99 protein-coding genes and 4 pseudogenes (1 of these 103 cut by a window edge) are annotated in these 114,805 nt (G+C 69.5%); 19 read left to right on the forward strand and 84 right to left on the reverse strand.

Annotated features, from left to right (window positions below):
* Positions 1-521: 521 nt before the first annotated feature.
* From tyrS to argC, 10 genes are all read right to left on the reverse strand, one after another.
* A complete protein-coding gene (gene tyrS, locus ACFHYQ_RS16375) occupies positions 522-1,787 on the reverse strand; it encodes a tyrosine--tRNA ligase (RefSeq protein ID WP_394302018.1) in 1,266 nt (421 codons plus the stop codon).
* Between the two features lie 107 nt (positions 1,788-1,894).
* Positions 1,895-2,602, reverse strand: a complete 708-nt coding sequence (locus ACFHYQ_RS16380; protein ID WP_394302019.1) for a DNA-3-methyladenine glycosylase — start codon at positions 2,600-2,602, stop codon at positions 1,895-1,897.
* Between the two features lie 7 nt (positions 2,603-2,609).
* Positions 2,610-4,019, reverse strand: coding sequence for an argininosuccinate lyase (argH, locus tag ACFHYQ_RS16385; RefSeq protein WP_394302142.1), 1,410 nt, complete (start codon positions 4,017-4,019; stop codon positions 2,610-2,612).
* A gap of 134 nt (positions 4,020-4,153) precedes the next feature.
* On the reverse strand, positions 4,154-5,347 hold the full coding sequence (locus ACFHYQ_RS16390) for an argininosuccinate synthase (RefSeq protein WP_394302020.1): 1,194 nt from the start codon (positions 5,345-5,347) through the stop codon (positions 4,154-4,156).
* Between the two features lie 196 nt (positions 5,348-5,543).
* Entirely contained in the window at positions 5,544-6,089 is a 546-nt protein-coding gene (locus ACFHYQ_RS16395; protein ID WP_204016501.1) for an arginine repressor, read from the reverse strand.
* Positions 6,086-7,063: an ornithine carbamoyltransferase gene (gene argF, locus ACFHYQ_RS16400; protein ID WP_394302021.1), complete on the reverse strand. Its 978-nt coding sequence runs from the start codon at positions 7,061-7,063 to the stop codon at positions 6,086-6,088. The genes ACFHYQ_RS16395 and argF overlap by 4 nt, the downstream gene beginning before the upstream one ends.
* The gene (locus ACFHYQ_RS16405) at positions 7,056-8,201 is read right to left on the reverse strand and encodes an acetylornithine transaminase (RefSeq protein ID WP_394302143.1); all 1,146 of its coding nucleotides are present in this window, start codon (positions 8,199-8,201) and stop codon (positions 7,056-7,058) included. Before ACFHYQ_RS16405 ends, argF begins: the two co-directional genes overlap by 8 nt.
* Positions 8,202-8,245: 44 nt before the next feature.
* Positions 8,246-9,214: an acetylglutamate kinase gene (gene argB / locus ACFHYQ_RS16410; RefSeq protein ID WP_394302022.1), complete on the reverse strand. Its 969-nt coding sequence runs from the start codon at positions 9,212-9,214 to the stop codon at positions 8,246-8,248.
* Positions 9,211-10,365 (reverse strand): bifunctional glutamate N-acetyltransferase/amino-acid acetyltransferase ArgJ, encoded by a 1,155-nt coding sequence (argJ, locus tag ACFHYQ_RS16415; protein ID WP_394302023.1) that lies wholly within the window; start codon positions 10,363-10,365, stop codon positions 9,211-9,213. The genes argB and argJ overlap by 4 nt, the downstream gene beginning before the upstream one ends.
* 31 nt (positions 10,366-10,396) lie before the next feature.
* Complete coding sequence (gene argC, locus ACFHYQ_RS16420; protein WP_394302024.1) at positions 10,397-11,419, reverse strand: N-acetyl-gamma-glutamyl-phosphate reductase; 1,023 nt, start codon at positions 11,417-11,419, stop codon at positions 10,397-10,399.
* Positions 11,420-11,608: 189 nt separating this feature from the next.
* Between argC and ACFHYQ_RS16425 the strand changes: the two genes are divergently transcribed.
* Positions 11,609-13,276 (forward strand): class I adenylate-forming enzyme family protein, encoded by a 1,668-nt coding sequence (locus tag ACFHYQ_RS16425; protein WP_394302025.1) that lies wholly within the window; start codon positions 11,609-11,611, stop codon positions 13,274-13,276.
* A gap of 526 nt (positions 13,277-13,802) precedes the next feature.
* On the opposite strand, the gene ACFHYQ_RS16430 is transcribed toward ACFHYQ_RS16425, so the two are convergent.
* From ACFHYQ_RS16430 to ACFHYQ_RS16515, 18 genes and pseudogenes are all read right to left on the reverse strand, one after another.
* Positions 13,803-14,381 (reverse strand): hypothetical protein, encoded by a 579-nt coding sequence (locus ACFHYQ_RS16430; protein ID WP_394302026.1) that lies wholly within the window; start codon positions 14,379-14,381, stop codon positions 13,803-13,805.
* Positions 14,378-14,941: a GNAT family N-acetyltransferase gene (locus ACFHYQ_RS16435; protein ID WP_394302027.1), complete on the reverse strand. Its 564-nt coding sequence runs from the start codon at positions 14,939-14,941 to the stop codon at positions 14,378-14,380. Before ACFHYQ_RS16435 ends, ACFHYQ_RS16430 begins: the two co-directional genes overlap by 4 nt.
* A 101-nt stretch (positions 14,942-15,042) precedes the next feature.
* Positions 15,043-16,212, reverse strand: a pseudogene (locus ACFHYQ_RS16440) (phenylalanine--tRNA ligase subunit beta-related protein); the annotation flags it as partial.
* 123 nt (positions 16,213-16,335) lie between these two features.
* Positions 16,336-17,646 (reverse strand): annotated as a pseudogene (locus ACFHYQ_RS16445) (phenylalanine--tRNA ligase subunit beta); the annotation flags it as partial.
* Positions 17,646-18,746 carry a phenylalanine--tRNA ligase subunit alpha gene (gene pheS, locus ACFHYQ_RS16450; protein WP_394302028.1) on the reverse strand — a complete coding sequence of 367 codons (1,101 nt, stop codon included), beginning with the start codon at positions 18,744-18,746 and terminating at the stop codon, positions 17,646-17,648. The gene pheS and the pseudogene ACFHYQ_RS16445, both read right to left, overlap by 1 nt.
* A gap of 77 nt (positions 18,747-18,823) precedes the next feature.
* Positions 18,824-19,852, reverse strand: a complete 1,029-nt coding sequence (locus ACFHYQ_RS16455; RefSeq protein WP_394302144.1) for a sensor histidine kinase — start codon at positions 19,850-19,852, stop codon at positions 18,824-18,826.
* Positions 19,853-20,004: 152 nt separating this feature from the next.
* Positions 20,005-20,838, reverse strand: a complete 834-nt coding sequence (locus ACFHYQ_RS16460; protein WP_394302029.1) for a TrmH family RNA methyltransferase — start codon at positions 20,836-20,838, stop codon at positions 20,005-20,007.
* Positions 20,839-20,921: 83 nt separating this feature from the next.
* Entirely contained in the window at positions 20,922-21,302 is a 381-nt protein-coding gene (gene rplT, locus ACFHYQ_RS16465) for a 50S ribosomal protein L20 (protein ID WP_055481924.1), read from the reverse strand.
* A 22-nt stretch (positions 21,303-21,324) separates the two neighbouring features.
* Positions 21,325-21,519, reverse strand: a complete 195-nt coding sequence (rpmI, locus tag ACFHYQ_RS16470; RefSeq protein ID WP_204016490.1) for a 50S ribosomal protein L35 — start codon at positions 21,517-21,519, stop codon at positions 21,325-21,327.
* Between the two features lie 159 nt (positions 21,520-21,678).
* Positions 21,679-22,305, reverse strand: coding sequence for a translation initiation factor IF-3 (infC, locus tag ACFHYQ_RS16475; protein ID WP_394302145.1), 627 nt, complete (start codon positions 22,303-22,305; stop codon positions 21,679-21,681).
* Between the two features lie 281 nt (positions 22,306-22,586).
* Entirely contained in the window at positions 22,587-23,474 is an 888-nt protein-coding gene (locus tag ACFHYQ_RS16480) for a shikimate dehydrogenase (protein WP_394302030.1), read from the reverse strand.
* Positions 23,471-24,610: an endolytic transglycosylase MltG gene (mltG, locus tag ACFHYQ_RS16485; RefSeq protein ID WP_394302031.1), complete on the reverse strand. Its 1,140-nt coding sequence runs from the start codon at positions 24,608-24,610 to the stop codon at positions 23,471-23,473. Before mltG (ACFHYQ_RS16485) ends, ACFHYQ_RS16480 begins: the two co-directional genes overlap by 4 nt.
* Positions 24,611-24,720: 110 nt before the next feature.
* Positions 24,721-25,755, reverse strand: coding sequence for an endolytic transglycosylase MltG (mltG, locus tag ACFHYQ_RS16490; protein WP_394302032.1), 1,035 nt, complete (start codon positions 25,753-25,755; stop codon positions 24,721-24,723).
* Positions 25,752-26,264 (reverse strand): Holliday junction resolvase RuvX, encoded by a 513-nt coding sequence (ruvX, locus tag ACFHYQ_RS16495; protein WP_394302033.1) that lies wholly within the window; start codon positions 26,262-26,264, stop codon positions 25,752-25,754. Before ruvX ends, mltG (ACFHYQ_RS16490) begins: the two co-directional genes overlap by 4 nt.
* 13 nt (positions 26,265-26,277) lie before the next feature.
* Entirely contained in the window at positions 26,278-28,950 is a 2,673-nt protein-coding gene (gene alaS / locus ACFHYQ_RS16500; RefSeq protein ID WP_394302034.1) for an alanine--tRNA ligase, read from the reverse strand.
* Between the two features lies 1 nt (position 28,951).
* On the reverse strand, positions 28,952-29,251 hold the full coding sequence (locus ACFHYQ_RS16505) for a hypothetical protein (protein ID WP_394302035.1): 300 nt from the start codon (positions 29,249-29,251) through the stop codon (positions 28,952-28,954).
* Positions 29,248-29,661, reverse strand: a complete 414-nt coding sequence (locus tag ACFHYQ_RS16510) for a DUF948 domain-containing protein (protein WP_394302036.1) — start codon at positions 29,659-29,661, stop codon at positions 29,248-29,250. Before ACFHYQ_RS16510 ends, ACFHYQ_RS16505 begins: the two co-directional genes overlap by 4 nt.
* Before the next feature lie 102 nt (positions 29,662-29,763).
* Complete coding sequence (locus ACFHYQ_RS16515; protein ID WP_394302037.1) at positions 29,764-31,083, reverse strand: replication-associated recombination protein A; 1,320 nt, start codon at positions 31,081-31,083, stop codon at positions 29,764-29,766.
* A gap of 353 nt (positions 31,084-31,436) precedes the next feature.
* Here ACFHYQ_RS16515 and ACFHYQ_RS16520 point away from each other — a divergent pair, with 353 nt between their 5' ends.
* The gene (locus ACFHYQ_RS16520; protein ID WP_394302038.1) at positions 31,437-32,336 is read left to right on the forward strand and encodes a peptidylprolyl isomerase; all 900 of its coding nucleotides are present in this window, start codon (positions 31,437-31,439) and stop codon (positions 32,334-32,336) included.
* 7 nt (positions 32,337-32,343) lie between these two features.
* Here the strand turns inward: ACFHYQ_RS16520 and ACFHYQ_RS16525 are convergent, their stop codons facing one another.
* Both ACFHYQ_RS16525 and ACFHYQ_RS16530 read right to left on the reverse strand, forming a co-directional pair.
* Complete coding sequence (locus ACFHYQ_RS16525; protein WP_394302039.1) at positions 32,344-33,648, reverse strand: IS200/IS605 family accessory protein TnpB-related protein; 1,305 nt, start codon at positions 33,646-33,648, stop codon at positions 32,344-32,346.
* A gap of 9 nt (positions 33,649-33,657) precedes the next feature.
* Positions 33,658-33,957: a hypothetical protein gene (locus ACFHYQ_RS16530; protein WP_394302040.1), complete on the reverse strand. Its 300-nt coding sequence runs from the start codon at positions 33,955-33,957 to the stop codon at positions 33,658-33,660.
* A 210-nt stretch (positions 33,958-34,167) separates the two neighbouring features.
* Between ACFHYQ_RS16530 and ACFHYQ_RS16535 the strand changes: the two genes are divergently transcribed.
* Both ACFHYQ_RS16535 and ACFHYQ_RS16540 read left to right on the forward strand, forming a co-directional pair.
* Complete coding sequence (locus tag ACFHYQ_RS16535; protein ID WP_394302041.1) at positions 34,168-34,446, forward strand: hypothetical protein; 279 nt, start codon at positions 34,168-34,170, stop codon at positions 34,444-34,446.
* Between the two features lie 4 nt (positions 34,447-34,450).
* Positions 34,451-34,528 (forward strand): annotated as a pseudogene (locus tag ACFHYQ_RS16540) (hypothetical protein); the annotation flags it as partial.
* 410 nt (positions 34,529-34,938) lie between these two features.
* Here ACFHYQ_RS16540 and aspS read toward each other — a convergent pair.
* Genes aspS through ACFHYQ_RS16555 form a run of 3 tightly spaced genes read right to left on the reverse strand, consistent with a single transcriptional unit; the run spans position 34,939 to position 38,665 of the window.
* Complete coding sequence (gene aspS, locus ACFHYQ_RS16545) at positions 34,939-36,720, reverse strand: aspartate--tRNA ligase (protein ID WP_394302042.1); 1,782 nt, start codon at positions 36,718-36,720, stop codon at positions 34,939-34,941.
* Entirely contained in the window at positions 36,717-37,973 is a 1,257-nt protein-coding gene (hisS, locus tag ACFHYQ_RS16550) for a histidine--tRNA ligase (RefSeq protein ID WP_394302043.1), read from the reverse strand. The genes aspS and hisS overlap by 4 nt, the downstream gene beginning before the upstream one ends.
* On the reverse strand, positions 37,973-38,665 hold the full coding sequence (locus ACFHYQ_RS16555; RefSeq protein ID WP_394302044.1) for an MBL fold metallo-hydrolase: 693 nt from the start codon (positions 38,663-38,665) through the stop codon (positions 37,973-37,975). Before ACFHYQ_RS16555 ends, hisS begins: the two co-directional genes overlap by 1 nt.
* Positions 38,666-38,870: 205 nt before the next feature.
* On the opposite strand from ACFHYQ_RS16555, the gene ACFHYQ_RS16560 reads away from it, so the two are divergent.
* Together ACFHYQ_RS16560 and ACFHYQ_RS16565 are read left to right on the forward strand one after the other, a co-directional pair.
* Positions 38,871-39,719 carry a peptidylprolyl isomerase gene (locus tag ACFHYQ_RS16560; protein WP_394302045.1) on the forward strand — a complete coding sequence of 283 codons (849 nt, stop codon included), beginning with the start codon at positions 38,871-38,873 and terminating at the stop codon, positions 39,717-39,719.
* A gap of 62 nt (positions 39,720-39,781) precedes the next feature.
* Positions 39,782-41,011: a DUF349 domain-containing protein gene (locus ACFHYQ_RS16565; RefSeq protein WP_394302046.1), complete on the forward strand. Its 1,230-nt coding sequence runs from the start codon at positions 39,782-39,784 to the stop codon at positions 41,009-41,011.
* Positions 41,012-41,328: 317 nt separating this feature from the next.
* Here ACFHYQ_RS16565 and ACFHYQ_RS16570 read toward each other — a convergent pair whose 3' ends face one another.
* The 17 genes from ACFHYQ_RS16570 to pgsA form a co-directional block, all read right to left on the reverse strand.
* On the reverse strand, positions 41,329-43,722 hold the full coding sequence (locus tag ACFHYQ_RS16570) for a RelA/SpoT family protein (RefSeq protein WP_394302047.1): 2,394 nt from the start codon (positions 43,720-43,722) through the stop codon (positions 41,329-41,331).
* 56 nt (positions 43,723-43,778) lie between these two features.
* A complete protein-coding gene (locus ACFHYQ_RS16575; protein WP_394302048.1) occupies positions 43,779-44,285 on the reverse strand; it encodes an adenine phosphoribosyltransferase in 507 nt (168 codons plus the stop codon).
* 90 nt (positions 44,286-44,375) lie between these two features.
* Positions 44,376-45,437 (reverse strand): protein translocase subunit SecF, encoded by a 1,062-nt coding sequence (gene secF, locus ACFHYQ_RS16580; RefSeq protein WP_394302049.1) that lies wholly within the window; start codon positions 45,435-45,437, stop codon positions 44,376-44,378.
* Positions 45,437-47,203 (reverse strand): protein translocase subunit SecD, encoded by a 1,767-nt coding sequence (gene secD / locus ACFHYQ_RS16585; protein WP_394302050.1) that lies wholly within the window; start codon positions 47,201-47,203, stop codon positions 45,437-45,439. Before secD ends, secF begins: the two co-directional genes overlap by 1 nt.
* Before the next feature lie 115 nt (positions 47,204-47,318).
* Entirely contained in the window at positions 47,319-47,666 is a 348-nt protein-coding gene (gene yajC / locus ACFHYQ_RS16590; RefSeq protein ID WP_394302051.1) for a preprotein translocase subunit YajC, read from the reverse strand.
* A 309-nt stretch (positions 47,667-47,975) separates the two neighbouring features.
* Positions 47,976-49,025, reverse strand: a complete 1,050-nt coding sequence (ruvB, locus tag ACFHYQ_RS16595) for a Holliday junction branch migration DNA helicase RuvB (RefSeq protein WP_394302052.1) — start codon at positions 49,023-49,025, stop codon at positions 47,976-47,978.
* Positions 49,026-49,032: 7 nt separating this feature from the next.
* Complete coding sequence (gene ruvA, locus ACFHYQ_RS16600; protein WP_204016471.1) at positions 49,033-49,656, reverse strand: Holliday junction branch migration protein RuvA; 624 nt, start codon at positions 49,654-49,656, stop codon at positions 49,033-49,035.
* The gene (gene ruvC, locus ACFHYQ_RS16605) at positions 49,653-50,216 is read right to left on the reverse strand and encodes a crossover junction endodeoxyribonuclease RuvC (protein ID WP_394302146.1); all 564 of its coding nucleotides are present in this window, start codon (positions 50,214-50,216) and stop codon (positions 49,653-49,655) included. Before ruvC ends, ruvA begins: the two co-directional genes overlap by 4 nt.
* Before the next feature lie 81 nt (positions 50,217-50,297).
* Positions 50,298-51,464 (reverse strand): GNAT family N-acetyltransferase, encoded by a 1,167-nt coding sequence (locus ACFHYQ_RS16610; RefSeq protein ID WP_394302053.1) that lies wholly within the window; start codon positions 51,462-51,464, stop codon positions 50,298-50,300.
* Positions 51,465-51,513: 49 nt separating this feature from the next.
* Positions 51,514-52,266 carry a YebC/PmpR family DNA-binding transcriptional regulator gene (locus ACFHYQ_RS16615; protein ID WP_394302054.1) on the reverse strand — a complete coding sequence of 251 codons (753 nt, stop codon included), beginning with the start codon at positions 52,264-52,266 and terminating at the stop codon, positions 51,514-51,516.
* A 3-nt stretch (positions 52,267-52,269) separates the two neighbouring features.
* Positions 52,270-52,830: a pyridoxal 5'-phosphate synthase glutaminase subunit PdxT gene (gene pdxT, locus ACFHYQ_RS16620; protein ID WP_394302055.1), complete on the reverse strand. Its 561-nt coding sequence runs from the start codon at positions 52,828-52,830 to the stop codon at positions 52,270-52,272.
* Positions 52,831-52,838: 8 nt separating this feature from the next.
* Complete coding sequence (gene pdxS / locus ACFHYQ_RS16625) at positions 52,839-53,753, reverse strand: pyridoxal 5'-phosphate synthase lyase subunit PdxS (RefSeq protein WP_394302056.1); 915 nt, start codon at positions 53,751-53,753, stop codon at positions 52,839-52,841.
* 157 nt (positions 53,754-53,910) lie between these two features.
* Positions 53,911-54,912, reverse strand: a complete 1,002-nt coding sequence (locus ACFHYQ_RS16630) for a DUF3048 domain-containing protein (protein ID WP_394302057.1) — start codon at positions 54,910-54,912, stop codon at positions 53,911-53,913.
* A gap of 110 nt (positions 54,913-55,022) precedes the next feature.
* Positions 55,023-55,556 carry a hypothetical protein gene (locus ACFHYQ_RS16635; RefSeq protein WP_394302058.1) on the reverse strand — a complete coding sequence of 178 codons (534 nt, stop codon included), beginning with the start codon at positions 55,554-55,556 and terminating at the stop codon, positions 55,023-55,025.
* Positions 55,553-56,683: a glycosyltransferase family 4 protein gene (locus ACFHYQ_RS16640; RefSeq protein WP_394302059.1), complete on the reverse strand. Its 1,131-nt coding sequence runs from the start codon at positions 56,681-56,683 to the stop codon at positions 55,553-55,555. The genes ACFHYQ_RS16635 and ACFHYQ_RS16640 overlap by 4 nt, the downstream gene beginning before the upstream one ends.
* Positions 56,680-57,648, reverse strand: coding sequence for a phosphatidylinositol mannoside acyltransferase (locus ACFHYQ_RS16645; RefSeq protein ID WP_394302060.1), 969 nt, complete (start codon positions 57,646-57,648; stop codon positions 56,680-56,682). Before ACFHYQ_RS16645 ends, ACFHYQ_RS16640 begins: the two co-directional genes overlap by 4 nt.
* Positions 57,645-58,271, reverse strand: coding sequence for a phosphatidylinositol phosphate synthase (gene pgsA, locus ACFHYQ_RS16650; RefSeq protein ID WP_394302061.1), 627 nt, complete (start codon positions 58,269-58,271; stop codon positions 57,645-57,647). The genes ACFHYQ_RS16645 and pgsA overlap by 4 nt, the downstream gene beginning before the upstream one ends.
* 154 nt (positions 58,272-58,425) lie before the next feature.
* On the opposite strand from pgsA, the gene ACFHYQ_RS16655 reads away from it, so the two are divergent.
* The 3 genes from ACFHYQ_RS16655 (at position 58,426) to ACFHYQ_RS16665 (ending at position 64,641) form a co-directional block, all read left to right on the forward strand.
* Positions 58,426-60,582 (forward strand): elongation factor G-like protein EF-G2, encoded by a 2,157-nt coding sequence (locus ACFHYQ_RS16655; RefSeq protein WP_394302062.1) that lies wholly within the window; start codon positions 58,426-58,428, stop codon positions 60,580-60,582.
* Positions 60,583-60,768: 186 nt separating this feature from the next.
* Complete coding sequence (locus ACFHYQ_RS16660; RefSeq protein WP_394302063.1) at positions 60,769-62,370, forward strand: glycoside hydrolase family 10-like protein; 1,602 nt, start codon at positions 60,769-60,771, stop codon at positions 62,368-62,370.
* 171 nt (positions 62,371-62,541) lie between these two features.
* Complete coding sequence (locus ACFHYQ_RS16665) at positions 62,542-64,641, forward strand: hypothetical protein (RefSeq protein WP_394302064.1); 2,100 nt, start codon at positions 62,542-62,544, stop codon at positions 64,639-64,641.
* A 9-nt stretch (positions 64,642-64,650) separates the two neighbouring features.
* Here the strand turns inward: ACFHYQ_RS16665 and ACFHYQ_RS16670 are convergent, their stop codons facing one another.
* The 12 genes from ACFHYQ_RS16670 to ACFHYQ_RS29425 form a co-directional block, all read right to left on the reverse strand.
* On the reverse strand, positions 64,651-65,196 hold the full coding sequence (locus tag ACFHYQ_RS16670) for an HIT family protein (RefSeq protein WP_394302065.1): 546 nt from the start codon (positions 65,194-65,196) through the stop codon (positions 64,651-64,653).
* A 116-nt stretch (positions 65,197-65,312) separates the two neighbouring features.
* On the reverse strand, positions 65,313-66,074 hold the full coding sequence (locus ACFHYQ_RS16675) for a methyltransferase domain-containing protein (RefSeq protein ID WP_394302066.1): 762 nt from the start codon (positions 66,072-66,074) through the stop codon (positions 65,313-65,315).
* 34 nt (positions 66,075-66,108) lie between these two features.
* A complete protein-coding gene (locus tag ACFHYQ_RS16680; RefSeq protein ID WP_394302067.1) occupies positions 66,109-67,188 on the reverse strand; it encodes a type III PLP-dependent enzyme domain-containing protein in 1,080 nt (359 codons plus the stop codon).
* Between the two features lie 98 nt (positions 67,189-67,286).
* The gene (locus tag ACFHYQ_RS16685) at positions 67,287-68,099 is read right to left on the reverse strand and encodes a class I SAM-dependent methyltransferase (RefSeq protein WP_394302068.1); all 813 of its coding nucleotides are present in this window, start codon (positions 68,097-68,099) and stop codon (positions 67,287-67,289) included.
* Positions 68,100-68,295: 196 nt separating this feature from the next.
* Positions 68,296-70,119, reverse strand: a complete 1,824-nt coding sequence (locus ACFHYQ_RS16690) for a ThiF family adenylyltransferase (RefSeq protein ID WP_394302069.1) — start codon at positions 70,117-70,119, stop codon at positions 68,296-68,298.
* Between the two features lie 5 nt (positions 70,120-70,124).
* Positions 70,125-70,841, reverse strand: coding sequence for a Type 1 glutamine amidotransferase-like domain-containing protein (locus ACFHYQ_RS16695; protein ID WP_394302070.1), 717 nt, complete (start codon positions 70,839-70,841; stop codon positions 70,125-70,127).
* A 3-nt stretch (positions 70,842-70,844) separates the two neighbouring features.
* Positions 70,845-72,134, reverse strand: coding sequence for an MFS transporter (locus tag ACFHYQ_RS16700; protein WP_394302147.1), 1,290 nt, complete (start codon positions 72,132-72,134; stop codon positions 70,845-70,847).
* Positions 72,131-73,234 carry a YqcI/YcgG family protein gene (locus tag ACFHYQ_RS16705; protein ID WP_394302071.1) on the reverse strand — a complete coding sequence of 368 codons (1,104 nt, stop codon included), beginning with the start codon at positions 73,232-73,234 and terminating at the stop codon, positions 72,131-72,133. Before ACFHYQ_RS16705 ends, ACFHYQ_RS16700 begins: the two co-directional genes overlap by 4 nt.
* Before the next feature lie 631 nt (positions 73,235-73,865).
* On the reverse strand, positions 73,866-73,994 hold the full coding sequence (locus ACFHYQ_RS16710; RefSeq protein WP_394302072.1) for a hypothetical protein: 129 nt from the start codon (positions 73,992-73,994) through the stop codon (positions 73,866-73,868).
* A gap of 17 nt (positions 73,995-74,011) precedes the next feature.
* On the reverse strand, positions 74,012-75,544 hold the full coding sequence (gene tnpC / locus ACFHYQ_RS16715; RefSeq protein WP_394302073.1) for an IS66 family transposase: 1,533 nt from the start codon (positions 75,542-75,544) through the stop codon (positions 74,012-74,014).
* A 91-nt stretch (positions 75,545-75,635) separates the two neighbouring features.
* Complete coding sequence (locus tag ACFHYQ_RS16720) at positions 75,636-76,202, reverse strand: transposase (RefSeq protein WP_446746301.1); 567 nt, start codon at positions 76,200-76,202, stop codon at positions 75,636-75,638.
* A complete protein-coding gene (locus ACFHYQ_RS29425; RefSeq protein ID WP_394302150.1) occupies positions 76,195-76,632 on the reverse strand; it encodes a helix-turn-helix domain-containing protein in 438 nt (145 codons plus the stop codon). Before ACFHYQ_RS29425 ends, ACFHYQ_RS16720 begins: the two co-directional genes overlap by 8 nt.
* Between ACFHYQ_RS29425 and ACFHYQ_RS29430 the strand changes: the two genes are divergently transcribed.
* Positions 76,526-76,936 (forward strand): transposase, encoded by a 411-nt coding sequence (locus tag ACFHYQ_RS29430; protein WP_394302074.1) that lies wholly within the window; start codon positions 76,526-76,528, stop codon positions 76,934-76,936. The two genes, ACFHYQ_RS29425 and ACFHYQ_RS29430, sit on opposite strands and share 107 nt — an antisense overlap.
* A 241-nt stretch (positions 76,937-77,177) precedes the next feature.
* Here ACFHYQ_RS29430 and ACFHYQ_RS16740 read toward each other — a convergent pair whose 3' ends face one another.
* Positions 77,178-78,500 (reverse strand): IS701 family transposase, encoded by a 1,323-nt coding sequence (locus tag ACFHYQ_RS16740; RefSeq protein ID WP_394302075.1) that lies wholly within the window; start codon positions 78,498-78,500, stop codon positions 77,178-77,180.
* 48 nt (positions 78,501-78,548) lie between these two features.
* Here ACFHYQ_RS16740 and ACFHYQ_RS16745 point away from each other — a divergent pair, with 48 nt between their 5' ends.
* Positions 78,549-78,944 (forward strand): hypothetical protein, encoded by a 396-nt coding sequence (locus ACFHYQ_RS16745; protein WP_394302076.1) that lies wholly within the window; start codon positions 78,549-78,551, stop codon positions 78,942-78,944.
* 75 nt (positions 78,945-79,019) lie between these two features.
* Positions 79,020-80,003: a LuxR C-terminal-related transcriptional regulator gene (locus tag ACFHYQ_RS16750; protein WP_394302077.1), complete on the forward strand. Its 984-nt coding sequence runs from the start codon at positions 79,020-79,022 to the stop codon at positions 80,001-80,003.
* 122 nt (positions 80,004-80,125) lie between these two features.
* Here the strand turns inward: ACFHYQ_RS16750 and thrS are convergent, their stop codons facing one another.
* From thrS to ACFHYQ_RS16765, 3 genes are all read right to left on the reverse strand, one after another.
* A complete protein-coding gene (gene thrS / locus ACFHYQ_RS16755; RefSeq protein WP_394302078.1) occupies positions 80,126-82,102 on the reverse strand; it encodes a threonine--tRNA ligase in 1,977 nt (658 codons plus the stop codon).
* A gap of 167 nt (positions 82,103-82,269) precedes the next feature.
* Positions 82,270-83,247: an aldo/keto reductase gene (locus ACFHYQ_RS16760; protein ID WP_394302079.1), complete on the reverse strand. Its 978-nt coding sequence runs from the start codon at positions 83,245-83,247 to the stop codon at positions 82,270-82,272.
* Between the two features lie 34 nt (positions 83,248-83,281).
* A complete protein-coding gene (locus ACFHYQ_RS16765) occupies positions 83,282-83,935 on the reverse strand; it encodes a dienelactone hydrolase family protein (protein WP_394302080.1) in 654 nt (217 codons plus the stop codon).
* Positions 83,936-84,173: 238 nt separating this feature from the next.
* Here ACFHYQ_RS16765 and ACFHYQ_RS16770 point away from each other — a divergent pair, with 238 nt between their 5' ends.
* Positions 84,174-85,841 (forward strand): FAD-dependent oxidoreductase, encoded by a 1,668-nt coding sequence (locus ACFHYQ_RS16770; protein WP_394302081.1) that lies wholly within the window; start codon positions 84,174-84,176, stop codon positions 85,839-85,841.
* A 108-nt stretch (positions 85,842-85,949) separates the two neighbouring features.
* Here the strand turns inward: ACFHYQ_RS16770 and ACFHYQ_RS16775 are convergent, their stop codons facing one another.
* The 3 genes from ACFHYQ_RS16775 to ACFHYQ_RS16785 form a co-directional block, all read right to left on the reverse strand.
* A complete protein-coding gene (locus tag ACFHYQ_RS16775) occupies positions 85,950-86,444 on the reverse strand; it encodes a hypothetical protein (protein WP_394302082.1) in 495 nt (164 codons plus the stop codon).
* Between the two features lie 193 nt (positions 86,445-86,637).
* Complete coding sequence (locus ACFHYQ_RS16780; protein ID WP_394302083.1) at positions 86,638-87,348, reverse strand: fasciclin domain-containing protein; 711 nt, start codon at positions 87,346-87,348, stop codon at positions 86,638-86,640.
* A gap of 128 nt (positions 87,349-87,476) precedes the next feature.
* Positions 87,477-88,271, reverse strand: coding sequence for a hypothetical protein (locus ACFHYQ_RS16785; RefSeq protein WP_394302084.1), 795 nt, complete (start codon positions 88,269-88,271; stop codon positions 87,477-87,479).
* Between the two features lie 204 nt (positions 88,272-88,475).
* Between ACFHYQ_RS16785 and ACFHYQ_RS16790 the strand changes: the two genes are divergently transcribed.
* Positions 88,476-89,756 (forward strand): cytochrome P450, encoded by a 1,281-nt coding sequence (locus tag ACFHYQ_RS16790; RefSeq protein WP_394302085.1) that lies wholly within the window; start codon positions 88,476-88,478, stop codon positions 89,754-89,756.
* 129 nt (positions 89,757-89,885) lie between these two features.
* Here the strand turns inward: ACFHYQ_RS16790 and ACFHYQ_RS16795 are convergent, their stop codons facing one another.
* From ACFHYQ_RS16795 to ACFHYQ_RS16815, 5 genes are all read right to left on the reverse strand, one after another.
* The gene (locus tag ACFHYQ_RS16795) at positions 89,886-91,109 is read right to left on the reverse strand and encodes an SRPBCC family protein (protein WP_394302086.1); all 1,224 of its coding nucleotides are present in this window, start codon (positions 91,107-91,109) and stop codon (positions 89,886-89,888) included.
* 125 nt (positions 91,110-91,234) lie between these two features.
* Complete coding sequence (locus ACFHYQ_RS16800; RefSeq protein WP_394302087.1) at positions 91,235-93,085, reverse strand: thiamine pyrophosphate-dependent enzyme; 1,851 nt, start codon at positions 93,083-93,085, stop codon at positions 91,235-91,237.
* Positions 93,082-96,042 (reverse strand): FAD-binding and (Fe-S)-binding domain-containing protein, encoded by a 2,961-nt coding sequence (locus tag ACFHYQ_RS16805; RefSeq protein WP_394302088.1) that lies wholly within the window; start codon positions 96,040-96,042, stop codon positions 93,082-93,084. The genes ACFHYQ_RS16800 and ACFHYQ_RS16805 overlap by 4 nt, the downstream gene beginning before the upstream one ends.
* Positions 96,043-96,178: 136 nt before the next feature.
* Positions 96,179-96,667 (reverse strand): DUF5990 family protein, encoded by a 489-nt coding sequence (locus ACFHYQ_RS16810; protein WP_394302089.1) that lies wholly within the window; start codon positions 96,665-96,667, stop codon positions 96,179-96,181.
* Complete coding sequence (locus ACFHYQ_RS16815) at positions 96,664-98,610, reverse strand: HsdM family class I SAM-dependent methyltransferase (protein ID WP_394302090.1); 1,947 nt, start codon at positions 98,608-98,610, stop codon at positions 96,664-96,666. Before ACFHYQ_RS16815 ends, ACFHYQ_RS16810 begins: the two co-directional genes overlap by 4 nt.
* Before the next feature lie 235 nt (positions 98,611-98,845).
* Here ACFHYQ_RS16815 and ACFHYQ_RS16820 point away from each other — a divergent pair, with 235 nt between their 5' ends.
* Both ACFHYQ_RS16820 and ACFHYQ_RS16825 read left to right on the forward strand, forming a co-directional pair.
* On the forward strand, positions 98,846-100,390 hold the full coding sequence (locus ACFHYQ_RS16820) for a PucR family transcriptional regulator (RefSeq protein ID WP_394302091.1): 1,545 nt from the start codon (positions 98,846-98,848) through the stop codon (positions 100,388-100,390).
* Positions 100,391-100,517: 127 nt separating this feature from the next.
* The gene (locus tag ACFHYQ_RS16825) at positions 100,518-101,768 is read left to right on the forward strand and encodes an NAD(P)/FAD-dependent oxidoreductase (RefSeq protein ID WP_394302092.1); all 1,251 of its coding nucleotides are present in this window, start codon (positions 100,518-100,520) and stop codon (positions 101,766-101,768) included.
* Positions 101,769-101,835: 67 nt separating this feature from the next.
* Here the strand turns inward: ACFHYQ_RS16825 and ACFHYQ_RS16830 are convergent, their stop codons facing one another.
* Both ACFHYQ_RS16830 and ACFHYQ_RS16835 read right to left on the reverse strand, forming a co-directional pair.
* The gene (locus ACFHYQ_RS16830; RefSeq protein WP_394302093.1) at positions 101,836-102,186 is read right to left on the reverse strand and encodes a nucleotide pyrophosphohydrolase; all 351 of its coding nucleotides are present in this window, start codon (positions 102,184-102,186) and stop codon (positions 101,836-101,838) included.
* Between the two features lie 10 nt (positions 102,187-102,196).
* Complete coding sequence (locus ACFHYQ_RS16835; RefSeq protein WP_394302151.1) at positions 102,197-102,955, reverse strand: phosphotransferase; 759 nt, start codon at positions 102,953-102,955, stop codon at positions 102,197-102,199.
* A gap of 124 nt (positions 102,956-103,079) precedes the next feature.
* On the opposite strand from ACFHYQ_RS16835, the pseudogene ACFHYQ_RS16840 reads away from it, so the two are divergent.
* Positions 103,080-103,286: pseudogene (locus tag ACFHYQ_RS16840) on the forward strand (putative PEP-binding protein); the annotation flags it as partial.
* Here the strand turns inward: ACFHYQ_RS16840 and ACFHYQ_RS16845 are convergent.
* On the reverse strand, positions 103,278-104,504 hold the full coding sequence (locus tag ACFHYQ_RS16845; protein ID WP_394302094.1) for a Glu/Leu/Phe/Val dehydrogenase dimerization domain-containing protein: 1,227 nt from the start codon (positions 104,502-104,504) through the stop codon (positions 103,278-103,280). The pseudogene ACFHYQ_RS16840 and the gene ACFHYQ_RS16845 overlap by 9 nt on opposite strands.
* A gap of 183 nt (positions 104,505-104,687) precedes the next feature.
* Positions 104,688-105,983, reverse strand: coding sequence for a PP2C family protein-serine/threonine phosphatase (locus ACFHYQ_RS16850; protein WP_394302095.1), 1,296 nt, complete (start codon positions 105,981-105,983; stop codon positions 104,688-104,690).
* 174 nt (positions 105,984-106,157) lie between these two features.
* Between ACFHYQ_RS16850 and ACFHYQ_RS16855 the strand changes: the two genes are divergently transcribed.
* Positions 106,158-106,586, forward strand: a complete 429-nt coding sequence (locus tag ACFHYQ_RS16855) for a CBS domain-containing protein (RefSeq protein WP_394302096.1) — start codon at positions 106,158-106,160, stop codon at positions 106,584-106,586.
* Complete coding sequence (locus ACFHYQ_RS16860; RefSeq protein WP_394302097.1) at positions 106,573-106,947, forward strand: CBS domain-containing protein; 375 nt, start codon at positions 106,573-106,575, stop codon at positions 106,945-106,947. The genes ACFHYQ_RS16855 and ACFHYQ_RS16860 overlap by 14 nt, the downstream gene beginning before the upstream one ends.
* A 1-nt stretch (position 106,948) precedes the next feature.
* Here ACFHYQ_RS16860 and ACFHYQ_RS16865 read toward each other — a convergent pair whose 3' ends face one another.
* The 6 genes from ACFHYQ_RS16865 to ACFHYQ_RS16890 all read right to left on the reverse strand — a co-directional run.
* The gene (locus ACFHYQ_RS16865) at positions 106,949-107,701 is read right to left on the reverse strand and encodes a TNT domain-containing protein (protein WP_394302098.1); all 753 of its coding nucleotides are present in this window, start codon (positions 107,699-107,701) and stop codon (positions 106,949-106,951) included.
* Between the two features lie 471 nt (positions 107,702-108,172).
* Positions 108,173-110,434: a DEAD/DEAH box helicase gene (locus ACFHYQ_RS16870; RefSeq protein ID WP_394302099.1), complete on the reverse strand. Its 2,262-nt coding sequence runs from the start codon at positions 110,432-110,434 to the stop codon at positions 108,173-108,175.
* Positions 110,403-111,755 (reverse strand): ATP-binding protein, encoded by a 1,353-nt coding sequence (locus tag ACFHYQ_RS16875; protein WP_394302100.1) that lies wholly within the window; start codon positions 111,753-111,755, stop codon positions 110,403-110,405. Before ACFHYQ_RS16875 ends, ACFHYQ_RS16870 begins: the two co-directional genes overlap by 32 nt.
* Positions 111,752-113,824, reverse strand: a complete 2,073-nt coding sequence (locus ACFHYQ_RS16880; protein WP_394302101.1) for a tellurite resistance TerB family protein — start codon at positions 113,822-113,824, stop codon at positions 111,752-111,754. Before ACFHYQ_RS16880 ends, ACFHYQ_RS16875 begins: the two co-directional genes overlap by 4 nt.
* Positions 113,825-114,174: 350 nt before the next feature.
* Complete coding sequence (locus tag ACFHYQ_RS16885; protein WP_394302102.1) at positions 114,175-114,498, reverse strand: Lsr2 family DNA-binding protein; 324 nt, start codon at positions 114,496-114,498, stop codon at positions 114,175-114,177.
* Positions 114,499-114,758: 260 nt separating this feature from the next.
* A protein-coding gene (locus ACFHYQ_RS16890; RefSeq protein WP_394302103.1) for a YccF domain-containing protein crosses the window boundary here: on the reverse strand, positions 114,759-114,805 show its 3' end. It continues 334 nt past the right edge of the window; the window shows 47 of its 381 coding nt (coding positions 335-381); its start codon lies beyond the right edge, outside the window; it ends in the stop codon at positions 114,759-114,761.

A 114,805-nucleotide genomic window follows, 5' to 3' on the forward strand; every position in this document is an offset into this window, starting at 1 on the left:
GCACACTGTTGAGTTCTCAAGAAACGGACGCGTACACCACCACCCGAAACCCGCACCACGCGAGACCCGGAATCCGGGGCGTTTACATCAGCTTCACTTGTGTCATCTATTCTCGTCAGACCCGGCAGGCCCTGTCAAATCAGCCCCACCGGCAACCCGGCCCGAACCACTTGACATCAGCCCCGCCACCCGACGGGAATTCCGACCGCCCCTTCCGGGGCAACCCCTCTAACTTACCCGGTCCGGCCCCGCCACGCAAACCGCAGCAGATCCAAAACCCAAGAGAAGAAGAAGAGGCACCGGCAACCGTACCCGACACATCCCACACACCAGACCACCAAGATGATCAGAAATGGGATCCGCCGAACCTCACCGGCCCAACGAGACTACCAGAGCCCGACACCGACAACGTCCAACATCCAAGTCGTGTCACGTCTACTACCCGGGCACGGACGGGAGGCGGGGGGCAAGCGGCCGCCCGTTCCCGCCGCGCCCAACCCACCCCACCGCGACCCCGCAGATCAGCCGACTTCGACGCCGCCGATGGTCTTCTTGCCGCGCCTGAGCACGAGAAAGCGCCCATGGAGCAGATCATCGCCGGTCGGCACGTACTCCTCGTCCGTGATCTTCACGTTGTTGAGGTAGGCGCCGCCCTCCTTGACCGCGCGCCGCGCGGCCGACTTCGACTCGACCAGGCCGCTCTCGGTCAGCAGGTCGACGTACGTCGCGCCCAGCGCGGATACGGCGGCCTTCGGGATTTCGGCCAGCGCCGACTCGAGGGTCCGGGCGTCGAGTTCGGCGAGTGAGCCCTGCCCGAACAACGCCCGTGAGGCGGCGACGACCCGGGCCAGTTCGGCTTCGCCGTGGACCAGGGTGGTCAGGTCTTCGGCCAGAGCGCGCTGAGCCTGCCGCGCCGCCGGACGCTCGGCCACGGCCTTCTCCAGTTCGTCGATCTCCTCACGCGACCGGAAGGTGAAGACCTTGAGGAAGCGGGCGACGTCGCGGTCGTCGGCGTTCAGCCAGTACTGGTAGAACGCGTACGGCGACGTGAGGGCGGGATCCAGCCAGACGGCTCCGCCGGCCGTCTTGCCGAACTTGGTGCCGTCGGCCTTCGTGATCAGTTTTCCGGTGTAGGCGTGGACGTGCGCGCCCTCGACACGCCGGATGAGGTCGACACCGGCAGTGATGTTCCCCCACTGGTCGCTGCCGCCGACCTGTAGCGTGCAGCCGTGCCTGCGGTACAGCTCCAGGTAGTCGTTGGCCTGGAGGATCTGGTAGCTGAACTCCGTGTAGCTGAGCCCCTCCCCCGCCAGCCTGGCCGACACCGACTCCCTGGCCAACATGCGGTTGACCGGGAAGTGCTTACCGACGTCACGCAGGAATTCGATCGCCGACAGCCCGGCCGTCCAGTCAAGGTTGCTGACCAGGGACGCGGCCGCCGGTCCCTCTTCGAACGAGAGGAACTTCTCGACCTGCACCCGGATCCGCGACACCCACTCCGCGACGACGTCCTCCGAGTTCAGTGCGCGCTCGGTGCTACGTCCGCTCGGGTCACCGATGAGGCCGGTCGCGCCGCCGACGAGACCAATGGGCCGGTGGCCGGCCCGCTGGAAGCGGGTGAGGATCAGCAGCGTGGCCAGGTTTCCCGCGTGGAGCGAAGGCGCGGTCGGGTCGAAGCCCGCATAGACGGTGATCGGTCCCTCGGCCAGTGCCTTCCGCAGTGCGTCGGCATCGGTGGTCTGCGCGGTGACGTCGCGCCATTCAAGCTCATCGAGGAAGTCTGTCACTGCCCTGGCTTTCGCTAATCGATGGATGTACGGCTTACGCCCCCGTACCAGCCTGCCTGACCAGGAAACCCTATCGCCACTCGCCTACGACCGAGGCAGGCGGCGGATCAAACCCGGGTGCGCTGACGCCGTACGTGCGGGCGATAGGGCGACACCGTGGAGTCGCCGTCGATCCAGAATCGCCAGGGGGTCTCGGCTCCGGCCGCGACCCCCGTGCGGGGCCCGGTCCTGACCAGCGACGGGTCGACCGGCGCGCCTTCGAAGACCCGGATCCGCCCGCCGGCCGAGCAGCAGTCCAGGCCGTTGTGCTCCCGGACCAGGCCCAGGGACACCGCGAGCCGGGCCGGTCCCCTCGCCAGATCGCGGTCGGGGACGGTCCGCGCCGTACGGCCCGCGGACGACCCGTTCCCTCCCGTGAGGCGGCGGGAGCGGGCCACGTCGACTCCCGCGATCACCTCACCGGCCCGCATCAGCACGGCCGAACCCACATCCTCGGGCAGGCAGACGAGGTTCGCGCAGAAGTGCATGCCGTACGTGAAGTACACGTACACATGTCCCGGCTCGCCGAACATGACCGAGTTACGCGGCGTACGCCCCCGGTAGGTGTGCGACGCCGGGTCCTGCCCGGGCCCGCCGTATGCCTCGACCTCGGTCAACCGTACGGCCACGGGCCCATGGGCGATCACGCGGCCGAGCAGGTCGGGCGCGACCTCACAGGAGGGGCGATCGAAGAAGGCCCGATCGAGCGGGCGGCCGATGAGGCCACCCACCCCGGACAGGTCCAGTCCCGCCTCGTCCGATCCTCGCCCGTCCAACTCTCCCTCAGCTCTCGTTCGCCCAGGCCGCCTGATCGTCGACCGTCTCACGCAGTGCGGCGATCTGGTCCCGGACCCGGTCGGGGGCGGTGCCGCCGCGCGCGGCACGCGCGGCCAGGGCGCCCTGCACGTTCAGTACGTCCCGGACACTACCGTCCGGCCCGGAGGCGAAGTACGGGGAGACCTTCGCCAGCTCCTCGTCGGTCAGCTCGCCGAGGTCCTTGTCGTTCACCTGGCACCACACCACGAGGTGGCCGACCGCCTCATGTGCCTCCCGGAACGGAACACCCTGGCGGACCAGCAGCTCGGCGAGGTCGGTGGCGAGAGCGAACCCGTCGGGGGCGCTCGTCTCCAGCTTCGCCTTGTTCACCCGCATGGTCGACACCATCCCCGACACCGCGGGCAGCACGAGCAGCAGCGTGTCGACGGCGTCGAACACGGGCTCCTTGTCCTCCTGGAGGTCCCGGTTGTAGGTCAGCGGCAGGCCCTTCAGCGTGGTCAGCAGGGACATCAGCGACCCGATCAGGCGGCCGCTCTTGCCCCTGGCCAGCTCGGCCACGTCCGGGTTCTTCTTCTGCGGCATGATCGACGAGCCGGTGGAGTAGGCGTCGTCCACCTCGATCCAGCGGAACTCCTGCGACGCCCACAGCACGAGCTCCTCGCCGAGCCGGGAGATGTGCACTCCGATCAGGGCGGCGCAGAACAGGAACTCGGCGGCGAAGTCGCGGTCGGCGACCGCGTCCATCGAGTTGGGCGCGGCGGAGTCGAACCCGAGCTCGGCGGCCACCGCGGCGGGGTCGAGCGGCAGCGAGGACCCGGCGAGCGCGCCGGACCCGAGCGGCGACACCGCGGCCCGCCGGTCCCAGTCGCGCAGCCGGTCCACGTCCCTGGTCAGCGCGTGAGCGTGCGCGAGCAGTTGGTGGCCGAACGCCACCGGCTGCGCGTGCTGCAGGTGGGTCATGCCCGGGGCGGCGGTCTCGGCGTGCTCCTCCGCCTGGCCGATCAGCGCCGTCTCCAGCTCCACTAGCCGGGAGACGATCGTGCGCACATGGTCACGCAGGTAGAGCCGCAGGTCGGTGGCGATCTGGTCGTTGCGGCTGCGACCGGCGCGCAGCTTGCCGCCGAGCGTGCCGAGGCGCTCCAGCAGGCCGCGTTCGAGCGCGGTGTGCACATCCTCGTCGGCGACCGTGGGGCGGAACTCCCCGTTCCGGCATGCCTGGTCCAGGTCGTCGAGCGCGCCGAGCATACGGTCGAGTTCGTCCTGTGTGAGGAGCCCGGCGCGGTGCAGCACCCGGGCGTGCGCGCGCGAGGCGAGCAGGTCGTACGGCGCCAGCCGCCAGTCGAACTGCACGCTCACCGACAGGCGCGTGAGCGCGTCCGAGGGTCCCCCCTCGAATCTGCCGCCCCACAGCCGCATCGGCTTGTTGTCCGCCACCGTCTTCTCCCTCCGACATGAAGCTGTTAGCTGACGTACGCCCCGGCTCCGCAGCCGGGGGACCGGGCGTATGGACAATACGCGAGGCCTGGGCCGTGCCGTACGGCCATGCCGTACTAGCGTGCGTCCCTTGCGGCGGCGATCTTACTGGGCAGCGCCCAGAGCTGTACGAAGCCCTTGGCCAGCGACTGGTCGAAGGCGTCACCGGTGTCGTACGTGGCGAGCGAGAAGTCGTACAGCGAGTCGTCGGACCGGCGCCCGGACACCACGGCGCGGCCGCCGTGCAGCACGAGCCGGATGTCACCGGACACGTGGCGCTGCGCGTCGGCGATGAAGGCGTCCAGGGCCCGCTTGAGCGGCGAGAACCACAGGCCGTCGTAGACGAGCTCGCCCCACCGCTGGTCGACCGACCGCTTGAACCGGGCGAGGTCACGCTCGACCGTGACGTTCTCCAGCTCCATGTGGGCCGTGATCAGTGCGATCGCGGCGGGCGCCTCGTACACCTCGCGTGACTTGATGCCGACGAGCCGGTCCTCGACCATGTCGAGCCGCCCGACCCCCTGGGCGCCGGCCCGCCGGTTGAGCTCGGCGATGATCTCGTACGGCGACAGCGCCCGCCCGTCGAGCGCCACGGGGACGCCCCGCGCGAAGGTGATCACGACCTCGTCGGGCTCGCGCGGCACCGCGGGGTCGGCGGTGTAGTCGTAGACGTCCTCGATCGGGCCGTTCCAGATGTCCTCGAGGAAGCCGGTCTCGACGGCGCGGCCCCAGAGATTCTGGTCGATCGAGTACGGCGACTTCTTGGTGACGTCGATCGGCAGGCCCTTCTCCTCGGCGAAGGCGATGGCCTTGTCGCGGGTCCAGGCGTAGTCGCGAGCCGGGGCGATGACCTTCAGGTCGGGGTTGAGCGCGGCCAGTCCGGCCTCGAACCTGACCTGGTCGTTGCCCTTCCCGGTGCAGCCGTGCGACACGTGGGTGCCGCCCCACTCCATAGCCGCCGCGGCGAGGTGCTTGACGATGAGCGGCCGCGACAGCGCGCTGACCAGTGGGTAGCGGTCCATGTAGAGCGCGTTCGCCTGCAGGGCGGGGACGCAGAAGTCCCGTGCGAACTCCTCACGGGCGTCCACGACGACGGACTCGACGGCGCCGCAGTCGAGCGCCCGCTGCCGGATGACGTCCATGTTCTCGCCGCCTTGACCGACGTCGATGGCGACGGCGATGACCTCGGCGCCGGTCTTCTCGGCCAGGAACGGGATGGCCACGCTTGTGTCGAGGCCACCGGAGTAGGCGAGTACAACCCTGTCGCTCATGAATTTCTCTTTTCCCGTTGCAACTGAAAGATCACGGAGGGTGTTCGCGCAGATGGTGCGGCATCTCGCGGAGAAACCGCAAGATCACAAACTGCCGAGGCGCAGGTCAGCGGCACCGGCTGCGAGTATTCGCAAGATCACGGCACGGTCCATCACGGCACGTAGTCATCGCGGTGGTCACGTGGTCATCACGTGATCACGGTGGGGGTGGTGGGCGGCGGGGGGTGCCGGCCGGGGTGGCCATGTTGAGCAGCAACCTGGCCAGGGCGTCGCCCCCCGCGGGATCCCGGCTGATCACCAGGATCGTGTCGTCGCCGGCCACCGTGCCGAGAATCGACTCCCAGTCCGCGTGATCTATGGCCGAGGCGAGGAACTGCGCCGCCCCCGGAGGCGTACGGAGGATCACCAGGTTGGCCGAGGCCTCGGCCGACACCAGGAGCTCCTCGGCGATCCTGCGCAGCCGCGCGTCCGGATTCTCCGCCGAGCCGTTCGGCACGCCGGTCCGGTAGAGCGGGATCCGCCCCCCACCCTCGCCGGGCAGCGCGTAGACCAGCGTGCCGTCGTCCGCTCGCAGCTTCAGCGCACCGAGTTCGTCGAGGTCCCGCGAGAGGGTGGCCTGCGTGACCTCGACGCCGCCCTCCGCGAGCAGCCGGGCCAGCTCCGGCTGCGAGCGGACCTTGTGCCTGGTCAGCAGCTCGACGATGCGGGCGTGCCGCGCCGCCTTGGTGAGCGGGATGGTCACGACGCCTCCCCACCGCCCGTCTCCGCGCAGCCGCCCGTGGCCAGCCAGTGGAGCAGGGCCTTCTGCGCGTGCAGCCGGTTCTCCGCCTCGTCCCACACCACGCTGCGCGGGCCGTCGATCACCTCGGCGGTGATCTCCATCTCCCGGTAGGCCGGCAGGCAGTGCAGCACGATCGCGTCCGGCGCGGCCAGTTCGAGCAGCTTCGCGTTCACCTGGTAGGGGCCGAAAGCGGCGACCCGCTCCTCCTTGCCGTCCTGGCCCATCGACACCCAGGTGTCCGTGGCCACGACGTGGGCGCCGGCGACCGCCGCCTCCGGATCGCTGACCACCGTCACCGAGCCTCCCGTCTCCGCCGCGATCCGCGCCGCACGCTGCACGACGACGGCGTCCGGCGTGTAGCCGGCCGGTGTGCCGATCCGCACGTGCATGCCGGCCGTGGCCCCGCCCAGCAGGTAGGAGTGCGCCATGTTGTTCGCCCCGTCCCCGAGGTAGGCCAGGGACACCCCGCGCAGGACGCCCCGGTGCTCACGGACCGTGAGCAGGTCGGCGAGGATCTGGCAGGGGTGGAACTCGTCGGTCAGCGCGTTCACCACCGGGACCGAGGACGCCGACGCCATCGCCTCGATGCGCTCCTGCCCCCCGGTCCGCCACACGATCGCCGCCACCTGGCGTGACAGCACGCGGGCGGTGTCCTCGATCGGCTCGCCGCGGCCCATCTGCGAGGTGCCCAGGTCCATGACCAGCGGCTGGCCGCCGAGCTCGGTGACGCCGACGCTGAACGAGAGCCTGGTACGCGTGGACGCCTTGTCGAACAGCACGGCCACGGTCTGCGGGCCCTCGAACGGCCGATAGCGGCTGCGCCGGCCCTCGGTGGCGGCGCGCTCCTTCTTCATCGCCTCGGCGAGGTCGAGCACCCGCGCCTGCTCCGCCGGCGACAGGTCGTCATCTCTCAGGAAGTGCCTGACCTCAGACATCTGCGGCCTCCAGGATGGCGGGGAACGCGTCGAGGAAGCTCGACACCTCGGCTTCGGTGACGACCAGCGGAGGGGCGAGCCGTACGGCGTCGGGCTGCACGGCGTTCACCAGGAACCCGGCCTCCTGCGCCGCCGCCTGCACCTGACCGGCCCTGGCCGAGGTCAGCACCGCGGCCAGCCAGAGCCCGCGGCCCCGGACCCCCTTCAGCAGCGGGTGCGAGATGGCCGCGATACCGCCGGCGAGCCGCCGTCCCACGGCCTCGACGTGCTCCAGCAGGCACTCACGCTCGATCGTGTCGAGCACGGCGAGCGCGGCGGCGCACGACACCGGGTTGCCGCCGAAGGTCGAACCGTGGTCGCCCTTCTCGAAGATCGTGCCCGCCTCGCCGAAGCCGATGCACGCGCCGATCGGCATGCCGCCGCCGAGACCCTTGGCCAGCGTCAGCACGTCGGGCAGCACGCCCTCCGCCTGGTGGGCGAACCAGCGGCCGGTCCGCCCGATGGCCGACTGGATCTCGTCGGCGACGAGCAGCGCGCCCGCCGAGGAGCAGATCTCCCGGGCGGCGGCGAAATATCCGTCCGGCGGCGGCACGACCCCGGCCTCACCCTGGGTGGGCTCCAGGAACACCGCCGCGCAGTCGCCGGTCACCGCGTTCTTCAACGCGTCCGCGTCGCCGTACGGCACGAAGCGCACGTCGATCGGGAACGGGCCGAACTGGTCGCGGATCGAGGCCTTGCCGGTGAGCGACAGCGCGCCGAGGGTCCGGCCGTGGAAGCCCATCTCAGCGGCGACGAAGTAGCTCTTGCCGTGTGCCCTGCCGTACTTGATGGCGAGCTTCAGCGCCGCCTCGTTGGCCTCGGTGCCGGAGTTGGCCAGGAACACCCTGGCCGGCCCGCCCAGCAGCCCGATCAGCCGTTCGGCCAGCAGCACCTCGGGTTCGTGGAGGAACAGGTTCGAGGTGTGGGCGAGGGCGGCGACCTGGCGGGAGACCGCCTCGACCAGGGCGGGATGGCCGTGGCCGAGCGACGTCACCGCGATGCCGCCGATGAGGTCAAGGTAGCGGCGGCCGTCGACGTCCCACACGACGCTGCCCTCGCCCCTGGCGATCGCCACGGGCGGCACGCCGTAGTTGGGCATGAACGCCGTCTCGAAGCGCTCGCTCAGCGCCTCCGTACGCGTACTCACCTGGCCTCCTCCTCGCTCTCTTCGATGCCGGGCACCACCATCGTGCCGATGCCCTGGTCGGTGAAGATCTCCAATAGCAGCGCGTGGGCCACCCGCCCGTCGAGGACGTGCGCCTGCGGCACTCCGCCGCGGACGGCCGACAGGCAGGCCTCCATCTTCGGCACCATGCCGCTGGACAGCGACGGCAGCAGCTCGGCCAGGTCCGTCGCGCCGATCCGGCTGATCACCTCGTCACTGCTGGGCCAGTCCGCGTACAGGCCCTCCACGTCGGTCAGCACGATCAGCTTGGCCGCGCCGAGCGCCACGGCGAGCGCGGCCGCCGCGGTGTCGGCGTTGACGTTGTAGACGTCGGCGCCGGCGTCCGCCCCGTTCTGTCCGGCGTACTCGGCGCCGAGGTCGGCACGGGCGATCGACGACACCACGGGGATCCGCCCGTCGTCGAGCAGGGCCCGTACGGCTCCCGCGTCCACCCGGACGATCTCACCCACCTGACCGATGTCGACCTTGACGCCGTCGACGACCGCGTGCTTGCGCTCAGCGGTGAACAGGTGGGCGTCCTCGCCCGACATGCCGACCGCGAACGGCCCGTGCCGGTTGATCAGGCCGACCACGTCCCGGTTGACCTGGCCCGCCAGGACCATCCGGACGATCCGCATGGCCTCCGGCGTGGTGACCCGCAGGCCGGACACGAAATGGCTGTCGATCCCGAGCAGGTCGAGGTGGGCCTGGATCTGCGGGCCGCCGCCGTGGACGATCACCGGCCTTAGCCCGGCGTACCTGAGGAAGACCACATCGGCGGCGAACTTCGCGCGCAGGTGCTCCTCGGTCATGGCGTTGCCGCCGTACTTGATGACGATGGTCTCGCCGTGGAAGCGCGCCAGCCAGGGCAGCGCCTCGATCAGGGTGTTCGCCTTGTCCAGCACGCCGCCCAGCCGCGCGCTCGCATCGGTGAGGGGGGCGGTCATGACGAGTACGCCGAGTTCTCGTGGACGTACGCCGCGGTCAGATCCGTCGTGTGGACGGTCGCGGAGTGGGATCCGGCGGACAGGTCGACGGTGATGGTCACGTCGCGGGGGCGCAGGTCCGCCTTCGAACGGTCGTCGCCGGCCGCGCCGCCGCGGCAGATCCAGATGCCGTTGATCGCGACGTTGAGCCGCTCGGGCTCGAAGGCGGCGTCGGTGGTGCCGACCGCGCTGACCACCCTGCCCCAGTTGGGGTCCTCCCCGTGGATCGCGCACTTGAGCAGGTTGGAGCGGGCCACGGCCCGGCCCACGGTCACCGCGTCGCGCTCCGATGCCGCCCCGACCACCTCGATCGCGATGGCCTTGGTCGCGCCCTCAGCGTCGACCAGAAGCTGGCGGGCGAGGTCTGCGCAGACGGCGGTGACGACCTTCCCGAACTCGGCGAGGTCCGGCCGCACCCCCGAGGCGCCGCTGGCCAGCAGCAGCACGGTGTCGTTGGTCGACATGCAGCCGTCAGTGTCGAGCCGGTCGAACGTCACGGCGGTGGCGTCGCGCAGCACCACGTCCAGGTCCTCGGCGCTGACGTCGGCGTCGGTGGTGATCACGCAGAGCATGGTGGCGAGGGCCGGCGCGAGCATCCCCGCTCCCTTGGCCATGCCGCCGACCATGTATCCGCCCTCTCCCCGGCGGAACGAGATCTTGCTGACGGTGTCGGTCGTCCTGATCGCGTCGGCGGCCGCCAGGCCGCCGTCGCGCGAAAGCTGGGCGGCGGCCGTGTCGATCCCGGCCAGCAGCGCGTCCATCGGCAGCCGCTCACCGATCAGGCCGGTCGAGCAGACCGCGATCTCCGCGGCGCTGTCGCCCAGGACCTCGGCGGTCTTCTCCGCGGTGGCGTGGGTGTCCTGGAAGCCGAGCGGACCGGTGCAGGCGTTGGCGCCGCCCGAGTTGAGCACCACGGCCCGGACCCGGCCGCCGCTCAGAACCTGCGCCGACCACAGCACGGGCGCCGCCTTGACCCGGTTTCGGGTGAAGACGCCGGCCGCGGCACGCGACGGGCCGTCGTTGATGACGATGGCCAGGTCGCGGGCACCGCCGCTCTTGATCCCGGCGGCCACGCCGGCCGCGCGGAAACCCTGCGGTGCTGTCACGCTCATGGCTGCTCCTCGGTTGAGACTGGCTCTGTGATCAAGGGGCGACTCCGTTCAGGGGAAGGCCGAGTTCTTCTGGAAGGCCGAGGGCGAGGTTGGCGCTCTGGATCGCGCCGCCCGCCGTGCCCTTGGTGAGGTTGTCGATCGCGGCGACGGCGACGATCCGGCCCGCCCGATCGTCCAGCGCGACCTGCAGGGCGGCCGTGTTGGCGCCGACCGTCATCGCGGTGGCGGGCCAGACGCCCTCCGGCAGCAGGCGCAGGAACGGTTCGTCCTTCACGGCCGTCTCGTACGCCTCCCGGAGCGCGGCGGCGGTGACGCCGGGCGCGGCGGGAGCCGTACAGGTGGCGAGGATGCCGCGGCTCATCGGCGCGAGCGTCGGGGTGAACGACACCCGGACCGGCCGCCCGGCCACCGCCGTCAGGTTCTGCTCCACCTCGGGGGTGTGCCGGTGGACACCGCCCACGCCGTACGCGCTGACCGAGCCCATGACCTCGCTGCCCAGCAGGTTCGGCTTGAGGGAGCGGCCGGCGCCGGAGGTGCCGCTCGCCGCGACCACGACGACGTCGGGCTCGGCCAGGCCGGCCGCGAACGCCGGGAACAGCGCGAGCGTCGCCGCGGTCGGGTAGCAGCCGGGGACCGCGATCCTGCGCGCGCCGCGCAGCCGCTCACGCCGGCCCGGCAGCTCCGGCATGCCGTACGGCCAGGCGCCGGCGTGCTCGCCGCCGTAGAAGTGCGTCCAGTCCGCGGCGCTGGTGAGGCGGAAGTCGGCGCCGCAGTCGACGATCAGCGTGTCCTGTCCGAGCCGGGCGGCGAGGGCGGCGGACTGGCCGTGTGGGAGGGCGAGGAAGACGACGTCGTGGCCGCTCAGCGCCTCCGGCGTGGTCTCCTCGATGATCCGGTCGGCGAGCATGGGCAGGTGGGGCTGGTGCTCGCCGAGACGGGTCCCCGCACTCGACCCCGCGGTGAGCGTGCCGATGCCGATGGACGGGTGGCCGAGCAGCAGCCTGAGCAGCTCGCCTCCCGCGTACCCGCTCGCCCCGGCGATCGCCGCTTTCATCCCGTCCCCCAGCCTTTAGATGGCTTCTGCATGACTATGCGGTACTGCTCATAAAATTGCTTACATGGAAAGTATGCAACCGGCAGCATGATCATGCAACCACCGTCTCGCTGAACGGACACCTGGCCTGCGTACCTACCGGTCGGTATCGTGACATTTCGGCGGACGACGACCCGGGAGCGCGCGACGATGACGAGGGAACAGGTCCAGGCCCAGCTCACCGCCCCCGGACAGCTCTTCGAGATGGAAGAGGCCGAGGTCGGCGTTCACAAGATCCGCACGTGGAAGCACGCCCCCTCGACGTTCCGGGCGCTGCTGGAGATCACCCGGTTCCACGGCGACAAGGTCTTCGTGGTCTACTCCGACGAGCGGTACACGTACGAGGAACACTTCCGCCTGGCGGCGACGCTGGCGCACCGCCTGGTCGACGACTACGGCGTACGCAAGGGCGACCGGGTGGCCATCGCCATGAGGAACTACCCCGAGTGGATCGTCTCCTTCTCCGCCGCCCTGGCCGTCGGGGCGGTCGCCGTACCGTTGAACGCGTGGTGGACGGAGCAGGAACTGACGTACGGCCTGGCCGACTCGGGGGCCAAGGTCGTGATCGCCGACGGAGAGCGCGCCGAGCGGCTGTCCGGCGCGGGGCTTCCCGTGATCGTCACACGGGGCGACGGCGCCGACCGCGCCAACTGGGCGAGCTGGGCCGAGGTGCTCGGCGAGGTGCGGGCCGACGTGACGCTGCCACCGGTCGAGGTCGGCCCCGAGGACCCCGCCACTATCTTCTACACCTCCGGGACCACCGGCCGGCCCAAGGGCGCGCTCGGCAGCAACCTCAACCTCGGCCAGGCGCCGATGACCGTGGCCTACGCGACGATGCGCGGCGTCGCGCTCTCCGGCCGGGACCCGGCGGGCGCCGCGGGCAAACGCACCAACACCCTCCTCGCCGTCCCCCTGTTCCACGCCACCGGGTGCTTCGCCGTGCTGCTGACCACGATGTTCAGCGGCGGCGGGCTGGTGCTCATGTACAAGTGGGACGCCGGCGTCGCGCTCGAACTGATCGAGCGCGAGAAGGTCACCGGGATGACCGGTGTGCCGACCAACGCCTGGCAGCTCCTGTCGCACCCGTCCCTTCGCGACCGTGACATCTCGTCACTCGGGTCGATCTCCTACGGGGGCGCGCCGGCCCCGCCCAAGCTGCTGGAACGGGTCACCGAGCTACTCCCGGGCCGGACCCCGTCCAACGGGTACGGCATGACCGAGACGTCGGCGCTGGCCATCTACAACAGCGGCAGGGACTACCTCGCCAAGCCCGACAGCATCGGCCATCCGCTCGCGGTGGTGGACGTCAAGGTCTGCGACCCGCTCGGCGAGGAGCTGCCTCCGGGCCAGGTCGGCGAGCTGTGCGTCCGCGGACCGATCGTGATCATGGGGTATTGGAACCGGCCAGGGGCGACCGCCGAGACGTTCGTGGACGGCTGGCTGCACACCGGCGATCTCGCCAGGGTCGACGAGGAGGGCTTCGTCTACGTCGTCGACCGGGCGAAGGACATGGTGATCCGCGGCGGCGAGAACGTCTACTGCGCCGAGGTCGAGGCGGCCTTGTTCGAGCACCCGGCGGTGGACGACGCCGCGGTCATCGGCATCCCGGACGACGAGCTCGGCGAGCAGGTCGGGGCCGTCGTACGGTTCAGGCCGGGCTCGGCGGCGACCACCGAGGAACTGCGGGAGTTCCTGCGCGGACGGCTGGCGGCCTTCAAGGTGCCGGTCCGGTTCTGGTTCCGCGATGCCGAGCTGCCGCGCAACCCCGGCGGCAAGGTCCTCAAGACCCTGCTCAGGCAGGAGACGCTCGGCCGGTGAGTCCCTGCCGGATACGTCGGCCTGACCTTCGACGACGGCCCCAACCCGGGCAACACCACCACGCCGCTCAACTCACTGAAAACAACGCCCGGTCGGCCCGGCGCAATACCATTCAGAGAAACGGGTGGAGACGAAGGAATTCCGAGGGCCGCGAATCCCGGTCGAATCGCAGAAGATTGCCTCACCTGATGATTCGCCGCTTCGAGCGGCCGTGAGACTCCCAGGAAAGCGGGCTGGTACGGCCCCCGATCCAACAGGAGAGCCGTACCTCTAGCGCCCGCATTCCGCTCCAGCAAGCCCCCCATGACTCGGCTGTGCCATCGCTGGAACGCTCTCCGAATGAAAGCAATGGAAATCTATACAGAATCCGCAAACCATGTCCACAATGGCGGATGTGACCTGCATCACATCGAATTCTAGATTTCTTCTAGATAATTGAAAATGATAGCACCGGCTCGAGGTCACCGCGTTTTCCGCGATCGCGAGAACCGCGTCCGAAACTCCGACGCGGGCCCTCATCCGGACGTCAGATCTTCCAGGGCTCCCAGAGCTTCGTCGAGATCTCCACACCGAACGGCTCGGGGAGTTCGACCGCCTGGCCGAAGTCCCACACACCGGCGAGCATGCCGTAGGTCCCCTGCCCCCCGTCGGGATCGGCGTAGAGCAGCGCCCTGGCCACCCGGGGATCGCGGTCCACCAGCAGGTAATGCGGGATCCCGCTTCGGGCGTACCCGCTCCCCGTGGTCAGTGGGGAACGCAGCGTCCCCGGGTGCGGCAGCTCATCCACCGCGTTCCCCCGCGAGGTGACCTCCATGACCATGACCACCTGTGCGGGGAGCAGGTGCCGCATGCGCTGTTTCCGGGCTTCCACCAGCGTCCCCGCGTCGACCACGAGCAGGTCGGGAGTGCACCCGTCCCCGATGTCGGCCAGGTTGAAGTCTGCCGTGTGAACGGCCTGCCACTCGAAACCGGTCCTGCCGGTCTCCGCAGCGGAGAAGACCTTCTCGACGTCTCTGACCATTTCGATGCGATCGACCGGGGGGCACGGCGATCCGCCGATCTCGGCGTCCGGAAGCAGGTGGTGAACCACCGCGGCAACGCTCACGACTCCTCCAGGAACTCAGACCCACCGAGCGTAACATCACAGTCACTGAAAGGTATGGAAATTTCCGGAAGGGGCCAGAGCCGTTGATACATCACGTGCAGCCCCACGAAACCGTGCTCGGGATGGTCGAACGCCTCCGGCACGGTGCCGATGATCTCGAAGCCGAGAGACTTCCACAGGTGCACGGCCGGGTCGTTGACCTCGACTACCGCGTTGAACTGGATGCCCTGGTAGCCCTCGGCACGCGCCCAGTCGACGACATGGCGGCCGAGGGCGCGGCCCGCCCCTCCGCCCTGCCGGGCCGGGTCGACGAGGAACGACGCGGTGGCCACGCGTGAGCCGCGGCCGGGCCGGTTGGGCCCCATCTTCGCCGAGCCGAGGATCACACCGTCCTCGACCGCGACCACGGTCTGCCCCGGAGGCGGTTCCATCCACCACGGCCGAGCCTCTTCGAGGGTCTGCCCCTCAGGAAAAGCGTAGGTTCTCCCCGCATCGATGATCGCGGAGTAGAAGGGATAGATGTCCGGCCAGTCCTCGTCGGCGGCGGTTCTGATCTCCATCCGCCGAGGCTACCGACGGACGCCGGCGGGCGCCGATTGATTTTCCGGCGCCCGCCGCGTTGTCCGTCCTGCCGTACGGCCCCGTCGTCCAGGTCGGCGGGTCAGGCTCCGCGGAGCCGGGCCCCGGTCCGGTCGGCGGCCAGGGAGACCGCGGCGTCGCGGGCCGCGGTGGTCTCCTCGACTGTGAGCGTCCGGTCCGCGGCCCGGAAGCGCAGCGTGTAGGCGAGCGACTTGCTGCCCTCACCGACCTGCGGGCCCTGGTACACGTCGAACAGCCGGACCGACTCCAGCAGCTCGCCCGCGCCCTCGCCCAGCGCGGCCGCCACCTCGGCGACCGGCGTCTCAGCCGGGACGATCAACGCGACGTCCTGGGTGGCCACCGGGTAGGCGGACACAGTCGGCGCCTGAACCGGGCCCGGCGGCCGGAGCAACGACATTTCCAGCTCCATCGCGGCCGTGCGGGGCGGCAGGCCGTACGCCTCGACGACACGCGGGTGCAGCTCGCCCGCGTGGCCGACCACGACGCGCTCGCCGGTGCCCGAGTCGGTGATGCTCAGCTCCGCGCACCGTCCGGGATGCCACGGCTCGTGCCGGTCGGCCCGGACCTGGAGCTCGATCCCGGCCTCACGGGCGACGACGCGAGCCGCCTCGATCGCGTCGGCCCAGGCCGCCTGGCGGCCCTCGCCCCACCACCCGGAGCGCTCGAACTCCCCCGCGAGGACCACGGCCACGCGGTGCGGCTGCCTCGGCAGCGCCCTTTCGATCCGGGCGAGCTCCTCGTCGGACGGCCTGCGGTCGACCGCGAGCACCGGCGCCGTGGCCGGCGCGTCCGGCTCCGGCCGATAGACCAGGCCGGTCTCGAACAGCGCCACGTCGGTGAAACCACGACCCACGTTGCGTACCAGGGTCTTCAGCAGGCCCGGCAGCAGCGTGGTCCGCATGAACGGCTCGTCCTCGCTCAGCGGGTTGACCAGCCTGGTGACCCAGCGGCGCGCGTCGCCGGCGGCCAGTTGCAGGTTGTCGAGGTCGCGGCCGCCGATGAACGGGTACGACAGCACCTCGACGTACCCCGACATCGCCAGCGCCCGACCCACCCTGCGGCGCAGCCGCTGCTCCTCGGTCAGCCCGGCGCCGGCCGGGGCGGCGGGCAGCGCCGACGGGAGGTGCTCGTAGCCCTCCAGCCGGATGACCTCCTCGGCGAGATCATTCGGGTCGGTCAGGTCGGGCCGCCAGCTCGGTGGAGTGACCGTGATCAGGTCGTCACCGGGGACGGCGAGCTTGTCGGCCAGGTCGCCGCTCGACACCACTCCGGTGGCGGCGACGCCGCCCGCCCCGGCGCCGGGTAGCTCGGCACTGGGCAGTTCGGTACCGGGCAGCTCCTGCGCCCCTTCGGCCACAGCGCAGCCGATCTGCTCCAGCCTGCGGATCACGGTCTCTCGCGAGTACGGCAAACCGGCGACGCGGCCGGGGTGGCCGACCGGGATCGTGATCCGTACCGGGGAGGGCTCGACCCGGGCGTGGGTCACCCCGGGCTCGACGGTGGCCCCGCCCAGCTCGACGAGGAGTCGTACGGCACGCCAGGAGGCGGCCAGCGGCAGTTCGCGGTCGACGCCGCGTTCGAACCGCTTGGAGGCCTCGCTCACCAGGTTGTGCCGGCGCGACTCCCTGGCGATGCCGGTCGCGGAGAAGTGCGCGGCCTCGATCACGATGTCGGTGGAGACGTCGGAGATCTCGGTGTGCAGGCCGCCCATCGTGCCGGCCATCGAGATCGGCCCGGAGTCATCGGTGATCAGGATGTCTTCCTCGTGGAGCTCACGCACCACATGGTCGAGCGTCTCCAGACTCTCCCCCGGCCGGGCGCGCCGTACGACGATCTCGCCTGTCAGGCGGGAACGGTCGAAGGCGTGCAGCGGCTGGCCGAGTTCCAGCATCACGTAGTTCGTCACGTCGACGGCGAGCGAGACCGGCCGCATGCCGGCGCGCGCCAGTCGCGCCCGCATCCACAGCGGGCTCTCGGCGGCGGGGTCGAACCCGGTGACGGCGCGCAACACGAACCGGTCGCAGGCGGTGGGGTCGGCGATCGACGCCGGCCACGACTCGCCGTCGGCGGCGGGCACCTCGATCTGGGCGGGATCGCGGAACGGCACGCCGAACGCGATGGCCGCCTCGCGGGCCACGCCGCGGATCGACAGCGCGTACCCCCGATCGGGGGTGACCTCCAGCTCCAGCACGTCGTCGCGCAGGCCGAGCAGCTCGACCACGTCGGCCCCGATCGGGGTGTCCTGCGGCAGCAGCAGAATTCCCGGAGAGGAATCGGCGATGCCGAGCTCGGCCTCCGAGCAGATCATGCCGTCCGACATCCGCCCGTAGGTCTTGCGGGAGCCGATCTCGAACCCGCCGGGCAGGACGGCGCCGGGCAGCGCGACCGGCACGACCGCGCCCTCGGAGAAGTTGGTCGCGCCGCACACGATCTCACGCGGCGCGGCCTCCCCGACCTCGACCTTGCAGTGCCGGATGGGCTTCTTGAACCCGGTCAGCTCCTCGATCTCGAGGACCCGGCCGACGACCACGTTCTTGATCTCGTGGCCGTACGAGGTGATGGCCTCCAGCTTGAGACCGGCGGCGGTGAGCTTGTCCGCCACCTCGTGGGCGGTGACCGCGGGAAGATCGACGTACTCCCGCAGCCAGGAGAGCGGGACCCTCATCAGACCTCCATCCCGAACGGCAGGGTGAACCGGATGTCGCCCTCGACCATGTCGCGCATGTCCCCGGCGTTGTGCCGGAACATCAGCGTGCGCTCGATGCCCATGCCGAAGGCGAACCCGGAGTAGACGGACGGGTCGACCCCGCAGGCGAGCAGCACACGCGGGTTGACCATGCCGCAGCCGCCCCACTCGATCCAGCCCTCGCCCTTGCACGTACGGCACGGCGGGTTGCCGGGCGCCGCCGAAGCGCCGCGGCAGACGAAGCAACGCAGGTCGAGCTCGGCCGACGGCTCGGTGAAGGGGAAGTAGTTCGGCCGGAACCGGGTGTCGATGCCCGTGCCGAACATCACCTCGGCGAACCTGTCGAGCGTGCCCTTCAGGTGGGCCATCGTCAGCCCCTTGTCCACCGCCAGGCCCTCCACCTGGTGGAAGACCGGCGTGTGCGTGGCGTCGAGCTCGTCGGTGCGGAAGGTCTTGCCCGGCGAGACCACGTAGACCGGCAGCGGACGCGACAACAGCGCGCGGATCTGCACCGGCGAGGTCTGGGTGCGCAGCACCTTGCCCGACTCGGTGCTCTCCACGAAGAACGTGTCGTGGTCGGAGCGGGCCGGGTGGTCGGGCGCGATGTTCAGCGCGTCGAAGTTGAACCACTCGCCCTCGAGCTCGGGGCCCTCCGCGACCTCGTAGCCCATCGCGACGAACGCGTCGGCGACGTGCTCCTGCAGCGTGGTGAGCGGGTGCCGGGCGCCGCGGGGCCCGCGGTCCCAGGGCAGCGTGACGTCGACGGTCTCCTCGATGAGGACGCGGGCGTCGCGCTCGGCCTCCAGCTCGGCCTGGCGGGCGGCCAGCGCCTCACCGATGACCTTGCGGGCGGCGCCGATCCGCTTGCCCGCCTCGGCCCGAGCCGCGGGCGGTAGCGCGCCGATCTCGCGGTTGGCGAGCGCGATGGGCGCTCTGTCCCCGACGTGCGCGAGCCGGGCCTGCTTGAGTTCGTCGAGGTCTTTCGCCGTGGCGATGGCGGCGAGCGCATCGTCCTGCGCCCGCGCGACCTCGTCCGCGTGCAACGGCGTCACCTCGACCGGGTCATAGGTGTTCGACAAGAGAAAGCTCCGTATCCAGGGCGGCGAGCGGCGGGCGCTCGGCGGAGTCAGTTTAGTCCGATCAGCCCACCGGGCCGTCACCCGAAGTCGGGGGCGCCGGCGGGCAAGATAAATCGGAACTCGGCGCCGCCGCCGGGCGCGCGCTGCACGCTGATCGTGCCGCCATGGGCCTCCACAAGGCCCTTGACGATGAACAGGCCGAGCCCGGTGCCTCCCCGGCGACGCCCGTTGCCGCGCCAGAACTGGCGGAAGACACGGCCGACCAGCTCGGGCGCCACGCCCTCACCCTGGTCGCGTACCGACACCGCCACTCCCCACTCGACCGGCTCCACCACTATGGTCACCGTACCGCGTCCGTGCCGCAGCCCGTTTTCCACCAGGTTGCCGAGGATTTGGTCGATCTTGTCCTGGTCGAGCCAGGTCTCGGGCAGCTCGCCGCGGACATCCAGGCGGAAGCGCTCCTCCCGCTCCCCCGCCGCCACGCGGCCGGCGATGATCCGGCGGGCACGCGCCGGGATGTCCACGATCTGGCGGTGGATCTGCAGCCGGCCGGACTCGATCCTGGACACGTCGAGAAGCTCGGTGATCAACCGGGTGACCCGGTCGGCGTCGGCGTTGACCGTCTCCAGCATGACGAGCTTCTGCGCGTCGGAGAAGCGCTCCCACTTCCCGAGCAGCGTGGCGGTGAACCCCTTGACGCTGGTCAGCGGCGATCTGAGCTCGTGGGCGACGGTGGACACGAGGTCGGCCCGGCTGCGCTCGAGACGGGCCCTGGCCGAGGCGTCCCTGAGCGTGAGCACGATCCGGACGACCGGGCCGCCGCGCTCGGGACTGCGGACGAGGCGCGTGACGACCAGGAACTCCGGGCGGCCCGGCAGATGCAGCGGGCGCTCCGGCTGACGGCTGCGGGTGGCCAGCCCGCCATGCGGGTCCAGGCACTTCCACCAGTCACGGCCGTCCGCGTCACGTAACGGGAGGGTGTCGCTGATGTGCCGGCCGGTCGCCTCCTCGCGCATCACCCCGGTCAGCCGCTCCGCGGCCCGGTTCACGCCGAGCACGACGCCGTCGACGTCGACGACGACCAGCCCGTCGGGAAGCTCGTCCATATCGATGTGCACACTCCCGTGGTCGGCCCGATTCCGGGTGCCGCCTGGGGTGTCGTCACATCGCACGAGAGCGCCTCCTCGACTTCCGCCTGGGACTTCCGCCTGGGTCCTGACCGCCGACAATAGCGGGTTTCCTGGGAATGTCGGCAGGGTCAACCGCGCCGGGTAGTGGGTTCTTCTACAGCGTGTAATGTCTGCCGTTGAACTCGCGCGGAAGCGTAGAGGCACACGCCCGCCGCGGTGGCGAGATTGAGGCTTTCGGCCCGGCCGTAAATGGGCACCCGCACCACCTCGTCCGCGAGATCGAGCAGCTCGGCCGGCAGCCCCCATGCCTCGTTCCCGAACACCCACGCCGTCGGCCGGGTCAGGTCGGCATCGTCGAGCGTCCGGGTGCCCGCGCCGTCGGCGGCGAGCACCCGCAGCCCCGCCTCGCGCACCTGCCGTACGGCCTCGGCCACCGGGACGCCGGTCGCGACCGGGAGGTGGAACAGGCTCCCCGCACTGGCCCGGACGCACTTGCCGTTGTAGGGATCGACCGATGCACCGCTGAACACCACGGCGTCCGCTCCCGCGGCGTCCGCCGTACGCAGGACCGTGCCCGCATTGCCGGGGTCGCGGACGTGGGCGAGCACGGCCACGAGCCGGGCGCCGGACGGCACCGCCTCAGTGAGCGGGATGTGGACGAACCGGCACACGGCGACGATGCCCTGCGGGGTGACGGTCTGGGTCAGCTCGGCCATGACCTCGCCGCTGGCCCGATGGACCGGGACACCCGCCGCCGCGGCGGCGCCCACGATGTCGGCATGCCGCGTCCATGCCTCGGCGGTCGCGAACAGTTCGACCGTCGCGCCCTCGACCGCCAATGCCTCGCGGACCGCCTGCGGCCCCTCGGCGAGGAACGCCCGGTCTCGGTCGCGAAAGGCTCGCTTGACCAGTCTGCGCGCGGCCTTGGCCCGCGGCGACCTGATATTCGTGATCTCCGCCATGACCACCTCGGATCCCTCGTTTCCCCTCAACGTGACCGAGGGCCCACCGGACGACGGTGAGCCCTCGAGTTCAGGTGGCCGGTTCAGGCGACCGGTGCGTTCACGTCGGCCGGGAGCGCCTTCTTGGCGGACTCGACCAGCGTGGCGAAGGTCTGCGCGTCGTTCACCGCGAGGTCGGCCAGGATCTTGCGGTCCACCTCGATGCCGGCGAGGCGCAGGCCCTGGATGAACCGGTTGTAGGTCATGCCGTTGAGGCGCGCGGCCGCGTTGATCCGCTGGATCCACAGACGGCGGAACGCACCCTTCTTGTCCTTGCGGTCACGATACGCATAGGTCATCGAGTGGAGCATCTGCTCCTTGGCCTTGCGGTACAGCCTCGACCGCTGCCCCCGGTAACCGCTCGCCCGCTCGAGGACGACCCGGCGCTTCTTCTTGGCGTTGAGCGCCCGCTTCACGCGTGCCATTTCGTTCTATCTCCCCGGGTCGTTACTTGGCGAGCAGCTTCTTGATCTTCTTGGTGTCGGCGTCCGACATGACGACCACACCGTCGAGACGGCGCGTGCGGGTGGACGGCTTGTGCTCGAAAAGGTGCTGCCGGTTGGCACGGCGGCGCATGACCTTGCCGGTACCGGTCAGCCGGAACCGCTTCTTCGCACCGCTGTGCGTCTTCATCTTCGGCATGTCAGCCGTCTCTCCCTACTTATCCGTGCCACCGGTCCGGACTCGACCCTCCGGGCCGACGGCGTGATCTACCACGCCGGGACCTAGTCAGCCCTGGCTCATCCAATATGTCGTCTGTTTCCGAGTGCTCGGACCCGGCTCACACGGCCGGACGCGCCGTCACTCGGGTTGCGCGGCCTGCGCGGGCTGTTCCTGGGCGGCGGCGGAATCCTCCGTCGTCGGATCCGCTCCGTGCTGTGCCTTGGCCGCCGCCTTCTCGGCCTTCGCCTCGGCCTTCTTCTTGTGCGGCCCGATCACCATGATCATGTTTCGGCCGTCCTGCTTGGGCTGCGACTCCACGAAGCCCAGCTCCATGACGTCCTCGGCGAGCCGCTGGAGCAGCCGGAACCCCAGCTCCGGACGGGACTGCTCGCGGCCCCGGAACATGATCGTGACCTTGACCTTGTCTCCCGCCTTCAGGAAGCGCACGACGTGACCCTTCTTGGTCTCGTAGTCGTGCGGATCGATCTTCGGCCGGAGCTTGATCTCCTTTATGATCGTGTGCGCCTGGTTGCGGCGGGCCTCTCGCGCCTTCATGGCCGACTCGTACTTGAACTTGCCGTAGTCCATGAGCTTGCAGACGGGCGGCCGGGCCGTCGCCGCGACCTCCACGAGATCGAGGTCGCTCTCCTGCGCCAGCTTCAGGGCGTCACCGATGGAGACGATGCCGACCTGCTCGCCGTTCGGGCCGACGAGGCGGACCTCGGGCACACGAATGCGGTCGTTGATGCGGGGCTCGGTGCTGATGGGACCTCCAAAAGACTTCCGCTAACTGCTCGACCGTGCGGGAAACACAAAAACCCCGCACGTCACGCATGCGGGGTCACTGAGCCGAGCTCTTTGCCGCAACTCCCGGCAAAGCCGAGTGCTCCGGTGTGATCCTTGACCCGTCCACCTTTCGGTGGATCAGGTGGGAGGAGGACCTCCGCTTGCGCGTCCGGCGGCGCGCCGGACCGATCGATGACTCACAATAGCACAACGCCGAGACCGCACGGAGCATTCCTCCCGCCGCTCCCCGCGACGGCGGTTCACCCGGCCCGACGCGCGATCCGACGCGCGATCTCGGCCTCGCCGGCGACGCGCATCGCCTCGACCGGGACGTCGTCCCGGCCCGTCATCAGCTCCACCTGCCTGACCGCCTGGTACAGCAGCATCGGGAAGCCGCCCACCACGGTCAGTCCCCGGTCCCGTACGGCTGCCGCCAACGGTGTCGGCCACGGCGAGTACACGACGTCGAACAGCGCGCCCTTGTGCGGCAGCGCCGCGGCCACGTCCCGGGCGAGGCGGTCGGCCGCCCCGGAAGGCAGCGTGGAGATCACCAACTCCCCCACGCGGGTCCGGCCGGCCCGATCGCCGCCGAACCGGTCGAATCCACTCACGGTCACCGCCACCCCGAGCCGCTCGGCCACCCGGAGGGTCTCCCCGGCACGGGCGGGGTCGCGTACCAGGAGGGCGACCTCGGTCAGCCCCAACTCGCGCAGGGCCGCGATCGCCGAGGCCGCGGTCGCCCCGCCGCCCAGGATCGTCGCCCCCGCCGGCGCGGACACCCCCGCCTCGTTGAGCGCCGCCACGATGCCGTACACGTCGGTGTTCTCGCCATGCCGCGCGCCGCCGTCCCCGAAGCCGCCGTCCCTGAAAACCACGGTGTTGGCGCCGCCGACCGCCTCGGCCAGATCGGAGACCGTGTCGAGAAGGGGCAGCACGGCGCGCTTGAGCGGCATCGTGAGCGACAGGCCGGCCCATTCCTGTCCCATCGTGGCGAGCAGCCCGGCCAGGCCGTCCTCGTCACACTCGATCGCGTCGTAGCGCCAGTCACGCAGGCCCAGCCCGGCGTAGGCCGCCCGGTGCAGGACCGGGGACAGCGAGTGCGCGATGGGCGAGCCGAGCACGGCGGCCCGCCGGGCGATCGCGGTCATCGGGTGTTCCTGTTGAGCTCTTCGACGAACCTCTGGTGCTCGGTGTCGCTGTCGGTGAACTTCGTGATGCCCCGCTTGGGGTCCACGGTCACGAAGAACAGCCAGTTGCCGTCGGCCGGCTTCAGCGCCGCCTCGATGGCGTGCTCGCCCGGATTGCTGATCGGACCGGGTGGCAGACCGAGGTACTTGTACGTGTTGTACCGCGAGGTGCTCTCCAGGTCGGCGTGCGTGGCGGCGATGCCGTACTTGCCCAGGCCGTACATGACCGTGCTGTCCATGGAGAGCGTCATCTGCGGGTTGTGTCCGAGCCGGTTGTAGATGACCCGTGCCACCTTCGGCATGTCCTGCGCGCTGCCGGACTCGGCCTGCACGATGCTGGCGATGATCATGATCTGGCGAGGGGTGAAGCCCAGTTGCTTGGCCTGTACGTCGAGGTCGAGGCGCTCGGCGGTCTGGGTGAACCGCTCGACCATCTTGGCCAGGATCTGCTTCGGCGTCTGCTTCGGACTGATCTCGTAGGTCGCGGGGAACGCGTACCCTTCGAGCCTGCCCTTGGCGTACGAGGGAAGGCCGAGGTCCTCCTTGGCGGCCTTGCGGAACTCAGAGACGGGCCTGCCCGTGGCCGTGGACAGTTCGGTGAAGATCTTGCTGAGGCGCAGACCCTCGCGGATCGTCAGCCTGTTGAGCACCCGGTTCTTCGGGTCCAGCAGGGTGAGGGCGGCGGCGGCCGACATGCCCTTGCGCATCGCGTACTGCCCCGGCTGGAGTGAGGAGCTCTTGCCCGCCGCGCCGACGGCGTTGACGAACGCCCTGGCACTGGCGACCACGCCCTCGTCCTCCAGCGTCTGGGCGATGTCGGAGGCGGTGGCCCCCTCGTCGATCTCGACGACGACCTCCCCGGTCCCCTCGCCGGTGTAGTCCTTCGGGATCATCACATCGCCGACCCAGTTGAAGCCGTAGTATCCGGCACCGCCCAGGACGCCGACGATGATCACAAGGGCGAACAGGGTCGCGACGTAGCCCTTGCGGCGCTGCCGCTTGCGCCGCCGGCGACTGCGGCGCTGCTGGGTCCGGCTGCCGGGGGCCCGACGGCGGGACGGCGCCTCGTCGTCCTCGGCGCCTAGCAAGAAGTCCATGTCCAGATCATTCATAGTGCGCTGGCCAATCTCCCGGTCCGGACGGTCCCGCGTCAAGCGGATGGACCGAACCGGGGGTCGGGGCCGTCCTCCTCTGGGACCAACTAGCGCTAGTTCGCCCCGAGATACCTGTTCAGCTCCTCCCGATATTTCCGGAACTCCGTCTCTTTGTCAGTAAATTTGGTGATTTTCCGTCGTGGGTCGGTTGTAACGAACCAGTACCAGTCGCCCTTGGCCGGTTGGAGGGCGGCCCGCAGGGCGCTCTCCCCCGGATTGCCGATCGGCGCCGGCGGCAACCCCGGGCGGGCGTAGGTGTTGTACGGCGAGTCCACCTTGGTATCCTGCACGGAGACCTTCAGCGTGTGCCGGCGCAACGCGTAGTTGACCGTGCTGTCCATCTCCAGCTTCGCGCCCCGCCGCAGCCTGTTGTACACGACCTGCGCGATCTTGGGGTAGTCGGAGACCCGGCCGCCCTCGGCCTGCACGATGCTGGCCAAGGTCACAGCCTGCAGCGGCGTCAGGTTGTGCCGGGGGGCCAGCCGCTCCAGCCGGACGTCGCGGGCGGCCTGCCGGAACCGGTCGACCATCGCGGCGAGCAGCCCCTGAGCGGTCGTGCCCGGCGTGATCTCGTAGGTCGCCGGGAAGAGAAATCCCTCGACCACGCCCCGGGCGTACGCGGGCAGCCGCAGGCCGTCCGGCCGGGCGACGGCCTTGGTGAAATCCTTCAGCGGGATGTCCGACTTGGCCGAGAGCGTGGCGAGCACCTCGGACAGGCGCAGCCCCTCGGGCACGGTCACCGTGCGCATCACGCGTGAAGTCGGGGCGAGCAGGAGATCGAGCGCCGAGGCGGCCGCCATCCCCCGGCGCATGCGGTAGCGGCCGGGCTGCAGACTGCCCTCCTTGGACCGCGCCACGACCACCTGCACGAACGACTGGGTGCTGGCCACCACGCCCGCCCGCCGCAGGGTCTCGCCGATCTCCCCCGCGCTCTGGCCGGGGACGATCTCCACAATCACCGCGCCGGAGCCGGCGCCCACGAAGTCCTCGACATCGGGGGCGGGACGCAGGACGGAACGCACGCCGAACACGGCGGCCACCGTGACCAGGGCGACGCCTCCGGCCACGATGACCGGTCCGCGCCTCACGCGCCGGTCCCGCCGCTCGCTTCCTCGCCGGGATCGATGCCCGAGTCGTCCTCGAGCCTCCGGCCCGGCGGTCTGCCGGTGGCGCGTTCACCATCGAGCGCGGCCTGCAGCAAGATGACGGCCGCGGCCTGGTCGATCACGCCGCGCTGGTCGCGCGACCGCACGCCGCTGGAGCGCAGTCCCCGCTGGGCCGCGACCGTGGTCAGCCGTTCGTCGACCAAGCGGACCGAGGCCCGGCCGATGGCCGCGGCGAGTCGCGCGGCGAGCCGGGCCGCGAACTCCCGCGCGGCCGCGGCGGCGTGGCTCTCCCGTCCGGACAGCGAGGTCGGCAGGCCGACGATGACCTCGATCGCCTCGTGCTCGGCCACGATCTCCGCGATCCTGTCCAGGTCTCCCCGGCCGCGCCGTACGGTCTCCACGGGCGTCGCCAGCAGGCCGGAGGGATCGCTGCGGGCCACCCCGATCCGGACCGTGCCCACGTCGACGCCGATCCGCGCGCCATGCCTCATGACACGACCACCGTCAGCCGAGGGACGAGGAGATGGCCTCCTCGACCGCGCGAAGCGCGTCGCCGACCGCCTCCGGACGGGTTCCGCCGCCCTGCGCCACGTCGTCCTTACCGCCACCGCCACCCCCAAGTGTCCTGGCGGCGACGCCGACGAGCCGACCGGCCTTCAGGCCGCGCTCGCGTCCCGCCTCGTTGACCGCGGCCACGACGACCGGCCGGTCAGAGGGGATGCCGACCACTACGATGACCGCGGCGCGGTCGCCCGGGAAACGGCCGCGCACATCGAGGGCGAGTTTACGCAGGTCGTCCGGGGAGGTGCCATCAGGCGCGCGGTGCGCCACCACGGAGACCCCGTGGATGTCGCGGGCACCGGCGGCCAGTTCGCCGGCGGCGGCGAGCACCTGCGCCGACCGCAGCCGCTCGAGCTCCTTCTCCGCGGTGCGCAGGCGGGTGACGATGCCCTCGATCCGCTCGGGCAGCTCCTCGCGGCGGGTCTTGAGCTGCTCGCTGAGCTGGGCGACCAGCACACTCTCGCGGGCGAGGAACCGGAACGCGTCGAGGCCGACCAGCGCCTCGACCCGGCGCACGCCCGCGCCGATCGACGCCTCGCCGAGCACCTTGACCAGGCCGAGTTGACCGGAGCTCGCGACGTGGGTGCCGCCGCACAGCTCACGGGAGTAGTCGCCGACCTCGACGACGCGGACCTCGTCTCCGTACTTCTCGCCGAACAGCGCGAGCGCGCCCATCGCGCGGGCCTGCGCCTGGCTGGTGTAGAAGGCGTTGACCTTGAGGTCGTTGATCAGGATCGCGTTGACCTCGTCCTCGACGTCGCGCAGCATGCTGGGCGGGACGGCCCCGGCCGCGGTGAAGTCGAAACGGAAGCGGCCGGGCGAGTTCTCCGAGCCCGCCTGCGCCGCCGACTCACCGAGCGCGTTGCGGAAGCCGCGGTGGACGAGGTGGGTCGCGGTGTGGCTGCGGGAGATCGCACGGCGCCGCTCCAGGTCGATCTCGGCGTGCGCCTGGTCGCCGACGCGAACCTCGCCGGCGCGTACCTTGCCGCGGTGCACGATCAGGCCGGCGACCGGCGACTGGACGTCGTTGATCTCGATCTCGGCGCCTTCGGTGCGGATGACACCCTGGTCGGAGAGCTGGCCGCCGCCCTCCGCGTAGAACGGCGTGCGGTCGAGGACGACCTCAAGTGTCACGCCGGCGCCCACGGCCGGTACGGCGAGGCCGTCGACGAGCAGGCCGACGACGCCGGCCTCGGCCACGATGTGGTCGTAGCCCAGGAAGTCGACCCTGCCGGACTTCTCCAGAATGCTCGTGAAGACCGAAATGTCGGCGTTGCCGGTCTTCTTCGCCGCCGCGTCGGCCTTGGCCCGGTCCCGCTGCTCCTGCATGAGCCGGCGGAAGCCCTCCTCCTCGACCTGCAGGCCCTGCTCGGCCGCCATCTCGAGCGTGAGGTCGATCGGGAAGCCGTACGTGTCGTGCAGTTGGAATGCCTGGTCGCCGCCCAGGACGGCCCTGCCCTTCCGCTTGGTCTCCTCCACGGCCGCGTCGAAGATCGCGGTACCGGTGCGGAGCGTGCCGAGGAAGGACGCCTCCTCCGCGTCGATGACCGTGTGGATGTTCGCCGCGTCCGCCTTGAGATCGGGGTACTGCTCACCCAGGGCGTCGATGGTCACCGCGGTCAACTCGTGCATGTACCGCTCCTCGCCCGCGCCGAGCAGGCGGAGGTTGCGGATCGCCCGGCGGAGCATGCGGCGCAGCACGTAACCACGGCCCTCGTTGGACGGCAGCACGCCGTCGCCCACGAGCATCACACCGGCGCGCATGTGGTCGGCCACGACCCGCAGCGACACGTCGCCGCGATTGTCCCTGCCGTAGCGGGACCTGGTCAGCTGGGCGGCACGGTCGAGGATCTTGTACGTCGTGTCGATCTCGTAGATGTTGTCGACGCCCTGCAGGATCGCCGCCATGCGCTCCAGGCCCATGCCGGTGTCGATGTTCTTGGCCGGCAACTCGCCGCTGATGTCGAAGTCGACCTTGTTGCGGACGGTGGCCAGCTGCTCCTGCATGAAGACGAGGTTCCACACCTCGAGGTAGCGGTTCTCGTCGGCGATCGGACCGCCCTCACGGCCGTACTCGGGGCCGCGGTCGTAGTAGATCTCCGAGCACGGCCCGCCGGGACCCGGCACGCCCATGTGCCAGTAGTTGTCGGCGAGGCCGCGCCGCTGGATGCGCTCGAGCGGCAGGCCCACCTTCCCGTGCCAGATGTCCACGGCCTCGTCGTCGTCCAGGTAGACGGTCGCCCAGAGCCGGTCCTCGGCGAAACCGAAACCGCCCTCGGACTCCGGCCGGGTGAGCAACTCCCAGGCGAACGGAATCGCCTGCTCCTTGAAGTAGTCGCCGAAGGAGAAATTGCCCAGCATCTGGAAGAAGCTGGCGTGCCGGGTCGTCTTGCCGACCTCGTCGATGTCGAGCGTGCGCACGACCTTCTGCACGCTGGCCGCCCGCGGATAGGGCGGCTTCTGCTGCGCCAGGAAGTAGGGCTTGAACGGGACCATGCCCGCGTTGACCAGGAGCAGCGTCGGGTCCTCGGCGACCAGGCTGGCCGAGGGCACGATGGTGTGCCCGCGCTCCTCGAAGAAGCGCAGGAAGCGGCGGGCGATCTCTGCCGACTCCATTTCAGCGGCCATCCTTTGCGTCGTCGTTTCCGTGGGCGCCGATCTCGTCGACGGCGCCGCTTCTGTCAACACTGCTGATTCGGTTAACACTGCCGAGCCCGAGTTCGGCCCGCAACTCGCTTTCCCTGCTCGCCGCGTGCCGCCGTACCTCCCCGGCGAACTCCCTGAGCTGGTCGGCGAGGGTCACCGCGCGGCCGGCCGCGCGCCGGGCGACGTGCTCGGGCCGCAATGACTGAAGCTTACGCATGACCCAGACCGCCAGGCACGCTCCCAGCGCCATGTAGAAGAGGCGCCGGATCACCCGCGCCCCCTCCGGGCCGGTGACCGGTCGCCCCGCCGGGGAGCCGGTACGGACACCGGGCCCCCGCGTCGCGCCGCGACAGCGGCGCGCAGGCCGTGCCCGAGCGCGGAGATCTTGATCAGCGGTGTGGCGAACAGCGCGGACGCGACGCCGGTTATCCTCACCAGATCGCCGCTGACGGTGCGCGCGTTGTCGGTGATGGCCTCGGTCTCCACCAGCCTGCGGTTGGCCTCGGAGACCGTCCGGCCCATGTCGTCGAGCAGCGGTGCCAGGCGCTCGCTCAGCTCGGCCACCGATTTGGTCGTCTCGTTCAGCAGTCTGGTCAGCTTCACCAGCACGACGGCCAGGAAGCAGACCAGAATCGCCCAGAAGACGGCGACGAGCATGCCCGCCAGCTCTCCCGCGCTCATATGTGCCGATCTCCCTAGGTCGTGTCGCTTGATCGGTCAGGGCACCAGACCCTACCGCGAACGCTCTGCCCGCCGATCCTCGCCACACACTTGGCGGGTTTTTCACTCGCCGCGGAGGAAAGCCCTGATCTTCGCCCAGCGCTCGCCGTAGCGCGCCTCCGCCCCATGGGCGGTCGGCTCGTAGTAGCGGCGCTCCCGCAGCTCCTCGGGGGCGTAGTCCTGCCTGACCAGACCGTGCTCGAAGTCATGCGGGTACTGGTAGCCCTTCCCGTGTCCCAGCTTCTTCGCGCCGGGATAGTGCGCGTCGCGCAGGTGGGCTGGCACCGATCCGATCCTGCCGCGCCGTACGTCGTCGCAGGCGGCGCCGATGGCGTTCACGACGGCGTTGGACTTGGGCGCGAGCGCGCAGTGGATCACCGCGTGCGCGAGGTTGATCCGCCCCTCCGGGAGCCCGATGAAGTCCACGGCCTGTGCGGCGGCGACCGCGGTCTGCAGACAGGTGGGGTCGGCCATGCCCACGTCCTCGGACGCGAAGATCACGATCCGGCGGGCGATGAACCGCGGATCCTCCCCCGCCTCCACCATCCGGGCCAGGTAGTGCAGCGCGGCATCGGCGTCGGAGCCGCGCATGCTCTTGATGAACGCGCTGACCACGTCGTAGTGCTGATCGCCCTGGCGGTCGTAGCGTACGGCCGCCTTGTCGACCGCCCGCTCCACGATGTCGACGGTGACCTCGCCCGCGCCGCCGTCCACCAGCAGCGCGGCGGCCTCCAGATAGGTGAGCGAGCGGCGGGCGTCGCCTCCGGCGAGCCGTACCAGCTGGTCGAGCGCGTCGGGCCGCAGGGTGACCCGCCCGCCGAGGCCACGCGGGTCGGCGACCGCGCGCTCCAGGACGGTCCGGATGTCGTCTTCGGTCAGCGACTCGAGCGTGAGCAGCAGCGAGCGGGACAGCAACGGGGAGATCACCGAGAAGTACGGATTCTCGGTGGTCGCGCCGATGAACGTGACCCAGCGGTTCTCCACGGCGGGCAGCAGCGCGTCCTGCTGCGCCTTGTTGAACCTGTGAACCTCGTCGACGAACAGCACGGTCTGCCTGCCGGTCATGCCCAGCTCGCGGCGGGCCTGGTCGATCGCGGCGCGCACGTCCTTCACGCCCGCCGACACCGCGGAGATCTCCACGAACCTCCGCTTCGTGACGCCCGAGACCACGTAGGCGAGGGTCGTCTTTCCGGTCCCCGGAGGCCCCCACAGGAACAGCGACATCGGCGCGTCGCTCTCGACGAGCCGCCGCAGCGGGGTGCCGCGGCCCAGCAGGTGCCGCTGCCCGATCACCTCGTCCAGGCCGCGCGGACGCATCCGCACCGCCAACGGTTCCTGACCGCGGTGGGCCTCCTCGGCCGCCGAATCGAACAGGCTCTCCACATCGCCGACACTACCGTCACCCACCCCAGACCGCCGTCGCTCCGCTGTGCCCGAGCCGTACGACGATTTAGCCGAAGGCCAGGGCGAGCACGACGGAGGCGGCCGAGACGGCGACGACAGGAACAACTTCACTGCTCCTGGTGGGACTCGAGCGAGTGCTCGGGACGGGTTTCCGCCTTGATTACGCCGCGGCGCGGCGGACGGTTCGCCGGAAGATCAGAGGGAAGGGAGGGGCAGTTTACTGCAAAAGAGTAGTAATACCCACGATGCCCCCGCTTTACACGAAGCGAACGCGATCACGACTAGAGTGACGATCCGAAATCGTCATAGAAGGTAAAAGGAAAGGCAAAGCGGTGACCGACACTGATCGGCAGAAGCAGCCGGCTTCGCGCACGGCCAGGCGTACCACCACCCCCCGTGTCGGCCCCTCGCGTGTCGGCCTGGGTGTCGGCGTCGGCCTCAGCGTACTCGCGCTCGTCGGCGGCCTGGTCGCGTGCGGCGGCACGAGCGACAAGGCGGCGGGCGGGGAGAGCCCGAGCGCCGCGCCGTCGGCCGGACCCTCGGTCACCGAGACCGAGTTGCCGGAAGTCACGCCCAGTGCGCGCCCCACCGACCTTCGGCAGATCAGCTGCCAGTACCGAAAGGACGACACCGGCAGCCCGGCGAAGATCGTCGGCTATCCGCCGAAGCGGCTCACCCGATCGGTGATCAAGGCGACCCAGATGACGCTCAGGACGAACCTCGGCGACATCGTGATCGACGTGTCCGCCGAGGCGACGCCCTGCGCGCTGAACTCCTTCGCGTTCCTGGCCGAGAAGAACTTCTTCGACAACACCGTCTGCCACCGCCTCACCACGATGGAGTCCAACGGCCTCGGCCTGCTGCAGTGCGGCGACCCCCAGGCCAAGGGCGACGGCAAGAACCCGACCGACGGCACGGGCGGTCCGGGCTACCTGTTCGACGACGAGAACATCGGAGTTCCCCTCGCCCGCGGCACCGTCTTCCTGGCCCAGTCGCCGGACGCGGTCAACGCCAACGGCAGCCAGTTCGTGTTCTCCTACACCGATGAGAACGGCCAGCTTCCCGCTGACTACACCGTCTTCGGAGTGGTGAGCAAGGGGCTCGACATCATCGACAAGGTGGCCAAGGGCGGTGTCATCGTCTTCCCCGACGGCGGCGACATCACCAACGAGGACGGCGGCTCCAACGCCCCCAAGACCCGCGTACTGATCAAGGACCTGACGGTCTCCTGACCGTTCCTCAAGACTGTGTATGAGTGACATTCACAGCCGCGTGCTCCGAACGGTGGTGGGCACGCTGGTCGCCCGCGTTCGCTCCGCGGCCGGTCCCGGGGCATCGTGTGCCCGGTCCGGGGCCGCGGGGGCGGGGTCCCTCACGCCCGGGGGCGTCCGGTCGGGCCCGGACGGTCCGATGCCCGCGACGATCGCTCTGGTCGTCGCGGGGCGGTGCCGCCCGTCGCCGGATCGGATGCCCCTGGGCGCGTCGTCCGATCGCCACGGCCGCGGCCTCATGGCGACTGATCTTCCGCTTGGCTGAGGTGAGGGGCTGTTGCCAGTGCTGGGCCCCCCATTTCGAGGTGTAGGCCGGATCGACGGCGATGACCGCGATGCCGGTGGCATCGGCCATCGCGGCCAGGCGGCCGCGAAGCCTGCCGGTCGGCATCCCGGAGATCAACTGCCGGAACCGCTTGCGGCGGCCGTGCTTCTCCCGGGTCTTGTCGGCGGTGAAGTCCAGATCCTCGATCGCGATCGCCCGCACCCCGCAGGCGCCCGCCCAGCTCAGCAAGCGGGTGAGGGCGTGCCGGACCTGCGCGTCCCGATGCTCCGCACTCCCCGACAGGTCATAGCCGAAGCGGCGGGGTGCTCCGATGGGGTTGCCGTGCCGGTCCAGGTGCCAGGCGGCCAGATGATCGGCGTTGGTGTCCACCCTGATCACCCCCTCGGCCAGCGCCGCCTGCAGCGGGAGTGCCGAGGCGGGGGCGTGCTGCCAGGAAGCGGTCAGGTACCACCGCGAGCGTGTCACATCAAAGTGGATGCGGTAGGCCACCGCCCGGTTGGCCGCCACCCGGTCGGCCCACTGCTCGCCCCGGTGCGCGAACCGTACCCGTGCCGTGAGGACGTACCGGCCGTGCGGCGCGTTCGCCAGGCCCGCCAGCGCAGCCGGCAGCTTGATCGACACCTGGCCCTCGGATGTGACGCGGATCGTCTCGTTCCCGTACCGCTTACCCGACTCTCCATCCGCGTGCAGGAACCACCGCTCGGCCTCCCACCGCTCCCGCCACTCCTCCTGGGTCAACTTGGCGGCGTCGAGATTGTGCCGGGCCCGGGCCAGGCGCTTGCCCCCGCGTACCACGTGCACCACCCCGGCCGCCTGGTCGGCCCGCACCCGCTCCAACCGGTCCGTGAGTGCGTGCAGGCGGCGGGTCTTGGCATGCCATTCGGCCCGGGAGCGGTACCCGCCGGGGTCCTTCCCCGTCCCCTTCTGCCCGATCGGCAGGGACAACCGGTGCGCGATCATACGGACACCGGCTTCGAGGTCGCGCATGTGCGCGGCCTAGCCGCGCCGGGCCAGTGCCCACTGGTCATGGGTGGCCTTGGTGATCGATCCGGCCCAGCGCGAGGACGACGGCCCGGTCAGCGCACGTTTGCGCGCCGCCCACCGCTCGCCGTCGTGACCGAGACCGGCCGCGCAGCGGGCCTTGAGATCTGTGCCCGCCAGCGACCCCAGATGACCTCCCACCAGCCGCAACACCATCTCGTCGCGGACGGTGAGGTGTTTGAGCCGGTCGCGTACGGCCACCCCTGCCGGGCCTGGGACGACGAACGGCGCATCGATCCGGCGCAGCTCAGCCATGCCCAGCGGCCTCCAGCACCGTAGGGGTGACACCAATCACGACTTCCGGCGTGGCGCCGGCCGGGATCGTGCGGCGCCCGACCCGCACAGCGGGCACCGGCGGAGTGCTGTCACGGAACCAGCGGTACGCCGTGCGGAGACCAGCCCCCTGCACTCGCACCCATTCCGTAACATTCACGTTGCGCACAGTAACATGCGCCGTACGCGTACATGTACCCTCAAGCACTACTGGCCGCCGCGTTCGACCCCGACACCGAAGGCGAGCTCACCTATGCGCGCCGGCTGCTGCCGACACTGGATCGCACGATGCCGGTACTGGCCGATGCCGCCTTCGACGCCGCGGAATTCCTGAGCGGCCTGGCCTCCACCGGGGCACAGTTCCTGGTGCGCTCCTCGGCCCGCCGGCGCACGCTCATCACGCACCGTCTGCCACGAGACCTGGCGACTGATCACCAGCCTGCTCGACCACGTCCGCCACCCCGCACGTGAACTGGTGAATCTCTACCACGAGCGCCGGCAGTGCGAGACCACCTACTACTCGATCAAAGCGACCATGCTGGACGGCCGCGTCCTGCGCTCGCGCACCGCACCCGGGATCGAGCAGGAGGTCTACGCCCTGTTGACGGCCTACCAGGCGCTGATCCGCGCCGCTGCCGACGCCGTAATCATGACACCGGGCCTGGACATGGATCGGATCAGCTTCACCGTCCTGCTCCATATCGCCGGCGACACGGTGACCACCGCTACCCGGATCTTTCCAACCGGCCCGGTCGACCTGCTCGGCGTGATCGGCCGGACCGTTTTAGGCGCGTTGCGGCCCATCCGACCAGGGCTTCCATCGTTCGTGATCTTGCAGTCGTATCCGAACTGCAAGATCACGAACGATGTTCTCCCTGGTAGATCCCGGCCAGTGCGAGTTTCTGCAAGATCACGCTACACGAAGGCCCAGGTGAGCGGGCCTCACTGCGAGAATTCGCAAGATCACGCGCCTGGGGTGGGGGCCGGCTGGGCGGGAGTCTCGCCCTTGGGCTTGGCGTCCACCCCGGCCTCCTTGCGCTGCTCGCCCGTGATCGGCGTGGGAGCCCCGGTGAGCGGGTCGTAGCCCGACGCCGTCTTCGGGAACGCGATCACGTCGCGGATCGACTCGCCGCCCGACAGCAGCATGCAGACCCGGTCCCAGCCGTAGGCGATGCCGCCGTGCGGCGGCGGGCCGTACTTGAACGCCTCCAGCAGGAAGCCGAACTTGCTCTCGGCCTCCTCCTTGGAGATGCCGAGCACGTCGAACACGCGCTGCTGCATCTCGGCCCTGTGGATACGGATCGAGCCGCCGCCGATCTCCATGCCGTTGCAGACCATGTCGTAGGCGTACGCCAGGGCCTCGCCGGGCTGGTCCTGGAAGTTGTCGGCCCACTCGGGCTTCGGCCCGGTGAACGGATGGTGGACGGCGGTCCAGCCGGTCTGACGGCCGACCTCGTCGACGACGGGCTCGAACATCGGGGCGTCGACGACCCACAGGAACGACCACTGGGACTCGTCGATCAGATCGCAGCGACGGCCGATCTCCAGCCGGGCCGCACCGAGCAGTTCCCGCGAAGGTCCGGGCAGACCGGCGGCGAAGAAGATCGCGTCCCCGGGCCGCGCGCCCGTCGCCTCGGCGAGCCCGGCGAGCTCCGCCTCGGACAGGTTCTTGGCCACCGGGCCGCCGAGGCCGCCGTCCTCCTGCACCAGCACGTACGCCAGACCGCGGGCGCCGCGTGACTTGGCCCACTCCTGCCAGCCGTCCAGCTCCTTGCGGGTCTGCGAGGCGCCGCCGGGCATGACGACGGCGCCCACGTACGGCTGCTGGAACACTCGGAAGGCGGTGTTCGCGAAGTACTCCGTCAGGTCGGTCAGCTCGACCCCGAACCGCAGGTCCGGCTTGTCCGAGCCGTACCTGGCCATCGCCTCGGCGTAGGGCATCCTCGGCAGTGGCGAGGGCAGCTCGTAGCCGAGCGTCTCCTTCCAGATGCGCCCGATCAGGGCCTCGCCCAGCTCGATCACGTCATCCTGATCGACGAAGGACATCTCGATGTCGATCTGGGTGAACTCGGGCTGGCGGTCGGCGCGCAGGTCCTCGTCCCGGAAGCAGCGGGCGAGCTGGTAGTAGCGCTCCAGTCCGGAGACCATGAGCAGCTGCTTGAACAGCTGCGGCGACTGCGGCAGGGCGTACCAGTTGCCCGGCTGGAGCCGTACGGGCACCAGGAAGTCGCGCGCGCCCTCGGGCGTGGATCGGGTCAGGTTGGGCGTCTCGACGTACACGAAGCCGCGCTCACGCATGACGTCGTGGGCGAGGTAGGTGGCCTGGGACCGGATCTTCAGCGCGTCTGCGATCCCCTGCCGCCGGATGTCGAGGTAGCGGTACCTCAGCCGCGCCTCCTCCGACACACCGGTCGTGCCCTCGATCGGGAACGGCAGCGGGGCCGACTCGCTCAGCACCGTCACCTCGGTGGCGACGACCTCGATGTCGCCGGTCGGCAGGTCGGGGTTCTCGTTGCCCGCCGGGCGGAGCCGGACCTCGCCCGTCACCTTCACGCAGTACTCCGAGCGCAGGTCGTGGGCGTGATCCTCCTCACGGAAGACCACCTGCGCCGAGCCGGAAGCGTCACGCAGGTCGATGAACACGACGCCGCCGTGGTCGCGCCGGCGCGCCACCCATCCGGCCAGCGTCACCTGCCGGCCGGCATGCTCCTTACGAAGCGTCCCTGCTTCGTGGGTGCGGATCACGAGAGTCTTCCCTTCAGGACGTCGACGACCTCGGTGAGCGGCACCGCGGTCTGGTCGGCTGTGGTCAGGTCCTTCACTTGTACGGCTCCCGCCTCGATGTCGCGGTCGCCGAGGATCACGGCGTAGCGGGCACCGCTGCGGTCGGCGGCCTTCATGGCGCCTTTGACACCGCGGCCGCCGAAGGCCATGTCGACGGCGAGACCGGCCCGGCGCAGCGCGGCGACCAGCGGGAAGATCCGCCGCCTGGCCTCCTCGCCCAGCGGGACCGCGAACACGTCGACGCGTCCGGCGCGCTCGGCGAGCAGCCCCTCGGCCTCCAGCGCGAGCACGGTGCGGTCCACGCCGAGCGCCCAGCCGACGCCGGGCAGCTGCGGGCCGCCGATCATCTCGCTCAGCCCGTCGTAGCGGCCCCCGCCGCCGACGGCCGACTGGGCGCCCAGCCCGTCGTGGACGAACTCGAAGGTCGTGCGGGTGTAGTAGTCGAGACCTCGGACCAGCCGGGGATCGTCCTCGTACGGCACGTCCGCCGCGGCCAGCAGGCCCCGGACCTCCTCGTGGTAGGCCTTGCACGCCCCGCAGAGGTGGTCGGTCACCAGCGGCGCGCCGGCCAACTGGGCGCGGACCTCGGGCCGCTTGTCGTCGAGCACCCGCAGCGGGTTGATCTCGATCCGCTGCAGGGTCGCCTCGTCGAGGTCGAGCGCGCGCAGGAAGTCCTGCAGCGCGGCCCGGTAGGCCGGGCGGCATTCCCTGCAGCCCAGCGAGTTGAGCAGCAGCCGCACGCGGCGCAGGCCGAGCGAGGCGTAGCCGTCCATGGCCAGCACGATCAGCTCGGCGTCCAGCGCCGGGTCCTCGGCCCCCAGCGCCTCGGCGCCGACCTGGGAGAAGTGGCGGTAGCGGCCCGCCTGCGCCCGCTCGTAGCGGAAGAAGCTGCCCGAGTACCAGAGCTTGATCGGCAGCGGTCCGCCGTACAGTCCGTGCTCGATCACGGCGCGCACCACGCTGGCAGTGCCCTCGGGGCGCAGCGTCAGGGACTGCCCGCCCCGGCTGGTGAACGTGTACATCTCCTTGGTGACGATGTCGGTCGACTCGCCGACACCGCGTGAGAACAGCCCGGTGTCCTCGAACGCGGGCGTCTCGACGTATCCGTACCCCGCGCGGCGGGCGGGCGCGGCCAGCGCGTCGCGCACGGCGAGCACGGTCTCCGAACGCGGCGGCATCCAGTCGAAGGTGCCCTTGGGCGCCTGAAAATTCATCACAATCCCCTGCTCGGGCCTGCCGCGACGTCCCCGAGGAAGGGGTTGGTCGCGCGCTCGCGGCCGATGGTCGTCTGTGGTCCGTGGCCGGGCAGGACCACGGTGTCGTCCGGCAGGGTCATCGTCTTCGCGAGACTGCGGAGTATCGCGGCGTGGTCCCCGCCGGGGAGGTCGGTTCTGCCGATGGAGCCGGCGAAGAGCAGGTCGCCCGAGAACAGGACCCGGGAATCCTCTCCCTGTGAGTCCTGCAGGGGTGTCCGGAACGTCACCGACCCCCTGGTATGGCCGGGCCGGTGGTCGACTGTGAGCTCCAGGCCGGCGAGCTCGATCACGGCGCCGTCCGACAGTTCCCTGACGTCGTCGGGCTCGCCGAACTCCAGCCCCCCGAACATCTGCCGGGCCGGGCCGGGGAAACCCTTCGCCGGGTCCGACAGCAGGTCGCGGTCGTCGGGGTGGATCCAGGCGGGTACGTCACGGGCGCCGCACACCGGGACGACAGACCACATATGGTCGATATGACCGTGGGTGAGCAGCACAGCGACGGGCTTGAGACGGTGTTCGCGCAGGAGGTCGTCGAGACCCTCGACGGCGTCCTGACCTGGATCGACGATCACGCACTCCTCGCCCGGAGCGGGAGCGACGACGTAGCAGTTGGTCTGGAACGACCCTGCGGGAAACCCGGCGACGAGCACGGAAGCGGCCTCTGCATCTGGTGAGGATGTATCAAGGATTACGCGAGCGAATGTAACCGAAGGGTACCGGTGCGGGTCGGCAGGCTGCGAACCCACGCCCGTCAGCCGATACGATTCGCCCACCTCAATAGTCATTCTTGGAGCAGTCGAGCCGGATGCTATACAACCACCACCGCTCCGGCGAGGCGGCACTGAGCGTACGACCATGGGAAACAGGGAGGTCGAAGTGGCCACCGGCAAGGACCGGCGCAGGCAGCTCGCCCGGGAGCACCACGAGCGACAGATGAAGACACGGGCCGAACGCCAGCACAAGGCGCGGCGCAACGCCGTCATCGGCACCACGACCGCGGTCGTGGTCGTGGTGGGCGGCGGCGTGGCCGCCGCGACGCTGATCGACCGCGGGGAACCTGCTCCGAAGCAGAGCCCCGTCGCCGCCGTCGAGGAGCCCAAGCCGTACGACCCGGCGACCGGAATGTGCGGGTACGTCGCCGACAAGGGCAGCGGCCAGGTCAAGGACGTCGGCATGCCTCCGACGAAGGTCAGCACCGCTCCGGCGACGATGAAGATCAAAACGAGCCTCGGGGACATCGACGTCAAACTGGAGACCGAGAAGGCGCCCTGCACGGTCAACTCGTTCCGGTACCTGGCGTCGAAGGACTACTTCGACGACTCCAAGTGCCACCGCATGGGCACGAAGGACTTCCCGATCCTGCAGTGCGGCGACCCGCTGGCCAAGGCCGACGGCAAGAACCCGACCGACGGCACCGGCGGCCCCGGCTACCGGTTCGCCGACGAGAACCTCGCGGGCGCCAAATACACGCGGGGCGTGGTGGCCATGGCCAACAGCGGTCCCAACTCCAACGGCAGCCAGTTCTTCATCGTGTTCGGGGACACCGGGCTGCCCCCGAGCTACACACCTTTCGGTACGGTGACCAAAGGGCTCGAAATCGTGGACAAGGTCGCCAAGAAGGGCATCGTCGGCGGCGATGGCGGCACCGGTGCCCCGAAGCAGCCAGTGGAAATCAAAGACGTGACAATCACCGGCAAGAGCTGACGTAATTACTACACCAAGGCGATATCGGGCCCTGGAGGCTGATTCAAGTGCGGGAGGACACGGTGAGCACCGACCCGTGGGGCCGGGTAGACGATGACGGCACCGTCTACGTGCGTACGGCTGAGGGAGAACGGGCCGTCGGGTCCTGGCAGGCCGGTGAACCGGATGAGGCCCTGGCCTACTTCCACCGGAAGTTCGACGAGCTGGCCGGGCAGGTCCAGCTCCTCGAGCAGCGGATGCGCGAGACCGATCTGGCGCCGGCGCAGGCCGAGGCGAGCATCGCCAAGCTGCGGGAGGCGGTGGCCGGGGCCCACGCCGTCGGGGACCTGGGATCACTCGAGCAGCGTCTGACGGCGCTGAGCGAGCTGGTCGGCCGACGCCGCGAGGAACTGCGGGCCGCCCGCGAGCAGGCCCGTACCCAGGCGCGGGAGACCAAGGAACGGATCGTCGCCGAGGCCGAGCGGATCGCCGAGGAGGCGACCCACTGGAAGTCCGGTGGGGAGCGGCTGCGCCAGCTCATCGAGGAGTGGAAGGCGGCGGAGCGGATCGACCGCGCCACCGAGGCGACGCTGTGGAAGCGGCTGTCCGCGGCACGTACGGCGTTCGCGAAGCGGCGTAAGGCCTACTTCTCCTCCCTGGACGAGCAGCGCGACGCGGTGCGCACGGCCAAGGAACGGATCGTGGGCGAGGCCGAGACTCTGGCGGCCTCCACCGACTGGACCGGTACCGCGGCGGCCTACCGCGAACTGATGCGGCAGTGGAAGGCCGCCGGTCGGGCGTCCCGGGAGGCCGAGGACGAGCTGTGGGCGCGATTCAAGGGCGCCCAGGACCAGTTCTTCCAGGCCAGGTCGGCGGCGTTCGCCGAGCGGGACGCCTCGTTCGCGGCCAACGCCGAGGTGAAGGAGGCTCTGCTGACCGAGGCCGAGCGCCTGCTGCCGGTCACCGACGTCCGCTCCGCCCGGGGGGCGCTGCGCGGCATCCTCGAGCGCTGGGAGGCCGCCGGGCCGGTGCCGCGTGACATGCGCGACCGGTTGGAGGGCGGCCTGCGCAAGGTCGACGACGCCGTCCGCCGGGCCGAGGACCAGGAGTGGAAGCGCACCAACCCCGAGGCCAGGGCACGCGCGCAGGACACCGTCAACCAGCTGCGCAGGTCGATCGACCAGCTCGAGACACGGCTCGCCAAGGCCCAGACCGCCGGCCGCGACAAGGACGTCAAGGAGACCGAGGAGGCCCTCGCCGCCCGCCGCTCCTGGCTGTTGGAGGCCGAGCGCACGCTCGCCGAGTTCTCTTAGACCTGGGCCCGCCCGCCCACCCCGTCCGTGATCTTGCAGTTTCTCGCATGGAGGGTGACTGACCTGCGCATTATCACTTCGTGATCTTGCAGAAACTCGTAGCGGATGCCACCTGCCTGCGCAAACGTTTCTCGTGATCTTGCAAATGAAAGATCACGAAGTGAATCAGGGCAGGCAACCGGCGGTTTCTGCGAGAAACTGCAAGATCACGGGGAGGATCGAGGCAGGCCAGCGGTGGTCTCTGCGAGAAACTGCAAGATCACGCCCTATGGGTGTGAGATCACGCCCCATGGGTGTGAGATCACCCATGGGGTGGGTCAGTTGGTGACGCGATAGACGTCGTAGACGCCGTGGATGCCCCGCACGGCCTTGAGCACGTGGCCCAGGTGCTTGGGGTCGCCCATCTCGAAGGTGAACTTGCTGATGGCCACCCGGTCCCGGCTCGTCGCCACCGACGCGGACAGGATGTTGACGTGCTGGTCGGAAAGGGTCCGGGTGACATCCGACAGCAGCCGGGGCCGGTCCAGCGCCTCCACCTGGATGGCGACGAGGAAGACCGAGTCGCCCCCAGGCGACCAGGACACCTCCACCAGGCGGTCCGGCTGTGTGTTCAGTTGGGCGACGTTCGGACAGTTGGTCCGGTGCACCGAGACCCCGTGCCCGCGGGTGACGAAACCGATGATCTCGTCGCCTGGGACCGGGGTGCAGCACCGCGACAGCCGTACCCACACGTCGGGATCTCCCGCCACTATGACGCCGGCGTTGGCGTGGGCCCCCGCGCGCCCTGTGAGCCTCGTGGGGAGCGCGACCTCGGCGATGTCCTCCTCTGCCCCTTGGACGCCGCCCACGGCCTGTACGAGCTTCTCAACGACCGACTGGGCCCCGACGTGGCCCTCTCCCACGGCGGCGTAGAGCGCCGACACGTCGACGTAGTGCAGATCACGCGCCAGGGCCAGCAGGGCCTCGCCCGACATCAACCGCTGGAGCGGCAGGCCCTGCTTGCGCATCGCCCGGCCGATGGCCTCCTTGCCCGCCTCGATCGCGGTCTCGCGCCGCTCCTTGGAGAACCACTGACGGATCTTGTTGCGGGCGCGGCCGCTCTTGACGAACTTCAGCCAGTCGCGGGACGGCCCGGCGTCCTGCGACTTGGACGTGAAAATTTCAACGGTGTCGCCGTTTCCGAGGCGGGATTCCAGCGGGACCAGCCGGCCGTTCACCCGGGCCCCGATGCATCTGTGGCCGACCTCGGTGTGCACGGCGTAGGCGAAGTCCACCGGGGTGGCGCCCTCTGGCAGCGAGATCACCTGTCCGCGCGGAGTGAAGACGAACACCTCCGACACCGACAGGTCGAATCGCAGCGACTCCAGGAACTCCCCCGGGTCGGCGGTCTCCTTCTGCCAGTCGAGGAGCTGCCGCAGCCAGGCCATGTCGTTGACCTGCTTGATCTTGGCCGGTCCTGAGGCCGACATCTCCTCCTTGTACTTCCAGTGCGCGGCCACGCCGTACTCGGCGCGGTTGTGCATGGCGTGCGTGCGGATCTGCAGTTCGATCGGCTTGCCCTCGGGACCCATGACCGTCGTGTGCAGCGACTGGTACATGTTGAACTTGGGCATGGCGATGTAGTCCTTGAACCGCCCCGGCACCGGCCGCCACTGCGCGTGGATCGTTCCGAGCACGGCGTAGCAGTCGCGGACCGTGTCGACCAGGACGCGGATGCCGACCAGATCGTAGATGTCGTCGAAGGCCAGGCCTTTCGCGATCATCTTCTGGTAGATCGAGTAGTAGTGCTTGGGCCGGCCCCGCACCGTCGCCTTGATCTTGGCCTCGCGCAGGTCGGCGAAGACCTGCTCGATGACGTCCTGCAGGAACAGGTCGCGCCGCGGCGCGCGCTCGGACACCATCCGGGCGATCTCGTCGTACCGCTTGGGGTAGAGCATGGCGAACGCGAGGTCTTCCAGCTCCCACTTGATGGTGTTCATGCCGAGCCGGTGGGCCAGCGGCGCGAAGATCTCCAGCGTCTCCCGGGACTTCTGCTGCCGCTTGTGCTCGGGCATGTAGCGCATCGTGCGCATGTTGTGCAGCCGGTCGGCGAGCTTGATGACCAGCACGCGGATGTCGCGCGACATCGCGACGACCATCTTGCGCACGGTCTCGGCCTGCGCGGCGTCGCCGAACTTCACCTTGTCCAGCTTGGTCACACCGTCGACGAGCAGCGCGATGTTGTCGCCGAAATCGGCTCGTAACTCGTCGAGGCTGTAGGCGGTGTCCTCCACGGTGTCGTGCAGCAGCGCCGCGCACAGCGTCTCGTCGTCGGTGCCCAGCTCGGCGAGGATCGTCGCCACGGCGAGCGGATGCGTGATGTACGGGTCGCCGCTCTTCCGCTTCTGATCACGGTGATGGTACGCGGCGACCTCGTAGGCGCGTTCGATGAGACGCAGGTCGGCCTTGGGATGGGTCGCCCGGACCGTTTTGAAGAGCGGCTCGAGCACGGGGTTCACCGCACCCCACTGCCCCCCGAAACGGGAGAGCCTGCGCCGCGTCGCCGGGGCGGGTCTCTCATCTCGCGACGAGGCCTCTTCGGCCGCGGCGCGTTCCTCGGCTGCGGGCACGGCAGCGGCAGCGGGGTCTGAGACGGCGGGCTCGGCGGTGTCGCGCGAGACCGCGTCGCGATCAGCCCTCGCGCCGTCGGGCACGACCACATCACGGTGCACACAGACTCCTCACGTCGAGTCCAGATTCCCTCAGTGTATCGGCGCGGCCTGCCGAGTCAGACGCTGACCAGCGTACGGACGTCCAGCCCGGGCAGCCGGTCCCTGCCTGCGAGGACGGACAGCTCCATCAGGAACGACACCGCGACGACCTCCGCGCCCGCCCTCCTGACCAGCTCCACCGTCGCGGCGGCGGTGCCGCCGGTGGCCAGCACGTCGTCGACGATCAGGACCCGTTCCCCCGGGTTGAACGCGTCGACGTGCACCTCGATCGCCGCGGAGCCGTACTCCAGTTCGTAGGACGCCTCGAGGGTGTCGGCGGGAAGCTTGCCCTTCTTGCGCACCGGGACGAAGCCCGCGCCGCTGCGGTAGGCCACCGGCGCGGCGAGGATGAACCCGCGCGCCTCGATCCCCACCACCTTGTCGAACGCCAGGCCGTCCGCGAGCTCGTCCACGACCTGGGTGAACCCCGCGTGATCGGCGAGCAGCGGGGTGATGTCCTTGAAAAGGATCCCCGGCTTCGGATAGTCGGGAACGTCTCTGATGAGCGCCGTCCAATCTGTCACGACGCCAACATTAGGGCACGTACGCGCGCGCCCCGCGACCCTGGCCGGGCCGCGGGGCACGGGGAACGCATGGGACGCTCCTCGATTCGGTCAGCGCTTCCCGCGCTTGGCGTCGGTGATCGTGACGTTGCGGGACCCCGCGACGGCCGCCGGGGCCGTACCGTCGTCACGCACCGCGGCCGCGGCCGCCTTGGCGGCGGAGGCCTGCTTGGCGGCCACCCGCTTGGCCAGTGCCCGCCACTTGGGCTCGCGCTCCTTGAGGGTCACCAGGATCGGCGTGGCCACGCACAGGGACGAGTAGGTGCCGACGACCATGCCGACGAACAGTGCCAGCGACAGGTCCTTCAGCGTGCCGGCGCCGAGCAGCGTGGTGCCGACGAACAGGATCGCCGCCACCGGCAGGATCGCGGTCAGCGAGGTGTTCAGCGACCGGATCAGCGTGTGGCTCAGGGCGTCGTTGGCGGCCTGCGTGTAGGTCATCTTGGCGCTCGTGCCGAGATTGCCCGTCACTTCCTTGATCATGTCAAAGACGACGACCGCGTCGTACAGCGAGTAACCGAGGATCGTGAGGAACCCGAGCATGGTCGCCGGGGTGACCTCGAAGCCGGTCCAGGCGTAGACGCCGGCGGTGATGACCAGGTCGTGCACGAGCGCCACGATGGCCGCCAGCGCCATCCGCCACTCGAAGGCCACGGACAGATAGAGCATGATCGCGAGCATGAAGACCGCCAGGCCGATCCACGCCTTGTGGGCGACCTCACCACCCCAGGTCGCGCCGATGACCTGCGAGCTCACCTGCTCCTGCCGCACGCCGAACCGCTCGGCGACGGCCGTCTGGACCTTGGACACCTCGTCGCCGTCGAGGCTCTGGGTGGTGACCCGCCAGTTGCGGCCGGCCTCCTGCACGATGGGGTCGTGCCCGACGATGTCCCGCACGGCCTCGCGCACCTGCTCCACGCTGGAGCCCGGCGTGCGGGCGAAATCGAGCACCGACCCGCCCTGGAACTCGACGCCCAGCGTGAGCCCGTGGATCAGGACACCGAGGATGGAGACGGCCATCAGGAACGCCGACAGGCCGTACCAGAGCCTGCGCTTGCCGACGAAGTCGATGTCGATGTCGCCGCGGTAGAGGCGGCTGATCACTCCCGGCATCACGCCTCCTGCAGGGTCTGCTCGGCGGGGCTGGTGCGGCCCATGCGCTCCGCGTCGAGTCCGGACAGCTTGTGGCCCTTGGCGAAGAACCGCAGCCGCGCCACGATCGTCATCAACGGCTTGGTGAACAGGAACACCACCACGATGTCGATCAGCGTGGTCAGGCCCATCGCGAACGCGAAACCGGCGACGCCGCCCACCGCGAGGAAGTACAGCACCACGGCGGCGATGAACATGACGGCGTCGGCGACCAGGATCGTACGCCGTGCCCGTCGCCAGGCGACCTCCACCGCCGAGCGCAGGGTGCGGTGGCCCTCCTTGATCTCGTCACGGACCCGCTCGAAGTAGACGATGAACGAGTCCGCCGTGATGCCGATCGACACCACCAGGCCGACGATGTGCGGCAGCGAGAGCCGGAATCCCGCGTTGTGGCTGATGACGGCCACGGTGAGGTAGGTGACGATCGTCGCGCAGCCGAGGCTGGCCACGCCGATCACGCCGAGGCCCCGGTAGTAGAGCAACAGGTAGATCACGACCACGAGCAGGCCGAGCGCGCCCGAGATGAGACCGCCGCGCAACTGGTCCTGGCCCAGTGTCGAGGAGACCGACTCCACCGACCCCTGCTTGAACTTCAGCGGCAGCGCGCCGTACTTGAGCTGGTCGGCGAGTTCGGTCGCGGTGACCTGGGTGAAGCTACCGGAGATGCGGGCGCTGCCGCCCGGGATGGCCTCCTCGATCGTCGGTGCGACGACGACGACGCCGTCGAGCACGTTCGCGAGCTGGTTGCGCGGAGCGGGGAGGCTGGTGATCCGCCGGGTGATGTCGGCGAACTGCGAGGCGCCCTTGGACTTGAAGCCGACCTGGACGATCCATTCGCCGGTGGTCGGGTCGGTGCCGGCCGTGGCTCCGCTGATCTCGGTGCCCTGTACGGCGGCCTTGTCGAGGATGTAACGGGCGGTGCCGTCGTCACTGCAGGCGACGATCTGCTTGTCGGGGTCGTCCTGCGCGCCCTGGCCGCGGTTCTTGGCGGTGCAGTCGATCTTGCGGAACTCCGTCAGCAGGGCAGGATCGATGCCGCTGGTGTCCTGACCGGCCAGGGGGTCGTCGGCGGGTTCGGGGCTGGGTGGAGGGCTGGGCGTCGCCGAAGGCGCCGCCCCGCCCCCCGCATCGGCGGCTGGTCCGCCCTCCGATCCGCTGTCGGATCCGGCCCCGCGCTTCGCGCCGCTCTTCGCTCCCGACCTCGCACCGGCTCGATGCCCGGTCCTGGCCGCCGGAGACGGGGTGGGAGCGGTCAGCGCCGAGGCCAGCGCGCGGCCGGCCGACGTCGTTGACGCCGTGGCGCCGGGGCCGCCGCTCGGGGCTCCGCTCGGCGTGCGCGCGGCGCTCGGCATCGTGCTCGGGCTCATGCCCGGGTCCGGCGCCGGCGCCTCGGTGGGCAGCTGCTGGGGCTCCATCTTCGCCGGGGCCATCGCGAGCACCTGCCGCATCCGCAGCTCGGCGGTGGTCGAGACGAGTTTCAGCGCCTCAGACTGACCCACACCCGGGATCTGGATCACGATGTTCTCATTGGCCTTGGCGACCTCGGCGTCCGAGATGCCGGTGCCGTTGACGCGGGCGCGGATGATGTTGACGGCCCGGTCGAGGGACTCCTGCGAGGGAGCCTTCCCGTCCAGCGTGACCGGGGTGAGCGTCACCGTGGTGCCACCCGCGAGGTCGAGGCCGAACTTGGGGACGAACGCCTTCTGGAGCGCGACCGTCGCGCCCATGGCGAGGATGAGCGCCAGGAGCGTCAGGAGTGTTCGTCCCGGCCTGCTCTGGCTACTTTTCGGTGGGGCCACTGGTGGTCAGTTCTTTCCGTCAAAGGGTCTGCGATCAGCCTACTCAGGACTGGCTGCTGTTCGTGTCGTCATCCTTCCCCGTGTCGGAGGTGTCGGCCGCCGAGTCGGCGGCCGCGCTCTGCTCGGCGGGAGGGATGACCCGCCCGATCGCCGCCTTGGTCCAGCGGGTCTCCATGCCCGGCGCCACTTCCAGGACCACGTCGTCGTCCTCGAGGCGGACGACGGTCCCGAACAGGCCGGTCGTCGTCATGACCCGCGCGCCCGGAGTGAGCGAGCTCTGCATCTGGAGCATCTCCTGCTGCCGCTTGCGCTGGGGGCGGATCAGCAGGAAGTAGAACACCACTACCAGCAAGATCAGTGGCACGAACGTCGCGAGCGGGCTGTTACCCACGGGGGCCACCCTTCCATTAGGTGATGAGCCGGCGTGATGCCGGAGGTTGTGTGCGCGTTCCGCGCGGCCGAGGACACGCCGCGAGCGTCAGCGTAAGCGGCCAGTCAAGCCACGCAGTGTAGGCGAGCCGTTCAAAGCCCGGCAACGAACTCACGATCTGGCACACGGGAAAGTTCCGCTTCCGCGGCCTTTGCAATCGTTCTGTGACCCCAACCCGGCGCCACATCGCGGGTTTCCGGCGTTCGCCGCCCCCTGCAGTGCCTTTCATTCCCCGGATGTACGGCTTCGCACCCGCATGGAGAAGGACGTTCAGGCGCCGTCGAGCAGTCCCGGGATCACTCCGGCGCCGAAGGCGTCAGGAGGCGGAGTCAGGCCGAGATGCATCCACGCCGACGCGGTGGCGACCCGGCCTCTCGGGGTGCGGGCCAGCAGGCCCTGCCGGACGAGGAACGGCTCCGCGACGACCTCCACCGTCTCCGGCTCCTCCCCCACCGCGACGGCCAGGGTGGACAGTCCCACGGGACCGCCCCCGAACTTCCGCAGCAGCGCGTCGAGCACCGCCCGGTCGAGCCGGTCGAGGCCCTCCGCGTCCACCTCGTACAGGTTGAGCGCGGCGGCGGCGACATCCCGGGTGATCACACCCTCCGCCCGCACCTCGGCGAAGTCGCGCACCCTCCGCAGCAGCCGGTTGGCGATCCGGGGCGTGCCGCGGGACCGGCGGGCGATCTCGTGCGCGCCTTCCGGAGGGAGCTCGACCGACAGCAACCGGGCCGAGCGGTCCAGCACCCGTTCGAGCTCGTCCACCTCGTAGAAGTCCATGTGCGCGGTGAAGCCGAACCGGTCGCGCAGCGGCGCGGGCAGCAGCCCGGCCCGCGTCGTCGCTCCCACCAACGTGAACGGTGCGATGTCCAGCGGGATCGAGGTCGCCCCCGGCCCTTTGCCGACGACGATGTCGACCCGGAAGTCCTCCATCGCGAGATAGAGCATCTCCTCGGCCGGCCTGGCCATGCGGTGGATCTCGTCGACGAACAGCACCTCGCCCTCCGACAGGGTGGAGAGGATCGCGGCGAGGTCGCCCGCGCGTTCCAGCGCCGGTCCCGAGGTCATCCGGAGCGGCGCCCCCAGCTCGGCCGCGATGATCATGGAGAGCGTCGTCTTCCCGAGCCCGGGTCCCCCGCTCATCAGCACGTGGTCCGGCGGCCGGCTGCGGCGCAGCGCGCTCTCCAGCACCAGCGACAACTGCTCGCGAACCCGGCCCTGCCCGATGAACTCGTCGAGGCGCTTGGGGCGCAGCGCCGCCTCGATCAGCCGCTCATCGCCCTCGGGCTCCGGAGAAACGAGATCACGCTCGATGCTCATGGACGCCTCACCTGACGCTCAGGGCACGGAGGGCGGACTTCAGCAGCGCGGCCACGTCGGGAGCGCGCCCCGCGGCCGCGGCGGACTCGGCCTCGGGCGCCACGGCGGCCACCGCCTCGTCGGCGTCCTTCGCCGAGTAGCCGAGCCCGACCAGCCCCGAGTGGACCTGCTCTCGCCATGGGGCCCCGCCGGTTCCGCCGCCATGGGCGGCAGCGGTGAGCGCCCCTTCGGGGACGCCGAGCCTGTCCTTGAGCTCGAGCACGATGCGCTGGGCTCCCTTCTGGCCGATGCCCGGCACCATGGTCAGCGCCTTGAGGTCGCCGCCCGCCACGGCGACCCGGAGGGCGTCGGGGGCATGCACCGCGAGCATGGCCAGAGCGAGCCGCGGCCCGACGCCGCTCGCCGTCTGCAGCATCTCGAAGACCCTGCGCTCGTCGTCGGTGGCGAAGCCGTACAGCGTGAGCGAGTCCTCGCGCACGACCAGCGTGGTGGACAGCCGCGCGGGCTCTCCGAGGCGCAGGCCCGCCAGCGTCCCCGGCGTGCAGTGCACGAGCACGCCCACGCCGCCCACCTCGATCACCGCGTGGTCCGGCCCGACCGCCGCCACCGGCCCCGCCACGGATGCGATCATTTCCGCGCTCCCTTCGACTGCCCGGTCCCAGGGTGCACAGTCCTACCAGAGCGGGCCTGCGCGAGCGCCTCGGCCAGGCGGTTCTGTACGCCTCCCCGCCACACGTGGCAGATGGCCAACGCGAGCGCGTCGGCCGCGTCGGCCGGCCGGGGCATGGCCTCGAGCCGCAGCAGGCGGGTCACCATCGCGCCGACCTGCTTCTTGTCGGCGTTGCCGTTGCCGGTGATCGCCGCCTTGACCTCGCTGGGGGTGTGCAAGGCGACCGGCAGGCCCCGCCGTGCCGCGCAGACGATCGCCACCGCCGCCGCCTGCGCCGTGCCCATCACGGTCCGGACGTTGTGCTGCGCGAACACGCGCTCCACCGCGACCGCGTCGGGCCGGACCTCGTCCAGCCACTGCTCGATCCCGGCCTCGATCGCGACGAGGCGGGGCCCGATGTCGTCGTCGGCGGGAGTGCGCACCACACCGACGGCCACGAGGTTCAGCGGCGCCCCGGGGCGGCCCTCGACGGCGCCGAGGCCGCATCTGGTCAATCCCGGGTCCACCCCGAGCACCCGCAGCGCAGTCACCCGCACCCGCCGACCGCCTCTCTCGCACATCCGCCGAACGCATGTTCGGCATCGCACTCTACCGTGCGCGGTTCAGAAGTAGTCAATCATGTACGGAGAGCAGTTGAAGACCGCGTCAAGAGCGGAGTCGGTTTCCGGCGAACCGCCGGCGAGCCGGCCGGTGCGGCGGAGCGTGGCCGCCGGGACCCCGGCGAACAGCGCGGACATGCCCCCGATGGTGAACCGCGCGGCGGCGGCCGGAGCCGTACCGCCCAGCCGCTCGACGGAGCCCGAGCCGGCCTCGACGCACAGCCGCCAGACCCCCGCGTTGGCGGGGCGCTGCGGGTCCTCGACCTCGATGACGGCGTCGACCGAGACGCCGGGCGGGTAACCGCGCGCTTCGACGGCGGCCGGCAGGTCGATCACGCGCAGCATCCATCGGGTCTGCGTCACCTCGTCGTGCGACCGCTCCCGCAGCAGCCACAGGACCGGGTCGTACGGCTCCACGCACGCCTTGACCGACTCGGCGATCGAGGAGGCGGTGCCGACGAGCGACCACAGGGCCCGTGCCGTGGCCTCCGATCCGGCTACGAGGTTGTCCACCCGGATGTCCCCGCCGCTCCAGCGGTAGATGACGTAACCGTCGTCGGCGAGATAGCAGAAGTCGTCCTCGCCGGCGAGCCAGAGCCGCCAGGTGCGCTCGTCCTGGACCAGCGGGCCGCAGGCTCGGGTGGCGGCGTGGACCCGGGACAGCACGGCCCTGAGTTCGCCGGCGTCGTCCGGGCCCATCCGGCGCAGCTTGACGTCCCCGTGGCCGCCGCGCAGCGTGCGCAGCGCCTCGGCCGGCAACGTGGCGATGAACTGCGCGCCGGCGTGCTCCCACCCCAGGCCGCGGTAGATCGGCGTGGTGGCCGGATAGAGCGCGGAGACGGCGTGTCCCAGTTCGGCACAGCGGTCGATGACGGCGCGCATGAGCCGCCCGCCCACGCCGCGGCCCCGGTCCTCCGGAGCCACGGTCACACTCGCGACGCCGCCCATGGAGACGGGCCGCCCGTGCCACCACTGGGTGTACGGGTTCACCCGGGCGGTGGCCGTCAGCCTCGGTCCGTCGAAGACACCGAGATAGCGCCCCTCCGGCAACATCGGCGTGACCATCTCACGCCAGATTTCGGCATCCCGTGCCGAGATCGGGCCGAATGCACGTTTGCGGTTGTCGAGCACCGCGTCCAGGTCGCCGGGGCTCAGCTCACGAATCTCCACAAGCGGCACATGCTACGTGGTCCGGTGCCGGGTCCGCCAACGGGTATCCCTAGACTTCGAGCTTCTCCATGATGTCGTCGCCGACGTCGAAGTTGGCCCAGACGTTCTGCACGTCGTCGCTGTCCTCGAGCGCGTCGACGAGGCGGAAGACCTTGCGGGCGCCCTCCTCGTCGAGCGGCACGTTCATCGTCGCCAGGAAGCTCGCCTCGGCCGACTCGTAGTCGATGCCGGCCTCCTGCAGCGCCTTGCGCACCGGGACCAGGTCGGACGCCTCGGACACGACCTCGAAGTTCTCACCGAGGTCGTTGACCTCCTCGGCGCCCGCCTCCAGGACCGCCATGAGCACGTCGTCCTCGCTCAGCGAGCCCTTCGGGACGATCACCACGCCCTTGCGGTTGAACATGTACGACACCGAGCCGGGGTCGGCCAGGGATCCGCCGTTGCGGGTGAGCGCGACGCGGACCTCGGAGGCGGCGCGGTTGCGGTTGTCGGTGAGGCATTCGATCAGGATCGCGACGCCGCCGGGGCCGTACCCCTCGTACATGATGGTCTGCCAGTCGGCGCCGCCGGCCTCCAGCCCGCCGCCGCGCTTGCGCGCCCGCTCGATGTTCTCGATCGGAACGGAGTTCTTCCTGGCCTTGAGGATCGCGTCGAACAGCGTCGGATTGCCGTCCGGGTCGGGGCCGCCGGTCCTGGCGGCGACCTCGATGTTCTTGATGAGCTTGGCGAACAGCTTGCCGCGCTTGGAATCAAGCGCGGCCTTCTTGTGCTTGGTCGTCGCCCATTTGGAGTGGCCGGACATCGCCTAGAGCTCCCTCACCATTTCGACAAAGTACGAATGCACCCGCGCGTCGCCGGTCAACTCCGGGTGGAAGGACGTCGCGAGCAGAGGTCCCTGCCGGACCGCGACGATCCTACTCCCCGTCCGGCAGAGCACCTTCACATCCGTACCGACCGACTCAACCCACGGCGCGCGGATGAACACCGCCCGGACCGCCCCGCGCCCGGCGAAGTCGAGGTCGGTCTCGAAGGAGTCGACCTGGCGGCCGAAGGCGTTGCGGCGCACCACCATGTCGATCCCGCCGAGCGTCTGCTGGCCCTCGGCGCCGCCCTCGACGCGGTCGGCCAGCATGATCATGCCGGCGCAGGAGCCGTACGCGGGCATGCCCTCCTTGATCCGCAGCCGGAGCGGTTCGAGCAGTTCGAACGCGACGGCGAGCTTCCACATCGTGGTGGACTCCCCGCCGGGGATGACCAGGCCGTCGACCTCGTCGAGCTCCTCCTGGCGGCGCACCGCGCTCGCGCGGGCGCCGCAGGCCTCCAGGGCGTGGACGTGCTCGCGCACGTCGCCCTGGAGAGCGAGCACGCCGATCTTCACCAGCCACGCTCGGCGAGGCGGTGCGGGACGGGGATCTCGTCCACGTTGATGCCGACCATGGCCTCACCCAGGCCGCGCGACACCTTCGCGATCACGTCGGGGTCGTCGTAGAACGTGGTGGCCTTGACGATGGCGGCGGCGCGCTTGGCCGGGTCGCCCGACTTGAAGATGCCCGAGCCGACGAACACGCCCTCGGCGCCGAGCTGCATCATCATGGCGGCGTCGGCCGGGGTGGCGATGCCGCCGGCGGTGAACAACACCACCGGCAGCTTCCCGGCCTTGGCGACCTCGGCGACCAGCTCGTACGGCGCCTGCAGCTCCTTGGCCGCGACGTACAGCTCATCCTCCGGCAGTGAGGACAGGCGCTTGAGCTCGCCGCGGATGGTCCGCATGTGGGTGACGGCGTTGGACACGTCGCCGGTCCCGGCCTCGCCCTTGGAGCGGATCATCGCGGCGCCCTCGGTGATGCGGCGCAGCGCCTCGCCGAGGTTGGTGGCCCCGCACACGAACGGGACGGTGAAACGCCACTTGTCGATGTGGTTCGCGTAGTCGGCCGGGGTCAGCACCTCGGACTCGTCGATGTAGTCGACGCCCAGCGACTGCAGCACCTGGGCCTCGACGAAATGCCCGATCCTGGCCTTGGCCATGACGGGGATCGACACCGCGCCGATGATGCCCTCGATCATGTCGGGGTCGCTCATCCGGGAGACCCCGCCCTGGGCGCGGATGTCGGCGGGGACGCGCTCCAGCGCCATGACGGCGACGGCTCCGGCGTCCTCGGCGATCTTGGCTTGATCGGGGGTGACGACGTCCATGATCACCCCGCCCTTGAGCATCTCGGCCATGCCGCGCTTTACGCGCGCGGTGCCGACGGCGGTGGTCTCGTTGACTTCGGGGGCGCTGCTGGACACGGTCCTACCTCACGATGGGGCGACGGATTCCACTCCATGTTAGGTCTTGTCCGTCAGCTGTTTCGCCGTCGCCCGGATGCTCCACCCCGGCGAATTCGATCACGCTTTTCGTGCGGTCCGTACAACCGCGCCGCCGTACGGGTCACGGTACGGCAGGTCAGGGCGCGACGGGCTTCTTGCTGGCGAGCACCACCCAGACCTGGCCGCGGGCGAACGGCATCGGGCTGCCGTCGGCCGTCGTGTAGGTCGTGCCCTCCTTCTCCGAGGGCCGCGACCAGCGCACCCGGTATGCCTGGCCGTCCCGCAACACCACTCCGGTGCCCTTGCCCACGGTATGGACGAGCGGGGTGTAGCTGCCGGTGAAGTCGTGGAACTGGGAGCGCTCGGTCTTGACCCACTGGATCACGACGGTGGGCGCGCCCAGCTGGCCGCCCTCCTCCGCCATGTCCTTCTTGCCGTCCTGTTCGACGAGCCAGCGCTTGTGCTTCTCCGACCAGGCGAAGGTGAACCGGGCGGCCGGATACCTGACCGACACCTTCTTCTGCGGGGTCCCCCCGGGAGGCGGCTCGTCGGAGAACGTGAAGCCGACGTCGCCGGCCTTGCTCGCCTGCGGCGTCTTGGCCAGCAGCTTCTTCGGTGTCGCGAACAGGTTGTAGGGCGCGTACCGGCCGGGTTCCCGGAAGTACGCCCCGGGCACACTGCTGTCGGACACGTCGAACAGCGGGGCCTCCCGGACGAACGGGATCATCTTGCTCTGCACGCCGGAGTAGGCGAAGGCCGGCTTGCCGAACATCGGAATGATGTGCAGGTCCGAGATGCGGGCGCTGCGCACCGGGCCGACCTTGGCGGGCAGCTTCGAGGAGAAGATCGCCATGAGCCGGGTCAGCCCGCCTTCGACCTGCTCGACATAGACGATGTCGGCGCTGCGCACGCCCATCTGCGGTTTGCCGGCGGAGGTGTTCTCGATCTTCACGGCCAGCACCGGCCGACGCTGCTCGACGGGCTTGCCGGTGAACGGGTGCTCCGGGGGCGGCGTCGGAGACGGGGACGGCTGGGCCGCCTCCGCCTGCGGCTGCTTGCCGGCCGCGTCGTCGGAGGAGCACGCGGCCCCGGTGAGCACCACCGCCGTGGCCAGCGTGAAGCGGATCACTGCCCGCACCGTGAACTCCTCCCGATCACCGGACCGTGTTGATTATCACAGGGGCCATGAGCTTACCGGCGAATCGCCACATCTCCCCCATCGGCCGGGTAAAAACGACCACCGTCGATCTACTCGACGGACAGGGAGTCCGGCGGGGCGTCGTCGATCTCGAAGAAGCTGGGGTAGCCGGTGTGCCCGGCCAGCCGCAGCGTGCGGGCCAGCCAGCGGCGCTGCGCCGTACGGGTGACCGCGACCGCGTTGTTGTAGAACCGGCGGGAGTAGACCGTCATGGCGACGGCGGTGTCCAGTTCGGTCAGCAGTTCGGCGCCCGCCGGGTGCTCGGCCAGCTTCTCGCGGAACCGCTCCTGGTCGACCACCGCGCGCAGCGTCTTCGACAGGTCGCTCTCGGCGTGCTCCCGCTCGTCCGGCCCCGCCGTACGGGCCTCGTGGGCGGCCGCGGCGAGCACGAGCGAGGTCGCTGGGTCGAGGATGCGCGAGCCGGCGAACTCAAGGCAGACGGCGGCGCGGCGGAGCAGGGCGGCGTCCAGGGCCGCGTGCGCGGTCTCCAGCCGGATGTGCAGGCGGTCCAGCCGCCCGGCACGCCATGAGATGTAGACACCGGTGACCACGACGAGCGCGATCACCACGATCAGCGTGGTCAAAAGACGTCCTCCTCGACGCCGGCCGCCGCGTGCGTCACGGTCTCGTACACGCGCACGACCTCGCGGGCGACCGTCGACCAGTCGTACCTGCGCACCGCGTGGCGGGCCTCGTCGGAGAGCTTGGCGCGGCGGCCGGGGTCGTCCAGCAGCCTGGCCGCCTCCTTCGCGAGCGCGGCGGCGTCGCCGGTCGCGAACAGGGCCCCGGCCTGGCCGTCGCCGAGGACACGGCGGAAGGCGGGGATGTCACTGGCCAGGATCGGCGCCCCGGCGGACATGGCCTCGGTGAGCACGATGCCGAAGCTCTCCCCGCCCAGGTTGGGCGCGCAGAAGACGTCGACCGAGTGGTAGGCGCGCACCTTGTCGGCCTCGCTCACCATGCCGAGCAGCCCGACCCGGTCCCGGTAGGCCCTGGGCACCCGGCCGAGCACGTCGCCGGGGTCGCCGGGACCGGCGATCAGCAGGCGGAGGCCGGGCCGCTCCGGCGCGAGCGTCTCGAACGCCTCGAGCAGCACCGCCAGGCCCTTGCGCGGCTCGTCCATCCGGCCGAGGAATCCGATGACGCCGCCGTCGGGACCCCAGCCGGGCAGCGGCTCGCCCTCGGCGTACCTGCTCACGGTCACGCCGTTGGGAATCAGCACGGCGTCGCCGCCGAGGTGCTCCACCAGCGTCTTGCGTGCGGCGTCGGACACCGCGATCCTGGCGGTGATCTTCTCCATCGCGCTCTGCAGCATCGGCGCCGCCACGGACATCGCCCTGGAGCGCTCGTAGGACGCGTGGAAGGTCGCCACGATCGGACCGCGCGCCACCCAGCAGGCCAGCACCCCGAGTGAGGGGACGGCCGGCTCGTGCACGTGCAGTACGTCGAACCCGCCCTCCCCGATCCACCTGCGCACCCGGTTCGCCGACAGGAAACCGAACGCCAGGCGCGCCACCGATCCGTTGTACGGCACCGGCACGGCCCGCCCGGCCGAGGTCACGTAGGGCGGCAGGACGGTGTCGTCGGCGGCGGGGGCGATCACGGACACCCGGTGCCCGTCGGCGATGAGGGCCTCGGCGAGGTCACGGATGTGGGCCTGCACGCCCCCCGGCACCTCCCAGGTGTACGGGCAGACGATGCCGATCCTCATGACGTTCTCTTGTCTAAGTCGTCGAGCCAGAGGCGCTGGAGCATATGCCAGTCCTCCGGGTGCTCGGCGATGCCCTTCTCGAAGGCGGCCGCCATGGTCTGCGTCATCACGGTGACCTTCTCCTGCCTGGTGCCCTCGGCGGGCACCGGGATCTCCTCGTGGATCCGGATGCCCCAGCCGCCGCCCTCGAACCACAGCGTCGCCGGCAGCAGCGCGGCACCCGTCTGGATCGCCAGCAGCGCCGGGCCGGGGACCATGCGGGTCGTCGCGCCGAAGAACTCGACCGCCACGCCGGAGGCGGTGAGGTCGCGCTCGGCGGGCAGGCACACCGGGCGCCCCTCGCGCAGCCGCTTGGCGAGCGTGCCGAACGCCATCGCGCTGCCGCCGCCCCTGGCCGTGAGCGGCAGGACCTCCATGCCCAGCTTCTGCCGGTAGTCGACGAACCGGTCGAACAGCGACTCGGGCTTCAGCCGCTCGGCGACCGTGGTGAACGGATGGCCCTTGTGCACCAGCCACGCCCCGGCGAGGTCGTAGTTCCCCGTGTGGGGCAGCGCCAGCACGACGCCGCGGCCCTCGCCGAGGTTGTCGAAGATGGCCTCGGCCCCGATGGTGCGGGTGTCCGCCAGGATCCGCTCCCGGTCGTAGCAGGCGGAGCGGAACAGCTCCATCCAGTAGCGGAAGTATGACCGCATTCCCGCACGGGCGAGCGCCCGTACAGCCGGGTCGACGGCGTCGGCGGTTCCGGGAGGGCGCCTGCCGAGCACCCGGGCCAGGTTGGCCTCCAGGCGCAGCACCGACGTGCCGCGTCTGCGCCACAGGAGATCCGCGAGGACCCGGAAGAACCACGCGGCCACCCGCTCCGGCACGTGCCGCACCACGGCCCAGCCCACCGTGAACGCCGCGGCCACGATCCGGTCGCCGAGCGGGATGCGCGGCCGGGCGGGCGGGCCTGCCGTGCCGATCATCGGACCACCGCCTGTCTGTACACGTGGACCATCCGCTGAACTACCGTGACCCCGCTCGCCGCGGCGAGCAGCCAGAGCCCGGCGGCCAGGATGTACGGCACGCCGAGGCCGGACAGGCCGGCCGCGACCAGGATGACCGCGATCCGTTCCCCGCGCTCGGCGATGCCGACGTTGGCCTCCATCCCGAGGCCCTCGGCCCGGGCCTTGGCGTAGGAGACCAATGCTCCCGCGGCGAGGCAGAACAGCGCGACGGCCGCGAGGACGATCTCCGGCTCATCCTTCAGGACGAAGTACAGGATCAGCCCGGAGAAGATGGCGGCATCGCCGAGGCGGTCGAGCGTGGAGTCGAGGAAGGCCCCCCACGTGCTCGGCTTGCCCGTCAGGCGGGCCAGCACACCGTCCAGCAGATCGGCGAGGACGAAGAACGTGATGACGAGCGACCCCGCGAAGAGATGACCGGCCGGATAGAAGACCAGGGCCGAGGCCACCACCCCGAGGGCGCCGATCGCCGTGATCACATCGGGTGACACGCCGCGGCTGGCGAGGGCTCGCCCCAGCGGGGTCAGGACTCGGGTGACGACGGGGCGCAGGACGTTCAACATCGCTGTTCGATCGTAGGCCATGAACGCGATCGGCAGGTCGGCAAGCACATTCGGCCGGAAAGTCTTGTGATCTGCGCCACATGGGTAAAGGGTGAAGAACAAGCGCCTGCGTGGACACGACGACACCGCGAGGGCGGGCCTCCGGGCGCGTACAGCGACGGATTCGGGAGGCGATATGGCCGAAAGATCAACCGGCGCGACCACAGGAGCCGCGGGCAGGGTACCCGCGGCCGATCGGCCGGACATGGTGCGCAATGTCGTGCTGGTCGGCCATTCCGGCGCCGGCAAGACGACCCTGATCGAGGCGCTGCTCGCGGAGACGGGCGTCATCCAGCGCATCGGCCGGGTCGAGGACGGGACCACGGTGTGCGACTTCGACGAGGTGGAGGTCCGTCAGCAACGCTCCGTCAACCTCTGCGCCGCCCCCACCATGCACAACAACATAAAGATCAATTTTCTGGACACGCCCGGTTACGCGGACTTCGTCGGAGACCTGCGGGCCGGGCTGCGCGCCGCCGACGCCGCGCTGTTCGTCGTCTCGGCGGTGGAGGGCGTCGACGGGCTGACGCGGATGCTCTGGGAGGAGTGCGCCCTCGTGGGCATGCCACGCGCCGTGGTCGTCACCAAGATCGACCACCAGCGGGCCAACTTCGACGAGGTCCTCACGAGCTGCCAGGACGCGTTCGGCGACGGCGTCGCGCCGCTCTACCTGCCCGTGAACGGCACCGGCCTGCTCGGGCTGCTGTCTCAGCGGTTCTTCGACCACGCGGGCGGCACGTGCGTGGAGCGGGACCCGGATCCGGGACAGCGCGAGATCATCGAGCAGTACCGCGGCGATCTGATCGAGGGGATCATCCAGGAGAGCGAGGACGAGTCCCTGATGGACCGTTACCTCTCCGGCGAGGAGATCGACAGCAAGGTCCTGATCGACGACCTGGAGAAGGCCGTGGCCCGGGGCAGCTTCCACCCGGTCCTGGCCGCCGCGCCGGGGGTCGGCATGCGCGAGATCCTCGAGATCGTCACGCAGGGCTTCCCGTCGCCGCTGGAGCACCCACTGCCCGCCGTCACCACGATCGGCGGCAGGCCGGTCGCGACGCTGAGCGCCGACCCGGACGGCCCGCTGGTGGCGGAGATCGTCAAGACCACGAGCGATCCGTACGTGGGGCGGATCAGCCTGGTCCGCGTCTTCTCCGGCACCCTCACGCCCGACATGACCGTGCACGTGTCCGGCCACGGGCTGGCCGAGCGCGGACATGAGGACCACGACCTCGATGAGCGCGTCGGCGTGCTCAGCTCACCCCTGGGCAAGACCCAGCGTCCGGTGGCCAAGTGCGTGGCCGGCGACATCTGCGCCGTGGCCAAGCTCTCCCGCGCCGAGACCGGCGACACACTGTCCGGAAAGGATCAGCCGCTGCTCATGACGGCCTGGACGATGCCGGAGCCGCTGCTGCCGGTGGCGATCCAGGCGAAGTCGAAGGCCGACGAGGACAAGCTCAGCCAGGCCCTGGCCCGCCTGGTCGCCGAGGACCCGACGCTGCGGCTGGAGAACAACGCCGAGACCCACCAGCTCGTGCTGTGGTGCATGGGCGAGGCCCACGCCGACGTCCTGCTCGACCGGCTGGCCAAGCGGCACGGCGTCGAGGTGGAGAAAGTGGACCTGCGGGTGCCGCTGCGCGAGACGTTCGGCGGCAGGGCCCAGGCCATGGGGCGCAACGTCAAGCAGACCGGCGGCCACGGGCAGTACGCCATCTGCCACATCGATGTGGAGCCGCTGCCCTCGGGCTCCGGGCTGGAGTTCGTCGACAAGATCGTCGGCGGGGTCGTCCCGCGCCAGTTCATCCCGTCGGTGGAGAAGGGCGTGCGGGCGCAGATGGAGCGCGGGGTCCTCGCCGGGTATCCGGTCGTGGACATCCGGGTGACGCTCTACGACGGCAAGGCCCACTCGGTCGACTCCTCCGACATGGCCTTCCAGATCGCCGGGCAGCTCGCGCTGAAGGAGGCCGCCGCCAAGGTCCAGGCTCTGCTGCTCGAACCGGTCGACGAGGTCTCGGTCCTGGTCTCCGACGAGTTCGTCGGAGCCGTCATGTCCGACCTGTCGTCGCGCCGCGGCAGGGTGCTCGGGACCGAGCCGGTGGATTCCGCGTCCTCCGGCGACGGCGGCGCCAACGGGCGGACGCTCGTACGGGCCGAGGTGCCCGAGCTGGAGATCACCAGGTATGCGATCGACCTGCGGTCGATGTCGCATGGGACGGGTAGCTTCACCAGGTCGTTCCTGCGCTACGAGCCGCTGCCCGCGCACCTCGCGGAGAAGGTCGCGGCGGCCTCGCAATGAGGACGTCCCCGGGCGCCGGGGTTTCGTTCGTCCGACGCCCGGGCAGTCCCAGCGCGTGAGTCCTGTCACACCAGCCTCGGTAGGCTCAGGTCGAAGGTGGCGGATTTCCGTTGCTGGCCGAATCCGGCATTTACCAATGCGACACTTGGTGTCCGGAAATGTCGGCATTTCGGGGAGGGTCGCCACATGACCGATCGGGGCTACCTGCGCCCGTTGATCGCCACCACCGCCGTCGCGTTGCTCACCGGCGGCGCCGCGTACACCTTCGGACCGGTGGCCGGGGCCGCGGCAGGCAAAGGGGCGGGCAAAGGCGTGGGCAAGGCGGCGCCGGAGCGCCTGTCGGCCGCCCAGTCCTGCGCCACCAGCGTCCGCTTTCCCAAACGGCGGCTGCGGGGCGTGTGGATCGCCACAGTGCGCAATCTCGACTGGCCCTCCCGCCCGGGGCTGAGCCCCCATCGGCAGCGCGCCGAATACCTCAAGATCCTCGACAACGCGGTCAAGCGGCGGCTCAACGCGGTGTTCGTCCAGGTCCGGCCCGCATCGGACGCGCTCTACCGCTCCTCGCTCGAGCCCTGGTCGCAGTGGCTGACCGGCACGGCGGGCAAGGATCCGGGGTGGGACCCGCTGCCGTTCCTGGTGGACGAGGCGCACAAGCGGGGGCTGGAGTTCCACGCCTGGTTCAACCCGTACCGTGCCGCGGAGTCGGCCACGGCCACGCTGCCGACCGGCCACCCGGCCCGGGTCCACCCCGACTGGACCGTCAAGCACGAGGGCGGCCTCTACTACAACCCCGGCCTCCCCCAGGTCAGGGACTGGGTGACCCGCGTCGTGACCGACGTGGTGCGACGCTACGACGTGGACGGCGTCCACTTCGACGACTACTTCTACCCCTATCCCGGGAAGGGCACGAGGTTCGCCGACCATGCCGCGTTCAAGAAGTACGGCGACGGCATGAAGCCGGCCGACTGGCGGCGCGACAACGTGAACAAGCTGGTGGCCCAGGTGTCGGACGCCGTGCACGAGGCCAAGCCGTACGTGAAGTTCGGCATCAGCCCGTTCGGGATCTGGCGCAACAAGAAGGAGGATCCCAGCGGTTCGAACACCACGGGCATGTCCGCCTACGACAGCATCTACGCGGACGCGAAGGCGTGGATCAAGGCGGGCAGCGTGGACTACATCATGCCCCAGCTCTACTGGCCGAGAGGGTTCTCGGCCGCAGCCTACGAGGTGCTCGTGCCCTGGTGGGCGAACGCGGTGAAGGGCACCGGCGTGGACCTCTACATCGGCCAGGCGCTCTACCGCGTGGGCAGCACCGACACCCCGGCGTGGAAGAAGGCGGGCGAACTACCCGCCCATCTCACCCTGAACCGGAAATATCCCGAGGTCGGGGGCGATGTCTACTTCAGTGCCAAATACCTCGTCGCCAACCCCCTGTCCGTCCTCGACCGCATCGTCGCCGGGCACTACAGCAGACCGGCGCTGCTCCCCCTCCCCGGGCGGGTCAAAGCGAAGCGGCCCGCGCCCCCCCAGGGGGTGAAGAACGTGAACGGGAGGCTCGAGTGGCGGGCCCAGCCGGACGCCCGCGCGTATGCCGTCTACCGTGCGCCCGACCACAAGGCCGGCAAGGCGGCCGCCGCCAAGAACTGTGTCACGGCCGACGCCCGCAACCTGGTGGCGATCGTCCCGGCGAGCGATTCCCCGTCCTACACCGCCGGCGGCTCCGGCGCCTACTACGTGACCACCCTCGACCGCCTCACCAACGAAAGCGCCGCGACCCTCGCCCGGTGATCCGGCGGAAAGATTTCCGCATGATCACCTGTGCGCCGTCCCTCTGCTCCGGTACTTTGGTCGCAAGTTTTCTCAAGATCGCAGATTCTCGGAATCGCATCTTTAGCAGATCGCGAATGTGCGAGACCAACGGCGGGTTGGGGGTCTTCGGTGAGGCGTACGATCCGCGGCGTGTTACTCGGTGTCGTGATCGGCCTGCTGTACGGCTCGTTGATCCCGGCGCTTCCCGCCGCCGCGGCCCACAGCCTGGAGCGGGTGACACTCATCGGGATCCCCGGACTGATGTGGAGTGACCTCAACCCCGCCGACACACCCAACCTGTGGCGGCTGGCCGGGCAGAGCGCCACCGGCTCTCTGTCCGTGAAGACCGTGGGCCGGGTCACCTGCCCCTACGACGGCTGGCTCACGGTCTCCGCCGGGGTCCGGTCCGCCGTCGGCCGCGGTTGCGGCCTGCCGCCCGCGCCGCTGCGGCAGGGCGAGGGGGCCGTGGTCGCCGACGTGCCCCGGCTGCGGGAGGCTCAGGACCAGAAGTACGTGGGCACCCTCGGGGAGGCCGCCCACGCCGGGCGGCAGTGCACGACGGCGGTGGGTCCCGGGGCGGCGCTCGCCCTGGCCGACCGGCAGGGCTGGGTGGACGTCTACGCCGACAGCCCGGCCGACGTGACCGACTGGACCCGGTGCAAAATCACCGCGGTCGCCATCGACGACCTCGTCACGCCGTACCTTCGGGAAGGCAGGATCGGCACGGCGCCCGAGCCGCTGACCCCCCGGGCCCGCCAGGCGGCGGTCCGCGCCGCGGACGCCCGGCTCACCGCGATCCTGCCCCGGCTCGGCGACGGCCTGGTCCTGGTCGTCGGGCTCGCCGACCACGGTTCGGTCCCCCACCTCAGAGTGGCCATGCTGCACGGTCAGGGCACGGCCGGATCGTTGGGCGCGCGGTCCACCCACCGGACCGACATGATCATCGTGCCGGACCTCACCGCCACCATCCTCACCTGGGCCGTCGGCGCCGTTCCCTCGACGGTGGTCGGGGTGCCGGTCGAGACCCACGACATGGGGAGCGGCGAGGTCGCCGCGCGGGTGGCCGAACTCAGGACCGCCGACGTGGCCGGGCAGACCATCCGCGACACGACCGGGGTCTTCTTCACCTCGCTGGCCGTGCTCCAGGTGCTGTTCTATGTCGTCGCGTTCCTGTTGCTGCGCCGCCGCGAGCTGCTCCCCCTGGTCCAGGGCGCCGCGATCGCGCTCGCGTCAGTCCCCGTCTCCACCTACCTGGTCAACCTTTTCCCGTGGACCGGTACGGCACAGCCGACATTCGCGCTGGTCGCGGGCATCTTGGCTACGGCGACCGTACTCACGGTCGTTGCGCTCGCCGGGCCGTGGCGGCGAAGCATACCGGGCTCGGCCACGGTGATCGCGGCCGTCACGGCGGCCGTGCTGATCTGCGATCTGCTGACCGGCACACCGCTGCAGTTCAACAGCCTGATGGGGTACACAGGAGTGGTCGGGGCGCGCTACTCCGGCCTCGGCAACATCCCGTTCGCGCTGCTCGCCACCTCGGTCCTGCTCGTCACAACGGCGATCGCCGATCTACTGGCCCGCTCCGGTCGCAGGACCGTCGGCGCCGTGCTCGTCGCCTCACTCGGCGGTTTCGCGATGCTGCTGGGCGGCTGGCCCGGCGTGGGCAGCGACTTCGGCGGCGTGATCGCCTTCGTGCCAGGCATCGCCGTAGCGACACTTCTCGTCGCGGGTAAGCGCGTCTCGATTGTCAAGCTGGGCGCTTTCTGCGCCGCGGGCGGAGTGCTCGTCATGATCATCGCCTACCTCGACCATCTCCGCCCGATCGACAAGCAGAGTCACCTCGGCCGCTTCGCCGGGCAGGTGGCCGACGGCACGTTCCTGCCGGTGATCTCACGCAAACTCACGGCGATGCTGAGCACGCTGATCAGCCCCAACCTGATGCCGGTGGTGATCGTGGCCCTGGCCTTCCTGGTGTTCGCGCTGCTCCGGCCGGGCGCGGCCAGCGCGGGGATCCTGCCTGCGGCGTTCGAGCGGGCGCCCCTGCTCAAGGCCGGTCTGCTCGGGGCACTGGTCAGCGGACTGGTCGGCATGCTCGTCAACGACTCGGGAGCGGCCGTGCTGTCCATGGCGCTGGCCCTGGCCGTACCGCTGGTGCTGAGCGCGGGCATCCGCGCCGTGCAGCTCGGCGAGCAGCCCGCAGCCCCGGCCATGACCCCGAGCCCCCAACCCCTGAGGCCGGAGGCCGGGTGAGAGGATCGCTCAGCTTGGCCAGGCGTCGGCGATGAGGTCGCGGGTGTCGCGCAGGAGCTGGGGCAGGACCCGGGTGTGCCCCACCACGGGCATGAAGTTGGTGTCGCCGCCCCACCGGGGGACGACGTGCTGGTGCAGGTGTGCGGCGATGCCCGCCCCCGCGACCTCGCCCAGGTTCATCCCGACGTTGAACCCCTGGGCGCCGCTCGCCTTGCGCAGCGCCAGCGTCGACCGCTTGGTGAACTCCGCCAGCTCGGCGGTCTCGGCGTCGTCGAGGTCCACGTAGTCGGCGACGTGGCGGTACGGGCAGACCATCAGGTGACCGGAGTTGTACGGATAGAGGTTGAGCAGGGCGAACACGGCGGAGCCGCGGGCGACGATCAGGCCGTCCTCGTCGGGCAGCTTCGGGATCTCACAGAACGGGCAGCCGTCGTCCTTCCCCGATCCCGTCGGCTTGTTCTCCCCCTTGATGTAGGCCATGCGGTGGGGGGTCCACAGCCGCTGGAAGTTGTCGGGCACCCCGGCACCCGCCTGCTCGATCGGCTCTGAATCCACGATCGCGCTCTCCTCCGCTCCCTCATGATGCTGCTGCCGCTGGCAGCAGCATATGCCGCCCGATCTGGAGCACGACCCCCGCCACCAGCGCGGCGGTGGGATACGTATGCGAGATTTCAGCCGGATTTGATCGCTATCCAGCCTGCGAAGTTCATCCAGCGCCAGAAGCAGTCGATACGCTGAAAGCCGGCCTGCGCCATCAACTCCATGTTCCACTGGGCGGTAACCGGCACCAGCACGCCCTCCAGTGACAGTGCCTTACGATCGATATCCTCCCGGCTGTATCCGTGCTGGATCTTGTGCTGATGATAGAGGTTCACCATCAGGTCATTCAGCTCGCAGTCCGCACCGAGCACCTTCTCGATCAGAATTAAAGCGCCCCCGGCCGCGGTCTGCTGATAGATCCGGCGCATAATGCGCTGTCGGTGCTCAATAGGAATGAACTGCAGCGTGAGGACCGCCAGTGTGAGGTCCGCCTGGACATCGGGGTAGAAGGTGCGCATATCCTGTTCGTGGATCTCGACACTGCCGTCACCCAACTCCGCCGCAAACCTCTGGCGTAGTGATTGAACCATGGGGCTGGACGCCTCTATGCAGATGAACCGTCCTCGGCCGCCGAGCATCCGTACGAAGGGCGCGACCGCCTCCCCCCGGGAGGCCCCGCAGTCGACGATGGTCGAGCCCGGCCTGACGAATTGCGACCCACAGGCGAATACGGTCTGACGCATTACCTCATACTGAGGGATGCTGCGTTCGAGCATGTTGTCAAAGACGTGCGTTACCTCCTCGTCGAACGCCCAACGGCCGTGCGGGACAACATGATCCACGTTCCCGGCCCGTTCAGAGGCGCCCTCAGAGACGGTGAGGGGGGACGGCATGACTGCTACTCCTTTCCCAAGCGGTGCTTCTGGGTCAACGGATGTCCACCCCCGCCTCGCGCAGCACGATCAGTCCTTCAGCGGAGGACGAGACGGCGAACACGGGGGGTCGCGGGCGCACCCAGACATTGGCGCTGGGGATGTCGTAGCCGCCTGCGGCGCCGATGAGGACCCGATCCCCCGGACCGAGATGCGCGGGCCCGGAAACGCCCCGAGCAAAGAGATCAGACTCATAGCACATGGACCCGTACACGTCATAGGGGACGGGGACCTGGTCCATCCCAACGAACTCCACTGGGTGGTGCCATGCGTTGATGGATCGAACCAGATTGGTGCCGCAGTCCAGGACGACCAGGTCCCGCCGTCGTCGCTGCTTTCGGACGGCCACCGAGGCTACGAGTACCGCGTGATCCTCCACTAGGCTGCGCCCCGGCTCGATGATCAGGTGCAGATCGTCCGGAGGCAGCCCAAGGGAACGGCACTCCTCAGCGACGCCTTCGGCGTATACGGACCATGGCGGCAGCTTCGCGCCAGGAGCGCAACTGGCTGCGGGAAACCCGCCGCCGATGTCCAAGACCAGCGGTTCCGTAATTTGGGCGTGCAGCTCGCGCAGTGGCTCCCGCCATTGGCGTAACACGGCCTGGTACGGACCGGCGTCCAGGGGGTGGCGGCCGGTGTTGAAGTGGACTCCGAGGATCCTGACGCCAGCGTCCGCCAACAACCGGCGCGCTCTCCCCATCTCCTCCGGTGTCAGGCCGAACCGCGACCAGTTCCAACGGTTCCTGCGCACCGCCAACCGCAGGCAGACTCTTGGAGAGGCTCCCCGGCGCGCCAGGTCAGCCAGTGCCTGGACCTCCTGCAGGCTGTCCGCCTGGACACTGACCCCTGCCTCCACCGCGGCGTCCAACTCTTCGCGGAGCTTGACGGGACCGTCGAAGTACACCTGCTCAGGGGTGAAGCCGTCCGCCAGGGCTGCCGTCAGTTCGGCTCCCGACACGACCTCCGCCCCGGCACCGCACGACCGCAGGAGCCGCGTGACATCGGAAAGCGGGTTGGTCTTGTAGGAGTAAGCCAGGGTGAAGCATCGGAACTCCTCCTGCCACGCCTTGATCATGAAAGACGCCGCCTGCTCGATCGCAGGCAGATCAAACAGGTAGAAGGGGGTCGGTCGATCGGCGGCCGAGCTCGCAGCGAGTCGGAGACGGTCGGAGATCATGTTCTGGCACGCCAGACACCGACCATCAGCGCCTGGTAGGCACGATGCTCATCAAGGACAAGGCGGGTCTGCCTGAGCCTGTGATAGCAGGCGTCACGGACCGGCCCGGACGCCCCTACCAAAGCAGGGACTCTGCCGTACACGGACCTTCGCACGGCACGCGTGACCTTCCGCGCGCCCAGCGGAGGGGTTTCGTGAAGAATCTCGGCCACCAACTCGAACCGCCTCGAAAAAAAGGCATTCCAGAAGCGTCGATCGCGGTCCCGGCTGGGACGGAACCCCACGGCATCGGCAACCCGGTCGAGGAGCTCCTCCGGAGGAGGCTCGCGATAGTAAAACGCGGCGACACAGAGCCTGCCGTTTGGCCGCAGCACCCGATGCACCTCGTCCAAAGCCTGGTCTCGGCGCTCAATGAAGCCGAAGTTGCAGCCACCCAAGACGTGACTGAACGAGCCGTCCGGCAAGGGCAGGTCGGCCGCATCCGCAACCTGGTATTCGAGAGACGGGTCACCCTCGGCGTACCTGCATGCCTGAGCCACCGCCTCCGGTGAGATATCGATGCCGCAGACCCGGGCTCCGGTGAGTTCGTGAACAGTACGTCCGGAGTAACCGGTACTGCAAGCTAGATCGAGCACGCGTGAACGGCCGTCAATCGAGGCCATCCTGACCCACTCGTCTATGGTCCGGAAAGCTCCGGGAGGGGTGTTGTGCTGGCCCAGGAAGGCCACGAAGTCGGGGTATGACTTGCCCAGAACCGCCTCGACGCCGGGTTGCGATCGATCGGGCTCGGCGATTGCACGAAGGAACATGAAGGCTCCTTGCCCGCAGCAGGACCGGGAACCCTGGGTTCCCGGCCCTGCTGCCGATGGGTCAGTTGAGGATGCTGCGCTGGCTGCCCTTGACGCGGAGGATACGGCGGATCTTCAGAACAATCTTCATTGTGGTCTCACCTCCCTTCATCTGGCGGTTCGGGCACCGGTGCCGTGCGGCGGCGGACTGGGGCCGTCACCGTCCACCGGTGGGCTCGGGGCGGAGGACGAAGACCAAGAAGTAGGGGATCTTGGATGCCTTCGCCCATATCTCGGGGTGCTCCACTGCGGCGTGGCCCGGAGGCTGTGGCTCGTACAGTTCGCAGACCTGGAAGCCGGTACGGCGGAAGGCAGCGAAGTAGGTCTCTACGGTCCGGTGGTGAGTCGTCACCACGTCCATGACGACATCGCCGTCCGGGCCTTCGCGATGCTTGGTGATCGGCCCTTCGCTGAAGTACTGCTCGAGGCGGAGGTCCTCGTACTGCCACCGGCCGTTGACATTCCTGCGGTTCCAGCTGGCCCCGTCTTTGACGGGGTGGGGGATGCTCACCACCACCCGCCCGTCCTCCCGTACAGCACGGCGAAACCGGATAAGCGCAGAGTCCAGGTCGGCGACGTGATCGAGGACGTTATTGCACAGCACCAGGTCGAACTCGGCCTCGTAGTCGGGTAGGGAGTCGCCGACGCTGATGAAGACGCGGTCGGCCAATCCCTCAGGGAGCCTGGCCCGCAGCAGATCCAGCATCCGCTGCGACTGGTCGAATGCCACGACGCTCGCTCCCCTGTCGGCGAGCATCACCACCTGCTCACCACTGCCGCAGCCGTAGTCAAGCGCCATCATTCCCGGTCGAGCATCCGAGCATCGTTCGATGAGCTGGTCCAGAACCACCGCGTTGAAGGACACCTCAGCGCGGTCGGACTCGTAGAGATCCTCCAGCTCAGCTCGCTGGACCGCAGCGTGCCACCGCGGACCACCGACCAAGTCCGCACAGCCGTGGCAGTCGGCCTTACGCGGGAAATGCTCGCTGTGGAGCCGATAGGACTGGGAGTCGAGCATCAACCGGGTCCCGGCCGAGCGGCATTCGGCGCCGAGAAGGCAGCGTAGAACCTCGTTGGCCGCCATTGCGGCTACGATCAAATTGAGTGGTCCATAGCTGCCCGCCTGCATACCCATGTTGAGGTTGGGTCCCGGCTTCTCCCCCTCGACGAGGTACTGCTCCAGTTCTCCTTCAGCCCGGAAGCACTCGTAGCAGGCGGTGGTGCCCGGCAGCACAAGAGGGCCCACGGAGCCGAAGGACTCGATGTATCCCGCGGCCAGGTAACCGAAGCCGTGCCTCTTGGCCGCCTCGTCGATCCATTCGTGGAGCTCATCTGGGCTGTCGGCGGAGAGCACGACGAGATCGCAGCCGACCAGGCACTCATCGAACATCTCCCGGCTCGCGGGATCGGGAACCGTCGTCACCTGTATCGTCGAGTTGAGCCGCCGGAGCCTCTCGGCGGCTACCTCGACCTTGATCCGGCCCGTCTCGTCCTCTGCGTAGAGGAACTGGCGGGTCAGGTTGCTCAACTCGATCTCGTCGCCGTCCGTGAGCACGAGGTGTCCGATCCCGGCTCCGGCGAGAGCCATGGCCACATTGCTGCCGATGCCTCCCGTGCCCACGATCCCCACGGTGGCACGAGCCAGTACCTGCTGCGCGGCCTCCGGATCCATCCCGATCATGTCGTAGTACAGGAGGTGACGGGCGTACCTGCCCGTGGCCGGGATTGGAGCCCCGACGACGTGGGCGTCCACAAGCTGGTCCAGAAGCTCGTGCGCGGCGTCGGCACCGATCCCGGCCGACTCGGTCAGATACCGTACGAGCGAGGTACGGTCCGTTGGCGCGGACAACACACCGACCAGATCAGTAAGGAACTCGGGGGCGTCCAGGATCTCGATCCCACTGGGCGGCACGTGTCCGAACCTGAGCGTGCCGCCCAGCTTACGGACCTCGAGATAGGGCTTGATTTGCAGCTTGTCCATGAAGGTCAGCTCTCCGATGGGGAGGGGATCAGGAGTCGGGCGGCAGATACGGTCTCGCCCACGCCGCTGGGATCGGGGGCAACCCTGTGGAGGGTGGCATTCGGGCGTCTGGAGACGACCTCGATCGGGACACCCTCGAGAAAGTGGGCGGCGGCCCCGTCATCGAGCGCCCAGCCGGGAGGAAGGATTCCGTCCCCCACTGCTCCCCGATACGCTGGGCGCCGATCAGCCTCCCCGTCATAGTGGGGGCAGAAGCTACCCCGGATGAATCCCAAGCCGTCATGGAGGGAGGTCACCGGACCAAACGAATCGGTCAGACAGGCGTCGAACCAACAGGCCGCACCGGCACTGATCCCACATAACAGGACGCCTGCCGCATACGCTTCACGCAGGATGACGTCCAGGCCGTGGAGACGCCAGACCGCGAGCAGGTTGGCGGTGTTCCCACCCCCCACATACACGACGTCCTGGGCCAGCACGAACTCACGCAGATCACGGTGCTCCCGGCGAAAAAGTGGGAGATGAACCGGCAGGCAATCCCGCAGAGAGAAGGCGGCATGGAAACGTTCGACGTAGCCTGCCGAGTCACCGCTGGCGGTGGGCACAAAGCAGATTCTCGGTCGCTTCGTGCCGATGATCTCGAGAACAAAGTCGTCAAGCAGGGTGTCGGGGTCATCAGAGAACCCTCCACCGAGCAGCACGATTCCTTGAGGGGAAGCCATGGTTCATGCTCCTGTCTTGTCGTATGAAGGCTTGGCATTCGGAGCCGGAGCCGTCCCTGCGCAGTCCCCGGCGAGAGCCACCGGGCCTTGCCGGAGACGACGCACCTGCGGCACCAGTACCACAACGGCAGCGATGGAGATGGCGAGGAGCAGGGCAGCTCCCCGGAGCGTGCCGTCCTGACCGACACTCGCGGCCGCGCTGCCGGCGAGGAGATACCCGAAAGGCCGCAGGCAGGAGGAACCGATCCGGTCGAAGGCCGCGACCCGCCCCAACCGATCTTTTGGTGTCTCACGCTGCAGCGTCGTCTCCCAGAACGCGTCAGCAGCCGCGAACCCTGCGCCGGCAGCGGCGGTCGCTGCCATGAGCAGGGGCAGCCGATCGGTGAGGGAGAGCATGGCCATGGCCGGGGTGGCCGCGAGCAACGACACCTGCATGGCCAGCAACGGTCGCGAGGGGATCAGACGCAACGAGAGAAGACCCCCGATGAGCGAACCTGCACCAAAAGCGGTCACCAGGGCCCCCCAGGCATCCGCGCCACCGAGAGAGGAACTCGCCGTGATCGGTCCCAGTGTGAAGAACACCGCGAAGCAGGCCTGGAAAAGCAGCCCCTGCGCGATACCTGCCAGCATCCACCTGCGGGACCGCACCTCGAACCAGCCTTCGGCGAGATCCCCGAGCGCGGTGCGTAAATGTCCGCCGACGCGTGCCTGTCCGCCTTCGCGACGCCGCAGGCCGAGCAGCAGGGACGCCGACGCCAGGAAGGTGACCGCGTCGATGAAGACGGCCCATCCGACTCCGGCGAACACCACAATGAGCCCTGACGCAGCCGGCCCTGCCATGCCGGCCACGTTGCTGACAATACCGATAAGCCCATTGGCACGCTGCAGCTCGCTGTCCGGGACCGTCGTGGGAGTGAGACCGGTGGCTGCGGGGTTGAAGAAGGCGCTCGCCGCGCCGAGAAGAGCCTGCAACACGACCACGAGCCAGAGCCGGGCGATACCGGTCAGCAGAGCAACCGCAAGCGTGCCCTGGACGACGGCGCACACGAGGTCGCTGGAGACCATGATGCGGGCGCGCGGGAGCCGGTCTGCCCAGACTCCGCCGAACAGGAGGAAAAAGACGTTGGGCAGCGTACGAGCACAGAGCACCAGACCCAGCGCGCCAGGAGAGGCCGAGATCTGGATGACGGCGAAGGCGACGGACACGAGAGCAAGCTCTGTACCGAAGCGGGACAACGCGTGTGCGGTCACCAGACGGCGGAAGTCCCGGTGGGCCAGGGGACCAATAATCATTTGGTCTTCCTCGGCTCGTCTTGGGCGGTCTCGTCGCGCCACCAGCGAATAGGAGGATCCCCCAGGGCCAGGGGTTTGACGAATCGGTGCGCCTCGAAAGGAGACAGAGTGATGGCGAGGTCATAGGGACGGCCATGCTGCTTGTACAGCTCCCTGATCCGGGAGCGTACCGCCGTCGAAATCACTCCGTCACTCCCTGGACTGACTGCTCGGTCGAACGCGCGATCTGGCTGGAGCAGCACAAACGTATGGGGCTCGCCGAAGCCGTGCCGGGAGTGATCCGTCGGATAGCACGGTGCCACTGTCACCACGAACATGCGCTCTCCATAGAAGCTGAGATACCAACCCGCACGCTCTGGAGAACGCAGGTCGCAGGTGCCTGCGGCATCCTGCTCGGCGAGTCCCTCGAGAACCCGGCGCGTGGTGAGTGCCAGCCGGTCCACGGTGTCGCCCGAGGCCGCAGGCAGGGGCAACACCAGCCCATCGAGCTTCTCGCGACGGCTGGCCTCGACAAATCCGCGCAGCGCACGGCTCCACAGGTGAACGGCGTCTTCCATGCGCAGACCAGCGGCCGAGGGTGCGGTCCAGATCGTCGACCTTCGGGCGAAGACGCACTGCGTCCTTTCCATAACTTGATGGAACGCCTCCGCCTCCTCTCCGGAGATCGGCGCCCAGTCATCCGGCTGGTCCGTCGCCTCGGCAAGTGGTTTGAAGGGGATCCCGGCCGGCTCTTTCAGCCCGTCTGTCCCCTGCATCATCCGAATCCGCGCAGACATCCGCCCCGACAGCTGGGCGATGGAGACCCCGCGGAGCCGGAAGCGCTCCCAGGCAGTGGGACGCTTGATCCCTGTGTAGGCGTCGGCGAGATACCGGACGCGAGCGGCATCGGCATGAAGCCGGACGAAGGAGTGCCTGGCCGCCGACGCCCTCGGAGACGGGAAGTGCGCAGCCCTGCCGACGATCCGGCCCAGCTGCGCGAGGGTGTCCTCGGCGTGCCGCAGAATCGCTGTGCGGTCCGCACCAACGGACGCCTCCGCCTGTTCAACCAATACACCGAGGAGTCGGGCGAGTGATCGTAATCCTGTGGCCGGCCTGGTCATGATGAACCTTTGTCCAGTGAGCGCGGCCGCCTGGTCACTGCCACCCCATATCAGGATTGATGATCACGCTCGCGACGACGGGGGACGCGACGGAGACCCCCGCCATGGGACGGTTCGCGGAATCAGTGTCGACAGTGGCCAGGAGAAGAGTCGCGATCACAGCTACGTTGATGCGGAGCATGACTGCCAAAACGATCCCCCAGTAACGCCCGTCAGGGCGGGCCCCGGACTTCCTTGCCGTGTATAGCTTCGCGAGGCGGCAGGACGAGATCCAGAGCTTTGATGTGGACTAATCCGGCCTTGGCCTATTCAGTCCAGCCTCGGCCGGCATACGGGGCGCCGAAGAATGCCCAGGAGCGGCTCTGCGCACACTCCGGGCAGGCACCGGCAGATGTGACGTGCTCCCGCCCACTCGGATGCGAAATCTAGATGAGACGCCCCGGAATTCTAGATGAAAGTCCGTCGCAACCGTCCTCATCTAGATAAGAAACTGCAGGAATCTAGACCACCGGGACGCTGCACAGGCACGCCATTTCAAAGTCCACCCGCCGTTGACAACCCCTTGTCGTGGGAGGCCGACATCGGGATGGAAGCATTGAGAGCTACTGAGCTTGAAAAGCTGAGGTTCCGGCTACGGAGGCTCGAGCGTGAGACCGGTTTGGGCGACGAAGCCGTTCAGGGAGGCGGTGCGGTACTGCATGCGCTTGAGGTGGGACTTGACCAGGGCGGTGAGCTGGTCGAGGCTGCGTGGGGTGTCCATTCAGGGGTGGAGTGGAGTCAGGCGGCGATCGGTGTTGGTAGCCAGGGCCGTCCGGCGAGAGCGGCATGGATGGCGTCGATGGCGCGGATGCCGTGGCCCTTGGCGGTGACGAGGTAGGAGCGCACGCGGCAGTAGCGGCCGAGCGTGGCCATGGTGTGCCAGTAGCCGGAGACCGCTTGATGCCGTTTAGGCCCCTTGAGCGCCTGCTCACTGGCGTTGTTCGTCCATGAGACGGCGAGGTTGCGGGTGAACGTCCAGACCTGGTCGGCCTTGTCCTTCAAGCGCCGGGCCAGGACGTAGCCGGGGTGGTTGCCCTCGTGCCAGTCGCGGTGCCGGTTGGTGATCTCCCCCCAGCGCACCGCCTCGTCGTACCGGGCCCGCAACTCGGCCAGCAGGACCGGGTCCAGGTGGTCCTTGCCGTCGGCGAGCGCCTCGGTGACGGCGGCGTGGGCCTGTTTGAGAATCTGCTGGACCTGGGTGGCCCACTGCTGCCAGGCCGGGTGCAGGTCGGCCACGCCTTGCAGGTGACGTAACAGGTGCTGGACGCATTGCTGGACGCCGCCCAGGCTCGCGTCGAACTGGTGCCAGCCCTTGTAGTCATCCCGGACGAAGATCCCATCCCAGCCGTCGAGCACGCCGAGGTTCTTCAGTTCTTCCTTGGTGCGGGCGCCGATCGCCGTCAGCCAGACCAGCCGCTCATCGGGGGTACGGATGACCACCGCGTGCGGCTGTCCCGGTTTGGGCTCGCCGGTGGTCTCATCGAGGTCTTTACGCAGCACGTTGACCGGCGACTCATCGCCGCACAACACGTCCTCGGCGCGCAAAGCGGCCGTCATCGCCTCATCGAACCCGGCATCGGCGAGCCGGCCGTCGAATCGTTCATGAGCGCGCGCCACGAACCCTGGGGAGACCGCGGCGCCCAGCAGCGCCTCCATCACCAGCGCGGTCCGCTCGACGGGCACGTTACCGAAGAACGACAGCATGATGGCCGCGGCGTTGACGTTCGGCCCGTAGACCACGGTTCCCACCCGTCCCGACGGCGGGGCCGCGGTCGTCACCTTCGCACAGCACGAACACCGGATCCTCGGCAGCAGCCAGTGCACTTTCTCCAGCGTGATCGGCGGGATGTCCCACACCTGCCCCCACGCGCGGCCCGCCGCGACACCATGCTCGCCCAGGTCAGCACCGCACCCCGAACATTCCGCCGGCGGCTCAGCCGTCTTAGTGTCGTCGATCTCGTCCCCGCGTGCCGGCTCCAGACCCGACCCGCGATGCCCCCGCTGCCCGCCTGGCTTGCGGTCCTTCGACCGCTCCCGCTGCGAACGCTGCCGCTCGGCCTTGCGTTTCGCCTTCGCGGCGATCGACTCCTTCGACGGCGGGGTGGAGGAGTTCGAGCTGTTCATCCCCAACCGGCGCTCTAACTCGGCCAGCCGCAGCTCAAGACGGCGATGGGCCTCACCCTCGGCCTCGCGTTCAGCAGCCCGGGCGGCTCGCTCCTCGGCGAGCAGCGCCTTCAACGCCGCGATCTCGGCGTCCTTGGCCTCCACCACCCGGCGCAGCTGCTCGTTGGCAGCCCGCCACGCCTGCTCGGCGTCGCTCTGGGGGGAACGGGCATCGGATACAACACGACATGATCGAGGATCAGGCCGTACCGATCAACCCCAGACAACGCCGCAGGTCTCGAGGACCTGTGAATGGACACTGCGTGGGGCCAGGTTGATCAGCTTGCCCTTCAAATTGGCCCATGCTCCTCTCCACCGGGTTCAGCTCAGGCGCATAAGCGGGCAGGCGGAAGACGGTGAGCCAATCGTCGTGAGCGTCGATGAAGGTGCGCATGGTCGGTCCGACGTGCGCGTTCAGGTTGTCCCAGACCAGCACGATCGGCCCGCCCAGCAGGTGATGCGCGGATCTCAGCAGCGACTGCAGGTCGGTGATGCCGATCCCCTTCTTCTCGCCCTTTCTGCCGTGGTAGGCGACGGCCCGGTAGATCAGCCGGCTCCGCTGCCCGGGCTTGACGCAGACCAGGCCGGCCAGCGACACCCGCCCCGAGCCCTTGCCGGTGACGCAGACGATCGGGGTCTGGCCGCGGCGGGCCCAGGTGCGGCCCCGCAGTGGTCTCAGGCTTTGGCCGGACTCGTCGGCGAAGCAGATCCACGCGTTCTGCTCGCGGGCGACGCTTTTATATGCGGCCAGGTCTCCTTCACCCAGGTGGTGATGGCCTCCTCGTCGCGTTCGGCGGCCCGGCGGATGGGCCGCTGGGGCGACCAGCCGATCCGATGCAGCAGGTAGGAAGTGCCGCGCGGGGTGTAGGAGACGCCGAATGCTCCTGGATCACGCAGGTGATCCGGGCCAGGGTCCAGCGCTGGTCGTCGCTCCAGCCGTGCGCCCCGGGGCCGGCGTCCAGCGCGGCCTCCAAGACGGTGATCTGTTCATCCGACAACTGGCAGGCTGACCCACCGGGGCCTTTGGAAGCCAGCGCCTGTTTGCCCCCGTCCTTCCAGGCGCGGTGCCACTCACAGGCCGATTTGCGGGTGACCCTGAGCCAGTGCGCCACCTGGGGCGGGGCGAGTCCTTCGGCGAACCTGTCGGCGGCGGCGAAGCGGATCCGCTCGCGCTTGGCCCGCGCCTGGGCCGACAGCCCACCTCCATCGGGGCACCTCAGCTGCAGCGCACACGTCACCGCGTTCGCCGAGATGCTCACCGGCCGCCACGGCAGCCGCCTTGACGCCTGGCTCGACGCCGCAGACACCGACGACCTGCCCCACCTGCAGTCCTTTGTCCGAGGCATCCATCGCGACTATGCCGCCGTCCTGGCCGGACTCACGCTGACCCACAGCAGCGGCCCCGTCGAAGGCAACGTCTGCCGCGTCAAGGCCCTCAAGCGGCAGATGTTCGGTCGCGCCAACCTCGATCTACTCCGTAAGAGAATCTTGCTCTCTTAGATCACCCAGATAGATCACCCAGATAGATCACCCAGAGTGATCGCGTCACGATCTTTGTGCCAGAGCCACAACCACTGACCACTCACCTGGGGATCCTCATGGCCGTTGGCAGCTTCCATAGCCCCTCTACATGGCATAGAGGATGGAACACAGAGCCGTCATGAAGCACGCCCGGGTGCGGCTTACCAGAGCATGGGACAGGTCCGTAATTCCCTACTGCCACCCTGCTGAACTTTCGCCATTAGGCGGCGATAGCGTCGCAGGTCACGTGGTCGGGGTGGAATAGCCCGGATCTACTGTGAGCTGCGGTGCTATCGGTTATCCGGGCCCGCCGGAACGCGATGATCATGTCGGTGACCGAGACGTAGCGCTTCTGCCGGTACCACGGAGCGCTCCGTCGCCGGGAGTTCAGGTCGTGGTCGGCATGCCCGGCCTGGTGGTACCAGAGCACCAAGATGGTCAGGTTCGCCAGCACGAACGGGGTGGTCCGCTCGACCGCCTTCGGCAGCCGAGACTGCGGGTCGCCCGCGCCGAGCAGGTCCTTCCCGTCCTTGATCGACTGTTCGATCGGCCAGCGGCTCGCGTACCGGGCAACAATGGCCTCGCCGGCAGCGGCCAGGTCGGTGGTGATCAGGGCGATCGTGTACGGCCTGGTCTCGTCCAGATCGCGGACCAAGACCAGACGGAGTGGGGTGCGGTGCAGGCTGCCCCACCGCAGGCAGGCGATGACCGCCATATCGACCTCCTCGGTCTCGCCGTAGCGGGTCACGGTGGTGCGCCGCCAGCGAGTGGTGGCGACGGAGGCGATCTCGGTCGCATTCCCCAGCCGGTCACCTTTCCAGGCCGGATGGCCACGCTTGCCGGTACGCGGCGGCTCGGGCCCGTACAGCACGGCGTTGCAGGCCAGGCGGGTGGTGAACGTCACGCGGGCAGGCAGATTCTTCCAGGCCGGTCCCCGATACAGTGCATCGCCCACCACGTGGATCGGGTGGTCGGGTAGCGCGGCGGCCAGCAGGTCCACCAGGGCGCGGGCCTGGACGGTCTTGGAGTCGGTCCCACCCCTGCCCGTGCGCTTGTCATGCGGGATATGCAGCCGAAACAGCACCGGCAGGCAGATCTGCCGGGCCAGGAACGGCACCGCAACGACGATCCCTAAGATCACGAAGTTGTTGCCCCGGCCGATGGCGTCCCGGCCCTTGGCCGAGCCGTCATGCTGGTACTTCGCGCCGTGCACCCGCCGGCCGTAGCGGTGGAACAACGTGTCATCGACCGCGACCGTGACCGCCCCGCCCACCGGCACGAAGGCCGCGACCACGGCACGGGCCAGCGCCAGCCCCACCTGATCCAGCTCCCACACCGCGCGGGAGAAGAACCGGTGCGCCCGAGACCAGTGCGACCCTTCCGCCAAGCCCGCCGCCGCCCACATCCCGGTCACCGTCCGCGCGCCCGGACTGCCCAGAATGCCGGTGACCAGCGCGGTCACCGTCGCAAACGACGGGCCGGTGAAACACGGCCGCAGTACGTCGAGCACGGCAAGCGACGAGGACGGCACGAACGACAGCATTCATGATCTTCTACCGGACATGGTGCGATCTGGGCAAGAATGGCTGCCATGACCCGCTCGCCGGCACCGCGCCCCGACCAGGCCACCCGAGACGCCGTCACCGCCCGGATCTTCGCCCACGCCCGCCGCAACTGGCCCAAGACCGAGGTCCTCGTCCGCCACCACGGCTCCTTCTGCTACGTCGCCGTCGTCGAACGCGGCCGGGATGAGCCCTTCACCGTTCTCCGCCTGCGCTACCAGGGCTCGGCCGACCACTGGCTGATCGGGATCTACAAGGCCAGCACAGAAACCTTCGCCGAGAACGAACTGCCCACCCGCTTCGGCCCGACCATCGGCACCCCCGAAGAAGGCATGGATCACACCCTCGGCTTCTGGGTCGCCCCACCAGCCCGCCGACCAGGCAGCTTCACGGAGCGTTACCGAAGACTCCTCCGGCGATCATGAAAATGGCGAAACTTCAGACTCTGAAGAGCGACCTATAATCACATGGTTGGAACTGTGACACTCATCCGAGGAGCCATGCTCAAACTTCAGGGTCTGGATTCCACATCTGAAGCTGTTTACCGCACTATGTTGCGACATCCCCGGTACGGAGCCGCCGCCTTGGCCCAAAGCCTCGGACTGACGGAGGATGTGGTCACCGGCGCGATGAAGAAGCTGAGTAATCTTGCTCTGATACGGCCGTCGACCAACTCCGACGTCCGAGTACAAGTAGTGAGTCCTCTTATGGACCTGGAGGCCCTGCTCTCCCGCCAACAGGCTGATCTAGCCGATCAGCAGCGTCGGATCGAAGAATCCCGAGCGGCCGTTACGCGGCTCATATCCGTGTACGCCGCCCCCTGTCGAGGGCCTGTGCAGTCCTTCGCGGAACAACTCGTCGGCGTACAGGAAGTCCGTGACCTGCTGGCTCTGCTCACCGAGCAGGTCAAGGAAGAGGTTCTCACCTTCGCGCCCGGAGGACCGCAGACACAAGAGAACATGTCCGCCTCCCGGCCACTCAACCGGCGACTCCTGCAGCGCGGCGTGCGCATGCGCACTATCTACCTCGACAGCATTCGGAACTGCAAGCACACGGTCGAGCATTCGGAATGGCTGACGGAACAGGGAGGAGAGGTTCGGACGGTTCCGTCGTTGCCAATCAGAATGATCATCTTGGATCGCTTGACTGCTGTCGTCGCCTCCGACAGCGATGACAGTTCCCAGGGGGCGGTACTCCTGACCGGCCAGGGAACACTGACCGCACTCTGCGCTTTCTTCGAGAGCGTCTGGGCCACCGGGCGACCCCTCGGTATCCCCGGCCCCCGAGACGTGAACGGCCTCACCTCTCAGGAGAAAGCCGCCCTCAATCTACTCGCCGCGGGACTCACCGACGAAGCCGTTTCCAAGCGTCTCGGCGTTTCTCCGCGCACCGCGAGGCGCATCTCGTCCGATCTCGTCGAACGCCTGGGCGCGCGCAGCCGTTTCCAGGCGGGGGTGCTCGCTGCCCGGCAGGGCTGGCTATGACCTCGGCATAAGCACCATCCGGCCGGAATAAACACGGCCAGAGCTTCGCCGATCGAGATCGGTCGCGCCACCACCGCTCAAGAACGCGGGCATCGAATGCCCGCGTTCTCGGTTCCGAGCCGTCAGACCTGGACGCGGCGGTCGATGGCGTCGACGATCTCGGCGATCGCCTGGTCGATCGGGACGCCGTTCTTCTGCTCGCCACTCCGGTAGCGGAAGGACACCGCGCCCGCCGCCACGTCGTCATCACCGGCCAGCAGCATGAACGGCATCTTGGCCTTCTGCGCGTTACGGATCTTCTTCTGCATCCGGTCGTCGGAGACGTCCACCTCGACCCGCACCCCGCGCTCGCGCAGCCGCTTGGCGACGTCCTGCAGGTACGGCGCGTGCGCGTCGGTGATCGGGATGCCGATGACCTGCACGGGGGCGAGCCACGGAGGGAACGCGCCGGCGTAGTGCTCGACCAGGACGCCGAAGAACCGCTCGATCGACCCGAACAGCGCCCGGTGGATCATGACGGGCTGCTGACGGCTTCCCTCGGACGACTGGTACTCGAGCTCGAACAGCTGCGGCAGGTTGAAGTCGAGCTGGATGGTCGACATCTGCCAGGTCCGGCCGATGGCGTCCCGGGCCTGCACCGAGATCTTCGGACCGTAGAACGCCGCGCCGCCCGGGTCGAGCACCAGGTCCAGCTTCTCGGACTCGGCGACCTCGCGGAGGGTCGCCGTGGCCTCCTCCCACGCCTCGTCGGAGCCGACGAACTTCTCCGGGTCCTTGGTGGACAGCTCCAGGTAGAAGTCGTCGAGGCCGTAGTCGCGCAGCAGGTCGAGCACGAACCGCAGCAGCGATGTGAGCTCGTCGCGCATCTGCTCACGGGTGCAGTAGATGTGCGCGTCGTCCTGGGTGAGGCCGCGCACCCGGGTCAGGCCGTGCACCACCCCGGACTTCTCGTACCGGTAGACCGTGCCGAACTCGAACAGCCGCAGCGGCAGCTCGCGGTAGGACCGCCCACGCGCCCTGAAGATCAGGTTGTGCATCGGGCAGTTCATCGGCTTCAGGTAGTAGCGCGCACCCTCCAGCTCCATGGGCGGGAACATGCCGTCGGCGTACCAGTCGAGGTGGCCGGAGATCTTGTAGAGGTTCTCCTTGGTGATGTGCGGGGTGTTGACGAACGAGTAGCCCGCCTCCTCGTGCCTGCGGCGCGAGTAGTCCTCCATCACCCGCCGGATGATGCCGCCCTTGGGGTGGAAGACCGGCAGGCCGGAGCCCAGCTCGTCGGGGAAGGAGAACAGGTCGAGCTCGGCGCCGAGCTTGCGGTGGTCGCGCTTCTCGGCCTCCGCCAGCAGGTGCAGGTACTCGTCCTGCTTCTCGCGCGACTCCCAGGCTGTGCCGTAGATCCGCTGGAGCTGCGGGTTCTTCTCGCTGCCCCGCCAGTAGGCCCCGCCCGAGCGCATCAGCTTGAACGCCGGGATGACCCTGGTGCTCGGCAGGTGCGGCCCGCGGCACAGGTCCTTCCAGCACAGCTCGCCCGACTTGGGGTCGAGGTTGTCGTAGATGGTGAGCTGCCCGGCGCCCACCTCCACGTTCGCGCCCTCGGCCGACTCGGCCGCGCCGCCCTTCAGCCCGATCAGCTCCAGCTTGTACGGCTCGGCCGCCAGCTCCTCGCGGGCGTCCTCGTCGCTCACCGGCCGCCGGTCGAAGGTCTGACCCTGCTTGACGATCTCGCGCATCCGCTTCTCGACGCGCTTGAGGTCGTCGGGGGTGAACGGCTCGGCGACGTCGAAGTCGTAGTAGAAGCCGTTCTCCACGGGCGGGCCGATGCCGAGCCTGGCCTCAGGGAAGATCTCCTGTACGGCCTGGGCCATCACGTGAGCGGTCGAGTGACGCAGGATCGCCCGGCCGTCGGGGCTGTCGATGGCGATCGGTTCGACGACGTCGCCGTCGCCGACCTCGGCGGCCAGGTCACGCGGCTCGCCGTTGATCCTCGCGGCGACGACGGACCTGCCGTCGGCGTCGAGCGCCTCCCCGGCCGTCGTGCCCGCCGCCACCACACGCTCGGCTCCGGCGAGGGTGATGCGTATTTCGAGGGCGGCAGACACGGTGGCTCCTTCGGCTGGCGTTCGTGCGCGTTCGCGCGGAAACGAATTCGCGGACATCCCGCCCGGACCGGCCTCCGCGAGATCCAGCGCCGGCGGGACTCCAGGCTTCGATGCTACCGGTGCCGCCGCCCCGATTTCGCGCGTAAATCTCCCGTCCGCCCACCTGCTCACCAACGGTGATGCACCTGGGGCCGGATCAGCTCGTCGTACACCCGGCGGACCGCGGCGTGCGTCTCGGCCGACAGGGGCGGCAGATCGGCGGCCGCGGCGTTCGCCCGGGCCTGCTCGGGGTTGCGGGCGCCCGGGATCACCACGCTCACCCCCGGCTGGTCGATGATCCAGCGCAGCGCGAACTGGGCCATGGTCATGCCCCGGGGAACCAGCCCCCGGATGCGGTCGACCGCCTGCAGGCCCACGCCGTACTCCACCCCGGAGAAGGTCTCGCCGACGTCGAAGGCCTCGCCCTGCCGGTTGAAGTTGCGATGGTCGTTCTCCGCGAAGACCGTCTGCGGGCCGTACCGTCCCGACAGCAGTCCGCTGGCCAGCGGGACCCGGGCGATGACGCCGACGCCGGCCTTCTCGGCCGCCGGGAGCACCTCGTCGAGCGGCTTGAGCCGGAACGCGTTGAGGATGATCTGCACGGCGGCCACGTTCGGCCGGGCGATCGCGGTGAGCGCCTCCCCGACGCTCTCCACGCTGACGCCGTAGGCCGCGATCGCGCCCTCGGCCACCAGCGTGTCGAGGCCGTCGAACACCGCGTCGTCGTCGAACACCGCGCTGGGCGGGCAGTGGAGCTGGACCAGGTCGAGCGTGTCGACGCCCAGGTTGGCGCGGGAGCGGTCGGTCCAGGCGCGGAAGTTGCCCAGGGTGTACGCCTCGGGCGTCTGGAGCATCCGCCGCCCCATCTTGGTGGCCACGGTCAGTCCGGACCGCTCCCCGAGCAGCCTGCCGATGATCTTCTCGCTGCGGCCGTCCCCGTACACGTCGGCCGTGTCGATGAAGTCGACCCCCGCGTCGACGGCCGCGTGGAGGGTGGCCAGCGCGTCCGCCTCGCTGACCTCGCCCCAGTCCGCCCCGAGCTGCCAGGCTCCCAGCCCGACGACGCCCACCTGTCTGCCCGTCCTGCCCAACACCCGCTGTTCCATGTCGTTTGATCCTAATGTGGGCCGATAGGGACGATCATCCGGCCAGGTGGCGGGCGAACCAGTCACGGGCGAGACCCGCGACCGACTCGAGCGTCCCCGGCTCCTCGAACAGGTGCGAGGCACCCGGGACGATCTCCAGGCGGGTCTCCGCGGTGAGCCGGCCCATCGCCTCCATGTTGAGCTCGATGACGATCGGGTCGCGTTCCCCGACGATCAGCAGCGTCGGCTGCCTGACCGAGGCGAGGGCGTCTCCGGCCATGTCGGGCCGGCCGCCCCGGGAGACGACGGCGCGCACCGTGGCCGGGCGGGCCGCCGCCGCCACCAGGGCGGCCGCCGCGCCCGTGCTCGCGCCGAACAGCCCGATGCCGAGGCCCCGGGTCGGCACGTCCTCCGGCACCCGGTCGGCCAGCGCCGCCACCCGCCCGGCCAGCAGGCCGATGTCGAATCGCAGGTGGCCGGTATGGGCGTCGGCGCGCTCCTCCTCGACCGTGAGCAGATCCGCCAGGACGGTCGCCAGTCCGGCGCGCTGCAGTTCACGGGCCACGTAACGGTTGCGGGGGCTGTGCCGCCCGCTTCCGCTGCCGTGCGCGAACAGCACGACCCCCTGCGCCGGCCGCGGCACCACGACATCGGCGTCGAGCACGACGTCCCCGGCCGGGATCCGGACGCTCACCTCGACAGCGTTCATGCTCTCCCCCTTGCCGTCACCCCTCGGCAGGTCAGAACGCCTTACCCCGTCCAGACGGCGACAAACGCGCGACGGCTTCCCGGACGATCATGCCGGAACCTCAGAAAGCCTTGGCATCCATTTAGATCGACCGGACAAAAGTGGACGATAGGGACCATCAAGGATGGGCAGAGGTCCCCAAAGAGTCAACGGTCGAACAGGCTTCCGAGAGCGGCCGTGCGGACGGGCAAGGTGAAACATGCACTGGCCAGAGGAGCTGACGGAGACCCCGGATCTGCACGGGGCCTATCCACGGCTGAGCCGGGCCCAGATCGAGCGCCTGGGGGCGGGCGGTGCGCGGCGGCCGATGAGCCGTGACGATGTGCTGTTCACCGAGGGCGCGCTGTCCGACAACCTCTTCGTGGTGCTCGACGGCAGGGTGGCGATGGTCGAGGAGTACGGCACGGCCGACCATGTCGCCGCCGTCCACGGCCCGGCGCGGTTCCTCGGCGAGATGAACATGCTGACCGGCCTGGTCGGACATCAGACGGCGGTATGCGCCGAACCCGGCGAGGTGCTCGCCGTGCCGGTGGACGAACTGCGCCGCGTGATCGGGCGAGATGCCGAGGTGGGGGATCTGATCCTGCGCGCGTTCGTCATCCGCCGGTCGATGCTCACCGGGCTCGGCACCGGCCTGCGGATCGTCGGTTCCCGGTTCTCCGCCGACACCCGCCGCCTGCGCGAGTTCGCCGTACGCAACCGCCTGCCGCACAAGTGGATCGACCTGGAGGAGGACTGGGAGGCCGAGTGCTTCCTGCGCGCGATGGGCGTCGCGCCCGAGGAGACGCCGGTCGTGATCCTGCGGTGCGAGACGGTGCTGCGCAACCCGAGCAACGCCGAGCTGGCCGGGGCCGTCAGCCTGCCGGCCCCGCGGACCTGGGAGACGGTGTGCGACCTGCTCATCGTCGGAGCGGGCCCGGCGGGGCTCGCCGCCGCGGTGTACGGCGCGGCCGACGGCCTGTCGACGATCGTGGTCGACACGGACGCGATCGGCGGCCAGGCCCGCACCTCGCCCCGGATCGAAAGCCACCTCGGATTCCCGTACGGAATCTCCGGGGAGGAGCTGGCCGATCGGGCGGTGACCCAGGCGACCGGGCTCGGCGTCCGCTTCCGCCTCCCTGCGGAGGCCGCCGCACTCGACGGAAGCTGCGGAGACCACGTCGTCACCACACGGGACGGCGCGATGATCCACGCTCGTGCGCTGCTCGTCGCCACCGGAATCCGCTACCACAGACTGCATCTGCCGGACATGGAGAGGTTCGAGCGCACGAGCGTCTACTACGCGGCGACCATGTTCGAGGCGCGGGAGTGCCGGCGGGATCCGATAGTGGTCGTGGGAGGAGGCGACTCCGCCGGGCAGGCGGCCCTGTTCCTCGCCGCGCACGCGGCGTGGGTCCGCCTGCTGGCCAGGGAGGGCGACCTGCGGGTGAACATGTCCCGCTATCTGGCCGTCGAGGTCGAGCGCGACCCGCGCATCCAGGTCATGCTGAACACCGAGGTCCGGGAGCTGTCCGGTGGGGAGAGGCTGGAGTCGGTCGTGGCCGAGGACAACGTCACCGGGGAGCGCCGCACGGTCGAGGCACGCGCGTTGTTCGTCCTCATCGGCGCCGAGCCGCACACCCGGTGGTTGTCCGGCGAGATCTCCCTCGACCGCCGCGGATACGTCCTCACCGGCGCGCGTGCCCTCCGCTCCCATCCGGCGGAGGGCCTCAGCCCCGGCCGGCCGTTCCCGCTGGAGACCAGCAGACCCGGCGTGTTCGCGGCCGGCGACGTGCGCAGCGGCTCCGTCAAGCGGGTCGTCTCGGCCGCCGGAGAGGGCGCGATGGCGGCGCGCCTGGTCAACGAGCACCTCCGCTCGGCTACCTGAGCCGCGCCGGCGCCGACCCGCATGCTCCACATGACGGCGCCGACCCGCATGCTCCGCATGACGAGGGGCGAGCCGATGACCGGCTCGCCCCTCTCACCGCGCGTTCGCTCAGTCGTCGTCCGACGACCACTGGCCGGAGCCGAACTCACGCATCTGGCTGCCGGGCAGCTGCTGGACGAGGTCCTTGCCGGACATCTTGCTGACCACCGGAGAATTGGCCTGCGGGTGGAGGAAGATGTCCTGCGGCTCCTGCTGGCCGGCGGTCTGGACGACCGGCCCCTCGGTTCCCTGCTGACCCGCCGGACCGGCCTGGGCTGTCTGGGCCGTCTGGGCGGCGGGCGCCGCCTGCCCGGCGGGGCCCTGCGCGGCCGGAGCGGGCTCCTGCAGGCCGCCGGTCACGAGGGACCCGATCTTCCCGTTCTTGTCCTTCAGCAGCTTTTCCACTGCCGTGCTGGCGACGAGCTCCGGCTGGTCCGCGTTCTGCATCGCGAAGGACGCGACCTGCTTACCAGGTGAGGCGTCGGTGACGGGGTGCTGGTCGGCGGGAGTGCCGACCGGCCCGGCAAGCAGGGCAGCCGCGATTATTGCAGTGCAGATAGGCATGAGATTTCCCCCGAAATGGTGGACGGTACATTCATGACGGTAAGCGCCTCATGTCGGGCGATCACGGACCCGATGCCCAGTGTCCGGTCAAAGAAGGGAATCGCCCACTTCACTCGCCTCCGAACAACGCGACGAGGGGCGGCCCGTCACCTGCGGCTCACCCCTCGTAGCAACTCTGGATGCCGGCTCTCAATTACTTCGGCATCAGCACGCTGTCGATCATGTAGACGGTGGCGTTGCGCGTGACCACGTCGCCGCACACCACGTTCGCGTCATTGATCTTGAAGCTCTGTCCCGAACCGGTGGTGGTGAGCTCCCCTCCCTGCACAGTCTTCAGCTTGCCGCTCCGCAGGTCGGCCGGCGTCTTGCGTCCCTTGACCACGTGATAGGCCACGAGAGCGCTTAGCGCCTGCTTGTTCCCCATGAGACGGTCGAGCTTCTTCTTCGGGACCTTGGTGAAGGCTTCATTGGTGGGCGCGAACAGCGTGAAGTCCTTGCCCTTGTTGAGCGTGCGGGCCAGGCCCGCGGTCCGCATCACTCCGGAAAGCGTCGAAAGCGACGGGATGCCGGAGATGGCCTTGCCGACCGGCTCGCCGGCCACGGAGGCCGGCACCTCGGAGCAGGCGGCGCCGAACGGCGAGGCCGAGGCCGAGGCGGAAGCGGACGGGGACGCCGAAGCCGTGGCCGAAGCCGTGGCCGACCCGGTGGCCGACCCGGTGGCCGACTCGGTGGCTGAGGCACTCGCCTCGTCGCCGGGCGTACCGGTCGCCGTGTCCGTAGCCGTCTCGTTGGCCGCGGCCGGTGCCGCGGCGTCGCTCTCGCCTCCGCTGCCGTCACTACCGCAGGCCGTGGTCAGCGTAAGCAGCGCGGCCAGGGCGGCAAAGGCGAGAAGTCGCGTCTTCATCGAATCTCCCTGTGGTGGGGTGGCGCCCGCGGGCCGCGGGTGGCAGGTGCAAGGGTGCGGAGAGGAACCGGACGCCCGCCCCCGCGGTCCGCGGAACTCACCCGCCGATCAGTCGACCGGCGGACGGATCAACGCGTTGCCCGCGCCCGGTGGTCTGCGCCCTTGTACGAGGGCCACGACTTCGCCACCTGATGCCCCTTGATTTCAGGCATGGCGAACGACTTCTTCGACGAGTCGAGCGTCGGGTTGAGCACGAGGTCGTACGCCTTCGGAGCGCGCCCGCTCCGACCCCACTCTGCAGGGAAGGTGAACTTCCCGGGGAAGAAGTCGTCGTCGGACTTCTTGTCGGCGGCCACCTGCGGACCCTCCGCGGGCGCGGGAGCGGCGTTGGAGTTGTTGGCGGGCGGCTGGAACATGAAGGCGGGCCCGTCGTCGTCCGCGTCCTCCTGCTGCTGCGGGGCCTGCTGCGGCGCCTGCTGCTGGTCTCCGGACTGTTGCGGGGCCTGCTGCGGGGCCTGCTGCGGCTGCTGCATCCCGGCCTCCTGCAGCCACGGCGGCTGCATCGGCTGGAACATCGCGGGCTGCATCATGCCGCCCGGCTGCTGCATCCCGGCCTCCTGCAGCCACGGCGGCTGCATCATGCCACCGGGCTGCTGCGTCATGCCCGGCTGCTGTGTCATGCCGGGCTGCTGCGGTTCGCCGGGCTGCTGCATCGTGCCCGGCTGCTGCATCGCGTTCTGGGGCTGCTGCTGCGCCCCGGCCTGCTGCAGCCACGGCGGCTGCATCCCGAACTGCGGTGCTCCGTACATCTGGCTGCTGTAGGGGTCGTTGTTGGTGTAGGCGCCCGGGCCGGCGTCCTGCGGTGTGGCGGCCGCCGGGCCCGCGAGCAGGGTAGCGGCGAGTATGGCAGTGCAGATTGGCATGAGACTCCCCCGATGTCGTGGAAGGTACGAGCAAGACGCTAAGCGGCCGACCATGGATGATCACGCGTCCGACGCTCAATGTCGGGTCAAACCTGAGGATCAGCCCCTTCATCCCGCAAAGATCTACAAACCACGGCCTGCCACCTGGTTCGCGCGCGCCCGGTGCGCCGTTTCCTCCAGGTACCGGACGGGCACCCCCGACATATGCGACTGCTCGACAACACGCTGCCACTCCTGCTGAACGGGTACGCCTGGCTGCCGGGCCTGCGCCGCCGTGCCGGGTCGGACATCGTCCACACCAGAGTCCTCGGGCAGCGGGCGGTGGGCCTGTGCGGGCCGGACGCCGCGCGTTTCTTCTACGACGAGGAGCACGTGGCGCGTCGGACGGCCCTGCCCGGCCCGATCAAGAGCACACTGTTCGGCCACGGCGCCGTGCACACGCTCGACGGCCCGGCACACCGGCTGCGCAAGGCGATGTTCATGTCGCTCATGACCGAGGACACGATCGGAAGCCTCGCCGATCACACGCTCGCCGCGTGGGACGAGACGGTCTCCTCATGGCCGGCCGAGCGGGACGTGGTGCTCTTCGACGAGGCGTCCCGGCTGCTGACCCGTGCCGTGTGCCGGTGGGCGGGCGTCCCCCTGTCCGACGCCGACGTGCCGGCCGCGGCATCCGACCTGGTCGCGATGGTCGACGGATTCGGCTCGGCGGGGCGGCGGCACTGGCGGGCGCGACTGGCCCGGCGACGGCGCGAGGCGTGGCTGGCCGCACTGATAACGGATGCGCGCCGAGGCGCCCTCACCGCGCCGTCCGGCTCGGCGATCGACGTGGTGGCGCATCACGAGGACGTCGACGGCAGGCGGCTCGAACCCCGCGTAGCCGCGGTCGACCTGCTCAATGTCCTGCGTCCCACCGTGGCCATCTGCTGGTTCGTCACCTTCATGGCCCACGCGCTGCATCGATGGCCCGAGCATCGTGCCCGGCTGACCGGCGCGGCCGACAGCGGGGCGAAGGCGTTCCCCGACGCGTTCGCCGAGGCGTTCGTCGACGAGGTCCGCCGCTTCTACCCGTTCACGCCGTTCGTCGGCGGCCGGGCCGTACGTGACCTGTCCTGGCGCGGGGAGCCGATCCCCGCGGGGGCGCTCGTGCTGCTCGACGTCTACGGGCAGAACCACGACTCCCGGCTCTGGGCCGAGCCGTACCGCTTCGATCCCGACCGGTTCGTGGGCCGTCGGATCGGCGCGTTCGATCTCATCCCGCAGGGCGGCGGCGACGCGAACACCGGCCATCGCTGCCCCGGCGAGGCGATCGTCATCACCCTGATGCGGGTCCTCGCACACCGCCTGGCCGGGCTGGACTACCGAGTTCCCGGGCAGGATCTGACGATCTCCCTGCGGCGGGTGCCGGCGCGGATGGCGAGCGGGTTCGTCCTCAGGCCCGAGCGCGTCCGGGTCAGTCCGGCAACTGGATCTCGATCGGTATGACGATCGGCGGCCGGTCCGGGGGCCCGGTCTTGGCCGTCTCCCGACCGCACCGGGTCACACGGACCACGCCGCCTGACCGTGGACGACGGCGGCGCCCGGCTTCGAGCACGCCGGGCGCCGCCGGACGCGTCATGACCGGCGGTCTTCGCCCGAGACGGCGCCGGCCAGCGGTTTACCCGTCTCGATGAGCGACTTCAACCGCATCAGGTCCTGCTGCAGTTTTCGCGCCGGGTCGGCCCCCAGCAGCGTCGCCATCGCGTGCCCGACCGCGCCGACCACCGGGTTGTAGGCGAGCCGGACCTCGATCCGGCAATGGTCGGCCCCCTCGGGCGTGAGCCGCAGTGTGCCCGTGTGGGCGATGAGCCTGCCCTCGGTGGTCCGCCAGGAGATCTCCCGCCCCTCCTCGCGGCTGGTCTCGGCCGCCTCGAAGCCGATGGGCACCCCGGCAGGTCCCGAGATCACCCAGTGCGACCGCCGCCCGTCGTCGGATCGCCGTACCTCCAGCACATCGGGCATGCACTTGGCGAAGACGCTGTAATCGCTCAGCAACGGCCACACGTCCTCGGCCGGCGCGGCCACCGAGATCGCGTCCTCGATGTCGACGGCACGGCGGCCCGCGCCGATCCCGCTGAGCCGCTTCAGCGGAAGGTTCGTCGCGGCACGCGCGCCCAGGACCGCGCAACCGGCCCGCACCATCCAGGCGAACGGCCCAGGCAGTCGCCCGGACATCGCCCAGGTCGCCGCCGCGGCGGACCCCGCGAGGAACCTCGCGGTCGGCGACCAGCACTGCTGGAAGATCTCGGGTACGCGCTCCCTCGGCCGGCTGCCCCCTTGCAGCTGGATCACCCCCTCGGCGTCGTGGTGGGCGGTCCAGCTCGCCCCGACGTCTTTGACGCCGGGAATCCGCGCCACCGCCCGGCGGGCCCGGCGGGTCTCGCGTTCCAGCACGTGGCCGGCGAGAGTCACGTGACCATCCGCGACGTGGACCTCCACCGCGTGCGGGTGGCTGACGTGCCGGCCCAGCTCCGCGCGCACGCGTTCGGACAGCACCCGGTCGTCGACGTTCCTTCCCACGAAGCGATAGCGGATCCCCGCGACCGCGCCCCGGCTGCGATTGGTGAAGTCGCGGGCGAGGATGCCGAGCCAGCCCCTGGATCGATGCACCCCGTGCACGGCCTTGTCGCGCACTCGGGCCCGGCGGGTCCGGCCGAGATTCGGGTCGAGCAGATACTCCGTCAGTGCCCCGGCGCAGGCGCCCAGCCCGGCCGCGCCCGCGGTGCTCGACAGTGACGCCCCGCGTTCGATCACGGTGACCTGCCCGTCATGTCGCCCATGTCCTGGACGATCAGCCATACGCATGGTAACCACCCCCATGCGCACGGGCCTACCCAGTGACCGGCGGACGATTCCGGACGATTCCGGTCGATCCGGCGATTCCGGTCGATCCGGCGACTCCGGCCGACGGCGCGCCCCGGGCGTCACTCCTCGGTGCGGTCGCGCAGCTTCTCGACGACCTCGGCGGCGGCGCGGCCAATGGGGCCGGGGATCACGTGGCCCGGGCTGGCCTCGAAGCTCGCCTCGTCGAGCAGGTCCTTGACCATCTGCAGAGCGATGCGGTTGCGGTTGGGGGTGCCCTGCCGCAGTGCGTCGAACAGCTTGCGCACCTGGTGGCTCTTCACCTTCGCCGGCAGCGGCGGTTCGTGCTGGTCGACGACGCACTCGACGATCACGGGCCCGTCCCACGACAGCGCCTCGCGCATCTGGCCGGCGCAGGCGCGTGGATCCTCGATGCGCGCCCCGCGGGCGCCACAGGCCTCGGCGAACTTCACGAAGTCCATCGGCGCGAGGTCCACGCCGTACTCGGGGTTGCCGAGGAACACCATCTGCTCCCACTTGATCAGGCCCAGCGTGTTGTTCTTGATGACCACGACCTTGATCGGCAGGTTGTGCTGCACCGCGGTGAGGAAGTCGCCGAGCTGCATCGTCATCGACCCGTCTCCGGTGAAGACCACCACCTGCCGTCCCGGATAGGCCGCCTGCGCCCCGATCGCGTACGGCAGGCCGGCGGCCATCGAGCAGTTGGTCCCGGAGAAGGAGAACAGCTGGCCGCGCCGGGTCCTGATCTGCCGGGCGACCCAGGTCGTGACGGTCCCGGAGTCGCCGCAGACGATCGCGTCGTCCGCCAGCGCGTCGTTCAACGCCCAGGCGGGGACCTGCGGCTTCATCGGCAGGTCGGTACGCGTACCGCGCGCCTCCATCAGCGCCCACCACTCGCGCATGCCCTCCTGGGCCTTCGCCAGGAACGCGCGGTCGTCGTTGCGCGGCAGCATCGGCAGCAGCGCGGCGAGCGTCGCCCGGGCGTCACCGGCCAGCGGGACGTCCACCGGGTGGCGCAGGCCGAGCCGTTCGGGCCGGTCGTCGATCTGCACGCAGACCGCCTGCCCCGGCGAGGGGTAGTACTCGATGTACGGCATGGTGGAGCCGACGATCAGCAGCGCGTCGCACTCCTCCAGCGCCTCCTCGCTGGGGCGGCTGCCCACCAGGCCGATCGGCCCGGTGGTGTAGGGGCTGTCGTCGGGTACGCAGTCCTTGCCGAGCTGGGCTTTCACGATGGGCGCGGCGAGCCGCTCGGCGACCGCCTCCAGTTCCTCCCCGGCTCCGCGCGCGCCCGCCCCGGCGAGGATGACGATCCGGGTCCGCCCGGCGAAGACCTGCGCCGCCTCCTCCAGGTCCTCCCGGCACGGCACCCGGATCGGCGGCCGGTGCGCCGTGGAGGTGTGGCCCTCGACGTTGCGTCGGAAGCGGGTGCCCGAGTCGGCCGCCGCGGCCTGGTAGTCGATCGGGAACGACAGGTGGGCCGGTCCGCGCTGGGTGAGCGCGGTGCGGACGGCGTAGTCGGTGACGTTGATCACGTGGGCCGGGCCCATGATCCGCTGGTTGTAGAGCGCGACGTCGTTGAACAGGTAGTCGGTGTTGACGTCCTGCAGGTAGCTGGTCCCGACGAGGTCGTGGTAGGTCATGCCGCTGATGGCCAGGATCGGCGCCTGCTCGGTCCGCGCGTCGAGCAGGCCGTTGAGCAGGTGCGCGGCGCCCGGCCCCGAGGTGGCGAAGCACACGCCGAGCCGCCCGGTGAACTTGGCGTACCCCACGGCCGCCATGGCGGCGACCTCCTCGTGCCGGACGTGGACGTACCTGAGGTCGTCGTGCCGCTTGTGCAGCGCGTCGACGAACCCGTTGATGCCGTCGCCGGGCAACCCGAAGACCGTGTCCACGCCCCATGCGATGAGCCGGTCGACCAGGACGTCCGAGGCGGTGCGCTCTTGGCTCATGTCGAATCCTTCCGCTGCTCACGTATCGCCAGCGCGAGCACCTCGGCGAGGTGCAGCGCGGTCCGGCCGGTCCCGTCCGCGATCTGGCCGCGGCAGCTGAAGCCGTCCGCGATGATCAATGTGTCCGGCGGGCACTCCCGCACCGCGGGCAGCAGCACCCGTTCCCCGGCGGCCATGGAGACCCGGTGCCGCTCCCCCGCCTCGTAGCCGAAGCTGCCGGCCATGCCGCAGCATCCGGCGTCGGGGATCTCCAGGTCCAGCTCCATCGCGCGCAGCAGCCGCCGATCGGCGTCGAATCCCATGACCGCGTGGTGGTGGCAGTGCGGCTGGACGAGCGCGGCGCGGCGCAGCCGGGGCACCGCCCAGTCGGGGGCGTGCCCGGTCAGGAACTCCGACAGTGTGAAGCTCTGCGCGTGCAGCCGCCGCGCGTCGAGGTCGCGCGGCAGCAGGTTGGTCAGCTCGTCGCGGAAGACGGCCAGACAGCTCGGCTCGAGCCCGACCAGCGGGATCCCCGCCTCCAGGTACGGGCGCAGCCCGTCCAGGACGCGCCGCAGATAGCGCCGGGCGAGCCGCAGCATGCCGTAGTCGTACAGCGGCCTGCCGCAGCACGGCGTCCCGCCCGGCCCGTTCACCCCGGGCACGACCACGCGGAAGCCGGCCGCCTCCAGCACCTTGACGGCCGCGACCGCGATCCCCGGCTCGAAATGGTTGGTGAACGTGTCCGGCCACAGCAGCACCGGCGGGCCCGCGGCGTCCGGCCCCCGCCGGGCCCGGGCCGCGAACATCCTGGTGAAGGTCCGCCGGGCGAAGCGCGGCACGTCGCGTTCCGGAGCCACCCCGGCGGCGAGCTTGACGAGGCGGTGCAGCCCCGGCGCGTGGGTGACGGCGTTGACCGGCCCCGGCACGCGCGAGGCCAGCCGCGCCCACACGTCGATCAGTCCGAGCGCGTACGCCTGCCGGGGCCTGAGGCGTCCGGCGTAGTAGTGGTGCAGGAACTCCGCCTTGTAGGTGGCGATGTCGACCCTGACCGGGCAGTCACCCCGGCAGCCCTTGCAGGCCAGGCAGAGGTCGAGCGACTCCTTGACCTCGTCGCTGCGCCACCGGTCCCTGATCGGCCCGGTGGCCTCGCACATCTCCTGCAGCAACCGGGCCCGGCCCCGGGTGGAGTGCTTCTCCTCCCTGGTCACCATGAAGCTCGGGCACATGACGCCGCCGCCGGTGCGGCGGCAGGTGCCGACGCCGAAGCAGCGGCCGGCCGCCTCGGTGAAGCTGCCCCCGTCCTGGGGGAAGGCGAACACCGTGGCCGGCTGCTCCGGGCGGTAGGCCGTGCCCTCCCGCAGGTGCGCGTCCAGCGGGTACGGATCGATCAGCTTGTGCGGGTTCAGCCGGCCGTCGGGGTCCCACAGCCGTTTGAACTCCTCGAACGCGCGCATCAGGTCCGGCGGGAACATCCGGGGCCACAGCTCGGCCCGGCCGTGCCCGTCGCCGTGCTCCCCCGACAGCGACCCGCCGTACGAGACGACCAGGTCGGCGGCCTCCTCCATGAACCGCCGGTACTTCCGCACGCCTTCGGCGGTGCGCAGGTCGAAGTCGATGCGGCAGTGGACGCATCCGTCGCCCCAGTGGCCGTAGAACACGCCGTCGTAGCCGTACCGGTCGAGCAGGTGGACGAAGTCGCGCAGGTACGGCCCGAGCCGTTCCGGGGCGACCGCGGCGTCCTCCCAGTTCGGCCAGCCGCCATGGCCGCCCAGACCGACCGGCATCCGGGAGGTGCCGGCCGAGTTGCTCCGGATCTCCCAGACGGCGGCGACCTCGTCGGGATCGTCGTAGAACCGGTGGCTCGGCGGTGCGTGGCCGTTCGGGTACGACCGGATGCCCAGCGTGGCCAGGGCGCGGATCAGCGCCCGCGCGGCCGCGTCGGCCTCGCGTCTGGTGCGCCCGCCGAACTCCATGAGCAGCCACGCCTCGCCGGGCGGCAGCAGCCGCGCGTCCCGCGCGGCGGGAAAACGCTTGGCCCGCAGGTTGTCGACGACGTGGCGGCTGGTGAACTCCAGCCCGATGGCGCCGAACCCCAGCAGCCACGGCACGTCGTACCCGGAGGACGGGATGTCGGGGTAGCCGAGCACGACGAGCGACCGGTGCGGCGGGGACTCCACCAGGCGGCAGGTCGCCTCCAGCGTCAGCGCCAGCGTGCTCTCCGAGCCGACCAGGGCGCGGGCGACGTTGAAGCCGTTCTCGGGCAGCAGCGCGTCCAGGTTGTAGCCGGACACGCGGCGCGGGATGTCCGGCATCCCATCCCTGATCACCTGCGCGTAGGCGTCGCGGATGCGCCGCAGCCCGGCGTAGATCGCCCCGCGCCGGCCGCCGCCCATGATGATGCGCTCCAGCTCCGCCTCGCCGGTGGGGCCGACCCGCATCCGGGTGCCGTCGTAGGTGACGATCTCCAGTTCGTCGATGTTGTCGACCGTCTTGCCCGCCATGACCGAGTGGGTTCCGCAGGAGTTGTTGCCGATCATCCCGCCGAACGTCGCGTGATCGTGCGTGGCCGGGTCCGGCCCGAACGTCAGTCCGTACGGCTCGGCCGCGTCGCGCAGCGCGTCGCAGATGACGCCGGGCTGGACGCGTGCCGTGCGACGCTCCGGGTCGAGGCCGACGATGGCGTCCATGTGCCGGGTGAAATCGAAGACCACGGCGCCGTTGACGCTCTGCCCGGCGAGCGAGGTGCCGCAGCCGCGGCCGAGCACGGGCGCCCCGAACCGGCGGCACACCGCCAGCGCGGCCTCGACGTCGCCCGCGTCGCGCGGCAGCACCACGCCGACGGGCACCTGACGGAAGATCGACGCTTCGTGCGCGTACATGGCGCGGTCGCCGGGACCGAACCGCACGTCGCCGGCGACGGCACGATCGAGCGCCGCGCGCAGCTCCTCCGCGTACGGCGGCTGCGGCGGATTCCTCATATCGGCGTATCCCGTCATCTCTCAGAGGGGATCCCCCGGCCGGGACAAAGGCACGGCGGAAACGCGCGCATGAGACGGCAAAGGCAGGCCGCCGTAACAGTGATCCACCCAGATGGGAAGATCTACACACACGGGGTCAAATCGCGGGAGCCGACCATTCGATGAGGGGAGGGCGGACGGCCGCGCACAACGGCTGTCCGCTGGAGTCGGTCAGGCCCAGGCGTCCCACCAGCAGCCCGGTCTTCACCGCGGTGTCCAGCACGTCCGGCAGGATGGCGTCGAACCACAGCTTCGCCCGCCGGAACATCGAGAACGCCCCGGCGTCGTCCACCGTTCCCCACGACAGGTACACGAACCGGCCGCCCGGTCTGCCCTGCACGTACGGTCCGCGGAGATCCCACCCGCTCTCTTTCACCATGGCGGTGGCCTCCAGTTCCCAAACCGCCGCCGGGGCATCCCCTGGGTGTAGCTCGAGAAGCTCATCCCGGCGATCCCGCCGTTGCACTCCGACGTGAATGTTGCGGTACCCAGGGAAATCCGGCGCCTGACCGCAGTCCCGGCCCGGCAAGTGGGACGCCTCGATGCGAAGCAGCACAGCCCCGTCATCCAGCGCACCCGGGTTCACTCGGGGTGGAGCGTGCCGTCGAGCAGGCCCTCGAATCCGATCCGCAGGAGATCGTCGCTGACCGTCCTGAGCTCGCGGACCGCGTCCTCGTAGGCGAGCAGCCGCCGGAAGGCCTCGCCGTACTCCCGCTGCTCCTCGATCGGCAGCCGGGGCAGCCGCGCCCGGCGGGGATCCATCCGGACCGAGGAGCCGAGCCGCACGCTCGTCTCGCCGGTGACGCGCAGGCAGCCGGCGAGATAGTACGGATCGAGCCGGTCGGGGTCCACGCGGAACAGCAGCAGCCGGGGGCCGAGCACCACGGGAGGGCCGGCCACGACCCGTGCCGCGGTGTTCTCACCGGGGATGAGCGGGGCGACGACGTCCCCCTCCCGGGTGAACACCAGTCCGGGCTCGTCGCAGGTGCGCCCGCTGGGGGCGCGGCCGCGCACGAGGTCCTTGACGGTCAGCACGGGCAGGTCGCCGGTCTCCTCCGCCAGCTTGAGCGGGCCCTGGCCGATGCTCACCACCCCCGCCCTGGACAGCTCGCCGATGCTCGTCAGCGGCAGCTCGCGCCGTACCGGCAGCGGGGTCAGCTTCGGGACCTCCAGCCGGGAGATCGCCTCCCGGGCGCGCTCGCGTACCCCGGTGAACGGCTCCGCCCGGGTCTGCCGGCTCACCCGGTGTGCGGGGGTGAGCGCCACCTCCTCGTCGAGCAGGTCGATGATCCGCACCACGCGGCTCGCCTCCGGAAGCTCCGGCGGCCCGGTTTCCGTGCGGCTCGTGTACGCCTGCCAGGCGCCCTCCACGACGGCGAAGTCGTCTCCGGCGTTGACCATGAGCACGTCGGAGGCGGGCGGGTCGCCGGCCTCGGGCCGGCGCAGCACCCACAGGTCGGGTGCACCGCTGGAGGCGGGGGCCGCGCCGGCCGACAGGGTCACGATGGCGCGTAGCGCCCCGGCTCTGAGCAGGTTGCCGCGGACCCGGCGGCCGGATCTGCGGCTGGCCGCGACGCCCGGCATCATGATGACGACGAGCCCGCCGGGGCGGACATGGGACAGGCAGTGCTGCACCCAGGCCAGCTCCGACTCGCCGCGCGGCGGCAGGCCGTACTCCCATCGGGGGTCGCTGGTCAGCTCCTCGTATCCCCAGCCCCGGTCGTTGAACGGCGGATTGCAGACCACCGCGTCGACCAGCTCGTCCGGGAACGCGTCGGCCCGCAGCGAGTCGCCGTCGCGGACGGCCGCTTCGACGCCGTGCAGCAGCAGCCTGACCGCCGTCAGGCGGGCCGCCGTACCGTTGACGTCCTGGCCGAGCGCGCGTGCGGCGCCCGAGGCGAGCAGAAGGGTGCCGATGCCGCAGGAGGGATCGAGCACGGTCTTCCCGGCGGTCGCGGCCAGCCGGGCCATCAGGGCGCCCACGGGTTCGGGGGTGGCGAGCAGCCGCCGGGCGTGGACGTCGATGTAGCGGGCGCAGATCGCGTCGAACGTGGCGGCCGGTCCCTCCTCGGCGCCCACCTCGGCTATGGCCCGGATCAGCGACGGGTCGACACCGAGCTCGTGTGGCAGCTCGCCGGGCGGTTCGGGCACCACGGCCGCGACCGAGCCGGGCAGCCGCGACAGCATCTCGTCGTCGGTGAGACGGGCCAGCTCGCGCCAGGCGGCGGGATCACGTTGCAGGTAGAGCAGGAATGCCCCGGTGTAGACGACCACGTCGCCCAGGCGGAGATCGTCGCCGACGGCCCGCAGTCGCTGCCAGACCCGTTCCAGGGGCGCCACCTCGACATGCCTGTTGTGCTTGCGCAGCCACTGCTCGATCTCCGCGAGGGAGAAGGACGGGCTGCTCGCGGTCCCGCCGACCGGCCGAGGGAAGTCGTCGAACCGCTTGCGCCAGTTGCTCACCGCGGCCCTGCCGACGTCCGCGATCCGGGCGATGTCCGCGGCGTTCACCATGACGTCGTCACGCATCAGCGGCCATCCTCGTCGCGGGCACCGGGGAAACCTCTCATGGTCACCAGCATGCCAGGTCATGGGCCAGGTATGCGCAACAGGCGAAAGGGGATCTGACGGCGGTTCACGCGCCGAGGCGTTGTCGACCCCGCTGCCAGGCATTCGTCACGCATTAGCATGAGGCGAATCGCTCACAGAGCCCACTGCGAGGGCCGACGCCCTCGGTATCGAGACAGGTGGGGCACCGCTAATCATGCTGAAGCTTGACCGGCTGGTGAACGTCCTCGGCGGCTACGGGGCCCGGCTGTGCTGCGCGCCCGCCTCCCGCGACGTGGCGCTGCGCAGTGTGGTCGTGCACGACCCGACCGACCCGCGCGCCGCGACAGGTGACGTGTTCCTGTCGGTCGGCGTGGACTCCGCCGCCGAAGCCGTACGGCTCGCCCGGTCGGCGCGCGCCGCCGCGGTGCTGGTGCGCGGGACTCCGCCCCTCGATGAGGAGGCCCTGGCACAGGCGCGCGACAGCGGGATCGCGGTGCTGCTCGTGGAACCCGCGGTGTCCTGGAGCCAGCTCTTCGGCGTGGTGTACGGCCTCGTGCTCGAAGGCCGGGAGACCGACGCCGGGCGGGGACCGACCGATCTGTTCGCCTTCGCCGACTCGCTCGCCGCCGAGATCGGCTCCCCGGTGACGATCGAGGACCAGATGTCCCGGGTCCTGGCGTACTCCCGGGCCCAGCAGTCGGCCGACCCGGTGCGCCTGGAGACCATCCTGGGCCGCCGGATTCCGGACGCCATGCACCATCTGCTGGAGCGCAAGGGCGTCTTCGCGCATCTGCGCGCCTCCGACGAGCCGCTGTTCGTCGAGCCCTCGCCGGAGCACGGACTACGCGGCCGCATGGTGGTCGCCGTACGCGCCGGGCGCGAACTGCTGGGATCGATCTGGGTCGAATGCGAGCGCCCGCTGTCGGGCGCCCACCGGATCGTCCTGGACGACGGCGCGCGGGCGGTCGCGCTGCATCTGCTGCGCTCCCGGGTCAGCGCCGATCTGGAACGGCAGGTCGAGTCCGACCTCGTCATCCAGTTGCTGGAGGGGACGGCCGACGCCCTCGCGGTGATCAGCCGGCTCGGCCTGCCCGCAGGACAGTTCCGGGTGATCGCGCTGCAGGCGCACGTCGCCGACGAGCGGCACGCCGCGATCCTGCTCGCCTACGAACGCGCCACCACCGGCTTCGGCTGGTCGCGGCCGGGCCGCAGCGCGCTGTTCGGCAACACCCTTTACACCGTGCTGCCCTGCGCCGCCGACGCCACGCCGGCGCATGAGTGGCTCACCTCGATCACGGGCGTCCTGCCCCGGCAGGTCACCGTGTACGCCGGCATCGGCGGGGCGGCCGAGCCGTCCCAGCTGCCCGCCGGCAGGCAGGAGGCCGACGAGAGCCTCGCCCTGCGCGCCTCACGGCCCGGCAGGGCCGCTGCCGTCGTCTATGACGAGTCCTGGGACGAGATCCTGATGCAGCGCCTGCGGGCGGCCGCCGCCGCCGGACGCGCCCCCGCGCGCGGGCCGGTCGCCGACCTCACCCGGTACGACACCGAGCGCGGCACGCGCTACATCGCGACGTTGCGGGCCTGGCTGGAGGCGCAGGGCGACCTTGCCGCCGCCGCCGATCGCCTCGGCGTCCACCCCAACACCGTGCGCTACCGGCTCAGGAAGATGGCCGAGATCACCAACCTGCGGCTCGACGTGCCGGAGAAGCGGCTCGCCATGATCATCGCGCTGGCCGTGCACCAGGACAGCCGCCCCTGAGCCGGTGCCCGACGGCGTTGTCCGCGCGGAACAAAGGCCGTGGTCGCACTTGTCCGACGCGGACAGTACATCGCCCTCTCACAGCAGCGATCCTCGGTGAAAGGCGGAAAATGGTATAGCGGAGGCGATGGGTATGGACCGTGAGCCGCGTACAGCGGTAGTGATCGGCGCCGGTGTGGTCGGGCTGTCCACCGCGTGGTTCCTGCAGGAGCGCGGCGTGGACGTGACCGTGGTCGACCGCGGCGGTGTGGCCGCGGGCGCCTCCTGGGGCAACGCCGGCTGGCTCTCCCCGGGGCTGGCCATCCCGCTGAACGAGCCCGGCGTCCTGCGTTACGGCCTGAGCTCCCTGCTCAACCCGAACGCCCCGCTGCATGTGCCGGCCACCCCCGACCCGGGCCTGCTGGCGTTCCTCACCAAGTTCGCCCTGAACTGCAGCTGGAAGTCCTGGGGCCGTGCCGTACGGGCGAACATCCCGCTCAACGACGAGTGCCTGGAGGCCTTCGACGTGCTCACGTCGAACGGCGTCGAGGCGCCCACGATCGACGCGCCGATCATGGCCGCGTTCGAGACCGAGCGCCAGGCCGTGGGCCTGCTGCACGAGCTGCGGCGGATCAACGAGTCGGGGCTGAAGATCGAGTACACCGCGTTCAAGGGTGACGAACTCGGCGCGCTGCTGCCGCAGATCTCCCCGCAGGTGCGGGCCGGCATCCGGCTGGAGGGGCAGCGCTACATCGACCCCGGAGAGTTCACGCACTCGCTGGGCCGCGCCGTCGCCGCCCGCGGCGCCGAGATCCGCTCCGGCTTCGAGGTCGCCGACGTGCGTACCGGGAGCGGCGGGCTGACCGTGGTGTCGAGCACCGGCGACTCGGTCGCGGCCGACGCCGTCGTCCTGGCCACGGGCGCCTGGCTGAACCGGCTCGGCAAGGCGTGGGGCGTTCGGGTGCCGGTGCGCGCCGGGCGCGGCTACTCCTTCACCGTGCCCACCGCGGAGCCCGTGCGCGGGCCGATCTACCTGCCGGCCGTGCGCGTCGCCTGCACGCCGTACCAGGGCAAGCTCCGGGTCGCGGGAACGATGGAGTTCCGCGGGCCCGACCACCCCTTGGTGCAGCGGCGGATCGACGCGATCGTCAAGTCGGCCAGGCCGCTGCTGTCCGGAGTCGACTGGGACGCGATGACCGACCTGTGGGTCGGCCCCCGGCCCGTCACCCCCGACGGCAAGCCCCTCATCGGCGCCACCGACGTCCCCGGGATCTTCGTCGCCGGCGGGCACGGCATGTGGGGCATCACCCAGGGGCCGATCACCGGGCGGATGCTCGCCGAGCAGATCACCACGGGCAAGGTGCCCACCGCCCTGCGGGACTTCGACCCCACCCGCTGATTACCCGGCCGCCCGCCCTGCCCCCCATATGCCGGGGGCGGGGCAGGGCGTATGGGCGGCCTCACCATCAGGGCAGCGGCGGGGCCTTTCTGGCTGAGCCGCGATACAGCTCCGGGGGGTAGCGGCGCTCGCTCTCGTCCAGCTTGACGTGCGCCGCGGCGATCAGGTCCACGCCGAGCACGTCGGCCAGCCGTACCAGATAGCCGGTGACGTCCCCCAGCTCGGCCCGCACTCGCGCCATGGTGTCCGGGTCCGGGTTCTCGGCCTCGGCGGGGGTGAGCCACTGGAACTCCGCCACCAACTCCCCCACCTCACCGGCCAGGGCCATCACCAGATTCTTCGGAGCGTGGAACTGCTCCCAGTCCCTGGCCTGCGCGAACCCGCGCAGCCGTACGGCCAGCTCCGTCAGTTCGGACATCCTGTCCTCCTCAATGAAGGAGCGCCGTCTCGAAGACGGCACGCCGTTCCTCCAGGTAGGCGATGTCGGCGCGGTAGAGGCGGTCGTGGCCTTCCTCGATGTGCCGCCGGAACGCCGCCTCACCCTCGGCCGCCCGGGCGTGCATGAACTCGACCAGGGCGGTGAGCCTGGCGGTGATGGTGTCCACCAGGGCGCTCCGCCCCGCGGCGTCCAACCCGTAGCGGTCGCAGAACACCCGGGCGCGGGCGGCCTGTTCCTCGGTGGTACCGAAGCCTGATCCGTTACCCGGAGCCGCCGTCGGCGCCCAGCGGTAGACCGCGTAGGCCACATCCCAGAGCCGGGGACCGGGAGCGGCGGTGTCGAAGTCGATGATGCCGACGACCCTGGTGCCGTCCAACACGCAGTTGTACGGAGCGTAGTCGTTGTGCAGGATCACCTCGGCCGGTGCCGGCGTCGGCATCATCCACCCGCTCTCGTGCCCCGTCACATAGCCAACCGTGGCGTCGTGGTAGGCGGCGAGCAACTCGGCCGCGCTCTCCAGAACCTCGGAGGAGGCGGCCTCCGCGGTCAGCGGGTACTCGCCCACCTGTCCGGGGATGAAGTCGAGGATCTCCATGCCGTCATCGGTGACGCCGTACAGCCGTGGGGCTGCGCCGAAGCCCTGCCGTTCGAGATGGCGTAGCAGGCCGTGCACCGCCGGGCTCCACAGCCCGGTCGGACGGTGCACGGTCGAGCCGACCCGCCGCACCTCGTTGACCCCGCCCCTCATCACTTCCACACGCTCACACTAGATCCCGTCCCGCGATCACATGCTCCACCCCCCAGACCCATGATCTTGCGAATACTCGCACGCCGAGCCTTGACTAGGCATTTCACGTTCGTGACCTTGCAGCGGAGAGGCCGCGGCCGACCCGCTCCTGGCCGTCGTCCTGGTCGGCCTCGGCGTGACGAGCCTGTCCATGTCGGCGCCCAGCATCCCCGCCGTACGGGAATCCCTGGCCCGGCACACGCTCGAGGAGTGCCGGGCTGCGGCCGGAGCGGCCCTGGAGGCCGGTGATCCGGCCGGGGCGCGACGTTCTGTGCGGAGCGGGTCAGACTAGCTGATCGAGGGCGATCTCGAACGCGGTGCTCGCCACGCCCGTGTGCGCCGGGGAACTCTCATGGCAGCGCCTGAGGGCGGACTCGATCGTAGCCGAGATGTCGCTGAAGATCGCCTGGTCGGTGATCTCGACGCCGTCCCGCATGAGGAGGGCGAAGGTGCGGGCCATGCCGGAGTTGGCGATGAAGTCCGGTACGACGGCGACGCTCTTGTCGGCGTGCTCGTACGTCTGCCCGTAGAAGATCTCGGGATCGGCGAACGGCACGTTGGCGCCGCAGGCGATGACCTCGAGCCCCCGCGTCGTCATACGGTCCACCTGGTCCCGGGTGACCAGGCGGGAGGCCGCGCAGGGCAGGAAGACCTCGGCGCCGACGTCCCAGATGGCCTCGTCGATCTCGGCGTACGGCGCCAGGCCGTCGGCGCGCAGCGTGTTGCCGTCCTTGGCGAGGAACAGTTCGCGGATCTCGTCGAAGCCGTACCCTGCCGGGTTGACGATGCCGCCGTCACGATCGATCACGCCGACCACCCGCGCCCCCGACTGGGCGGCGTAATAGGCGGCGGCGGAGCCGACGTTGCCCCAGCCCTGCACGATGACCCGCTTACCGGCGATGTCCCCGCCGTAGACGGCGTAGTAGTGCCGCACCGACTGCGCGACGCCCCACCCGGTGATCAGATCCGCGACCGAGTGGCGGCCGGCCGGATCCGGGGTGAGGCGCGGGTCCTCCACGACCTTGGCCACGCCCAGCCGGAGCTGTCCGACCCGCCCCACGAGCTCTCGGTCCCTCGCGTCGAAGTGACCCCTGACCACACCCTCCTGCGGATGCCACAGCCCGAGGCTCTCGGTGATGGGCACGACCTCCTGCATCTCGTCCACGTTGAGGTCGCCGCCGGTGCCGTAGTACGTCTTCAGCAGCGGAGTGACCGCCGTGTACCAGCGGCGCAGGACGTCGTTCTTGCGGGGATCGCGCGGGTCGAAGTCGATGCCGGACTTGGCGCCGCCGATCCGCGGCCCGGACACGGTGAACTTGATCTCCATCGTCTTGGCCAGCGACACGACCTCATTTCGGTCGAGCCCGGGGCGCATCCGGGTCCCGCCGCCCGCGGCGCCGCCCCGCAGCGAGTTGATCACCACCCATCCCCTGGCGGGCGTCTCAGCATCGTGCCATTCGAAAACGATCTCAGGGGTCTTGTTCTCGAACTGGGTGAGCAGGTGCTTCATGTGCTGTTCCTGTTTCTCCTGTGCCTGCCCATCCCGAGAGGGGGAGGGACGGGATCTTGCGCATATTGTGATCCGATGCGCGAAGAGCTGCGCAAGAGAACGCTGATCAGCTACACGATGTGCTAGGTTTGCCCGACATTTCGGGCATTCTGCTATACATTTCGCCCAGTACGCTCCACGTTCTCACGTCGGCGGATGGGCGGCCAGCAGCGCGACGTCGTCGTCGAAGGCCCCGCCGGGGTGGGCCAGCAGGGCGTCGCACAGCCGCGCCAGCGGATCGGCAGCGTGGGCGGTGGCGATGGCGGCGATCTGGTCCATCCCCTGACTCAGGGAGCGATCGCGGTTTTCGACCAGGCCGTCGGTGTACAGCAGCACGGCGGCGCCGTACGGCAGTCGAGCGTGGTTGTCGGGCCTGGGCAGGTCCGGATCGACGCCCAGCGGGACGCCGGTCTCGGCGTACAGATAGCGGGCCGGTTCGCCCGGGACGGCCAGCAGGGGCGGCAGGTGCCCGGCGCTGGCCCAGCTCAGGCGTCCGCCGGATCCGGCGGCCGATTCCAGGCGGGCGACGGCGACGGTGGCCATCGGCCCCCCGTACATCCGGTCCAGGACCCGGTCCAGGTGGCGCAGGATCCCACTGGGCGACTCCGGCTCGTCGAACGCGATGACCCGGAGCATGTTGCTGATCTGACTCATCACGATGGCGGCCCGCACGTCGTGGCCCATGACGTCCCCGATCACCAGGCAGGGCACCCCGTCGGGCAGGCGGAACACGTCGTACCAGTCACCCCCGATGCACGGCGCCCTGCTGGAGGGCTGGAACCGGGCCTGCAGTTCCCACCCCTCCAGGTGCGGCATCTCGGGCAGCAGTTGACGCTGAAAGTCCTCGGTGGCCCGGCACGTCCGCCGGTAGAGGCGCGCGTTCTCGATCGCCACGCCGGCCGCACTGGCCAGCGCCGTCACCACCTCCTGATCCGCGTCCGTGAACGGGCCGCCCACCTTCTCGGCTAGGTACAGGTTCCCGTAGGTCGTCTGACGGACCCGGATCGGCACCCCCAGCAGGGTGGTGATCGCGGGATGCCCTTCGGGGACGCCGGACGCACGGGGATGGGCCGGCAGGTCGTCCACGCGCAGTGGCCGGGGATCGCGCACCAGTTCACCCAGCAGTCCGCTGCCGTGGGGCAGTTTCTCACCTCGCGCGGCGAAATGATCACGACAGAACCCCGAGCTGATCATCGCGGTGAACTGTCCCGTCTCGCTCAGTACGCCCAGGGCGCCGTAGCGGGCGTGCACCAGATCCCGGGCAGCGTCCACGATCCTGTGCAGGACCGGCTCGAGTTCCAGCTCCGCGCTGATCGCCAGCACCGCGTCGAGCAGTCCCCGCAACATGCCGTACTGGCGCTCGAGTTGTCGTAACCCGGCCTGGATACGATCCAGATCTCCATCTGGTCGATCGAACAAATGCCCGGCCTGCGATGCCATGCGGCCTCCTTCCCCACTGATCAGGCCGATGCCGCCCCGCTCAGTGTGATCATGGAGATCACCCCCGTAATCCGCCTTCTGGTCGGGATGTTTCACCTGCCGCTCTGTCGGGAATCCTGTCCCGTTCAGTTACCCCGAAACTCCACCGGACGCTGAGGTGTGAGGAGGTTCGCGATGTTGGTCCGCGAGGTGATGACGGCGCCGGTGGTGACGGTGCCACGCACGTGGACGGCGACACAGGCCGTCCGTCTGCTCTGCGAAAAGGACATCACGGCCGCGCCGGTGGTCGACGAGAGCGGCCGGATGATCGGGATCGTCAGCGAGATGGATCTGCTGCGCGGCGAACTCGAGGCGGACCCCCGGGCCTATCTCCACTTCGCGGCCCCATCGGACGCGCGGCCGACCCTGGAGGTCGAAGAGGTGATGACCCCGAACGTCAAGACCGTCCGGGAGGACACCGACGTACTGGAACTCGTCGAGCTCCTGGTCACAATGGGGATGAAGAGCGTTCCGGTCGTGCGGGGCGACGAGCTGGTGGGCATCGTGAGCCGGCGCGACCTGATGGGAATGCTGGCGACAGGAGGGGACGATGCGGATCAGTAACGTCTACCGTCCGATGATCTTCGGATGCCAGGCCGACGAGCGCCTGCCCCAGGTGGCGCGGCGGATGACGGAGAGAAACGTCGGGGCACTTGCCGTACTCGAGGGCGAGCAGGTCACCGGGGTGATCACCGAGCGCGACCTGGCGGAGGCGATGGCCACCTGCCGGGACCCCGTCACCGTGACGGCCTCCGCGTTCGCCTCGACGGAGCTGCGTACGGCGCGGCTCGACGAGGACACCCGCGACGTCGCCCGCCGGATGCTGGAGGCCGGGGTACGGCACATGCCGGTGGACGAGGACGGACGCCTGGTGGGCATGGTGTCGATGCGCGACCTGCTCGCCGTGGAGACCTGGGCGTCCTGACTCAGGGCAGACGCGCGAGGTAGCCGTTGTCGGCCAGCCAGCCGACCGACACCTCTCCCTGGTCGTTCGCCGGCGCGCCGGGAATGTACTTGGCGAGCGTGTGCAGTTGCAGTCCCTCACCGGGCTGCTGGAACGCCGGAGCGATCGGGCCCGCGTCGACCCGGAACGCACGGATCACCTTGTAGGCGTGGTAGCTGCACTTGTGCGCGAGATCACCGCTGAACGTGTTGAGGTTGCTCGGCGGCAGTGCCCGCTGCGAGTACGGCGTGCCGAGCGGCGAGAGGAACGCCCCCGACTCGCCGCCGAACCGGTCGACCTTGTACCCAACCGGGAGGAGCTTCGTGTACACGATCGGCTTGGCGTTGCCGAACCCCTCGGGATGTGCGAAGCCGAAATCCGGCGGGTAGTTGTAGAAATCGGTCTGCTCATTGAAATAGCGGTCGAGGAAGTCCGTCGGCGGCAGACCACCGTAGAGGGTGTAACCCCGCACGATCTCGCCCAGTGGGCCCCTGGTGGGGAGGAGTTCCGGCCCCAGAGACTTGTTTCCCAGCACGTACGGCGGACCGCATATGTCCGTCTTGGACTCCCGGTCGCCGGGGGGCGGCGTGGGCTTCCGGTCATTCGCCGCCTTCGACGAGAGCGTCACTTCCTGGTCGAGTCCGGCCGGGCTCACGCCGGAGGTGTCGTCGTCGGAGGCCAGAGCCAGAGCCGGAGCGGCGGTGAGGGCCGAGGCCGCGAGGGCGAGCGCAGCCACCAACGGTGACCGTCGAAAGAAATTGCGCACGAATTCTCCCGAAAAGGGCGCACAGGGTGTGCGATCGGACAGGTTCGCATCAATCGATAAATCAGCGGAGGAAGTTACATGCTGATGATCTGAGATGCGATTGATCCGTGCGTACCCGGCCGACTTTAAAACGCATCACCGGCCATTGTCCAGCGCAGCGAAAATCGCCCGAAACATAGTCGGAAAGAAAGAGAGAAATGCTGATAACGGAGAGTGGGGAGCGGCTGAATACCGCAATTCGCCCGAAGCGAACCGCCGCCCTGGGCGATATGACGGAAGGCCGGCCCGTTGAGCAACGGCCCGGCCTTCTGGGTCAACACAAACGTGGTGAGCGATACTGGGATCGAACCAGCGACCCCTTCGGGGCCGCGGCATCAAGGCCGCACGTCTCCAGCGCGCACGAAGCATGCTGGCAGCAACCGCCAACTGAGCGGTTTGGAGCTACGCGAAACGTGCGAGGGTGGTCTGTTCGGTGAGACGGGTGATCACGTTTCGAGCACCGGGAACGTCGAGCCGCCGGGCGGCAAAAGACAGGGCCAAGAGTTCCTCGCCGATGACTTCGTCGTACTTGTCGATCCTCTTGTCTGGGATCAGCCGAGCCAGATCGGTCGCTGTGGGCAGGTCGGCTTCGCTCAACTCTCCCAGCAGGTCGGCGGTGGTCTGGGGCGATATTCCGGACAGTGTCAGCGCCAGCCCTTGTCGTGCCACGCTGACTCCCCTCGTATGCAGGGCAAGCGCGATCGTCGTCATGATCACGTCCCCGCAGAACGGGAAGAGCAGGGTGTCGTTCCCGTAGCCCACGGTCGGGTTGGATCTCAGGCCGAAGCGGCGGTAGGCGGCGCGGCCCTGCTCCAAGAGGTGCTGGGCGGTCGCATCCAGGTAGATCGGAATGGCGCTTTCCTGGTAGATGCGCCGCATCTCGGTTCGGATCCGGTCGTGCACCTCTGGACCGGCTCCGATGAAGCGTGGCGGGCGTCCGCCTGACGCTCGCGCGACCTCGACGACCTTCGCCCGCGTGTCGATGGCGAGGACCCGCCAGCGCCGACCCGCGAAGATCAGCAAAGCGCCTTCGGGGAGTGACTGTTCGATCGGCAGGCTGCCGAGAGTCCGTCCCCCGTTCACAATCCGATATTCGGTGGGAGCCGCGAAGGCGGCGTAGAAGGTGTAATGGTTGACGAGCTTCTCCCCCGCGTCACCGTGCAGGAGGAGGCCGTCGGTCTCCTGTCGAATGAGCGTCGCTTTGCCGAGATCGCGCAGCAGAGCAGCGAAGGTCGCGGCGTCGACCAGCCGAAACGGCCCCTGGGCGCAGAGCGCTCGGTAGGCATCGTTCGGGGTGATGCCGCCATGCTGAGCGATCAACGAGAGAGTCTGCTGCACCAGGGTGGACAGGTGCAGCGCCTTTCCGTGCGGGGGCTCGTACCAGCGCTGCAGCAGCAGCTCGATCGTCGCGATGGTTTGCACGAGCTGAGCGCGCAGTTCTTCAGCTGGATGCAGCGTTGCTGACAGCTCAGGCTCGCTGATATAGACCCGCAGGATCGCCGGTCCTCCGCGTCGGCCGGAGCGGCCGAGGCGCTGGCGCAGGGCGGCGACCCCGGGAGGCGCGCCGACCTGGGCGATCGACGAGACCGATCCGATGTCGATGCCCATTTCCAAGGTGGAGGTGCAGACCGCGGTGACCGGCCGGGCCCGGTCCTTGAGGCGGGACTCGGCATGCTCACGGATGTCCTTGGAGAGGTTTCCGTGGTGCGGAACGAACTCGCTCGGCACGCCCGCCTGGTCGCATCGGCGGCTGAGCAGGTCGGTGTACTCCTCCACCGCAGCGCGGGAATTCGCGAAGATCAGGTTGTGGGAGCCGCGCAGCGTCGTGAACAGATGATCGGCAATGGCGAACCGGTCCCCTGAGTCCTCCTCGCCCGTCTGCGGCTCCGCTTCCTTATCGCCGGAACCGTCCAGGGTGGGAAGACTGGGCTGGATATCGACGTAGCCGCGTATCTGCAACTGGAGCTCTTGGCCGTCGGCGTTCGACACGATCACGGCGACCTTGTCCCCGCTGCCGGGCCGAAGGAAGTCCGCCGCTGCACGCATGTCGCCGAGTGTGGCCGATAGCCCGACCCGCGGAACCCGGCGGCGCGCGGCCAGGTCGAGCCGATGCATGAGGGATTGCAGCTGTGCCCCGCGCTCGGTTCCCATGAACGAGTGCATCTCGTCGATTACGACGTAGCGCAGAGCACCGACCAGGTCGTGCATCTTCCACCCGCGCAGGACGAACATCGCCTCCAGCGATTCGGGGGTGATCAGGAGAATGCCCCGGGGGCGGTCGACGAGCTTGCTTTTGGCTCCGGCGCCGACGTCACCGTGCCAGCGAGCCACCGGGATATCCAGGTGTTCACACAGCTCATCGAGCCTGCCGTACTGGTCATTGATCAACGCTTTGAGCGGGCTGATGTATATCGCGGCGAACCCACCCGTCTGCGGTGGATCTGCGGTCAGCGCCGAACAGATGGGCAGGAACGCGGCCTCGGTCTTCCCGGAGGCGGTCGCCGCGGCGACGAGCACGTCTGTCTCACCCGCGAGCACGGGAGCGGCCGCCGCCTCTTGGGCCGCGCGCAACTCCGGCCAGTCCTGCTGCCAGATCCACCGTTGAACCTTGGGGTGGAGCAGTTCGAAGGCGCTAGAGCCGGAAGGAGGCAAGGTCGCCGTCACCGAAAGCTCCTGGCTGAGTCACCGATGCCCGCAGCGCGGGATCCTCGTCTTCTTCAAGCGGGGCCAGATCGGGATTGCTCTCCTGGTCGAGCTCGACCGACGGGAGAATCTGCCGCCAGTCCGCTCCGGGATTCTGCTCCAGTACGGCCAGCAGGTCGCAGAAGGCTTTGATCGTCGTTCGTGGCGTGCGGAAGTAGGCGTCACCGACGCGGGCGGAGCAGTGGTGCATGAACGCCGGCAGCGCGTCGTCCGCGAGGAGATAGCGGGACGGGTCACCGACGGCGTAGACATGACGGATCTTCGTCAGCAGGACGTAGAGATCCTCCGGAGTCAGCGCGGTGAGGCGGAGAACCGGACCGGAGTAGTCCACCAGCCCGTCCCTGGCGAAGGAGTTCTCCGCCAGTCGCGACTGCAGTGCGGCATAGCTGTAGAGCCCCCGGCGGGAATCGGTGAGGAACTCGGGGGTGCCGCCGAACACGAAGCCCAGGTGCGCGGCCGTTCCCTGCAGTGTGTCGTTGACGATGCGCAGGATCTGCTCATAGTTGGCGTTGCGGGCCTGCGTGGAGGCCAGCTTGTAGAGGTTGACCATTTCATCCAGGCACACCAGCATGCCGTCGTATCCGGCCAGGCGAACGAACCGGCTCATGAGCTTGAGGTGATCGTGGAAGGTCGCGTCGTCGATGATCGTCCGGACGCCGAGCGCGGACCTGGCCTCGGTCTTGGTGGAGTATTCGGCGCGCAGCCAGCGCACCGCGGCGGCCTTCAACTGCTCGTCACCGGTGTCGTGCCCACGCCAGTAGGCGCCGACGACCTCGGCGAAGTCGTACCCTCCGGTCATCTCGGCGAGGTGGGCCAGGCGCGTTCGGATCACCTGTCCGGGGTCGGTGCCGGCCTGCTGGGCCTCGGTCAGCGCGGTGGAGACGAACCTCTCGACGACTGCGGAAAGTGCCCCGCCGTCGGGCTTGGCCCGGGTGGCCATGTTGCGCATCAGTTCGGCGTAGAGGCTGCGCGCCTGGCCGCCGGTGGAGTGCAGGCGGCGGTCGGGGTTGAGGTCGGCGTGAACGGTGACCAGTTTCTTCTCCAGCGCGATGGACCGCACCAGGTGCAGAAAGAAGGTCTTGCCCGCGCCGAAGTCACCGATGACGAAGCGCACAGCTGAACCACCACCGGCGATTCGATCGAGGTCGGTCACCAGGGCCTGGACCTCGGGGGCCCTGCCCACCTGCACATGCCGTTGGCCGACGCGAGGGACTACGCCTGCCCGCAGCGACTGGAGGAGAGCATCGCGCTCACGGGGGCGGATCGGGGTCGTCGTGGTCACGTCAGCATCTCTCCCAGCAGGTGTCGATTGACCCAGATCGGGTCGTCTCCTTCGAGCAACGGCTCACCGCCCATCTCGTAGGCGGCTTCGTTGATTCGGTCCAGTGCGCCATCGGGGAGGAGGTTCCATTTCGCCGTAAGGTCCTCGAACTCCCCCCGAGACAACTGCTCCACGTCGGGAAGGCCGCGTACGAGACCGGAATGCGGGCCGTCCAGCCCGGCGACCGGATCAGCGGCCTGAGGCGGCGAGGGCGTGTGTGCCGACTCCTCTTCGGCGAAAATCGAGCCCAGCAATGCCCCCACCCTGGCCGTCTCCTCAAGCTTGGCGGCGATGGCATCGTGATCGAGTTGGACGGCCGCCGGAGCAGTTCGAGTTCCCACAGGGCGGGGAATCGCAAAGCCCGGTTCCGGCTCGGCCTGGCGGACGACCACCGGACCGGCCGCTGGAGCGGGGTGAGCGTTCGCCGGCAGGACGGACTTCACCATGGCGGGATCGAGTCCGAGTAGACGGTAGATACGACCGAGCGTCTTGACCTCTTCAGGGGAGATGTGGCCATCGGCGGCGGCCACACCGGTGAGGAACTCCGCCACGTAGGCCCGCTGTTGCTCGTCGATCTCCGCCAGGCGCCGGGTCAGGCCGGTGAGCTTGACCTCGGTGGCGACGAGCCAGCGCAGATGCGCGTGCAGGCGCCGACGCTCGTCCTGCGTCAGGTGAAGAGCCCGTTCGAGATGATCGCTGAGATGACGCTGCTCGGCTTGCGAGAACTCCCCATCGGCGGCGCTCACAGCCGCCGCCAGATGGAGCAAAATCGTCGCAGCGCGGTAGGCGTCGGAGGATGCCGCGGTGGGACCGCCCGGAGCGGCGAACAGCACCATGGGACCACTCGACAGAACCGGCCCGCCCATGCGCGGATCAGGCTCGATTCCGATCCCCATGCTGCCCAGCAGTTGCGCCAAAGCAATGACGTCTTTCTTCGCCGGCTTGACCGGAGGCGCGCCCAGCAGTGCGGCGAACTCCTCTGCGGGAACGAGAGCGGTCTCCTGCGCGCCGAGACGGTCCCGCGCCCACTTCACGGCGCGACCCGCGCCTCCCGAATCGAGGTCCAGCAACTCCGCTGGAAGCAGTGCTTGCGCCTGTACGCTCGCGTGCCGGTCGGGAAAGCGTCCGACGAAACGGCTGTAGGCGTCCAGGTCGGTAGTACACTCGTCGGCCAACGTCACAAGTTTGCGTGTCGGCGCTGCCAGTGTCAGCACATCCGGAACGCCGGGGAGTGTCAGTCGGGGGTAGCCGCCGAAGCCCGCGCTGGCGGACCGGTAACCCAGGGAGACTTCCTTACGCCCAGGCCGTACCACCAGCCCCGCGCCATGACGCGCGGCGTACCGCGACCGAAACAGCGCATCGAACTGACCGGCGCAGCGCGTCGCCGGAGTTCGCGGATAGTAGTCAGGGTGGGAGCGGATCCAGGCCAACGCCCACTCGGCCGGGACCGGCCGTCCCTCCGCCGCGAACTCCCCCAATCCCACCCTCAACCGGAACGGCGTCACTTCGCGAGACGCCTCGGGGGGATGCCCGGCGCTGGGCCGCACGTCCTGGCCTGTCAGAATCAGCGCGTCGAGGACTTGGTCGAACTGGCCCGCATAGTTCCGAAAGGAAGAGCTCTCGCCGTAGATGCTGAGGAGTCGGCGGACCTCGGCCTGAATGATCGACAGCTCGCGTCCAACCGTGGAACGATCCAGGCGTAAATCGTGCAGAGCCCGTCGTTCCAGGCCATAGAAGTAAAGGAACACATAGCCGATGGGCACATGTGGATAGCGCCGTCCGTCGGCGAGCCAGGACAGATAGGCGGCGCGCGAGTCCGGCGGAATCGACGCATAGGACGGCCAGTAGTGCAGGCCCTGTCCCGTCCAATCCGGACGGCGCATGTCAACGGGCAACCGTGGGTCGATCAGCGCCGGTTCGGCCATCTGCCCGGACGCCGACGGCAAACCGGCACCCACGTACAACAGTCCGCCGACAATGTTCAGTCCCGCGATGCTGACTCCGAAACCTGGCGGCAGCCAAGGTCCCACGTGAAGCGGCGGAGGCGGCTGCTGGGGATATCCCGTTTGAGCAGGGACTGCGTGGCGGGGAGCCTGGGCCCGCCTGCCGTCCTGTCCCGATGGCCCATGCGCCTCGGCCGCCCGACGTCCTGGCTCACTGCGAAAACGGTCAAAGAATCCCACGCGCCCACCTCTTTCGATCACACGCACGATCAGCGGCTCGAGAGGCCGCGTGAATGCGATCAACAAGCACCACTGAACACTAGCCCCGAACGCCTTTGTCTGACCGTTCGAGCGATCACCTCGTTATCAACTTGAACCACAATTACGGACAGGATGAAAAACCAAATAAGGAAGACTCTCCAGCGCTTTTCATGTCGTCAGCGGGGGTTCGCGGCACCGAGCACGGGACGCTCGGCATGCTTGGGCGTGACCATGACGCCGGAGATTCGGCTGGCGAGCGCGAGGACGGCCGGGGATGCGCCGGGCGTGCGGGCCGTGGCCCGTACCAGTTCGATCTTCCCGGCCTGCTCATACGCTTCCGGGTTGGCCGCGAAGAAGGCGTCGACGAGCTCATACGCGACCCGGCCACGGTCGCTGACCGGGTGTCCGTTGGCCCGCGCCCACTCCCGGATCGCCAAGCTGATGTCACGCCCGTAGGCGAGCCGGGTGACGCGGAGTGGAGTGAAGTCGTCATCGGACATGATCGGAAACTACCGATGTTCTCAACGCCTGACAACGGATCGATCTCCGACTGCGGGATCACGGCTCTCGGGCCATGTCCTTTACAGCGTAGATTTCCAGCTGTCGCCCCGGAGGTGTAGTCAGGAACGCGATCTCGTCGGGACCCAGCCGTCGGTGGCGCTGCGTCCCTGTACTACACGAGGAAATTCCAGCAGGTCGGTTGTTCCCGGGAACGGGACGCGCTCGATCCCGAGCAGACCCACTTGTCGTCTCGGGTCCCTTATCCGTGGTTTACGGGAACGATGTCCTTGCCCAGCGGCATCAGCG

The organism is Sphaerimonospora cavernae (assembly GCF_042435035.1).
GTDB classification, from domain to species: domain Bacteria; phylum Actinomycetota; class Actinomycetes; order Streptosporangiales; family Streptosporangiaceae; genus Sphaerimonospora; species Sphaerimonospora cavernae.

What these genes read in the sequence shown, in the direction of transcription:
- alaS (WP_394302034.1), bottom strand. Translation starts at nt 28,950, where the DNA reads ATGGAGTCGGCAGAGATCGCCCGCCGCTTCCTGCGCTTCTTCGAGGAG.
- ACFHYQ_RS16660 (WP_394302063.1), top strand. Translation starts at nt 60,769, where the DNA reads ATGACCGATCGGGGCTACCTGCGCCCGTTGATCGCCACCACCGCCGTC.
- ruvX (WP_394302033.1), bottom strand. Translation starts at nt 26,264, where the DNA reads ATGAGGCATGGCGCGCGGATCGGCGTCGACGTGGGCACGGTCCGGATC.
- ACFHYQ_RS16680 (WP_394302067.1), bottom strand. Translation starts at nt 67,188, where the DNA reads ATGATCAAGGCGTGGCAGGAGGAGTTCCGATGCTTCACCCTGGCTTAC.
- ACFHYQ_RS16775 (WP_394302082.1), bottom strand. Translation starts at nt 86,444, where the DNA reads ATGCCTATCTGCACTGCAATAATCGCGGCTGCCCTGCTTGCCGGGCCG.
- hisS (WP_394302043.1), bottom strand. Translation starts at nt 37,973, where the DNA reads ATGAATTTTCAGGCGCCCAAGGGCACCTTCGACTGGATGCCGCCGCGT.
- argH (WP_394302142.1), bottom strand. Translation starts at nt 4,019, where the DNA reads ATGCGGCTGTGGGGCGGCAGATTCGAGGGGGGACCCTCGGACGCGCTC.
- secF (WP_394302049.1), bottom strand. Translation starts at nt 45,437, where the DNA reads ATGCCGGGAGTGATCAGCCGCCTCTACCGCGGCGACATCGACATCGAC.
- ACFHYQ_RS16830 (WP_394302093.1), bottom strand. Translation starts at nt 102,186, where the DNA reads ATGTCCGAACTGACGGAGCTGGCCGTACGGCTGCGCGGGTTCGCGCAG.
- ACFHYQ_RS16560 (WP_394302045.1), top strand. Translation starts at nt 38,871, where the DNA reads ATGGGAAACAGGGAGGTCGAAGTGGCCACCGGCAAGGACCGGCGCAGG.
- ACFHYQ_RS16675 (WP_394302066.1), bottom strand. Translation starts at nt 66,074, where the DNA reads ATGCCGTCCCCCCTCACCGTCTCTGAGGGCGCCTCTGAACGGGCCGGG.
- ACFHYQ_RS16885 (WP_394302102.1), bottom strand. Translation starts at nt 114,498, where the DNA reads ATGTCCGATGACGACTTCACTCCACTCCGCGTCACCCGGCTCGCCTAC.
- ACFHYQ_RS16615 (WP_394302054.1), bottom strand. Translation starts at nt 52,266, where the DNA reads ATGTCCGGCCACTCCAAATGGGCGACGACCAAGCACAAGAAGGCCGCG.
- ACFHYQ_RS16480 (WP_394302030.1), bottom strand. Translation starts at nt 23,474, where the DNA reads ATGACCGCGATCGCCCGGCGGGCCGCCGTGCTCGGCTCGCCCATCGCG.
- ACFHYQ_RS16390 (WP_394302020.1), bottom strand. Translation starts at nt 5,347, where the DNA reads ATGAGCGACAGGGTTGTACTCGCCTACTCCGGTGGCCTCGACACAAGC.
- mltG (WP_394302031.1), bottom strand. Translation starts at nt 24,610, where the DNA reads ATGGACTTCTTGCTAGGCGCCGAGGACGACGAGGCGCCGTCCCGCCGT.
- ruvA (WP_204016471.1), bottom strand. Translation starts at nt 49,656, where the DNA reads ATGATCGCATCCGTGGCGGGGCCGGTGGCGGCGGTCGGGCCGGACCAC.
- ACFHYQ_RS16460 (WP_394302029.1), bottom strand. Translation starts at nt 20,838, where the DNA reads ATGGCGGAGATCACGAATATCAGGTCGCCGCGGGCCAAGGCCGCGCGC.
- ACFHYQ_RS16710 (WP_394302072.1), bottom strand. Translation starts at nt 73,994, where the DNA reads ATGGACACCCCACGCAGCCTCGACCAGCTCACCGCCCTGGTCAAGTCC.
- ACFHYQ_RS16685 (WP_394302068.1), bottom strand. Translation starts at nt 68,099, where the DNA reads ATGTTCCTTCGTGCAATCGCCGAGCCCGATCGATCGCAACCCGGCGTC.
- ACFHYQ_RS16795 (WP_394302086.1), bottom strand. Translation starts at nt 91,109, where the DNA reads ATGGCTGATCGTCCAGGACATGGGCGACATGACGGGCAGGTCACCGTG.
- ACFHYQ_RS16805 (WP_394302088.1), bottom strand. Translation starts at nt 96,042, where the DNA reads ATGAGGAATCCGCCGCAGCCGCCGTACGCGGAGGAGCTGCGCGCGGCG.
- ACFHYQ_RS16405 (WP_394302143.1), bottom strand. Translation starts at nt 8,201, where the DNA reads ATGCCCAACTACGGCGTGCCGCCCGTGGCGATCGCCAGGGGCGAGGGC.
- ACFHYQ_RS16655 (WP_394302062.1), top strand. Translation starts at nt 58,426, where the DNA reads ATGGCCGAAAGATCAACCGGCGCGACCACAGGAGCCGCGGGCAGGGTA.
- ACFHYQ_RS16510 (WP_394302036.1), bottom strand. Translation starts at nt 29,661, where the DNA reads ATGAGCGCGGGAGAGCTGGCGGGCATGCTCGTCGCCGTCTTCTGGGCG.
- ACFHYQ_RS16815 (WP_394302090.1), bottom strand. Translation starts at nt 98,610, where the DNA reads ATGCGTGACGACGTCATGGTGAACGCCGCGGACATCGCCCGGATCGCG.
- ACFHYQ_RS16645 (WP_394302060.1), bottom strand. Translation starts at nt 57,648, where the DNA reads ATGATCGGCACGGCAGGCCCGCCCGCCCGGCCGCGCATCCCGCTCGGC.
- ACFHYQ_RS16525 (WP_394302039.1), bottom strand. Translation starts at nt 33,648, where the DNA reads ATGCGCGACCTCGAAGCCGGTGTCCGTATGATCGCGCACCGGTTGTCC.
- ACFHYQ_RS16790 (WP_394302085.1), top strand. Translation starts at nt 88,476, where the DNA reads ATGCGACTGCTCGACAACACGCTGCCACTCCTGCTGAACGGGTACGCC.
- ACFHYQ_RS16825 (WP_394302092.1), top strand. Translation starts at nt 100,518, where the DNA reads ATGGGTATGGACCGTGAGCCGCGTACAGCGGTAGTGATCGGCGCCGGT.
- ACFHYQ_RS16690 (WP_394302069.1), bottom strand. Translation starts at nt 70,119, where the DNA reads ATGGACAAGCTGCAAATCAAGCCCTATCTCGAGGTCCGTAAGCTGGGC.
- secD (WP_394302050.1), bottom strand. Translation starts at nt 47,203, where the DNA reads ATGGGCGCGACGGTCGCGCTCCAGAAGGCGTTCGTCCCCAAGTTCGGC.
- ACFHYQ_RS16455 (WP_394302144.1), bottom strand. Translation starts at nt 19,852, where the DNA reads ATGGACGAGCTTCCCGACGGGCTGGTCGTCGTCGACGTCGACGGCGTC.
- ruvB (WP_394302052.1), bottom strand. Translation starts at nt 49,025, where the DNA reads ATGAGCATCGAGCGTGATCTCGTTTCTCCGGAGCCCGAGGGCGATGAG.
- argF (WP_394302021.1), bottom strand. Translation starts at nt 7,063, where the DNA reads ATGTCTGAGGTCAGGCACTTCCTGAGAGATGACGACCTGTCGCCGGCG.
- ACFHYQ_RS16745 (WP_394302076.1), top strand. Translation starts at nt 78,549, where the DNA reads ATGACCCGCTCGCCGGCACCGCGCCCCGACCAGGCCACCCGAGACGCC.
- ACFHYQ_RS16535 (WP_394302041.1), top strand. Translation starts at nt 34,168, where the DNA reads ATGTACCCTCAAGCACTACTGGCCGCCGCGTTCGACCCCGACACCGAA.
- ACFHYQ_RS16530 (WP_394302040.1), bottom strand. Translation starts at nt 33,957, where the DNA reads ATGGCTGAGCTGCGCCGGATCGATGCGCCGTTCGTCGTCCCAGGCCCG.
- ACFHYQ_RS16785 (WP_394302084.1), bottom strand. Translation starts at nt 88,271, where the DNA reads ATGCCAATCTGCACTGCCATACTCGCCGCTACCCTGCTCGCGGGCCCG.
- ACFHYQ_RS16770 (WP_394302081.1), top strand. Translation starts at nt 84,174, where the DNA reads ATGCACTGGCCAGAGGAGCTGACGGAGACCCCGGATCTGCACGGGGCC.
- ACFHYQ_RS16850 (WP_394302095.1), bottom strand. Translation starts at nt 105,983, where the DNA reads ATGGCATCGCAGGCCGGGCATTTGTTCGATCGACCAGATGGAGATCTG.
- pgsA (WP_394302061.1), bottom strand. Translation starts at nt 58,271, where the DNA reads ATGGCCTACGATCGAACAGCGATGTTGAACGTCCTGCGCCCCGTCGTC.
- ACFHYQ_RS16740 (WP_394302075.1), bottom strand. Translation starts at nt 78,500, where the DNA reads ATGCTGTCGTTCGTGCCGTCCTCGTCGCTTGCCGTGCTCGACGTACTG.
- ACFHYQ_RS16435 (WP_394302027.1), bottom strand. Translation starts at nt 14,941, where the DNA reads ATGGAGATCAGAACCGCCGCCGACGAGGACTGGCCGGACATCTATCCC.
- rplT (WP_055481924.1), bottom strand. Translation starts at nt 21,302, where the DNA reads ATGGCACGCGTGAAGCGGGCGCTCAACGCCAAGAAGAAGCGCCGGGTC.
- ACFHYQ_RS16835 (WP_394302151.1), bottom strand. Translation starts at nt 102,955, where the DNA reads ATGAGGGGCGGGGTCAACGAGGTGCGGCGGGTCGGCTCGACCGTGCAC.
- ACFHYQ_RS16855 (WP_394302096.1), top strand. Translation starts at nt 106,158, where the DNA reads ATGTTGGTCCGCGAGGTGATGACGGCGCCGGTGGTGACGGTGCCACGC.
- ACFHYQ_RS16425 (WP_394302025.1), top strand. Translation starts at nt 11,609, where the DNA reads ATGACGAGGGAACAGGTCCAGGCCCAGCTCACCGCCCCCGGACAGCTC.
- argB (WP_394302022.1), bottom strand. Translation starts at nt 9,214, where the DNA reads ATGACCGCCCCCCTCACCGATGCGAGCGCGCGGCTGGGCGGCGTGCTG.
- ACFHYQ_RS16845 (WP_394302094.1), bottom strand. Translation starts at nt 104,504, where the DNA reads ATGAAGCACCTGCTCACCCAGTTCGAGAACAAGACCCCTGAGATCGTT.
- ACFHYQ_RS16760 (WP_394302079.1), bottom strand. Translation starts at nt 83,247, where the DNA reads ATGGAACAGCGGGTGTTGGGCAGGACGGGCAGACAGGTGGGCGTCGTC.
- ACFHYQ_RS16695 (WP_394302070.1), bottom strand. Translation starts at nt 70,841, where the DNA reads ATGGCTTCCCCTCAAGGAATCGTGCTGCTCGGTGGAGGGTTCTCTGAT.
- argJ (WP_394302023.1), bottom strand. Translation starts at nt 10,365, where the DNA reads ATGAGCGTGACAGCACCGCAGGGTTTCCGCGCGGCCGGCGTGGCCGCC.
- ACFHYQ_RS16705 (WP_394302071.1), bottom strand. Translation starts at nt 73,234, where the DNA reads ATGACCAGGCCGGCCACAGGATTACGATCACTCGCCCGACTCCTCGGT.
- ACFHYQ_RS16860 (WP_394302097.1), top strand. Translation starts at nt 106,573, where the DNA reads ATGCGGATCAGTAACGTCTACCGTCCGATGATCTTCGGATGCCAGGCC.
- ACFHYQ_RS16780 (WP_394302083.1), bottom strand. Translation starts at nt 87,348, where the DNA reads ATGAAGACGCGACTTCTCGCCTTTGCCGCCCTGGCCGCGCTGCTTACG.
- ACFHYQ_RS16820 (WP_394302091.1), top strand. Translation starts at nt 98,846, where the DNA reads ATGCTGAAGCTTGACCGGCTGGTGAACGTCCTCGGCGGCTACGGGGCC.
- ACFHYQ_RS16640 (WP_394302059.1), bottom strand. Translation starts at nt 56,683, where the DNA reads ATGAGGATCGGCATCGTCTGCCCGTACACCTGGGAGGTGCCGGGGGGC.
- ACFHYQ_RS16800 (WP_394302087.1), bottom strand. Translation starts at nt 93,085, where the DNA reads ATGAGCCAAGAGCGCACCGCCTCGGACGTCCTGGTCGACCGGCTCATC.
- argC (WP_394302024.1), bottom strand. Translation starts at nt 11,419, where the DNA reads ATGAAAGCGGCGATCGCCGGGGCGAGCGGGTACGCGGGAGGCGAGCTG.
- ACFHYQ_RS16750 (WP_394302077.1), top strand. Translation starts at nt 79,020, where the DNA reads ATGCTCAAACTTCAGGGTCTGGATTCCACATCTGAAGCTGTTTACCGC.
- rpmI (WP_204016490.1), bottom strand. Translation starts at nt 21,519, where the DNA reads ATGCCGAAGATGAAGACGCACAGCGGTGCGAAGAAGCGGTTCCGGCTG.
- ACFHYQ_RS16765 (WP_394302080.1), bottom strand. Translation starts at nt 83,935, where the DNA reads ATGAACGCTGTCGAGGTGAGCGTCCGGATCCCGGCCGGGGACGTCGTG.
- ACFHYQ_RS16700 (WP_394302147.1), bottom strand. Translation starts at nt 72,134, where the DNA reads ATGATTATTGGTCCCCTGGCCCACCGGGACTTCCGCCGTCTGGTGACC.